Origin of the sequence: Streptomyces sp. NPDC014870, assembly GCF_043081505.1 — a bacterium.
Lineage (GTDB): Bacteria > Actinomycetota > Actinomycetes > Streptomycetales > Streptomycetaceae > Streptomyces.
This window is the reverse complement of the sequence record NZ_JBIBWQ010000004.1, coordinates 601,218-684,122: the sequence shown is the minus strand read 5'-3', so window position 1 is coordinate 684,122 and position 82,905 is coordinate 601,218. Positions and strand designations below refer to the sequence as shown.

83 protein-coding genes, 2 pseudogenes and 1 riboswitch (1 of these 86 cut by a window edge) are annotated in these 82,905 nt (G+C 71.7%); of the genes and pseudogenes, 40 read left to right on the top strand and 45 right to left on the bottom strand.

From position 1 onward, the window contains the following. Window positions 1–370: 370 nt before the first annotated feature. A pseudogene (locus ACF09C_RS15645) lies at window positions 371–766 on the bottom strand (DNA-3-methyladenine glycosylase); the annotation flags it as partial. Between the two features lie 68 nt (window positions 767–834). Between ACF09C_RS15645 and ACF09C_RS15640 the strand changes: the two are divergent. The 5 genes from ACF09C_RS15640 (at window position 835) to ACF09C_RS15620 (ending at window position 4,628) form a co-directional block, all read left to right on the top strand. Beyond that, window positions 835–2,283, top strand: a complete 1,449-nt coding sequence (locus ACF09C_RS15640) for a recombinase family protein (protein ID WP_392091990.1) — start codon at window positions 835–837, stop codon at window positions 2,281–2,283. A gap of 254 nt (window positions 2,284–2,537) precedes the next feature. After that, window positions 2,538–2,750, top strand: coding sequence for a hypothetical protein (locus ACF09C_RS15635; RefSeq protein WP_285537448.1), 213 nt, complete (start codon window positions 2,538–2,540; stop codon window positions 2,748–2,750). Continuing rightward, entirely contained in the window at window positions 2,734–3,258 is a 525-nt protein-coding gene (locus ACF09C_RS15630) for a DUF6879 family protein (protein ID WP_392091989.1), read from the top strand. Before ACF09C_RS15635 ends, ACF09C_RS15630 begins: the two co-directional genes overlap by 17 nt. Then, window positions 3,255–4,088, top strand: coding sequence for a helix-turn-helix domain-containing protein (locus ACF09C_RS15625; protein WP_392091988.1), 834 nt, complete (start codon window positions 3,255–3,257; stop codon window positions 4,086–4,088). Before ACF09C_RS15630 ends, ACF09C_RS15625 begins: the two co-directional genes overlap by 4 nt. Window positions 4,089–4,379: 291 nt before the next feature. Then, complete coding sequence (locus ACF09C_RS15620; protein ID WP_392091987.1) at window positions 4,380–4,628, top strand: hypothetical protein; 249 nt, start codon at window positions 4,380–4,382, stop codon at window positions 4,626–4,628. Between the two features lie 35 nt (window positions 4,629–4,663). Here the strand turns inward: ACF09C_RS15620 and ACF09C_RS15615 are convergent, their stop codons facing one another. The 5 genes and pseudogenes from ACF09C_RS15615 to ACF09C_RS15595 form a co-directional block, all read right to left on the bottom strand. Continuing rightward, window positions 4,664–5,251, bottom strand: coding sequence for a recombinase family protein (locus ACF09C_RS15615; protein ID WP_392091986.1), 588 nt, complete (start codon window positions 5,249–5,251; stop codon window positions 4,664–4,666). 768 nt (window positions 5,252–6,019) lie between these two features. Then, on the bottom strand, window positions 6,020–6,352 hold the full coding sequence (locus tag ACF09C_RS15610; RefSeq protein ID WP_392091985.1) for a hypothetical protein: 333 nt from the start codon (window positions 6,350–6,352) through the stop codon (window positions 6,020–6,022). A 244-nt stretch (window positions 6,353–6,596) separates the two neighbouring features. After that, the gene (locus tag ACF09C_RS15605) at window positions 6,597–7,115 is read right to left on the bottom strand and encodes a hypothetical protein (protein ID WP_392091984.1); all 519 of its coding nucleotides are present in this window, start codon (window positions 7,113–7,115) and stop codon (window positions 6,597–6,599) included. 168 nt (window positions 7,116–7,283) lie between these two features. Next, window positions 7,284–7,895, bottom strand: coding sequence for a DNA-3-methyladenine glycosylase (locus ACF09C_RS15600; RefSeq protein ID WP_392091983.1), 612 nt, complete (start codon window positions 7,893–7,895; stop codon window positions 7,284–7,286). A 14-nt stretch (window positions 7,896–7,909) separates the two neighbouring features. Continuing rightward, a pseudogene (locus tag ACF09C_RS15595) lies at window positions 7,910–8,167 on the bottom strand (DNA-3-methyladenine glycosylase); the annotation flags it as partial. A gap of 83 nt (window positions 8,168–8,250) precedes the next feature. Here ACF09C_RS15595 and ACF09C_RS15590 point away from each other — a divergent pair. The 3 genes from ACF09C_RS15590 (at window position 8,251) to ACF09C_RS15580 (ending at window position 10,303) form a co-directional block, all read left to right on the top strand. Beyond that, window positions 8,251–9,033, top strand: a complete 783-nt coding sequence (locus ACF09C_RS15590) for a sporulation protein (RefSeq protein WP_392091982.1) — start codon at window positions 8,251–8,253, stop codon at window positions 9,031–9,033. A gap of 44 nt (window positions 9,034–9,077) precedes the next feature. Continuing rightward, a complete protein-coding gene (locus ACF09C_RS15585) occupies window positions 9,078–9,611 on the top strand; it encodes a YbhB/YbcL family Raf kinase inhibitor-like protein (RefSeq protein WP_392091981.1) in 534 nt (177 codons plus the stop codon). A gap of 185 nt (window positions 9,612–9,796) precedes the next feature. Further along, window positions 9,797–10,303, top strand: a complete 507-nt coding sequence (locus ACF09C_RS15580; protein ID WP_362425804.1) for an HNH endonuclease — start codon at window positions 9,797–9,799, stop codon at window positions 10,301–10,303. A 58-nt stretch (window positions 10,304–10,361) separates the two neighbouring features. Here the strand turns inward: ACF09C_RS15580 and ACF09C_RS15575 are convergent, their stop codons facing one another. The 4 genes from ACF09C_RS15575 to ACF09C_RS15560 form a co-directional block, all read right to left on the bottom strand. Beyond that, a complete protein-coding gene (locus ACF09C_RS15575) occupies window positions 10,362–11,129 on the bottom strand; it encodes a sulfite exporter TauE/SafE family protein (protein WP_362425807.1) in 768 nt (255 codons plus the stop codon). A 96-nt stretch (window positions 11,130–11,225) separates the two neighbouring features. After that, window positions 11,226–12,185, bottom strand: a complete 960-nt coding sequence (locus ACF09C_RS15570; RefSeq protein ID WP_392091980.1) for an SPFH domain-containing protein — start codon at window positions 12,183–12,185, stop codon at window positions 11,226–11,228. 190 nt (window positions 12,186–12,375) lie between these two features. After that, window positions 12,376–12,804, bottom strand: coding sequence for an NfeD family protein (locus tag ACF09C_RS15565; protein ID WP_392091979.1), 429 nt, complete (start codon window positions 12,802–12,804; stop codon window positions 12,376–12,378). Between the two features lie 90 nt (window positions 12,805–12,894). Beyond that, window positions 12,895–13,686 (bottom strand): ABC transporter ATP-binding protein, encoded by a 792-nt coding sequence (locus ACF09C_RS15560; protein ID WP_392091978.1) that lies wholly within the window; start codon window positions 13,684–13,686, stop codon window positions 12,895–12,897. A gap of 164 nt (window positions 13,687–13,850) precedes the next feature. On the opposite strand from ACF09C_RS15560, the gene ACF09C_RS15555 reads away from it, so the two are divergent. Beyond that, a complete protein-coding gene (locus ACF09C_RS15555) occupies window positions 13,851–14,636 on the top strand; it encodes a hypothetical protein (protein WP_392091977.1) in 786 nt (261 codons plus the stop codon). A 160-nt stretch (window positions 14,637–14,796) separates the two neighbouring features. Here ACF09C_RS15555 and ACF09C_RS15550 read toward each other — a convergent pair whose 3' ends face one another. From ACF09C_RS15550 to ACF09C_RS15540, 3 genes are all read right to left on the bottom strand, one after another. After that, the gene (locus ACF09C_RS15550) at window positions 14,797–15,039 is read right to left on the bottom strand and encodes a chaplin (protein ID WP_362425822.1); all 243 of its coding nucleotides are present in this window, start codon (window positions 15,037–15,039) and stop codon (window positions 14,797–14,799) included. 203 nt (window positions 15,040–15,242) lie between these two features. Beyond that, entirely contained in the window at window positions 15,243–15,887 is a 645-nt protein-coding gene (locus ACF09C_RS15545) for a response regulator (RefSeq protein ID WP_392091976.1), read from the bottom strand. Continuing rightward, window positions 15,880–17,025, bottom strand: a complete 1,146-nt coding sequence (locus tag ACF09C_RS15540) for a GAF domain-containing sensor histidine kinase (RefSeq protein ID WP_392091975.1) — start codon at window positions 17,023–17,025, stop codon at window positions 15,880–15,882. Before ACF09C_RS15540 ends, ACF09C_RS15545 begins: the two co-directional genes overlap by 8 nt. Before the next feature lie 219 nt (window positions 17,026–17,244). On the opposite strand from ACF09C_RS15540, the gene ACF09C_RS15535 reads away from it, so the two are divergent. From ACF09C_RS15535 to ACF09C_RS15525, 3 genes are all read left to right on the top strand, one after another. Further along, window positions 17,245–17,982, top strand: coding sequence for an SDR family NAD(P)-dependent oxidoreductase (locus tag ACF09C_RS15535; protein WP_392091974.1), 738 nt, complete (start codon window positions 17,245–17,247; stop codon window positions 17,980–17,982). Then, window positions 17,979–19,052 carry an S-adenosylmethionine:tRNA ribosyltransferase-isomerase gene (locus ACF09C_RS15530; protein ID WP_392091973.1) on the top strand — a complete coding sequence of 358 codons (1,074 nt, stop codon included), beginning with the start codon at window positions 17,979–17,981 and terminating at the stop codon, window positions 19,050–19,052. Before ACF09C_RS15535 ends, ACF09C_RS15530 begins: the two co-directional genes overlap by 4 nt. 302 nt (window positions 19,053–19,354) lie before the next feature. Beyond that, on the top strand, window positions 19,355–20,098 hold the full coding sequence (locus ACF09C_RS15525) for a transglycosylase SLT domain-containing protein (protein WP_392091972.1): 744 nt from the start codon (window positions 19,355–19,357) through the stop codon (window positions 20,096–20,098). Between the two features lie 101 nt (window positions 20,099–20,199). Here ACF09C_RS15525 and ACF09C_RS15520 read toward each other — a convergent pair whose 3' ends face one another. Further along, a complete protein-coding gene (locus ACF09C_RS15520; protein ID WP_392091971.1) occupies window positions 20,200–22,785 on the bottom strand; it encodes an FHA domain-containing protein in 2,586 nt (861 codons plus the stop codon). Between the two features lie 274 nt (window positions 22,786–23,059). On the opposite strand from ACF09C_RS15520, the gene serB reads away from it, so the two are divergent. Beyond that, window positions 23,060–24,274 (top strand): phosphoserine phosphatase SerB, encoded by a 1,215-nt coding sequence (gene serB, locus ACF09C_RS15515; protein WP_392091970.1) that lies wholly within the window; start codon window positions 23,060–23,062, stop codon window positions 24,272–24,274. 142 nt (window positions 24,275–24,416) lie between these two features. Here the strand turns inward: serB and ACF09C_RS15510 are convergent, their stop codons facing one another. The 4 genes from ACF09C_RS15510 to ACF09C_RS15495 all read right to left on the bottom strand — a co-directional run bounded on the left by ACF09C_RS15510 (window position 24,417) and on the right by ACF09C_RS15495 (window position 26,865). Next, complete coding sequence (locus ACF09C_RS15510) at window positions 24,417–24,935, bottom strand: SixA phosphatase family protein (RefSeq protein ID WP_392091969.1); 519 nt, start codon at window positions 24,933–24,935, stop codon at window positions 24,417–24,419. Window positions 24,936–25,026: 91 nt separating this feature from the next. Beyond that, entirely contained in the window at window positions 25,027–25,233 is a 207-nt protein-coding gene (locus tag ACF09C_RS15505; protein WP_362425848.1) for a hypothetical protein, read from the bottom strand. 169 nt (window positions 25,234–25,402) lie between these two features. Further along, entirely contained in the window at window positions 25,403–25,519 is a 117-nt protein-coding gene (locus ACF09C_RS15500; protein WP_261992078.1) for an SGM_5486 family transporter-associated protein, read from the bottom strand. A gap of 17 nt (window positions 25,520–25,536) precedes the next feature. Continuing rightward, complete coding sequence (locus ACF09C_RS15495; protein WP_392091968.1) at window positions 25,537–26,865, bottom strand: CynX/NimT family MFS transporter; 1,329 nt, start codon at window positions 26,863–26,865, stop codon at window positions 25,537–25,539. Between the two features lie 149 nt (window positions 26,866–27,014). Between ACF09C_RS15495 and ACF09C_RS15490 the strand changes: the two genes are divergently transcribed. After that, window positions 27,015–27,722, top strand: coding sequence for a FadR/GntR family transcriptional regulator (locus ACF09C_RS15490; protein ID WP_392091967.1), 708 nt, complete (start codon window positions 27,015–27,017; stop codon window positions 27,720–27,722). Between the two features lie 625 nt (window positions 27,723–28,347). Here the strand turns inward: ACF09C_RS15490 and fabI are convergent. Further along, window positions 28,348–29,124 (bottom strand): enoyl-ACP reductase FabI, encoded by a 777-nt coding sequence (gene fabI / locus ACF09C_RS15485; RefSeq protein WP_362425859.1) that lies wholly within the window; start codon window positions 29,122–29,124, stop codon window positions 28,348–28,350. Between the two features lie 2 nt (window positions 29,125–29,126). After that, complete coding sequence (gene fabG / locus ACF09C_RS15480; RefSeq protein ID WP_362425862.1) at window positions 29,127–29,846, bottom strand: 3-oxoacyl-[acyl-carrier-protein] reductase; 720 nt, start codon at window positions 29,844–29,846, stop codon at window positions 29,127–29,129. Between the two features lie 215 nt (window positions 29,847–30,061). Between fabG and ACF09C_RS15475 the strand changes: the two genes are divergently transcribed. The 3 genes from ACF09C_RS15475 (at window position 30,062) to tyrS (ending at window position 34,385) form a co-directional block, all read left to right on the top strand. Then, a complete protein-coding gene (locus ACF09C_RS15475) occupies window positions 30,062–31,573 on the top strand; it encodes a TldD/PmbA family protein (protein ID WP_392092016.1) in 1,512 nt (503 codons plus the stop codon). Window positions 31,574–31,655: 82 nt separating this feature from the next. Continuing rightward, window positions 31,656–33,050 carry a metallopeptidase TldD-related protein gene (locus ACF09C_RS15470; protein WP_392091966.1) on the top strand — a complete coding sequence of 465 codons (1,395 nt, stop codon included), beginning with the start codon at window positions 31,656–31,658 and terminating at the stop codon, window positions 33,048–33,050. A 54-nt stretch (window positions 33,051–33,104) separates the two neighbouring features. Further along, window positions 33,105–34,385 carry a tyrosine--tRNA ligase gene (gene tyrS, locus ACF09C_RS15465; RefSeq protein ID WP_392091965.1) on the top strand — a complete coding sequence of 427 codons (1,281 nt, stop codon included), beginning with the start codon at window positions 33,105–33,107 and terminating at the stop codon, window positions 34,383–34,385. A gap of 93 nt (window positions 34,386–34,478) precedes the next feature. On the opposite strand, the gene ACF09C_RS15460 is transcribed toward tyrS, so the two are convergent. Next, window positions 34,479–34,754 (bottom strand): GlsB/YeaQ/YmgE family stress response membrane protein, encoded by a 276-nt coding sequence (locus ACF09C_RS15460; protein ID WP_392091964.1) that lies wholly within the window; start codon window positions 34,752–34,754, stop codon window positions 34,479–34,481. 180 nt (window positions 34,755–34,934) lie between these two features. Between ACF09C_RS15460 and ACF09C_RS15455 the strand changes: the two genes are divergently transcribed. Continuing rightward, a complete protein-coding gene (locus tag ACF09C_RS15455) occupies window positions 34,935–35,279 on the top strand; it encodes a DUF3099 domain-containing protein (RefSeq protein WP_392091963.1) in 345 nt (114 codons plus the stop codon). A gap of 181 nt (window positions 35,280–35,460) precedes the next feature. Beyond that, window positions 35,461–35,691, top strand: a complete 231-nt coding sequence (locus ACF09C_RS15450; RefSeq protein ID WP_362425880.1) for a hypothetical protein — start codon at window positions 35,461–35,463, stop codon at window positions 35,689–35,691. On the opposite strand, the gene moaA is transcribed toward ACF09C_RS15450, so the two are convergent. The 3 genes from moaA to ACF09C_RS15435 form a co-directional block, all read right to left on the bottom strand. Beyond that, the gene (gene moaA / locus ACF09C_RS15445; RefSeq protein ID WP_392091962.1) at window positions 35,674–36,663 is read right to left on the bottom strand and encodes a GTP 3',8-cyclase MoaA; all 990 of its coding nucleotides are present in this window, start codon (window positions 36,661–36,663) and stop codon (window positions 35,674–35,676) included. The two genes, ACF09C_RS15450 and moaA, sit on opposite strands and share 18 nt — an antisense overlap. A 152-nt stretch (window positions 36,664–36,815) precedes the next feature. Further along, window positions 36,816–38,444 carry a cation acetate symporter gene (locus tag ACF09C_RS15440; RefSeq protein ID WP_392091961.1) on the bottom strand — a complete coding sequence of 543 codons (1,629 nt, stop codon included), beginning with the start codon at window positions 38,442–38,444 and terminating at the stop codon, window positions 36,816–36,818. After that, window positions 38,441–38,818 carry a DUF485 domain-containing protein gene (locus ACF09C_RS15435; protein ID WP_392091960.1) on the bottom strand — a complete coding sequence of 126 codons (378 nt, stop codon included), beginning with the start codon at window positions 38,816–38,818 and terminating at the stop codon, window positions 38,441–38,443. The genes ACF09C_RS15440 and ACF09C_RS15435 overlap by 4 nt, the downstream gene beginning before the upstream one ends. A 292-nt stretch (window positions 38,819–39,110) precedes the next feature. Here ACF09C_RS15435 and ACF09C_RS15430 point away from each other — a divergent pair, with 292 nt between their 5' ends. Together ACF09C_RS15430 and ACF09C_RS15425 are read left to right on the top strand one after the other, a co-directional pair. Continuing rightward, window positions 39,111–40,652, top strand: a complete 1,542-nt coding sequence (locus ACF09C_RS15430; protein ID WP_392091959.1) for a S8 family serine peptidase — start codon at window positions 39,111–39,113, stop codon at window positions 40,650–40,652. Window positions 40,653–40,740: 88 nt separating this feature from the next. Next, window positions 40,741–42,054, top strand: a complete 1,314-nt coding sequence (locus tag ACF09C_RS15425) for a CoA transferase (RefSeq protein ID WP_392091958.1) — start codon at window positions 40,741–40,743, stop codon at window positions 42,052–42,054. Here ACF09C_RS15425 and ACF09C_RS15420 read toward each other — a convergent pair. Genes ACF09C_RS15420 through ACF09C_RS15410 form a run of 3 tightly spaced genes read right to left on the bottom strand, consistent with a single transcriptional unit; the run spans window position 42,044 to window position 44,659 of the window. Then, window positions 42,044–43,087, bottom strand: coding sequence for a zinc-dependent alcohol dehydrogenase family protein (locus tag ACF09C_RS15420; protein ID WP_362425897.1), 1,044 nt, complete (start codon window positions 43,085–43,087; stop codon window positions 42,044–42,046). The two genes, ACF09C_RS15425 and ACF09C_RS15420, sit on opposite strands and share 11 nt — an antisense overlap. A 28-nt stretch (window positions 43,088–43,115) precedes the next feature. Next, on the bottom strand, window positions 43,116–43,778 hold the full coding sequence (locus tag ACF09C_RS15415; protein WP_392091957.1) for a lysoplasmalogenase: 663 nt from the start codon (window positions 43,776–43,778) through the stop codon (window positions 43,116–43,118). After that, window positions 43,775–44,659: a sterol desaturase family protein gene (locus tag ACF09C_RS15410; protein ID WP_392091956.1), complete on the bottom strand. Its 885-nt coding sequence runs from the start codon at window positions 44,657–44,659 to the stop codon at window positions 43,775–43,777. The genes ACF09C_RS15415 and ACF09C_RS15410 overlap by 4 nt, the downstream gene beginning before the upstream one ends. Before the next feature lie 171 nt (window positions 44,660–44,830). Between ACF09C_RS15410 and ACF09C_RS15405 the strand changes: the two genes are divergently transcribed. Then, on the top strand, window positions 44,831–47,899 hold the full coding sequence (locus ACF09C_RS15405; RefSeq protein ID WP_392091955.1) for an NACHT domain-containing protein: 3,069 nt from the start codon (window positions 44,831–44,833) through the stop codon (window positions 47,897–47,899). A gap of 218 nt (window positions 47,900–48,117) precedes the next feature. On the opposite strand, the gene ACF09C_RS15400 is transcribed toward ACF09C_RS15405, so the two are convergent. The 5 genes from ACF09C_RS15400 to ACF09C_RS15380 are packed head-to-tail and all read right to left on the bottom strand — an operon-like array spanning window position 48,118 to window position 53,110. Further along, on the bottom strand, window positions 48,118–48,831 hold the full coding sequence (locus ACF09C_RS15400; RefSeq protein ID WP_392091954.1) for a VIT family protein: 714 nt from the start codon (window positions 48,829–48,831) through the stop codon (window positions 48,118–48,120). A gap of 24 nt (window positions 48,832–48,855) precedes the next feature. Beyond that, a complete protein-coding gene (locus ACF09C_RS15395) occupies window positions 48,856–50,097 on the bottom strand; it encodes an amidohydrolase family protein (RefSeq protein ID WP_392091953.1) in 1,242 nt (413 codons plus the stop codon). Further along, window positions 50,097–51,377: an amidohydrolase family protein gene (locus ACF09C_RS15390; protein ID WP_362427774.1), complete on the bottom strand. Its 1,281-nt coding sequence runs from the start codon at window positions 51,375–51,377 to the stop codon at window positions 50,097–50,099. The genes ACF09C_RS15395 and ACF09C_RS15390 overlap by 1 nt, the downstream gene beginning before the upstream one ends. 51 nt (window positions 51,378–51,428) lie before the next feature. Next, window positions 51,429–52,313: an SDR family NAD(P)-dependent oxidoreductase gene (locus ACF09C_RS15385; protein ID WP_392091952.1), complete on the bottom strand. Its 885-nt coding sequence runs from the start codon at window positions 52,311–52,313 to the stop codon at window positions 51,429–51,431. Next, complete coding sequence (locus tag ACF09C_RS15380) at window positions 52,313–53,110, bottom strand: acetoacetate decarboxylase family protein (protein ID WP_392091951.1); 798 nt, start codon at window positions 53,108–53,110, stop codon at window positions 52,313–52,315. The genes ACF09C_RS15385 and ACF09C_RS15380 overlap by 1 nt, the downstream gene beginning before the upstream one ends. Before the next feature lie 178 nt (window positions 53,111–53,288). Between ACF09C_RS15380 and ACF09C_RS15375 the strand changes: the two genes are divergently transcribed. The 6 genes from ACF09C_RS15375 (at window position 53,289) to ACF09C_RS15350 (ending at window position 58,720) form a co-directional block, all read left to right on the top strand. After that, on the top strand, window positions 53,289–53,945 hold the full coding sequence (locus ACF09C_RS15375; RefSeq protein WP_392091950.1) for a TetR/AcrR family transcriptional regulator: 657 nt from the start codon (window positions 53,289–53,291) through the stop codon (window positions 53,943–53,945). Between the two features lie 65 nt (window positions 53,946–54,010). Continuing rightward, entirely contained in the window at window positions 54,011–54,985 is a 975-nt protein-coding gene (locus ACF09C_RS15370) for a DEDDh family exonuclease (RefSeq protein WP_392091949.1), read from the top strand. 54 nt (window positions 54,986–55,039) lie between these two features. Beyond that, window positions 55,040–55,273 (top strand): hypothetical protein, encoded by a 234-nt coding sequence (locus ACF09C_RS15365; protein ID WP_362427789.1) that lies wholly within the window; start codon window positions 55,040–55,042, stop codon window positions 55,271–55,273. A 49-nt stretch (window positions 55,274–55,322) separates the two neighbouring features. Then, on the top strand, window positions 55,323–56,123 hold the full coding sequence (locus ACF09C_RS15360; protein WP_392091948.1) for an SURF1 family protein: 801 nt from the start codon (window positions 55,323–55,325) through the stop codon (window positions 56,121–56,123). Window positions 56,124–56,175: 52 nt separating this feature from the next. After that, window positions 56,176–57,960, top strand: coding sequence for a glycoside hydrolase family 15 protein (locus ACF09C_RS15355; RefSeq protein ID WP_392091947.1), 1,785 nt, complete (start codon window positions 56,176–56,178; stop codon window positions 57,958–57,960). A 4-nt stretch (window positions 57,961–57,964) separates the two neighbouring features. Continuing rightward, the gene (locus ACF09C_RS15350; RefSeq protein WP_392091946.1) at window positions 57,965–58,720 is read left to right on the top strand and encodes an SDR family NAD(P)-dependent oxidoreductase; all 756 of its coding nucleotides are present in this window, start codon (window positions 57,965–57,967) and stop codon (window positions 58,718–58,720) included. Between the two features lie 16 nt (window positions 58,721–58,736). On the opposite strand, the gene amaP is transcribed toward ACF09C_RS15350, so the two are convergent. The 5 genes from amaP to ACF09C_RS15325 are packed head-to-tail and all read right to left on the bottom strand — an operon-like array spanning window position 58,737 to window position 60,996. Then, complete coding sequence (gene amaP, locus ACF09C_RS15345; protein WP_392091945.1) at window positions 58,737–59,324, bottom strand: alkaline shock response membrane anchor protein AmaP; 588 nt, start codon at window positions 59,322–59,324, stop codon at window positions 58,737–58,739. Continuing rightward, window positions 59,321–59,941, bottom strand: a complete 621-nt coding sequence (locus tag ACF09C_RS15340; protein WP_392091944.1) for a DUF6286 domain-containing protein — start codon at window positions 59,939–59,941, stop codon at window positions 59,321–59,323. Before ACF09C_RS15340 ends, amaP begins: the two co-directional genes overlap by 4 nt. Further along, complete coding sequence (locus ACF09C_RS15335) at window positions 59,938–60,315, bottom strand: hypothetical protein (protein ID WP_392091943.1); 378 nt, start codon at window positions 60,313–60,315, stop codon at window positions 59,938–59,940. The genes ACF09C_RS15340 and ACF09C_RS15335 overlap by 4 nt, the downstream gene beginning before the upstream one ends. Window positions 60,316–60,321: 6 nt before the next feature. Then, on the bottom strand, window positions 60,322–60,513 hold the full coding sequence (locus tag ACF09C_RS15330) for a hypothetical protein (RefSeq protein WP_362427810.1): 192 nt from the start codon (window positions 60,511–60,513) through the stop codon (window positions 60,322–60,324). Window positions 60,514–60,543: 30 nt separating this feature from the next. After that, window positions 60,544–60,996, bottom strand: coding sequence for an Asp23/Gls24 family envelope stress response protein (locus ACF09C_RS15325; RefSeq protein WP_392091942.1), 453 nt, complete (start codon window positions 60,994–60,996; stop codon window positions 60,544–60,546). Between the two features lie 57 nt (window positions 60,997–61,053). Here ACF09C_RS15325 and ACF09C_RS15320 point away from each other — a divergent pair, with 57 nt between their 5' ends. Beyond that, complete coding sequence (locus ACF09C_RS15320) at window positions 61,054–61,818, top strand: hypothetical protein (protein ID WP_392091941.1); 765 nt, start codon at window positions 61,054–61,056, stop codon at window positions 61,816–61,818. A gap of 24 nt (window positions 61,819–61,842) precedes the next feature. Here the strand turns inward: ACF09C_RS15320 and ACF09C_RS15315 are convergent, their stop codons facing one another. From ACF09C_RS15315 to ACF09C_RS15305, 3 genes are all read right to left on the bottom strand, one after another. Then, window positions 61,843–62,640 (bottom strand): enoyl-CoA hydratase/isomerase family protein, encoded by a 798-nt coding sequence (locus ACF09C_RS15315; RefSeq protein WP_392091940.1) that lies wholly within the window; start codon window positions 62,638–62,640, stop codon window positions 61,843–61,845. 119 nt (window positions 62,641–62,759) lie between these two features. Continuing rightward, complete coding sequence (locus tag ACF09C_RS15310) at window positions 62,760–62,981, bottom strand: helix-turn-helix domain-containing protein (RefSeq protein WP_006123601.1); 222 nt, start codon at window positions 62,979–62,981, stop codon at window positions 62,760–62,762. Between the two features lie 322 nt (window positions 62,982–63,303). Further along, the gene (locus ACF09C_RS15305) at window positions 63,304–64,902 is read right to left on the bottom strand and encodes an ABC-F family ATP-binding cassette domain-containing protein (protein WP_392091939.1); all 1,599 of its coding nucleotides are present in this window, start codon (window positions 64,900–64,902) and stop codon (window positions 63,304–63,306) included. Window positions 64,903–65,179: 277 nt separating this feature from the next. On the opposite strand from ACF09C_RS15305, the gene ACF09C_RS15300 reads away from it, so the two are divergent. Together ACF09C_RS15300 and ACF09C_RS15295 are read left to right on the top strand one after the other, a co-directional pair. Then, window positions 65,180–66,070, top strand: a complete 891-nt coding sequence (locus tag ACF09C_RS15300; RefSeq protein ID WP_392091938.1) for a neutral zinc metallopeptidase — start codon at window positions 65,180–65,182, stop codon at window positions 66,068–66,070. A gap of 85 nt (window positions 66,071–66,155) precedes the next feature. Next, a complete protein-coding gene (locus tag ACF09C_RS15295) occupies window positions 66,156–66,557 on the top strand; it encodes a VOC family protein (RefSeq protein WP_362427828.1) in 402 nt (133 codons plus the stop codon). Between the two features lie 19 nt (window positions 66,558–66,576). Here ACF09C_RS15295 and ACF09C_RS15290 read toward each other — a convergent pair whose 3' ends face one another. Continuing rightward, window positions 66,577–67,992 carry a hypothetical protein gene (locus ACF09C_RS15290; RefSeq protein WP_392091937.1) on the bottom strand — a complete coding sequence of 472 codons (1,416 nt, stop codon included), beginning with the start codon at window positions 67,990–67,992 and terminating at the stop codon, window positions 66,577–66,579. 64 nt (window positions 67,993–68,056) lie between these two features. Continuing rightward, window positions 68,057–69,184, bottom strand: a complete 1,128-nt coding sequence (locus ACF09C_RS15285; RefSeq protein WP_392091936.1) for an alpha/beta hydrolase — start codon at window positions 69,182–69,184, stop codon at window positions 68,057–68,059. A 386-nt stretch (window positions 69,185–69,570) separates the two neighbouring features. Between ACF09C_RS15285 and ACF09C_RS15280 the strand changes: the two genes are divergently transcribed. The 7 genes from ACF09C_RS15280 to ACF09C_RS15250 all read left to right on the top strand — a co-directional run bounded on the left by ACF09C_RS15280 (window position 69,571) and on the right by ACF09C_RS15250 (window position 78,141). Then, the gene (locus ACF09C_RS15280) at window positions 69,571–70,836 is read left to right on the top strand and encodes an anion permease (protein ID WP_392091935.1); all 1,266 of its coding nucleotides are present in this window, start codon (window positions 69,571–69,573) and stop codon (window positions 70,834–70,836) included. Window positions 70,837–70,848: 12 nt separating this feature from the next. Further along, complete coding sequence (locus tag ACF09C_RS15275) at window positions 70,849–71,070, top strand: hypothetical protein (protein WP_392091934.1); 222 nt, start codon at window positions 70,849–70,851, stop codon at window positions 71,068–71,070. A gap of 180 nt (window positions 71,071–71,250) precedes the next feature. Then, window positions 71,251–71,333, top strand: a riboswitch (cobalamin riboswitch). 54 nt (window positions 71,334–71,387) lie between these two features. Beyond that, window positions 71,388–72,395 (top strand): cobalamin biosynthesis protein, encoded by a 1,008-nt coding sequence (locus ACF09C_RS15270; RefSeq protein WP_392091933.1) that lies wholly within the window; start codon window positions 71,388–71,390, stop codon window positions 72,393–72,395. Continuing rightward, complete coding sequence (locus tag ACF09C_RS15265; protein WP_392091932.1) at window positions 72,392–73,900, top strand: cobyric acid synthase; 1,509 nt, start codon at window positions 72,392–72,394, stop codon at window positions 73,898–73,900. Before ACF09C_RS15270 ends, ACF09C_RS15265 begins: the two co-directional genes overlap by 4 nt. A 205-nt stretch (window positions 73,901–74,105) precedes the next feature. Continuing rightward, window positions 74,106–76,145: a putative cobaltochelatase gene (locus ACF09C_RS15260; protein ID WP_392091931.1), complete on the top strand. Its 2,040-nt coding sequence runs from the start codon at window positions 74,106–74,108 to the stop codon at window positions 76,143–76,145. Next, window positions 76,145–76,753 carry a cob(I)yrinic acid a,c-diamide adenosyltransferase gene (cobO, locus tag ACF09C_RS15255; RefSeq protein WP_362427580.1) on the top strand — a complete coding sequence of 203 codons (609 nt, stop codon included), beginning with the start codon at window positions 76,145–76,147 and terminating at the stop codon, window positions 76,751–76,753. The genes ACF09C_RS15260 and cobO overlap by 1 nt, the downstream gene beginning before the upstream one ends. After that, window positions 76,747–78,141 carry a cobyrinate a,c-diamide synthase gene (locus tag ACF09C_RS15250; protein ID WP_392091930.1) on the top strand — a complete coding sequence of 465 codons (1,395 nt, stop codon included), beginning with the start codon at window positions 76,747–76,749 and terminating at the stop codon, window positions 78,139–78,141. The genes cobO and ACF09C_RS15250 overlap by 7 nt, the downstream gene beginning before the upstream one ends. 2 nt (window positions 78,142–78,143) lie before the next feature. Here ACF09C_RS15250 and ACF09C_RS15245 read toward each other — a convergent pair whose 3' ends face one another. Beyond that, a complete protein-coding gene (locus tag ACF09C_RS15245) occupies window positions 78,144–78,872 on the bottom strand; it encodes a ZIP family metal transporter (RefSeq protein WP_392091929.1) in 729 nt (242 codons plus the stop codon). 6 nt (window positions 78,873–78,878) lie between these two features. Here ACF09C_RS15245 and ACF09C_RS15240 point away from each other — a divergent pair, with 6 nt between their 5' ends. After that, window positions 78,879–79,823, top strand: a complete 945-nt coding sequence (locus ACF09C_RS15240) for a bifunctional cobalt-precorrin-7 (C(5))-methyltransferase/cobalt-precorrin-6B (C(15))-methyltransferase (protein ID WP_392091928.1) — start codon at window positions 78,879–78,881, stop codon at window positions 79,821–79,823. Further along, on the top strand, window positions 79,820–81,397 hold the full coding sequence (gene cobC / locus ACF09C_RS15235; protein ID WP_392091927.1) for an Rv2231c family pyridoxal phosphate-dependent protein CobC: 1,578 nt from the start codon (window positions 79,820–79,822) through the stop codon (window positions 81,395–81,397). Before ACF09C_RS15240 ends, cobC begins: the two co-directional genes overlap by 4 nt. A gap of 82 nt (window positions 81,398–81,479) precedes the next feature. Here the strand turns inward: cobC and ACF09C_RS15230 are convergent, their stop codons facing one another. Next, window positions 81,480–82,466, bottom strand: coding sequence for an SCO1860 family LAETG-anchored protein (locus tag ACF09C_RS15230; protein WP_392091926.1), 987 nt, complete (start codon window positions 82,464–82,466; stop codon window positions 81,480–81,482). A gap of 346 nt (window positions 82,467–82,812) precedes the next feature. After that, on the bottom strand, window positions 82,813–82,905 hold the end of the coding sequence (locus ACF09C_RS15225; protein WP_392091925.1) for a siderophore-interacting protein. The gene runs 633 nt beyond the window's last position; 93 of the gene's 726 nt are visible here — the last part of the coding sequence; the start codon falls outside the window, past its right edge; its stop codon occupies window positions 82,813–82,815.

The following is an 82,905-nucleotide window of genomic DNA, read 5'->3' as shown; positions in this document are numbered from 1 at the left end:
GCACGCTGTTGAGTTCTCAAGGAACGGACGCTTCCTTCGTACTCACCCTCTCGGGCTTTCCTCCGGGCTTTTCCCTTCGGTCTTTCGTGTTTCCAACCTTACCAGATCCTTTTCCGTTCCGTTTCCGGTTCGGAGTTTGTTTCCGGTGGCCTGTTGGCTGCCTTTGCCTTTCGGCGTGTTCACTACTTTAGCCGAATTCCCCGGCGACTCATAATCGAGCCTTTCGGAACAGATTTCGGCATGCCGAAAACCGCACCCGTCGGGGTTCGTCGTAGGTAGTGGATGGCCGCTCCGAGGTGCTTGAACAAGCACTGCCCGTTTCAAGCGGCTCGCCTACGTTAGGCGTCCGAAGCACCCGAGTCAAGTCGGGTCAAGAGGACCTCTTGCGTGGCGTGTGGGCGCGGTAGGGGCTCACCGTCGGGTCCTCGTCGATCCAGAAGCGCCACGGGTGGGGGGCGCCGTCCCCTCCTACTCCTGTGCGCGGGCCGTTGCGGACCTGGTCAGGGGCGGGTGGGGTGCCGGTGAGGAGCGAGAGCGGGGAGTTCGGGCCGGCGCAGGTGTCCGTGCCGTTGAGGGAGAGGGAGACGTCGAGGGCCGTCGCGAGGCGAGCGGGGCCTTTGGCGAGTTCCGTGTCGTACCGGGCCGAGAGTCGTCGGGTGCGGGCCTCCTCCATCCCGGTCAGGACGCGGCCCGCGCGCAACAGGACTCCGCTCGCCTGGCCCTCGGCACCGTACACCAGGTTGAGGCAGTGCCACATGCCGTAGGTAACTCACTAGGCATGTATGTCGTTGGTCCGGCAGCATCGGCAAAGCGACGACAAGCAGGAGACAGGTAGTGCGAGCGATCATCTACGCCAGGCTCAGCCCCACCCCGAGGGGCGAGGAATCCAAGGGTGGGAACCTGACACAACAGGTCGAGCTGAGTCAGGCGCTGTGCGACCGGAAGAGCTGGTCAGTCGTAGCCACGATCGTTGAGAAGGACACCTCGGCTTCGACAAAGCGGGGAACCAAGCGGAGCGCCGAGTGGGAGCGCGTCAAGGCTCTGGTGGAGGACGGCAAGGCAGACGCCATCGTGTCCCGCCACTACGACCGTATGTACCGCACCCCCTGGGATCTTGAAGACCTGGTGGATCTGGCCGAGGCGACCGGCGTCACGCTGGCCGCCGCACAGGCGCAGGGAGTGCTCGACCTGTCCACGCCGTCCGGCCGTCTCGCTGCTCGCATCGGAGCTGTGGTGGCTCGCAACGAGACCGAGATGCGAGTCGAGCGTCAGGTACTCGGACACCAGCGACGCAGGGAGTCGGGGAGGCCCTTCTGGAGTACTCGCCCCTTCGGCTTCGAGCGGGACGGCAGGCACCGGGAATCAGAGGCGGAAGCCCTGCGGCAGGCGTACCGGGATGTCCTGGCCGGCGTCACCCTCTGGTCCATCGCGAAGGACTGGAACACGCGCGGACTGCTCTCGCCGCACGGCAAGGAGTGGCGCAGCTCGAACCTTCGGGTCGTCCTCCTGAAGCCGAGGAACGCAGGAATCCAGACGTACTCGCAGTGGGTCGAGAAGCCGGACGGGATGCGCGTGCGGCGGACCGAGGAGACAGGGGCGGGCAACTGGGAGGCGATCGTCTCCGAGGGCATATTCCGTGCCCTGGTCCGCCACCTGAGCGACCCCGAGCGCAACACGGGCGGCGGCGGCAAGCGCAAGGCCCTGTTGTCCGGCGTGGTCCGCTGCTCGAAGTGTCAGGCCGTCGTCACTCAAGGGTGGAGCAAGAAGAACGCGGCGGGAGAGCGGTACCGCATCTACACCTGTTCGGGTGGCCGGTGCATCACCTGCCCGGCCGACCCGCTGGACTCCTTCGTGGTCAGGAAGGTCATCGACAGGGCCGAGGAGTGGAACGCGGCACCGGCCACGGATGCCGCAGACGAGGAGCGAGAGACCGAACTGCTGGCCGAGGAGACTGCCGCGTCCGAGAGGCGCACGGCCCTGGCGGAGATGTTCGCCGTAGGGGACATCGACGCGTCGACCCTGCGGACGGGCATCGGCAGGTGTGACGCGGAGCTGACCAAGATCCGGGCCGAGCTGGCAGACATGGCATCGCAGCGTGTGCGCGTCGACCTGGGCGACATCGAGTACCTGTGGGAGGAACTGGACTACGAGGACCCCGACCGTATCGACTACGTGCGGACTGTCGTCATGCAGGTCTGCGAGCGAGTCGAGCTGATGCCGCGCGGTCGAGGGGTCCGGTCCTTCAAGGGCGAGCACTGTCGGATCACGTTCCGGAACCCCTGAGATCCGCTCCTGAGAGCTGAGCCGGCGGTCGCGCTCAACGAGTACACGCCCTGTCTGACGAAAGTCGGGCAGGGCCCTTCGCCATGGTCGGCGAGGGAGGGGCCGGACATCCCTCAGATCATCTGTGCCCCCTCTCTCTCCTCAGTTCATGCAACAACGTGCATGAGTCACGTCCGTGCATGGACGGCTATGAGTGGCCCCCGTACGGTCGTCTCAGGCGGCCCAACCGGGCTGGCAGGTCAAGGGGGTTCCGCATGGCACGCGAAGAACTGACTCGGCTCACTGGCAACGGCAACGGCAACGGCACGTGTGGAGAGGATGACTGCCCGAACGTCTACCGCACCGCGTCCGGCTCCATCGTGGTTCAGGGCGACGTGTCCGACGCCTTCACTCCCCCGCAGGGGGAAGGGCTCGTGGAGATCCCCGAGAGTGTTCTTCGGGAGGCCGTTCGTGCTCTTGGATGGTGAGGAGTGGCGGGCGATGCTCCGCGGCTTCCAGTCGGAAGCGTGGCGGCTGGAGACCCTGCCCCAGTACCTCGTACCGCAGGAGTCGGACGAACTCGCAGCCTTCAGGGCAGGCAAGCGCGTCGACCCGGACACCTACTCGTCGGCGTACACGGAAGACCTGAAGCGGCTGCGCGGCGAGGGAAGGAGCAAGGGGCGAGTGCACGTCCTGACTCGACCGCTCTCCGAGTACCTGCGCTTCGAGTTCTCCCGGTACTACGCCCCGCACGTGCTCGCCGGGGAGGACATCCGCATCCTTGACGTGACCGAGCGAGAGAACCCGTTGCCGGACGTCGAGGACTTCTGGATGTTCGACCGCTCGACCGTCGTTCTCATGAAGTACGAGGACGACGGAACGCAGATCGGCCGGGAGCTGTACGAGGGTGACCCTGCGCCGTTCGTCGAGTGGCAGCGCATCGCCGTTGCCGAGTCGGTTCCCTTCCTGGAGTACGCGGAGCGCGTGACGGAGTGACGTTCGAAGCTGAGCAGCTTGGCGAGTCCGGTACCGAACTCGCCTCTCTGCTCCGGGATCTGCGCAAGCGAGCCGGCCTCTCAGGGGACCGGCTCGCAGCGCGCTGCAACATGTCCCAGTCGAAGGTGTCCCGTATCGAGAACGGCCGGACGCGGCCGTCCCTGGTCGACGTCGAGCAGATCTTGCGAGCGCTGGACGCTCCGCCGAGTCTGGTCGCCGAGGTCTCCGCCCTCGCCAGGATGGCGAACACCGAGTGGCGGAACCTACGAGAACTTCGACGCAAGGGGCTCGGCACGAGACAGGCCGAGCTGAAGTCGCTCGAAGCGTCCTCCACGCACATGCGCTACTTCCTGCTCTCGATGGTTACCGGGCTGCTCGCAACACCGGAGTACGTGCGGGCGAGCCTGGCTCACTCGACGGCCGATACGAGCAAGGCCGTAGCGGGGAAGCTCGGACGGCAGGCCGTCCTCTACGACGCCTCGAAGCGGTTCACGTTCGTTCTGACCGAGCAGGCGGTTCGCTGGCCGGTTGTCTCCCCGCTGGCACTGGCCGAGCAGATGGACCGTCTGGCCTCCCTGTCCTACCTCCCGAACGTTCAGATCGGGGTGATCCCCGTAGGGGCACCGACGCCCCGAACTCCTCTGAGTACGTTCACCGTCTACGACGCCGCGCTGGTCACCATCGAGACGACGGCGGGAAGTCTCGTACTCCGCGACGGCCGAGATGTTCAGGCGTACCTGACGGAGTTCGCCGGGTACGAGGAATACGCCCTCTTCGGCGAAGACCTCCGGGCACGGCTCGCCGAGTGGTCCGCCGCTTGCCGTGCATGACTTCAGTCGACTACGCGACTGAAGCGCCATCCCGTACGCACCCCGGGGGATCATCCTTCGGCAAGCGAAAAGTCGGGAGGTCGCACGGATGAGCACACCCAAGACGACGATGGACGGGCCGGTATACGTGACCCTTCCCTCTGCGCCGCCCGACCCTGTGTCGGGTTGTCGTGATTGCCTTCGGTACGCGGTGGCTCGCGCGAACGCCACGTCGGTCGGGGATCACTCACAGGTGTCGGACGCGAACGTGGGCTTGCGGGCTCACCTCCGGAACGAACACCAGGGGCGCTGATGGCGCGCACGATCCTGCGGTTCGTGACGCACCGGATCACGCAGCATCCGGACACGGACGTGACCTTCGAGGCGGAGTGCCTGCACTGCAAGTGGAAGGCGGAGCCCTCGACGGACAGTGCGACGGTCGACGTCGAGTGCATGAGTCACACCGGCCTGAGCAACCATCGCGGGTTCCGGCGGATCTGCACGGCGTTCGCCATGGTGGTGCGTACCGAGCCGGACAGACGACAAGAGCCCCCGGCGTAGAGCCGAGGGCCTGTCTGCACTGCTGCGCTGCTGTCTCAGGTGCGCTCTCCCAGGTGTCGGTACAGCGTGGCGCGGGAGACGCCGAGGGCCTTGGCGATGGCGCTGACGCTCTCTCCCCTGGCCTGCCTGGCACGAGCCACGGTGAGTACGTCCTCGTCCACCACGGACGGACGGCCGCCGGTACGGCCCTGGGCCTTGGCTGCGTCGAGTCCGGCGCGGGTGCGCTCCTTGATGAGGCTGCGCTCGAACTCGGCCATGGCTCCGACCACCTGAAGCATGAGACGGCCGTCCGCCGTACCGGAGTCGATGTTGGCCAGTGCACCCGTGAGCACCTTGAACCCGATACCGCGCTCTCGAAGGGTGTCGACCATGGTCACAAGGTCGATCAACGACCGAGCGAATCGGTCGAGCTTCCACACGCACAGGGTGTCGCCAGGTCTGGCGTAGTCCAGTGCGGCCGTGAGCTCTGGTCGGTTGGTGTTCTTGCCGGACGCCTTGTCCTCGAAGATCCGAGCGCACCCTGCGGCCGTCAGTGCGTCCCGCTGCAACTGCGCTTCCTGGTCATCGGTCGAGACGCGGGCGTAACCGATGAGCTGCCCCGGGGACGTGGTGATCTCTGCCATGGCGAGACTGTCTCAGAACTCATCTCAAAAGATCAAGCCCGAGATGGAAGTTTCAAGACGGGTTTTGAACAGGGTTGCGCCCCCGCAGAGGGCTCCCAGCCTCTCGTCTCACAAACCTTGGTTTTCGAGACGGCCCTACCTGGTCACGCTGCGCCATGCTCGACGGCCAGCAGCGTGGGAGTGAGGCGACGGCAAGGGGGTGGGGTATGACCCCCTGACGGGTCCTTGCTCGACCGCCATGTCTTGGCAGCCAAGATTCCGCCACGGTTTCAGGGTCGGTCCGCCTGCACGCAGACCGCCACTGCGGGAGCGTACGACCTGGTCGCAGCCTTGCCCTGCCCTTGCTGGCGGCGGCGGAAGGCTGCAAGGAACAGGGCCTTACGGCTGTGGCTGTGGGGCGCGGCAGCGCCCCCTGGTCTCGCTGGCTTGCTCCTGGCGGCCCCTTCCGGGGCCGCACTGCCGTAGACCACGTGCGACTGTGGCGGCCGGAAGGCCGCCCCCTGCCGCTTCTCTCTTCGCCGGTGAGGCTTGGCGCTTCGACCCCAAGGGGCCGCCCTACTGCTGACCACTTCCGCCTGTGCCGACCTACCGGCCGCCCCTCCGCTACTCCTTGCGAGTGTTGCCGATGGCTTACCAAGAAGATTAAGAAGGGCAGCACATCACCGCAGGTCACAACCCTGCCCTTACAGGTGTCGCATGTCGTTGGCTGCCCGATCGGCACGCCTCACGTGTCGCGGGCATGCCTGATCGACACGTCCCGCCTGTGAGCTACGGCCGGAACCTCTTGGCCTTGCGTATGCCGTGCTCATCGCAGGTTGTGTCCCCGATGCCCTTCTGGAAGTGAAACACCGGGAGTATGAGGCACCGGCGGTTGGACTCCGTCTCGATGAAGCCCCACCCCTTCGCCTTGCGCACATGGTTGTTCAAAGCGTTGTTGCTGGGCACCTTGCCGTCCCTGTCGGCAAGGATCCTGTTCAGCTCATCCGGCGGGAACTCCGCGTGCCCGATCTGGTTGGCCCATCCCATGGCCGCGTACTCGACGCGGTGGGCGTAGTCGAAGCGTGGATCGCGTGCCCGCCGCTTGTACTGCTCTTGAGACACAGCGGCGAAGTCGCCTTCGAACTGAAACGGAGACGTCCCACTGGGCAGTCCCTTCCTGTGAGGCGCACACGGGTGCGCCAGTGACCCCCGCCGGATGGCGGGACATGTGCCTCCCTTTCGTTGCGGGGGTGGACCGTGCACGGATGGCGCGATCTCTTCACAGGTGGACGCTCAAGCCCTTCGGGTCTGAACTCGGCCTCGTGCGGTCGGGAGCGACGGCGGCGACCTGGCCAGGCATCTTATGCTAGCGACCCACTGTGCTCCAGTCGGCGGGGGCAGGCGGCACCGTACGGCCTGCGGCGTGTTCGCCGAGGCGCCGGGTCAGTTCCGGCAGATCGTAGGCAGGGAAGCTGACCTGTAGGAGGCGCAGCCCGAAGTCCGACGGCTCGTCCCCCTGAAACATCGCGGCGTCCATCGGCTTGATCTTCACGTCCCAGGCGTCGGGGGCGGCCCAGTGGGTCATTCGCACGTAGAACGCGTCTCGCGGTCCGGCATTTGCGACGGCCGAAAGGAAGGCGAGTCCGCTGTCCACCGGGAAGTCAATGAGCATCCAGCCGCGGCGGGACCCCACCCACTCCGCCATGTGCGGCAACTTCACCGGCCAGTCCGCGTTGCTCTCGGCCAGGTCCTGGCAGCAGGTGAACGTGTCGATGCCACACTCCCAGATCGCCTGGATAGCGGGCGCGAGCTGCTCGTCGATCTGGGCCTGGAGGTTGCCCACCCGGACGAGAACGGTGGGATGCGTTCCTTCGTAAGACGTCATCGGAGGAGCATAGAAGCGGAGTACGACATCGGAACCGGCGGGCCACCGCCGGCAGTCACTCGACCGGCCAGGGACGCGTCACGGGCCGCGCTCGCGGACGATCACGCATCGCCTGGCCCAACCTCCGCACCGACTCACCGGCGGGCCGTCAGCAAGGCGCACAGCGCGTCAGGCGCCGGTGGTCGGTTTGACTCGCGGGCTCAATCGGTATGCCGAGACCGTCGGATCACCGGCGAGGTAGAACCGGTGTTGCCAGTCGTGGGCCTTGCTCACGCCTACCCGAGGACCAACCCGGATGAGCGCGGCAGGTACCGGCTCGCCCTCGGAGAGCATGACCGAGGTGCCTGTCAGGAGGTCTGCGCCGTTGTGCTCTGCCGTGATGCCGAGTGCCTGGCCGACGTTCCCCGGACCTCGGGCAAGACGTGGGCTCTCGACCCTCTCCCCTCGCCGCTTGCGCGCCAGGTCTTCGCCCTCGATGACCCTGCCTGCGCGGATGAGGACACCCGAGGCGATGCCATCCGTACCGGTGACGACGTTGGCGCACCAGTGGAGTCCGTGGGACCGGTAGACGTAGAGGTGCCCTGCGGGCCCGAACATGGTGGCGTTGCGGGCAGTCCGGCCCCGGTAGGCATGGGAAGCTGGGTCAGCCGTGCCGGAGTAGGCCTCGGTTTCCGTAATGGCGATGCTCACAGTCCCCTCGGGGGTCTTGCAGGTGAGGACGCATCCGAGCAGCTTGGGGGCGACCTCTTCAGCGGGATGGGAGAGGAGATCAACGTTCATGCTGACTGCCTTGACATGCCGTAGGTGAAGTAGACGTAGGCGTGTCCCGGCGGGCCGAACATGACCGCGTTGCGGGCGGTGCGGCCGCGGAAGGCGTGCGAGCCGGGGTCGATCGCGCCGGCGTACGCCTCCACCTCCGTGAGGCGGAGCTCGATGCGCCCTGTGGGTGACGTACGGACGAGAGTGCGGCCGAGGAGATCGGGGGCGACCTCCAGGACGGGGCGGTCGAAGAAGGTCCGCGGGAGCGGCGTACGGTCGGGGCTCTCGCTCATGGCGTCCGAGCGTACGGGGAACCGGCTACGGTCGTCGCGCGTATGTAGAGGTCAAGGCCAAGCAGGTCCAAGAGGGAGTGTTCATGGGATTCAAGAAGCTGCTCGCGAGCCTGGGTGCCGGCGGCGCGTCCGTGGAGACGGTGCTCACCGAGGAGAACGTCGTTCCCGGTGGTGTGGTCCAGGGCGAGGTGCGGATCCAGGGCGGTTCGGTCGATCAGCAGATCGAGGGGCTGTCCGTCGGGCTGCAGGCGCGGGTCGAGGTCGAGGGCAACGACCAGGAGATCAAGCAGGACATCGAGTTCGTCAAGGTCCGGCTCGGCGGTGCCTTCACGGTTCAGGCCGGTGCCGTGCACGTGGTGCCGTTCGGTTTCGAGATTCCCTGGGAGACGCCGGTCACGGCCATCGCGGGTCAGCAGCTGCGCGGCATGAACATCGGTGTGACCACCGAGCTGGAGATCGCCCGTGCGGTGGACTCCGGCGACCTGGACCCGATCAACGTGCACCCGCTGCCGGCGCAGCAGGCGATCCTGGACGCCTTCATCCAGCTGGGCTTCCGCTTCAAGAGCGCCGACATGGAGCGCGGGCACATCCGCGGTACCCGGCAGAAGCTGCCGTTCTACCAGGAGATCGAGTTCTTCCCGCCGCAGCAGTACCGCGGGCTCAACCAGGTCGAGGTCAGCTTCGTCGCGGACGACCGTGAGATGGACGTCGTCCTGGAGATGGACAAGAAGCCGGGGCTCTTCAGCGAGAGCAGCGACTCGTTCCGGGCCTTCAAGGTCGGTCTGAACGACTTCCACACGACCGACTGGGCCGCGTACCTCAACCAGTGGCTCGCCGACGTCGGTGGCAAGCGCAACTGGCTCTAGGCTCGGCCTCGTACAGCAGGTCTGGCGATTTCGGAGGTACGGACGTGGCCGAGGGGAAGAGGGCGCCGCTCCCTCATGACTTCCATCCGCCCGTGCCGGCGTTCACCGTGGTGAGCGACGACATCGTGCCGGGCGGAGTGCTGAAGGACGCGCAGGTGTACGCCGAGGGGAACACCTCGCCGCAGCTGCGGTGGGAGGGGTTCCCGGCGGAGGCGAAGAGCTTCGCCGTGACCTGCTTCGATCCGGACGCGCCGACGGGCAGCGGGTTCTGGCACTGGGTGCTGTTCGACATCCCGGTGTCCGTCACCGAGCTGCCGGTCGGGGCGGGGTCGGGATCGTTCCCGGGGCTGCCGGCCGGTGCCGTGCACGTCCGTAACGACTACGGCTCGCGGGACTTCGGGGGTGCCGCTCCCCCGGCCGGAGACGGTCCGCACCGGTACGTCTTCACCGTGTTCGCCGTGGACCGGGAGAAGCTCGGTCCGGACGCCGACGCCTCGCCCGCGGCGGTCGGTTTCCATCTGCGGTTCCACGCGCTGGCGCGTGCCCAGCTGATCGGCGAGTACGAGATCCCCGCGTAGCGGTCCGCACGTGGCTCAGCTGAGCGTTCGTCTGTTGTTTGCCCGCTTCTGGTCTTGGAGAGATCAGAAGCGGGCATCTTTCGTTGCACGGTAATTGCGTTGTCCAACCCGGCGCGCCCGGCCACAGTTGATCCAAGCCTGGAGCCCCGCAACGGGGCTGGGCCGGCACACGGGAGGTGGGCACAATGCGGGACACGCTGGTACTGAACGCGAGCTTCGAGCCGCTGTCGACGGTCACACTCAACCGTGCGGTGGTGCTTGTCCTCCAGGACAAGGCCGTCGTCGAGCAGGAGCATCCCGAGCTGCGTATGCGTGGTGCCGCTGTCGACATTCCCGTGCCGCGGGTCATCAGGCTCTGCCGCTACGTCCGGGTGCCGTTCCGAAGACAGGCTCCGTGGTCGAGGCGGGGTGTGCTGGTCAGGGACCAGCACCGGTGCGCGTACTGCGGGCGGCGGGCGACGACCGTGGACCACGTCGTGCCGCGGGCGCAGGGTGGTGGGGACAGCTGGCTGAACACGGTGGCGTCCTGCGCCGAGGACAACCACCGCAAGGCCGACCGTACGCCGGAGCAGGCGGGGATGCCGCTGCTGCACGAGCCGTTCGTGCCGACGCCGGCGGACGCGATGCTGCTGGCCATGCGGGCCGGTGAGCGGTCCGAGCTGCCGGAGTGGCTGGCCGGTTCGGCGGCGTGACCCCGTAGGGGTGTGAGGTGCGGGCCCGTCTCCCTGGGTGGGAGCGGGCCCGTTGTCGTCAGCGGAGCAGGAGCTGGACGATGGCGACCGTGCCGATGGCGACGATGACGCCGCGCAGGACCGTGGGCGGGAGGCGGCGGCCGACCTTGGCGCCGATCTGGCCGCCGATGGCGGAGCCGACGGCGATCAGGACGACGGCGGTCCAGTCGAACTCGGCGACGAAGAGGAAGAAGAGCGCGGCGATGCTGTTGACGATCGCGGCGAGGACGTTCTTGACGGCGTTGAGGCGCTGCAGGCTGTCCGCGAGGAGCATGCCCATCAGGGCGAGGTAGATGATGCCCTGGGCGGCGGTGAAGTAGCCGCCGTAGACGCTCGCGAGGAGCAGTCCGGTCATGAGGAGCGGGCCGCCGTCGGGGTCGCCCTCCTTGCCGTCGCGTGCGCGGCGGTCCTGGACGGCCTTGGAGAGTCGGGGCTGGAGGATGACCAGGAGCAGGGCGAGGGCGACGAGGACGGGGACGATGGTCTCGAACGCCCGGGGCGGGAGCATCAGCAGGAGGACGGCTCCGCCGAGTCCGCCGATCGCGGCGACGGTGCCGAGGCGCAGGACGCGGCGGCGCTGGCCCTTGAGTTCCTCGCGGTAGCCGATGGCTCCGCTGATGGAGCCGGGGATGAGGCCGAGGGCGTTGGAGACGGTTGCGGTCACCGGAGGGAGTCCGGTGAGGAGGAGGACGGGGAACGTGATGAGCGTTCCCGATCCGACGATCGTGTTGATGGTGCCGGCTCCGATGCCGGCCGCGAAGACTGCCAGGACTTCCCAGATGGACAACGCCATCTCCTTACAGGATCAGTGGCTCGCCTCCCCGCCCTGACGTCCGCCGGGGTCGAGGGGCTCGCACCGATCATGCACGATTACGTGTACGTGTCAGTCAACCGGGGGTGCTTCGCGGCGTTCGGTCTCACTGCCGTTGCGGCTGCCCGGCACCGCTCCGGTGTTGAAGCCGGGCGTGCCGCCGCCGAGGTTGCCGAAGGCGCCGGAGAGGCCCTTGAGGGCGTCGCCGATCTCGCTGGGCACGATCCAGAGCTTGTTTGCGTCGCCCTCGGCGATCTTCGGGAGCATCTGGAGGTACTGGTACGAGAGCAGCTTCTGGTCCGGGTCACCGGCGTGGATGGCCTCGAAGACCGTACGGACGGCCTGGGCCTCGCCCTCGGCGCGCAGGGCGGCGGCCTTGGCCTCGCCCTCGGCGCGGAGGATCGCGGACTGCTTCTCGCCCTCGGCGGTGAGGATCTGGGACTGGCGGATGCCCTCGGCGGTGAGGATCGCGGCGCGCTTGTCGCGGTCGGCGCGCATCTGCTTCTCCATCGAGTCCTGGATGGAGGTCGGGGGCTCGATGGCCTTGAGCTCGACGCGGTTGACGCGGATGCCCCACTTGCCGGTGGCCTCGTCGAGGACGCCGCGCAGGGCTGCGTTGATCTCCTCGCGGGAGGTGAGGGTCCGTTCCAGGTCCATTCCGCCGATGATGTTGCGCAGGGTGGTGACGGTGAGCTGCTCGATGGCCTGGATGTAGCTGGCGACCTCGTAGGTCGCGGCGCGGGCGTCGGTCACCTGGTAGTAGATGACGGTGTCGATGTTGACGACCAGGTTGTCCTGGGTGATCACCGGCTGGGGCGGGAAGGGGACGACCTGCTCGCGGAGGTCGATCCGGTTGCGGATCGAGTCGATGAACGGGACGACGATGTTCAGGCCCGCGTTGAGCGTGCGGGTGTAGCGGCCGAAGCGTTCGACGATCGCGGCGCTCGCCTGCGGGATGACCTGGATCGTCTTGATCAGGGCGATGAAGACAAGCACCACCAGAATGATCAGGACGATGATGATGGCTGACATCGTGTTCCCTGTGCCCTTCGCTGCCGGTTCGCTGGTGGGTGTGCCGGATGTGCCGGGTCGATCCGAGTTGATCCGAGTGATCTGCTTGATCTGCTTGATCTGCTTGATCTGCTTGATCTGCTTGATCTGATGATCGAGTTTCCCAGAACGCGGGCCGTGGTGGGGGACGTTCGGGCAAGAGACGCGAGGGTCACATGACCACGGCGGTCGCTCCGTCGATCTCGACCACGTCGACCTGGTCGCCCGGTTCGAAGCTCTGTCCGGCGTCGAGCGCGCGCGCCGACCAGACCTCGCCGGCGAGCTTGATGCGGCCACCGCCGCCGTCGACCCTTTCCAGGACGACCGCCTGACGGCCCTTCAGGGCGTCGATGCCGGTGGCGTGCCGGGGTGGCCCGTTGCGGTGCCGGGCCGCGATGGGGCGGACCACGGCGAGCAGCGCGACGGAGACGACCACGAAGACGATCACCTGCGCGACGATCCCGAAGCCGAGCGCCGCGGTCACGGCTCCGGCGATCGCTCCGACGGAGAACATGCCGAACTCGGGCATCGCGGTGAGGACGAGCGGAATGCCCAGTCCCACGGCGCCGATCAGCCACCAGACCCATGCGTCGATGTCCACATGGTCATGGTAGGCCGGTGGGGTGGAGTCGGACAGGGCGCAGAGCTGTGCGGTCTCGGCTACCGGGTTCCGACTCCCTTGCGATTGCTGCTACTTCAGCGGCAGGCCCTGGGCGGTGTAGCGGTCGCCGTTGCGCTCGACGACGAGCGGGAGGCCGAAGCAGAGGGAGAGGTTGCGGGAGGTGAGCTCGGTCTCCATCGGGCCCGCGGCGAGCACCTTGCCCTGACGGATCATCAGGACGTGCGTGAAGCCGGGCGCGATCTCCTCGACGTGGTGCGTGACCATGATCATGGAGGGGGCGTACGGGTCGCGGGCGAGCCGGCCGAGGCGGCGGACGAGGTCCTCGCGGCCGCCGAGGTCGAGACCGGCGGCGGGCTCGTCGAGGAGCAGGAGCTCGGGGTCGGTCATCATCGCGCGGGCGATCAGGGTGCGCTTGCGCTCGCCCTCGGAGAGGGTCCCGAACTTGCGCTCCAGGTACTCGGTCATGCCGAGGCGGTCGAGGAAGGCGCGGGCGCGCTGCTCGTCGACGGCGTCGTAGTCCTCGTGCCAGGTGGCGGTCATGCCGTACGCGGCGGTGAGGACGGTCTGGAGCACGGTCTGGCGCTTGGGGAGCTTCTCGGCCATGGCGATGCCGGCCATGCCGATGCGGGGGCGGAGGTCGAAGACGTCGACCTTGCCGAGCTGCTCGTCGAGGATCTTCGCGGAGCCCTTGGTGGGGAAGAGGTAGCTGGAGGCGATGTTGAGGAGGGTGGTCTTGCCGGCGCCGTTGGGGCCGAGGATGACCCAGCGCTCGCCCTCCTTGACCGACCAGGAGACATCGTCCACCAGAGCCCGTCCGTCGCGGACCACGGATACGTCCACCAGCTCCAGTACATCGCTCATGAGCGCGTTGTCTCCCCTTGCGGTCGAGTCGTGTCGTCGCCTTGCACCGGTGGGCGCGGCGTCCAGGGAAAACCTACGCCACTGCCGGAGCGGGCCAGTCCTTAGGTCCGGATACTTCCCTGTAACGGCGCGGGGAGGTCCTGGGGCGCCCCTACGCTGGGGGCATGCTTTCGGAACCACGCTCAGGACGGCTGGCCGCTTGGGGCAATGCCCTGTTGGCCGGATCGGTGTCGCCGGACGACGCGGCGCTGGCCATTGTCGGGGACGACGCGGTGCACCGCGTGGAGGGGCTCCCGGGCGAGGCGGGGCCGGTCGGCCTGACCCTCGCGCTCGGGCGGCTGCGGCGGCTCGGGGTGACCGGGTGGCGCGTGGCGCTGCCGGCGCCGGGGCATCCGCTGGGGCTGAGCGGGCCGCCGGACTTCAACGCGCGGGCGCTGGAGGCGGAGGAGGCGGTGGTCGGTTTCGGCGCGCCGTACGGCCTGGTGCCGGAGGTCACGGAGGCGGGTCCGGCGGGTGACGTGCACGTCGAGGTGGTCTGGCGGTGCCTGACCGTGCGGGAGGCGCCGCCGGCGGACGTGCCGTCGCTCGGTGAGGCGGAGCGTGAGCTGGCGGAGGCGCTGCGCGAGGCGACGGCCGTCCTGACCAAGCTGGACGTGGCGGCCTCGGGCCCGATGGCGGAGACGGCGCGGGACGCGTACCGGGCGCGGGCGGAGGCGGGGCGCGAGGTACTGGCCCCTGGCTATCCGGCGCGGGCGGTACGGGTCCTGGAGCTGGCCCAGCGGATCGGCCTGCTGATCGACCTTGCCTACGACCACGGCCACGGGGGCGCGGTGAGCGCCTCGGAGATGGCGGCGCGTGGGGCTGCGTTGCGGCCGGTGGAGCGGGTGGCCCGGAGAGCGCAGGTGGCCGCGTACAACGCGTACGTGGAGGAGCGGGAACGCGAGCGCTGACCGACCGGGGCCGTCGGAGGCGGTCAGGGGGCGGGGGCGTCGGTGGCCGGGAAGCGTGGCGTGCGTCGGTCGGTTTCGGTCGCTTGCGAGCGCGGCGGGCTGGGCATGGAGCAGCCCGACCGCCGGGGGATCGTCCGGGGCCGGGCTGGGCGGTGGGGCGTCAGTGGTTGACGGAGCCGTTGCCGAACGCCGGGTTGAGCAGGCCGATCACGTTGACCGTGTTGCCGGTGGCGTTCACCGGGATGTGGACCGGGACCTGCACGAGGTTGCCGGAGCCGACGCCCGGCGAGTTGAGGGCCTTGCCGTCCGCGTCCGCGCCGTGCGCGGAGGCGACACCCGCACCGGCGGCGACGATGCCGCCCGCGACGAGGGTGAGGGCAGCGGCCTTCTTCAGGTTGTTCACTTCAGGATCCTCCTGGTCTTCGCTGCGGCCGGGCGGCGCAGCACGCCATGGAGAACGCCCCCGCGCTCGCCGGGTTGCGCCGAACGGGGGACATACACCCGACGGTATGACGATGGGAACGGGGGTGCCCCTCCTGCGCCCCTTCCGTCACGGCCGTCCCACTCGTCACACCCGTCCCGGCCGTCGCATCCGTGGCGTCCGTCTCAGCGGCTCAGGCCGTGCCGTACCGCCCACAGCGCCGCCTGCGTACGGTCCGCCAGGTCGAGCTTCATCAGGATGTTCGAGACATGGGTCTTGACCGTCTTCTCCGAGAGGACCAGCGCGCGGGCGATCTCCCGGTTCGACCGGCCGTCGGCGATCAGGCCGAGCACCTCCTGCTCCCGCTCCGTGAGCGTGCTGCCGCGCCCCGTGCCGCCGTGGCCCTCCTCCTGGGAGAGCAGCGCCGTCGCCACCTCCGGCTGGAGCAGCACATGGCCCGCGTGGACGGAGCGGATCGCGCCGGCCAGGGCGTCCGGGTCCACGTCCTTGTAGACGTACCCCGTGGCGCCGGCGCGCAGGGCGGGGACGACCGTGCGCTGCTCGGTGAAGCTGGTGACGATCAGGACCTTCGCCGGGTTCGCCAGTTCGCGGAGCTTGCGCAGCGCCTCGATGCCGTCCATGCCCGGCATCTTGACGTCCATCAGGATCACGTCGGGCCGCAGCTCCTCGGCCCGCGCGACGCCCTCGGCTCCGTCGGAGGCCTCCCCGACGACCTCTATGCCGTCCTGGACCTCCAGAAAGGTCCGCAGGCCGCGCCGGACCACCTGGTGGTCGTCGACGAGCAGGACGCGGATGACGGTGTCAGCCACCGGGAACCTCCATCTCGATCGTGGTGCCTCGGCCCGCCTCCGACGTCACGGTGAGGGAGCCGCCGACGCCGCCCGCCCGGTCCCGCATGGAGACCAGGCCGAGGTGCCGGCCCGCCCGGCGGACCGTGCGGGGGTCGAAGCCCTTGCCGTCGTCGGCGACGGTGAGCAGGGCGCCCTGGCCGTGCCGGACCAGGGAGACGCAGACCCGCTCCGGCTCCCCGTGCCGCAGCGCGTTGTGCAGGGCCTCCTGGGCGACCCGGAGCATCGCCTCCTCCTGGGCGGCCGGCAGGGCCCGCACCCCGGAGCTCTCGAACGTGACCCGGGCGGTGTGGGCCCGGTCCAGGACCTGGATCTGCGTGCGCAGCGTGTGGACCAGGCCGTCCTCGTCGAGCGCGGCGGGGCGCAGCTCGACGACGGCGGCGCGCAGCTCGTCGGCGGCCTCGGCGGCGAGCGCGGCGACCTGCTGGAGCTCGCCCTTGGCGCGGGCCGGGTCGCGGTCGACGAGGGCGGCGGCGGCCTGGGCGGTGAGCCGGAGCGAGAAGAGCTTCTGGCTGACCGCGTCGTGCAGCTCGTGGGCGAGCCGCGAGCGCTCCTCGGCGATGGTGAGCTCCCGGCTCCGCTCGTAGAGCCGGGCGTTGGTCAGGGCGATCGCGGCGTGCTGGGCGAGGATCGAGAGCAGTTCCTCGTCCTGCTCGGTGAAGCCGCAGCCGCCCTCCGGCTTGGGGCAGCGCTTGTTGGCGAGGAAGAGGGCGCCGATGGTCTCCTCGCCGTCCTGGATGGGCAGGCCGAGGAAGTCGGACATGTCCGGGTGGGCGGACGGCCAGCCCTCGAAGCGGGGGTCCTGGCGGACGTCGGCGAGACGCTCGGGCTCGGCCTTGTGGAGCATCGCCGCGAGGATGCCGTGCTGGCGGGGCAGCGGGCCGATCGCCCGCCACTGCTCGTCGCTGACGCCGTCCACGACGAACTGGGCGAAGCCGCCGTGGTCGTCCGGGACGCCCAGCGCCGCGTACTCCGCGTCGAGGAGCTCGCGGGCAGAGGCCACGATCGTCTTGAGGACGTCGCGCACCTCCAGATGGCGGCTCATCTCCAGGAGCGCGGTGCTCACGGCGGCGAGGCCGGAACTCGGTCGGTGACTCATGGATCAACCGTACCGGTGGGTTGTGACAGTCCGTATCCGTCCGGGGACGGCGCTCTCCTAGGACCACCGGACTAGGCCGAAGTGCCTTGTCCGGTCGGGGCCCGCGGCCGAGGCGACGGCCGGTGGGGCGGTCGGAGGCTGGAGCCATCGCCTCGTCGAGCACTCGAGAGGCGGGACGACCGAAGCGGGACGAGAGCAGGACGAGAGGGGATGGCTGTCATGAGCGTCGCGATCATCACGGGGGCGTCGAAGGGGCTTGGGCGGGCGCTCGCGGGGGCGCTGGCCGAGCGGGGCTGGGACCTGGTGCTCGACGCACGGACGGGGCCGGTGCTCCAGGAGAGCGCGGCGGCGGCACGCGCGCGTGGGGCGCGGGTCGTGGCGCTGCCCGGGGACGTGACCGACGCGGGGCACCGCCGGGCTCTGGTGGCGGCCGCGCGGGAGCTGGGCGGGCTCGATCTGCTGGTGAGCAACGCGAGCGCGCTGGGGGCCGAGCCGTTGGTGCGTCTCGAGGCGCTGGCGCCGGACGGCCTGCGAGCGGCCCTGGAGACCAATGTGGTGGCCGCGCTGGGCCTCGTACAGGAGGCGTTGCCGCTGCTGCGGGAGAGCGGGGCGGGGACGGTGGTGGCGGTGAGTTCGGACGCGGCGGCAGAGGCGTACGAGACGTGGGGCGGTTACGGGGCGTCGAAGGCGGCGCTCGACCAGTTGGCGGCGGTGCTGGCCGTCGAGGAGCCGGCGCTGCGGGTGTGGGCGGTGGACCCGGGGGACATGGCGACGGATCTGTACGCGGCGGCCGTCCCCGGCGACGAGGACCCGCGGCCGGCTCCGGAGTCGGTGGTGCCGGGGTTCCTGGCGCTGCTCGACGCCCGGCCCGCCAGCGGGCGGTACGCGGCGGCGGAGCTCGTGCCGGTCGGGGCTGCCGGGGCTCTCGGGGCTCTCGGGGCGGAGGGCGGCCGGTGAGCGTCCTGGAGACCCTCGGGGTGCCCGCGGAGCTGTCGGCGCGGGTGCCGGCCGAGCAGCGCGGCGCGGGGCGGGGCCGGGACGATGTGCGGCTGCTGGTGTCGCGGGGCACGGAGGTGTCGCACCACGCCTTCCGCGAGCTGCCGGAGCGGCTGCGGGCCGGGGACGTGCTGGTCGTGAACACGAGCGCGACGCTGCCGGCCGCGGTGACCGGGCGGCTCGGCGCGGAGGGCGGCGGGGAGCCGGTCGTCGTGCACTTCTCGACGCGCGGGGAGGACGGTCGCTGGGCGGTCGAGCTGAGGGCGCCGGACGGGCGGGGCAGTACCCGGCCGCGGCCGGGCGGTCCGGCCGGGGCGGTCGTACGGCTGCCGGGAGGGGTTGGTCTCGTCCTGGACGGGCCGCTGGCCCCGGGGGCGGCCCGGCTGTGGTGGGCGCGGGTGGACACGGCCGTACCGGCGCTGCTCGCGCGGTACGGGCGGCCGATCCGCTACGGGTACACGGAGCGGGACCAGCCGCTGTCCGCGTACCAGACGGTCTTCGCGCTGCCCTCCCCCGACGGCGCGGGCTCCGCGGAGATGCCGAGCGCGGGACGGCCCTTCACGGCGCGGCTCGTGACGGAGCTGGTGAGCCGAGGGGTGCAGTTCGCCCCGCTCACCCTGCATACGGGGGTGGCCTCGGCGGAGGCGCACGAGCCGCCGTACCCGGAGCGGTTCGCGGTGCCTGAGGCCACGGCGCGGCTCGTGAACGCGGCCAGGGCGGGCGGGGGCCGGGCGATCGCCGTGGGGACGACGGCGGTGCGGGCGCTGGAGTCGGCGGCGGACGAGCGGGGCGTGGTGCGGGCCGCGGCCGGGTGGACGGACCTGGTGGTGACCCCGGGGCGCGGGGTGCGAGCGGTGGACGGGCTGCTGACCGGGCTGCACGAGCCGCGGGCCTCGCATCTGCTGATGCTGGAGGCGATCGCCGGGCGGCCCGCCCTGGACCGCGCCTATACCGAGGCCGTACGCGCGCTCTACCTCTGGCACGAGTTCGGCGACGTCCATCTCCTCCTCCCGGAGGAGGGCCCTCACTGAGCGCATTGCGCGAGCAACGGCTGGTGAGTTCGTTACGTGCCCGATGTGAGCCCGCGCATAGGACCCAGGTCACTTACGAAGACCCCTAGTGGTTCCGAAACGGGCAGATGGGGACTGTACGGACGGGTCCCGGGAGGGTTTCGGTGGGCCGTGCACGGGCCCCTGATCCACTACCCGGGATCGTACGTCACACCTTTGCCACAGGATTTTGCTGCCGCTAAGAATTGCGTCCGTCGCCGCCGAGCAGGCGCAGCGCCGCCCCGGCCTGAGCGACCCCCTGCGATTCGAAGAGGTAGTCCTGCATGTCCGCGAACACTCCTGGCCACTATCGCCTGAAGAAGACGCACAAGGCTTCCCTTGCCGGTGTCGCCGCCCTTGGCGCCGTCGCCCTCGGCGTCACTCTGGTCCCCGGCAACGCCGCCGCTGAGACCGAGCCCCAGGCGCTGAACAACACCCAGCAGGTCGCTCTCGCCTACGACGCCAACAGCCCGCAGGCCAAGGCGCTGCACACCAGCCTGACCGAGCAGCAGAACGCCATCAGCATCAAGGCCAAGGCGGACGCCGAGGCGAAGGCCAAGGCCGCCGCCGCTGCCAAGGCGAAGGCCGACGCGAAGGCCAAGGCCGACGCGAAGGCGAAGGCCGAGGCCAAGGCGAAGGCCGAGGCGAAGAAGCGCGCCGACGCGAAGGCGGCCGCGAGCCGCGCCGCGGCCCGCAAGCCGGTCTTCGCGAACAACCTCGACGGCTGGATCCGCGAGGCCCTGTTCATCATGGACAAGCACAACATCCCGGGCACCTACGAGGGCATCCACCGCAACATCATGCGGGAGTCCAGCGGTAACCCGCGGGCCATCAACAACTGGGACATCAACGCCATCAACGGCGTCCCCTCGAAGGGCCTGCTCCAGGTCATCTACCCGACCTTCAAGACGTACCACGTCGCGGGCACCAAGTTCGACCAGTACGACCCGGTCGCCAACATCGTCGCCGCCTGCAACTACGCGGCCGACCGCTACGGCTCCATGGACAACGTCAACAGCGCGTACTGAGCCGGCCTGCCGGGCCTCCCGAACAGCAGCGAAGGGCGGCACCCCGTACGGGGTGCCGCCCTTCGGCGTGCCTGTGGTCAGGCGGTGGAGCGGTCAGGCGGTCACTTGCGCATGACCTCGGGCTCGTGGCGGCGCAGCAGGCGCGCCACCGCGAAGGCGCAGACGACGCCGATGAGGATCAGGACGGTGAGGTTGAAGCCCCACTGGCCGGCCGTGTGGTCCCACAGCGGGTCCAGGTTGGTCGGGTCCTTGTGGTCCCACGGCGGCATCAGGTGCGCGAGGTCGAGGGTCGAGCCCGCCGCGGCGATGGCCCAGCGCGAGGGCATCAGCCAGGCGAACTGCTCCAGGCCGGGCGAGCCGTACACCTGGAAGAGGATGCCGGTGAAGACGACCTGGACGATCGCGAACATCACGAGCAGCGGCATGGTCTTCTCGGCGGTCTTCACCAGCGAGGAGATGACCAGGCCGAACATCATCGAGGTGAAGCCGAGCGCGATGATCGTGACGCAGAGCTCGACGGCCGGCGGCATGACCAGGCCCTCTTCGGGCAGCTCGCGGGTGGCGAAGCCGATCCCGCAGATGATCACGCCCTGGAAGGCGGTGATCAGGCCGAGGACGATGACCTTGGACATCAGGTACGCGGAACGGGACAGGCCGGTGGCCCGCTCGCGTTCGTAGATGACCCGTTCCTTGATCAGTTCTCGTACGGAGTTGGCGGCGCCGCTGAAGCACATGCCGACCGCGAGGATCAGCATGATCGTGCCCGCGTCTCCGTTGAAGCGGGAGGGCGGAGTGGGCTTGCCGAGGCCGAAGTCGGCGGGGATGACGACCGAGACCGCGCCGAGGACGGCCGGCAGGATCACCATCAGGCCCAGGAAGCCCTTGTCGGATGCGATCACCGAGGAGTAGCGGCGGATCAGCGTCCACAGCTGCGACCCCCAGCCCTGCGGCTTGGGCGGCCTGGCCATCGCCTGCTGCGGCACCTGGACGGGCTGGGCGGCGACGGCGTCGATGTCCGCGGCGTACATCTGGTAGTGCTGCGAGCCCTTCCAGCGGCCCGCCCAGTCGTAGTCGCGGTAGTTCTCGAAGGCGGAGAAGACGTCGGCCCAGGTGGAGTAGCCGAAGAAGTTCAGCGCCTCCTCCGGCGGACCGAAGTAGGCCACCGAACCGCCGGGCGCCATCACGAGCAGCTTGTCGCAGAGGCCGAGCTCGGCCACGGAGTGCGTGACGACGAGGACCGTACGGCCGTCGTCGGCGAGGCCGCGGAGCAGCTGCATGACGTCGCGGTCCATGCCCGGGTCGAGGCCGGAGGTCGGCTCGTCCAGGAAGATCAGCGACGGCTTGGTGAGGAGCTCCAGGGCCACGGAGACACGCTTGCGCTGGCCACCGGAGAGGGAGGTGACCTTCTTCTCCTTGTGGATGTCGAGCTTCAGCTCGCGCAGCACCTCGTCGATGCGGGCCTCGCGCTCGGCCTCGGCGGTGTCGCCGGGGAAGCGGAGCTTGGCCGCGTAGCGCAGCGCCTTCTGGACGGTCAGCTCCTTGTGCAGGATGTCGTCCTGCGGGACCAGACCGATGCGCTGGCGCAGCTCGGCGAACTGCTTGTAGAGGCTCCGGTTGTCGTAGAGGACGTCGCCCTCGTTGGCCGGGCGGTAGCCGGTGAGCGCCTTGAGCAGCGTCGACTTGCCGGAGCCGGACGGGCCGATGACACCGATGAGCGACTTCTCGGGGACGCCGAAGGTGACGTCCTTGAGGATCTGCTTGCCGCCGTCGACGGTGACGGTGAGGTGGCGGGCCGAGAAGGAGACCTCGCCGGTGTCGACGAACTCCTCGAGCTGGCCGCCGACCATGCGGAAGGTCGAGTGACCGACACCGACGATGTCGTTGGGGCCGATGAGGACGGAGCCGCCCTTGGCGATCGGCTGGCCGTTGACGTACGTGCCGTTGTGCGAGCCGAGGTCACGGATCTCGAAGCGGCCGTCGGGCGTCGCGTGGAACTCGGCGTGGTGGCGCGAGACCTGGAGGTCGGAGACGACCAGTTCGTTCTCGAGCGCACGACCGATGCGCATGACGTGGCCGAGGGCCAGCTGGTGGAACGTGGTGGGGCTGCGGTCGCCGTAGACCGGTGGCGCCCCCGCGGCGCCGCCGCCCTGGGCGGGGACCTTCTGCGCGAGCTGCTCGACGGGGCCGCCCTGCTGGTGCGGGAGGTGCTGCTGCGGCTGCTGCTGGCCCTGCTGCGGCCAGGCCTGGTTCTGGGCCTGCTGCGGCGGAGCCTGGTGCGTCGCCCAGTCGGCCTGCGCGGCGCCCGCCTGCTGCGCGTTCGGGGCGGCGTGGGCCGGCTGCTGCGCCGGCGCCTGGTGCGGCGCGGCGGCCTGCTGCGGCGCGGCCGCGGCGGCGAGATTCAGCCGGGGGCCGTCGGTCGCGTTGCCGAGGTGCACCGCGGAGCCGGGGCCGATCTCCATCTGGTGGATCCGCTGCCCCTGCACGAAGGTGCCGTTGGTCGAGCCGTGATCCTCGATGACCCAACTCCGGCCGCCCCAGCTGATGGTGGCGTGTCGCCACGAGACCCTGGCGTCGTCGATCACCAGGTCGCCCTGCGGATCACGTCCCAAGGTGTACGACCTGGACGGATCGAGGGTCCAGGTCCTTCCATTCAATTCCAGTACGAGTTCTGGCACTCCATGCCCCACTACTTGTCCCCCGATGTACCCCCGTCGATGGGGGCTTAGGGATGGCGAACATCGGGGGGAACTATTTCAGGCCGGACCCGTACTCCGAAAGTCGGGCGGTGTGAAGACCCCGCACAGGGGTATGGCACTTCCCCACTCCTGGCGGTATCGCCCGCTCCTGGCGGTATCGCCCGTCCGCCTGACCGTCTGACCGTCTGACCACCTGACCGCCATGTGTCCGCCACGCGGGACGGGGTGACCGGTGGCACGCCGTGCCCGATACGGTGGAAGCACCATGAGCGCATCGCAGACCTCAGACGTTCCCACTCTTCTCGTCAAGATCTTCGGGAAGGACCGTCCCGGGATCACCGCCGGACTCTTCGACACCCTCGCCGCCTTCTCCGTCGACGTCGTGGACATCGAGCAGGTCGTCTCCCGCGGCCGCCTCGTCCTGTGCGCGCTCGTCACCGAGCCGACCGTCGCCTCCCAGGGAGAGCTCCGGGCGACCGTCCACAGCTGGGCGGAGTCGCTCAAGCTCCAGGCAGAGATCATCTCGGGCACCGGTGACAACCGTCCGCGCGGCGTCGGCCGCTCGCACGTCACCGTGCTCGGGCACCCGCTGACCGCCGAGCAGACCGCCGCCATAACGGCGAGGATCGCCGAGAGCGGCGGCAACATCGACCGTATCTTCCGGCTGGCGAAGTACCCGGTGACGGCCGTCGAGTTCGCCGTCTCGGGCTGCGAGACCGGGCCGCTGCGGACGGCGCTTGCCACCCAGGCGCACGAGATCGGGGTGGACGTGGCCGTGGTCTCGGCCGGGCTGCACCGCCGCGCCCAGCGCCTCGTCGTGATGGACGTGGACTCCACGCTCATCCAGGACGAGGTGATCGAGCTCTTCGCGGCGCACGCGGGCTGCGAGGAGCAGGTCGCGGAGGTCACCGCGGCGGCGATGCGCGGCGAGCTGGACTTCGAGCAGTCGCTGCACGCGCGGGTGGCCCTGCTTGCGGGTCTTGACGCCTCGGTCGTGGACAAGGTCAGGGCCGAGGTGCGGATGACGCCCGGCGCCCGCACCCTGATCCGTACGCTCAAGCGGCTCGGCTTCCAGGTGGGTGTGGTGTCGGGTGGCTTCACCCAGGTCACCGACGATCTCAAGGAGCGGCTCGGGCTCGACTTCGCCTCGGCCAACACCCTGGAGGTCGTGGACGGGAAGCTGACCGGCCGGGTGACCGGCGAGATCGTGGACCGGGCGGGCAAGGCGCGGCTGCTGCGCCGGTTCGCGGCGGAGGCGGGCGTGCCGCTCTCGCAGACCGTGGCGATCGGTGACGGCGCGAACGACCTGGACATGCTGAACACGGCCGGGCTCGGGGTGGCCTTCAACGCCAAGCCGGTCGTGCGGCAGGCCGCCCACACGGCGGTGAACGTCCCCTTCCTCGACACCGTCCTGTACCTGCTGGGGATCACCCGCGAAGAGGTCGAGGCGGCGGACGGCGACGAGGACCTGCTGCACTGAGTGCCGCGTACGGACGGGTTCGTACGGACCGGCTCGTGCGGACGGGTTCGTACGGACCGGGTCCTCACGGCGGCGAAAGGCCCGGTCACCGCGTGGTGACCGGGCCTTCGGCCTGTCCTGTGCCCCGGCCGGGGCTACGGGGTCAGTCGTGCGGGGCCCAGTAGTCGACCAGGGTGCCCACGCCGGGCTCCACGGACTTCCAGGAGCCCGGGACGGAGACGACGGAGAAGGCGGAGGTCGGGAAGCCGCCCTTGTTCATCCGGGCCAGCGCGTCCCCCTCGGCCTGGCCCGCGAGGATCTCGGAGAGCGCGTGCATGCCGGGGTTGTGGCCGATGACGAGGAGGGACCGCACCTCGTCGGGGATCTCGTTGAGCACGGCGATCAGCTCGCCGGGTGAGGCCTCGTAGAGCCGCTCCTCGTACACGGTCCTGGGGCGGTGCGGCAGCTCCTGCACGGCCAGCTTCCAGGTCTCACGGGTCCTGGCGGCGGTCGAGCAGAGGGCCAGATCGAAGGTGATCCCGGTGTCGGCGAGCTTGCGGCCGGCGACGGGGGCGTCCGTGCGGCCGCGCTCGGCGAGCGGGCGCTCGTGGTCGGACACCTGAGGCCAGTCTGCCTTGGCGTGCCTGAGTAGCACGATGCTGCGGGGTGTATCGACGCTCATGGGTTCCAGCTTCCCATGAAACAGGCCGCCGGGCGCAGGGTGTTGACCCGCTCGCGGGCGCGCGCGGTCACCACCTCGCGGGCGCGCGCGGTCAGTGGGGCAGCGACTGCTGGATCTGCTCCAGGAGACGGCCGACCGTGGGGTCGGCACCGGCGGCGGGGCCGCCGCCCGCGCCCGCTATGAGCAGGAAGAGCGCCACGAACGCGGCGACGGGCAGGGCGAGCGCCCACCAGGGCAGCCGGGTGTCGACGCCGCCTGCGGACGGGGACGGGGTCCGGGTGTGCGTACGGGCCGACATGGCCGCCTCCGGGGCTCGGGACGACGTCCGCAGCGGGTGACTGCGGCGTTGTCTCCACGCTACGGAGCGGCGGGGACCCAGCCCATCCGGTGATCCACCTACTTCACCCTGACACTCACCCCCTAGGGGATGGAGGGGTTAACCCCACCACGGGTCGGGCGGTCGGGGATCACGGCGAGGCGATCGTGGCGATGACGGCGATGACGACCGAGATCCCGAGCATCGCGCCGAGCACGAGCAGGAGCTTCTTCTGGCCGTTCTGGGGGTTCGGGTCGAGCACTGGCATGGAGACAGTCTCGCATCTCAGCTTTCGTCCTCGACGGTCCGGTCCCGGGCGGCGAGGGTGCCGATGATCATCTGCGGGATCATCAGCCCGGCCATCAGCGTGAGAGGGAGGCCCCAGCCGCCGCTGTGCTGGTAGAGGACGCCGACGATGAGCGGTCCGGGGATGGAGATGAGGTAGCCGACGCTCTGCGCGAAGGCGGAGAGCCGCACGACGCCGGCGCCGGTGCGCGAGCGCAGCCCGATCATGGTGAGGGCCAGCGGGAAGGCGCAGTTGGAGACGCCGAGGAGCAGCGCCCAGGCCCACGCGCCGGCCGCCGGAGCGAGGTAGAGGCCGCTGTAGCCGACGAGACCGCACAGGCCGAGGGCGACGACGATCGGGCCCTGGGTCTTGAGCCGGGTCGCGAGGCCGGGGATGACGAAGGCGAGCGGCACGCCCATGACCATGGTGACGGCGAGCAGCACACCGGCCGTGCCGGCGGGGACGCCTGCGTCGCGGAAGATCTGCGGCATCCAGCCCATGGTGATGTACGCGCCGGTGGCCTGGAGGCCGAAGAAGGCGCCGAGCGCCCAGGCGGTACGGCTGCGGGTGATCCGGAGCGGCGCGCTCGCGGCCTCCGGGGCGCTCCCCCGGGAGGCCGGCTCCGTCGCAGGGAAGGTCGTCGCCGACCTCGCCCGGTCGCGTACGAGCGGGATCCAGGGCAGGACCGCGAGGGCGGCGAGGACCGCCCAGAGGCCGAGTCCGGCGCGCCAACTGCCGCCGAGCGCCTCGGTCATGGGCACGGTCGCGGCGGCGGCGAGGGAGGTGCCGAGGGCGAGTGCCATCGAGTAGAGCCCGGTCATCGTGCCGACGCGGCCGGGGAAGTACCGCTTGACGATGACGGGCATGAGGACGTTGCTGACGGCGATGCCCATGAGGGCGAGGGCGCTGGCGGCGAGGAAGCCGACGGTGCCGGAGGCGAAGGGGCGGACCGCGAGGCCCGCGAAGATCGCCGCCATGCCGGCGCAGACGACGGCGGAAGGGCCGAAGCGGCGGGCGAGGCGGGGTGCGGTGATGCCGAAGATCGCGAAGCAGAGCGGCGGCACGGAGGTGAGGACGCCGGCCACGCTGCCGCTCATGTGGAGCCCCTCGCGGACCTCTTCGAGGAGGGATCCGAGGCTGGTGATGGCGGGGCGGAGGTTGAGCGCGGCGAGCACGATTCCGACGACGACGAGCCGGGTCACCCAGAGGGCGGGCCGGTCCGGTGCGGGAGAATCCGCGGTGGTGGCGGCCGGGCCGTGGGCGGCTATGGGGACGGGGGTACGGGCCGGTGGTACGGCGGTCGTGAGGGTCTTCGGCTCGTCAGGCATGGCGCCATCATAGAATCATGGGATGATTGGTTGTCCAGTCTGGAACCAATCCGGGTCCCATCCGGATGGGACCCGGTTCTCGTCCGGTTCTCGTCCGGCATCGGCAGGCGTCGTCCTGCCCCGGTCCGGATCTACAGGGAAGGTGCTTCATGGCGCTCGGCTCTCCCCGGCGTTCCGGGCTCTCCGATCAGGTGATCGCCGAGCTGCGGAACCAGATCACCTCCGGTGAATGGCCGGTCGGGTCCCGGATCCCGACCGAACCGGAGCTGGTCGAGCAGCTGGGCGTGGCCCGCAACACGGTGCGTGAGGCGGTGCGCGCGCTCGCGCACAACGGCCTGCTCGACATCCGGCAGGGCTCGGGCACCTACGTGGTCGCGACGAGCGAACTCGCCGGGGTCATGCACCGCCGGTTCGCCGACTCCGACCCCCGGCACATCGCGGAGCTGCGCTCCACGCTGGAGTCCTCGGCCGCCGGGCTCGCGGCGCAGCGGCGCACCGACCGGGACCTGAAGCAGCTGGACGCCCTGCTCGCGGGCCGCGAGGAGGCCTGGGCCTCGGGTGACGCCGAGCGGTTCGTGATCGCGGACGGCGCCTTCCACCACGCGGTGGTGGTCGCCTCGCACAACGAGGTGATGACCGAGCTCTACGCCGACCTCGGCCACGTCCTGCGCCAGTGGCTGCGCGACGACGTGGGCCAGGAGCTGCGGGCGGAGCACCACATGGACCACGCACGCCTCGTGGAGGCGATCCGGTCCGGGGACGCGGAGACGGCGGCGGCGGAGGCGGCGAGCTATCCGTTCATGTGCCTCAGGGACCTGGGACCGGTGAATCCGGGCCACTCAGTCGGGAGCCGGTGACGCGGGAGCCGATGACGCGGGAGCCGGTGAAGCCGGAACCGTTGACACGGGCGGGAGCGGGAGCGGCTCCGGACGCTGCGGCAGGAGCGGAGGCGGGTCGGCCGGCTGGTGCGTGAGCCAGGCGGACCTGACCTCCTTCCAACAACGGCCGGTGAGCTGGGCGTAGGCGGCCGGGCCGACGTCGACGGGCGCGCTGTCGGTGTCCACGTCCCACCAGCGCTCGCACTCGACGTGCAGCCGGACCCGGTCGGTGGTCGGGTACGGGTTCTGGCAGTGGGCGGTGACGCGGGAGCCCTCGACGACCGTGCGGCAGGAGGCCCCGAAGTTCTCGGCGTCCCGGGCCACCGGAGTCGGTATCTCGTCCGCCGGGGCGGGCTCGGCACGGACCTCGGCGGCTATCGCGAGCCCGGTGAGGAGTACGGCGGCCGAGGCGAGAGCGGTGGCCCTGCGGTGCGGCACGCGCATGCCCGCACCTCCTCCCCGTCAGTAGCCGGTATCACGCACTGATCAGTCTGGGCTGGTTCGCCGGAGTTCTCGACTCGGGCGGGGGCCCGCGGACACGCCGAAGGCCGGGCGCCCCCTGACAGGGGCGACCCGGCCTTCCGTACGCCGAACGGGTGAGCGCTCAGGCGCCGATCGCGTGCAGACCGCCGTCGACGTGGACGATCTCGCCCGTCGTCTTCGGGAACCAGTCGGAGAGCAGCGCCACGATGGCACGGCCGGCCGGCTCCGGGTCGGCGAGGTCCCACTCCAGCGGGGATCGGTTGTCCCAGACCGAGGCCAGCTCGGAGAAGCCGGGGATCGACTTGGCGGCCATCGAGCCGAGCGGGCCGGCCGAGACCAGGTTGCAGCGGATGTTCTGCTTGCCCAGGTCCCGCGCCATGTAGCGGCTGGTGGCCTCCAGGGCGGCCTTGGTCGGGCCCATCCAGTCGTACTGCGGCCAGGCGTACTGGGCGTCGAAGGTGAGGCCGACGACCGAACCGCCCTCGTTCATCAGCGGCAGCAGCGCCATCGTCAGGGACTTCAGGGAGAAGGCCGAGACGTGCATGGCGGTGGCGACCGACTCGAACGGCGTGTTCAGGAAGTTGCCGCCGAGCGCGTCCTGCGGGGCGAAGCCGATGGAGTGGACGACGCCGTCGAGACGGTCGCCGAGGTGCTCGCGCACCTGGCCCTCAAGGCGCGCCAGGTGCTCGTCGTTGGAGACGTCGAGCTCCAGGACCTTGACCTTGTCGGGCTCGGGCAGCTTCTTGGCGATGCGCTCGGTCAGCGTCGGCCGGGGCCAGGCGGTGAGGATGATCTCCGCGCCCTGCTCCTGGGCCAGCTTCGCGGCGTGGAAGGCGATGGAGGACTCCATCAGCACACCCGTGATGAGGATGCGCTTGCCCTCGAGAATTCCGCTCATGGTCAGTGACCCATGCCCAATCCGCCGTCAACCGGGATGACGGCTCCAGTGATGTACGAGGCGTCGTCGGAGGCGAGGAACTTCACCGCGGCGGCGATCTCCTCGGGCTGCGCGTAGCGGCCGAGCGGCACCTGGGACACGATGCCCGCGCGCTGCTCCTCGGTCAGCACCGCGGTCATGTCGGTGTCGACAAAACCGGGGGCGACGACATTGAACGTGATGTTGCGCGAGCCGAGCTCGCGGGCCAGGGAGCGGGCGAAGCCGACGAGGCCCGCCTTCGAGGCGGCGTAGTTCGCCTGCCCCGCCGAGCCGAGGAGACCCACGACCGAGGAGATCAGGACGACTCGGCCCTTCTTGGCTCGCAGCATGCCGCGGTTGGCGCGCTTGACGACCCGGAAGGTGCCGGTCAGGTTGGTGTCGACGACCGTGGTGAAGTCGTCCTCACTCATGCGCATCAGGAGCTGGTCCTTGGTGACCCCGGCGTTCGCCACCAGGACCTCCACCGGACCGTGCGTCTCCTCGATCTCCTTGTACGCCTGGTCCACCTGCTCGCCGTCGGTGATGTCGCACCTGACGGCGAGGCAGCCCAGTTCGAGAAGGGCTGCCGGCGGCTCACCGGACCGGTACGTGATCGCGACCTTGTCGCCGGACTCGGCGAACGCGCGGGCGATGGCGAGGCCGATGCCCCGGTTGCCTCCGGTGACGAGAACCGAGCGGCTCAACGGATCACCCTTTCGATCTTTCAACAGCGGTCTGGATACCGAAAACCTATCGGTCCGGTCTTCGGCGCGAGGGATCGGCCCCTGACAGTGGCGTACGAATGTCACTGTCGGGTCCCTACATAAAGCTCTGGGCGTGGCGGCCCGAAGCGCGACATGATCGGGGTCGACCGGTCTCATACGAACAGGAGACAGCTGTGCCCTCTGGGACCCATTCCATCGACGCGGCCTTCACGGCGCTGCCGCTGCGGGCGCTGGCCGACGCCGCGCTGGCACGCGCGCGTGCCCTCGGCTCCGAACACGCGGACTTCCGGCTCGAGCGGGTGCGCAGCGCCTCGTGGCGGCTGCGGGACGCCAAGCCGTCGGGGTCCTCCGACACGACGGACCTGGGCTACGCGGTGCGGGTGGTGCACGGCGGGGCGTGGGGGTTCGCCTCCGGGGTGGATCTGACCATGGACGGCGCGGCGCGGGTCGCCTCGCAGGCGGTCGCCATGGCCAAGCTGTCCGCCAAGGTGATCGCGGCGGCGGGTTCCGACGAGAGGGTGGAGCTCGCCGAGGAGCCGGTGCACGCCGAGAAGACCTGGATCTCCGCGTACGAGATCAACCCCTTCGACATCCCGGACGCCGAGAAGAGCGCGCTGCTCGCCGACTGGAGCGAGCGGCTGCTGCGGGCGGACGGCGTGGCGCACGTGGACGCCTCGCTGATGACCGTCCAGGAGAACAAGTTCTACGCGGACACGGCGGGCACGGTCACCACCCAGCAGCGCATCCGGCTGCACCCGCAGCTCACGGCGGTCGCCGTGGACGGGACGACGGGCGAGTTCGACTCGATGCGGACGATCGCGCCGCCGGTCGGGCGGGGCTGGGAGTACCTGACCGGGACCGGGTGGGACTGGGACGCGGAGCTGGAGTCGATCCCGGGGCTGCTCGCGGAGAAGATGCGGGCGCCGAGCGTGGAGGCGGGGACGTACGACCTGGTGGTCGACCCGTCGAACCTCTGGCTGACGATCCACGAGTCGATCGGCCACGCCACGGAGCTGGACCGGGCGCTCGGCTACGAGGCGGCGTACGCGGGGACCTCGTTCGCCACCTTCGACCAGTTGGGGAAGCTGGCGTACGGCTCGTCGATCATGAACGTGACCGGTGACCGCACGGCCGAGCACGGCCTCGCGACGATCGGTTTCGACGACGAGGGCGTCGAGGCTCAGAGCTGGGACCTGGTGAAGGACGGCACGCTCGTCGGCTACCAGCTGGACCGGCGGATCGCGCGGCTGACGGGCCTCGGCCGGTCGAACGGTTGCGCGTTCGCCGACGCCCCCGGGCACGTGCCGGTGCAGCGGATGGCGAACGTCTCGCTGCAGCCGGACCCGGGCGGGCTCTCCACCGAGGACCTGATCGGCGGGGTCGAGCGGGGCATCTACGTGGTCGGCGACCGGTCGTGGTCGATCGACATGCAGCGCTACAACTTCCAGTTCACCGGGCAGCGCTTCTTCCGCATCGAGAACGGCCGGCTGGCCGGTCAGCTGCGGGACGTCGCGTACCAGGCCACGACGACCGACTTCTGGGGCTCGATGGAGAAGGTCGGCGGCCCGCAGACGTACGTCCTCGGCGGTGCGTTCAACTGCGGCAAGGCCCAGCCGGGCCAGGTCGCGGCCGTCTCCCACGGCTGCCCTTCCGCCCTCTTCCGGGGCGTCAACATCCTCAACACGACGCAGGAGGCCGGTCGATGAGCCCGCGCCACATGATCTGCCGGGGGTCCGGGGGTCGCCCCCCGGGCAAGCACAGTCTCAACACGACGCAGGAGGCCGGTCGATGAGCTCCCGTTCCACCAAGCCGCACGAGATCGTCGAGCGGGCGCTCGAACTGTCGCGGGCCGACGGCTGTGTCGTCATCGCCGACGAGGAGTCCTCCGCGAACCTGCGCTGGGCGGGCAACGCGCTCACCACGAACGGCGTCACCCGGGGCCGTACGCTCACCGTCGTCGCGACCGTGGACGGCGCGCAGGGCACGGCCTCCGGCGTGGTCTCGCGCGCGGCGGTGACCGCCGAGGACCTGGAGCCCCTGGTGCGGGCCGCGGAGGCCGCCGCCCGGGCCGCCGGGCCCGCCGAGGACGCGCAGCCGCTGGTGGAGGGTGTCGACGCCTCCCCCGACTTCACGGACGCGCCGGCCGAGACGACCTCCGCGGTCTTCACCGACTTCGCGCCCGCGCTCGGCGAGGCCTTCGCCCGCGCCCGGGCCGGTGGCCGCGAGCTCTACGGCTTCGCCCACCACCAGCTGACCTCGACGTACCTGGGTACGTCGACGGGGCTGCGGCTGCGGCACGACCAGCCCAACGGCACGCTGGAGCTCAATGCCAAGTCCCCGGACCGTTCGCGCTCCGCGTGGGCCGGGCGCTCCACGCGGGACTTCAAGGACGTCGACCCGGCGGCCCTCGACGCCGATCTGGCGAAGCGGCTCGGCTGGGCGGAGCGCAGGATCGAGCTGCCGGCCGGGCGGTACGAGACGCTGCTGCCGCCGACCGCGGTCGCCGACCTGCTGATCTACCAGCTGTGGTCCTCGGCGGCGCGGGACGCGGTGGAGGGCCGGACGGTCTTCTCGAAGCCGGGCGGTGGGACGCGCCTGGGCGAGACGCTCTCCCCGCTCCCGCTGACCCTGCGCAGCGACCCGAACGAGCCGGGGCTCGAATCCGCGCCGTTCGTGATCGCGCACGCCTCGGGCGACGACTCCTCCGTCTTCGACAACGGGCTGCCGCTGGCCCGCACGGACTGGGTACGGGAAGGCAGGCTGGAGCACCTGATCACCACCCGGCACACGGCGGGGCTCACCCGGCTGCCGGTGGCGCCCGGTGCGGGGAACCTGATCCTGGAGGGCGGCGGGGAGCAGTCCCTGGAGGACATGGTCGCCGCCACCGGGCGCGGGCTGCTGCTGACCTGCCTCTGGTACATCCGTGAGGTCGACCCGGCGACGCTGCTGTTGACCGGTCTGACCAGGGACGGCGTCTACCTCGTGGAGAACGGCGAGGTGGTGGGTGAGGTGAACAACTTCCGGTTCAACGAGTCGCCGGTGGACCTGCTGTCGCGGGCCTCGGAGGCGGGCCGGACCGAGAAGACCCTGCCGCGCGAGTGGAGCGACTGGTTCACCCGGGCCGCGATGCCGGCGCTGCGCGTGCCGGACTTCAACATGAGCTCGGTCAGCAAGGGCGTCTGACCCCCATAGACTGGGGCACGGCGTGACGACCATCAATCAAGGAGACCGAAGATCGTGACGGACATCGTCGACGAGCTGAAGTGGCGTGGGCTGTTCGCCCAGTCCACCGACGAGGACGCACTGCGCAAGGCTCTCGCGGACGGTCCCGTCACGTTCTATTGCGGCTTCGACCCGACCGCGGCCAGTCTCCACGTCGGTCACCTGGTCCAGGTGCTCACCGTCCGCCGGCTCCAGCAGGCCGGTCACCGGCCGCTGGCGCTGGTCGGCGGGGCCACCGGACAGATCGGCGACCCGCGCCCGACGGCCGAGCGGACCCTGAACGACCCGGAGACGGTCGCGAACTGGGTGAACCGGCTGCGGGGCCAGATCGAGCCGTTCCTCTCCTTCGAGGGGGAGAACGCGGCGGTCATGGTGAACAACCTGGACTGGACCGCGGGCCTGTCCGCGATCGAGTTCCTGCGGGACATCGGCAAGCACTTCCGGGTCAACAAGATGCTGACGAAGGACTCGGTCGCCCGGCGCCTGGAGTCGGAGCAGGGCATCAGCTACACCGAGTTCAGCTACCAGCTGCTGCAGGGCATGGACTTCCTGGAGCTGTACCGGCGGTACGGCTGCACGCTCCAGCAGGGCGGCTCCGACCAGTGGGGCAACCTGGTGGCCGGGCTCGACCTGATCCACCGCCTGGAGCCGGGTGCCGAGGTGCACGCCCTGGCGACGCCGCTGATGGTCAAGGCGGACGGCACGAAGTTCGGCAAGACCGAGGGCGGGGCCGTCTGGCTCGACGCGGAGATGACGACGCCGTACGCGTTCTACCAGTTCTGGCTGAACGTGGACGACCGTGACATCTCCACGTACATGCGGATCCTGTCCTTCAAGTCCCGCGCGGAGCTGGAGGAGCTGGAGCAGCTCACCGCCGAGCGGCCGCAGGCGCGGACCGCGCAGCGGGCGCTGGCCGAGGAGCTGACGACGCTGGTGCACGGCGCCGAGCAGTGCGCGGCCGTCATCAACGCCTCGAAGGCGCTGTTCGGGCAGGGCGACCTGGCCGAGCTGGACGAGGCGACGCTGGCGGCGGCGCTCTCCGAGCTGCCGCACGCGCGCGTGACCGCTCTCGGGCAGGTCGTGGACCTGTTCACCGAGGTCGGTCTCGCGCCGAGCAAGTCGGGCGCGCGCCGCACGGTGAAGGAGGGCGGTGCCTACGTGAACAACGTGAAGGTGACCGCCGAGGACGCCGAGGTGGCGGCGGACGCGCTGCTGCACGGCCGCTGGCTGGTGCTGCGCCGGGGCAAGAAGAACCTGGCGGCGATCGAGCTGGTGGCGGCCGGCGCGGAGGGCTGATCTCCGGAGAGTGACGACACGGCGGAGGCCGGTACGCGCGGGACGCGCGTACCGGCCTCCGTGCTGTCGGGCGCGCCAGGCCCGGCGGATCCGTCAGGCCCGTTGCTTGTTGCCGCGGACCGCGTTCCACAGCATGTCGCCCAGGCCCACCACGACGATCGCGCCGACGAGTTGGAGCAGGTGGCGGGTCCAGTCGATGCCCTTGGTGTCCTCGACGCCGATCCAGCCCGCGACAGCGTTGCCGAGAATGCTGCCGAGAATGCCGAAAATGGTCGTCAGCCACAGCGGGATCTGCTGCTTCCCCGGGATGATCGCCTTGGCGATCAGACCGAGGACGAAGCCCACGATGATTGCCCACAACCAGCTCATGCTCGCCTCCTCATGCGGCGCAATCTGCGCATGTGGGCCCAGTCTCGGCCCATCCGCCATACGGCGCATGTCGGACGGGCCCATACGTGACCCGGCCTCCTCGGCCTGGGACCTCAGGCGTACCGTGGAGACAGGTCCGGAACGGGGAGAGTCCGGCATGGACGCTGGTGGTGGAATGTGATGCGGAAGCATGGCGGAGCCGAGGTCTTCCGGATCACCGGGGCCCGGCAGGGCCTCGCCGAGGACGTGCGGGGCCGGGAGCGGCGGTACGTGATCTCGATGACGGTGCGGACCCTGTCCGTCATCGCCGCGGTCCTCCTGTGGAACGTCGAACGCCACGTGGCCGTGGTGGCCCTGGTACTGGGCGCGCTGCTCCCCTATGTCGCCGTGGTGATCGCCAACGCGGGACGGGAGAAGCCGCCGTCCCTCCCCTCGACGTTCGTGCCCGCGCCGACCCGGCCCGAGCTGCCCACGGGGGACGTCCCGGCGGAACCGCGTACGGAACGCGCACACGGTCAGAGTTGATCATCCCGGCGATCTAAAAGCTCAGGAAAAGCTCAGATCAATCATGAAGTTCCGGTGCACCACACCCGGGTCCCCGTGACATACTTCCTACGCGCTCCGCATCCCCCGTCGGAGCGACGGACCGGTGCCGGGCAGCTCCCCCCGTGGCTGCTCGGCATCGCCATTGCTGGACAATGATCGAATGAGCGACGAGACGCCGATCTGTTCGGCCAAGGGCTGCCGCGCCGACGCGGTGTGGGTGCTGGCCTGGAACAACCCCAAGCTGCACACACCGGAGCGCCGCAAGACCTGGCTCGCCTGCGAGGAGCACCGCGAGCACCTCTCCCAGTTCCTGGGTGTACGGGGCTTCCTGAAGGACGTCGTCCCGCTGACCGAGTGGGAACCGGTCGAGGACTCAGCCGCCGATCGCTGACATCGGGCGGTCGGGCTGCAGGAAGCTCGGGTCGTCCAGGCCCGAGCCCGCCTTCTTGCCCCACATCGCCAGCTTCCAGATCCGGGCGATCTCCGTGTCGGGTGCGTCCGAGCGCAGGGCGGCCCGCAGGTCGGTCTCCTCGGTGGCGAACAGACACGTCCGCACCTGGCCGTCGGCGGTGAGCCGGGTCCGGTCGCAGGCCCGACAGAACGGTCGGGTGACGGAGGCGATGACGCCCACGGTGTGCGGTCCGCCGTCGACGACCCAGCGCTCGGCGGGGGCCGAGCCGCGCTCGTCCGAGCCCTCGGGGGTCAGGGCGAAGCGGGTGCGCAGGGACTCCAGGATGTCGCCGGCGGTGATCATGCCGTCGCGCTTCCAGCCGTGCTGGGCGTCCAGCGGCATCTGCTCGATGAACCGCAGTTCGTAGCCGTTCTCCACGGCCCAGGCCAGCAGGTCGGGGGCCTCGTCGTCGTTGAGCCCGGGCATCAGGACGGCGTTGACCTTCACCGGGGTGAGCCCGGCGTCCCGCGCGGCGGCCATGCCGTCGAGCACGTCGTGGTGGCGGTCGCGGCGGGTCAGGGTCTTGAAGACCTCGGGCCGCAGGGTGTCGAGGGAGACGTTGACCCGGTCGAGGCCGGCGGCCTTGAGCGCGGTGGCCGTCCGCTTCAGTCCGATGCCGTTCGTGGTGAGGGACATCCGGGGGCGGGGCTCCAGGGCCGCGCAGCGCTCGACGATGCCGACCAGGCCGGGGCGGAGCAGCGGCTCACCGCCGGTGAAGCGGACCTCCGTGACACCGAGCTCGGTGACCGCGATCCGTACCAGCCGGACGATCTCGTCGTCGGTCAGCAGATCGGGCTTGGCCAGCCACTGCAGACCCTCCTCCGGCATGCAGTACGTGCACCGCAGATTGCACCGGTCGGTGAGCGAGACGCGAAGGTCGGTGGCCACGCGGCCGTACGTGTCGATGAGCACTGTGGGCCCCCTCCCCTTCGTTCGGTGATTTCTACAGCGAGCCTACGCGAGACCACCGACAACCAGCAGGGGCCGATTGGAACGAGGACCGCGACGGCCGCGTCGTAGGACTCTACGACGCGGCCGTTCCGGTATCGCTCAGCGTGTGCGGGTCAGTGCGCTCCGACGCCGGTGAGGGACTTGACCTCCAGCTCGGCGTACTTGCCCTTGTCCGGCTCCTCCTTGGAGAGGAGCGAGCCGAGCCAGCCGAGCAGGAAGCCCAGCGGGATCGAGACGAGGCCCGGGTTCTCCAGCGGGAACCAGTAGAAGTCCACGGTCTTGAACATCGAGGTGGGCTTGCCGGAGACGACCGGCGAGAAGAGCACCAGGACGACCGAGGAGATCAGACCGCCGTAGATCGACCAGAGCGCGCCCTGCGTGGTGAACCGCTTCCAGAACAGGCTGTAGAGGATCGTCGGCAGGTTGGCGGAGGCGGCGACGGCGAAGGCGAGGGCGACCAGGCCGGCGACGTTGAGGTCGCGGGCGAGCGCGCCGAGGGCGATCGAGACGACACCGATGAGGACGGTCGCCCAGCGGGCCGCGCGGACCTCCTCCTTCTCCGTGGCCTTCCCGCGCCGGATGACGTTGGCGTAGATGTCGTGCGCGAAGGAGGACGACGAGGCCAGGGTCAGGCCGGCGACCACGGCGAGGATGGTGGCGAAGGCGACCGCGGAGATCACCGCGAGCAGAATCGCGCCGCCGGTGGAGTCGGCGCCGCCGCCGATCTCCAGGGCCGCGAGCGGCGCGGCGGTGTTGCCCGCCTTGTTCGAGGCGATGATGTCGCTGTTCTTCAGCAGCGCGGCGGCGCCGAAGCCGAGCACGATCGTCATCAGGTAGAAGGCGCCGATGATGCCGATGGCCCAGTTGACCGACTTACGGGCGGCCTTCGCGGTCGGCACCGTGTAGAAGCGGATCAGGATGTGCGGGAGGCCGGCCGTGCCGAGGACGAGCGCGATGCCGAGCGAGAGGAAGTCCAGCTTCGAGATCCCGGTGGCCCCGTACTTGAGGCCGGGCTCCAGGAACGCCGAGCCCTTGCCGCTGTTGGTGGCGGCCGCGCCGAGCAGGTCGGAGAGGTTGAAGTTGAACTTCAGCAGGATCAGGAAGGTGATCAGGAGCGTGCCCGCGATGAGCAGGACGGCCTTGACCATCTGCACCCAGGTGGTGCCCTTCATGCCGCCGATGGTGACGTACACGATCATCAGGACGCCGACCAGGGCGACGATGGCGATCTTGCCGCCGTCGCTGGTGATGCCGAGCAGCAGTGAGACGAGCACGCCCGCGCCGGCCATCTGGGCGAGCAGGTAGAAGATCGAGACGACGATCGTGGAGGTGCCGGCGGCGGTACGGACCGGGCGCTGGCGCATCCGGTAGGCGAGCACGTCGCCCATGGTGAACCGGCCGGAGTTGCGCAGCGGCTCGGCGACCAGGAGCAGGGCGACCAGCCAGGCGACCAGGAAGCCGATGGAGTAGAGGAAGCCGTCGTAGCCGAAGAGCGCGATGGCGCCCGCGATGCCGAGGAAGGACGCGGCGGACATGTAGTCGCCGGAGATCGCGAGGCCGTTCTGGAAGCCGGTGAACTGGCGGCCGCCGGCGTAGAAGTCGGCGGCGCTCTTGGTCTGGCGGCCGGCCCAGACGGTGATGGCGAGCGTGGCGACGACGAAGGCACCGAAGAGGGTGATGATCAGCGGCCGGTGCTCGGCGGTCGCGTTGCCCGCCGCGAGGAGGAGGGTGGTGCTGTTCACGCGTCGGCCTCCATACGGGACTTGATGGCCTCGGCCTTGGGGTCGAGCCGTGCGGCCGCGTGGCGGGAGTAGAGCCAGGCGATGAGGAAGGTGGTGGCGAACTGGCCGAGGCCGAGGACGAGGGCCACGTTGATGTTGCCGAAGAGCTTGGTGCCCATGAAGCCGCCCGCGTAGTTGGAGAGCAGCACGTACAGCAGGTACCAGGCGATGAAGGCGACCGTCAGGGGGAAGGCGAAGGAACGGTACGTACGGCGCAGTTCGCCGAATTCCGCACTCTCCTGCACCTCGACGAAGGCCTCGGTCGTGGGCTGGACGGGGCCGGCGACGGCGACGGCCTCCGGGCCGTCCGGGGGCGGCGGTGCTTCGGTGACCACGGAATCTCCTTGGGGCGCGGGTGCGGTGGGCATGGACAAAGAGGCCTCACTGGGGTCGGGGACGGTGCTCCGGCCGGAGCTCCTCCCCTGCACAACGGCACGGAGCGCGCGGCGAAGCGGTTCACCGGGAGTGGATCTGCTTCCCCGGTCTGACTGGATATTCCTCCGGATCCACGCCAATCCCTCTCAACTCATTGATGACGCGGGAAGATCAGCGATAACTTCACTCGTCATGCACCTGCCTGTACGCAAACGGCGTACGGGCAGTACAGACGGATGATGTGGAGAACCCATGGCTCATCTGGGATCGAGACGCGGCCGAGTACTCGCTCTGCCCGTCGGTCTCGCGCTGACCGCCTCGCTCGGCTTCCTTCCGGCGGGCGCCTCCGCCGCCGAAGTGAGCGACGGCGCCGCGACGACCGCCGTCTCGACGAACGGCCCCAAGCTGTCGTACGTCGTCAACATCGACGGGGGCCGAGGAACGGCCGCCTCGGTGAAGAAGGCGATAGCCGCGGCCGGTGGCACTGTGGTCATCGCGTATGACCAGATAGGCGTGATAGTCGTCCACTCGCAGAACCCCGAGTTCGCGAAGACGATCCGCAAGGCCCGGGGCGTGGTGTCGGCCGGTTCGACGCGCACGGCCCCGCTCTCCGTCCAGAAGGACACCTCTGTCGGTGAGGGCGGTCAGGCGCTCACCGCCGCCGAGGCGACCTCGTCCGCGGCGAGCGCCACGGACGACCAGGACGCGCTGGAGCCGCTGCAGTGGGACCTGCCCGCCATCAAGGCGGACCAGGCCCACAAGCGGACGCTGGGCAGCAGCAAGGTGACGGTCGCCGTCATCGACACCGGTGTCGACGACACCCACCCGGACCTGGCGCCGAACTTCGACGCCCGCGCCTCGGCCAACTGTGTGACCGGTGCGCCGGACATCACGCCCGGCTCGTGGCGTCCGCAGGCGGGCGAGAGCGACCACGGCACGCACGTCGCCGGCACCATCGCCGCCGCCAAGAACGGCACCGGCATCACCGGTGTCGCGCCGGGCGTGAAGGTCTCGGGCATCAAGGTGTCCACGACCGACGGGTTCTTCTACACCGAGGCCGTCGTCTGCGGCTTCATGTGGGCGGCCGAGCGTGGCGTCGAGATCACCAACAACAGCTACTACACCGACCCGTGGCTGTTCGCGTGCAAGAACGACGAGGACCAGAAGGCCCTGATCGAGGCCGTCACCCGCGCGACCCGCTACGCGGAGCGCAAGGGCACGGTCAACGTCGCGGCGGCCGGCAACTCCAAGATGGACCTGGCGGCGGACGAGCTCACCGACGTCACCAGCCCGAACGACACCACGCCGGTGACGCGGGTCATCGACCCCAAGGAGTGCTTCGACTACCCGGCGATGCTGCCCGGCGTGGTCACCGTCTCCGCGACGGGCGCCAAGGACCTGAAGGCCTCGTACTCCAACTACGGTCTCGGCGTCGTCGACATCTCGGCGCCCGGCGGCGACCGGACCGAGTACCAGACCCCGGAGGCCCCGGCGGTCAACGGCCGCATCCTGTCGACCACGGTCAACGGCGGCTACAACTACAAGGCCGGTACGTCGATGGCCTCGCCGCACGCCGCCGGTGTGCTCGCGCTGCTGAAGTCGACGCACCCGAAGGCGACCCCGGCCCAGCTGAAGGCGATGCTGTACGCGCAGGCCGACGACCGCGCCTGCACCAACCCGTACGACATCGAGGGTGACGGCGTCGTCGACGCGGTCTGCGAGGGCGGCAAGAGCAAGAACGGCTTCTACGGAGCCGGTCTCGTGGACGCGCTCGACGCGGTCAAGCGCCGCTAGGCACGTACGTAGTGCATGAGGAGGGGCCCTGGTGTGGTGCGCCACACCAGGGCCCCTTCGCGTGGCACGGAGTGCCATCATGCGGCTCATGGACACCACGGTGCGTACGGGTACGGAGTTGTTGTGGTCGGCTCTGGGCGGCAATCCCTCGCTGGTCGACAGGGTGGCGTACGGAGGTCCGTCGGGGCTGCTGCCGGCCCGGCTGCCGGTGATGGACCTGGCGCGGGCGGCGGTCGCGGTCGCGGGGCTCGCGGCGGTGGAGCGGGCGGGGCTGCCGGGGCGGGTCCGGGTGGACGACGGGGCGGTCGCCACGGCCTTCGTGAGCGAGCGTCACCTGCTGATCGACGGCAGGTCTCCGGTCTGGTTCGCGCCGCTCTCCCGCTTCTGGCGGTGCTCGGACGGCTGGGTCCGTACGCACGCCAACTACCCGCACCACAAGGCCGCGTTGCTGGCGGCGCTCGGCGTACGGGACGAGTCCGTGGAGGCTCCGGTGGAGGCCGTGGCCGGGGCGCTCGCCGAGCGGACGGCCGCCGAGGTCGAGACGGCGGTGTACGCGGCCGGGGGCCTGGCCGTCGCCCTGCGCACGCCGGAGGAGTGGGCGGCGCACGAGCAGGGCCGTGAGGTGGCCGCCCGCCCACTGCTGACCAGGGAGCGCCTCGACGACGCACCGCCCCGGCGGCGTTCCGGTCCGCTGAGGGTCCTGGACCTGACCCGGGTCATCGCGGGGCCGGTCGCGACGCGGACCCTCGCGCTGCTCGGCGCGGACGTGCTGCGGATCGACCCGCCGGCCCACCCCGAACTGCCCGACCAGCACGCCGACACGGACATCGGCAAGCGGACCGCCGCGCTCGACCTGGCGAGCCCCTCGGACCGGCGGACCTTCGACGAGCTCCTGGACGCGGCCGACGTCCTGGTCACCGGCTACCGCCCGGGCGCCCTGGACCGCTTCGGCCTCCACCGCCCCGGCCTGGTGACCGCCCGGCTCTCGGCCTGGGGCGACTACGGGCCCTGGGGCGAGCGGCGCGGCTTCGACAGCCTGGTGCAGGTGGCGACCGGGATCGCGGCGACCGAGGGGTCGGCGGACGGTCCTGGCGCGCTGCCCGCTCAGGCCCTCGACCACGGCACGGGCTATCTGCTCGCGGCGGCGGTGCTGCGCTCGCTGACCGAGCAGGACCGCGACGGCGGCACGCGTCTCGTACGCCTGGCCCTTGCCCAGACGGGCCACTGGCTGACGCACGGCCTCCCTGGCTACTCCCCCGAGCGGTACCTCACGGAGACCGAGGGACCGCTGGGCCGGCTGCGGCACGCGCTGTCGCCGGTCTCGTACGAGGACGGCCCGACGGGCTGGTCGCGCCCGCCGGGCGTCGCCGGAACCGACACTCCGGAGTGGCTCAGGGCTTGACCAGGACCTTCAGGGCGGTGCGCTCGTCCATCGCCTTGTAGCCGACGGGGACGCCGTCGAGGCCGACGGTCAGGTCGAAGACCGGGGACGGGTCGAGGGTGCCGGCGAGGACGTCCGGGAGCAGCTCGGGGATGTACGCGCGGACGGGGGCGACGCCGCCGCGCAGGGCGATGTTCCGGTCGAACATGACGGAGAGGTCGAGTCCCGTGCCGCTGCCGTGCGGGACGCCGACGTAGCCGATGGAACCGCCGTCGCGGGCGATGGCGACGGCGGTGCGCATCGACTGCTCGGTGCCGACGGCCTCGATGACGGCGTGCGCGCCCTGGCCGCCGGTGAGTTCGAGGACGGCCGCCTCGGCGGCTTCGCCGCGGCCCGCGACGACGTCGGTGGCGCCGAAGGTGCGGGCGATGTCGGTACGGGCGGTGTGGCGGCCGAGCGCGATGATCCGCTCGGCGCCGAGCCGCTTGGCGGCGAGGACGCCGCACAGGCCGACGGCGCCGTCGCCGACGACCGCGACGGTGGAGCCCGGGCGGACACCGGCGCCGAGGGCGGCGTGGTGGCCGGTGCCCATGACGTCGGAGAGGGCGAGGAGGGCGGTCAGGAGGTGGTCGTCGGAGGCGGCCTCCGCGGGCAGCTTGACGAGGGTGCCGTCGGCGAAGGGGACGCGGACGGCCTCGCCCTGGCCGCCGTCGGAGCCTACGGAGCCCCAGAAGCCGCCGCGCGGGCAGGAGGTCTGGAGGCCCTCGGCGCAGTAGTCGCAGGTGCCGTCGGACCAGACGAACGGGGCGACGACGAGGTCGCCCGCGGCGAAGCCGGAGACGTCCGCGCCCGCCTGCTCGACGATCCCGAGGAACTCGTGCCCGATGCGCTGGCCGGGCTGCCGCTCCGACTCGCCCCGGTAGGCCCACAGGTCGCTGCCGCAGATGCAGGCCCGCAGGACCCGCACGACCACGTCGGTGGGGTCCTGGACGACAGGGTCGGGCACGTCCTCCACGCGCATGTCGAACGGGGCGTGGATGGTGGTGGCGCGCATGCGGGGCGGTCCTTGCTGTCGAGCGGTGTCAGGCGGCGGTACTCCGTTCACCGTACGCCTGTGTGAGGACGCCCGTGGTCAGCAGGTACTGGGCGGCGATGTAGGTGGCCATGATCCAGAAGTCGGGGGCGGGCAGCTGGGGCCACTCGGCGATGCCGGTCGCGATGAGGGTGTCGGAGAGCAGGAAGAGCGCGCCGCCCGCGCCGGCGGTGAGGCCGAGGGCGCTGGAGCGGTAGGCCATGGCGGTGAGCAGGAGGGAGTAGCCGGCGACGGGGATGCGCAGGTCGGCGGGGAGGTCGGGCCAGAGCAGAACGACGGTGCCGACGAGGGCGACGGCGTAGAGGCCCCCGAGCGGCACGGACGTACGCCGCCGGCCGAAGAGGGTGAGGTAGCAGACGTGCCCGGCGGCGAAGGAGCCCATGCCGACGAGGAAGGCCCAGTCGGCGTCGAGGAGCAGGAAGACGTCACCGCCCCAGCCGAAGAGCAGCGCGACGATCAGGAGCCTGGGGGCGCCGCGGGTGGCCGCGTACGCGGCGAGCAGCGGCATCAGGAGCGGCTTGGCGATCCGGTGCCCGAGGTCGGCGCCGACGAGGAGGGAGACCAGGTCGACGGCGACGGCGAGCGCGAAGGCGGCGAGCAGGGCGCGCGAGAGCGTGCTGGTCGCGGCGGCGGTGGCGGTACGGGCGCTCACGCGGCGGGCTCCGGGGCGGCGGGGCCGGTGCCCTGGCCCTGCGAGGGCGGCGGCCCGGGCTGCCAGCCCGGTCCCCGGAAGACCCGCCCGGCGCGCTCGCGCCAGCTGGTCGCGGCGCGGACGTCGCGGGCGATGGAGGCGTACTCGTGGGTGGCGACGCGCAGCGGGTTGTAGGTCTCGATGTTCTTGGTGAGCCCGAAGACGGGCTTGGTCGTCTCCCCCACCCAGGAGCCGAACATCCGGTCCCACACGATCAGGATCCCGCCGAAGTTCCGGTCCAGGTAGCCGCCCTGGGAGGCGTGGTGGACGCGGTGGTGCGAGGGCGTGTTGAGGACGTACTCGAAGGGGCGGGGCAGCTTGTCGATGCGCTCGGTGTGGATCCAGAACTGGTACACGAGGTTGATCGAGTAGCAGAACGCGACGGCGGCCGGGTGCACGCCGAGGGCGATCATCGGCAGGTAGAACGGCCAGGACGTCAGGCTGGTCCAGGGCTGGCGCAGCGCGGTGGTGAGGTTGAACTTGCGGCTGCTGTGGTGCACGACGTGGCAGGCCCACAGGACGCGGATGACGTGATGGCCGCGGTGCTGCCAGTAGTAGAAGAAGTCCTGGGCGAGGAGCATCAGCGGGATCGTCCACCAGAGCACCGGGACGCGGAGCGGGGTGAGCTCGTAGACCGCGGTGTAGATGGCGACGATCGGGATCTTCCAGAGGAAGTCGAAGACGAGACTGCCGATCCCCATGCCGAGGCTGGTGGCGGCGTCCTTGGTCTCGTATCCGGCGGCGTCCTCGTCGGGATGGAGCCGGTAGCTGACCATCTCCAGGACGGTGAGCAGGACGAACGCCGGTATGGACCAGAGCACGACATCGGGCAGGTTCGGCATGCCGACGACGGTAGAGGGGGAGGTCGGGGTGCGGCTAGACGCTGTTACCAACAAGTATGCGAGACGACTTGTCAGCAAGCTTTGGCACCTTCCGACAAGGGCGGTCGGCGTACGATCGGGTGGACGGCGGCCACTGGGGGAGGAACTCCGTTGCAGGGACTGGAAGTTGCCGTGGCGCGACTGGCGGGAACCGTACTGGGTGCGGTCGTGAGGTCCGTGGTGACGCCACGCAAGGGTGCCGGGCTCGTCGACTCCCCCCTCCGCCCGCTCCCCCGGCCGGCGAAGCCCGACCGCCTGGCGAAGGTCCTGGGCACGCGCCTGGCCTCCGGCTCGTACGCCGCTCTCCCCGAGCACGAACGCCTGGCGGCGATCGACGGCGTACGGGACACCTTCGCGGCGGCGGGGCCGGTGGACGCGGAGCGGATGTTCGCGGTGGGCCTGGATCCGGAGCGGCTGCGCGGCGAGCTGGCTGCCCCCGACGGGGGCCTGGCCGGACGGACCCTGGAGCTGTACGACGACCTGCTCGGTCTCTGCTGCACCCATCTCGTGGAACAGCTGACGGCCGAGCCTTCGTTCGCGGCGCGGGCGGCGGTGGAACAGGTACGGGTCTCGGGGCGGACGCGGGACGCGGTGGACGCGCTGCTCGCGGATCGCGCCTCCCCGGTGTCGGTGGCACTCGCCTTCGAGCAGCGATACGCCGACTACGTGGCGGCGACCCACGGGCGCCTGGAGCTGTTCGGCCTGACGCTGGGCCGTTCGGCACGCGAGTGGCCCCTGGACACCGCGTACATCAGCCTCGCGGTCAGCGGCGGCGGGGAACGGGAGATCCTCGGGCTCCCGCACACCGGCACGACGGCCGTGACCGCGGAGGCGGCCTTCGCGATGACCGACCGGCTCCTGTTGCGGGGATCCGCCGGCTCCGGCAAGAGCACCCTCGTGCAGTGGCTGGCCCTCAACGCGGCCCGCCGGTCCTTCGCCGGCGACCTCGCGGACTGGAACCGGTGCGTGCCGTTCGTGCTGCGGCTGCGCGCCTTCACCACCGCCGACGCGCTGCCCGCGCCCGAGGAGTTCCTGCGCGCGAGCGGCGTACCGCTGACCGCGCCGCCCGGCTGGACGGAGGACCTCCTCACCGGCGGCCGGGCGCTGATCCTCGTGGACGGCGTGGACGAGGTCCCGGTACGGCTGCGCAACCGGACCGAGACATGGCTGCGCAACCTGGTCACCGCGTACCCGGAGGCCCGGTACGTGGTGACCACCCGGCCGTCTGCCGTGCCCGATGAGTGGCTGTCCCGCCAGGGATTCGCGGCGCACACGCTGCTGCCGATGGACGGCGACGACATCCGGGCGTTCGTCGCGCACTGGCACGACGCGGCCCGCCTGGAGTGCGCCTCGGACGAGGAACGGGCGCAGCTGGACACCTACGAGACCGCGCTGCGGCAGGCCGTCGGCAGCCGCCGCGACCTGGCCCGGCTCGCCACCAACCCGCTGATGTGCGCCCTGTTGTGTGCCCTGAACCGGGACCGCCGGATGCAGCTGCCCCGGGCCAGGAAGGAGCTGTACGACGCGGGACTCGACATGCTGTTGGTGCGCCGGGACACCGAGCGGGAGATCTGCGGCGTCGAGGGCGTGGACCTGACGCGGGAGGAACAGACGTCGCTGCTGCAGCGGCTGGCGTACTGGCTGATCCGCAACGGTCAGGCGGAGGCGGAGCGAGCCGACGCCGAGGAGATGGTCGCGGAGTGGCTCACGGCGATGCCTCAGGTCAGGGGCGACGCGGCGCAGGTCTTCGCGCATCTGCTGATCCGCAGCGGCCTCTTGCGCGAGCCGGCTCCCGGCGCGGTGGGCTTCGTGCACCGCACGTTCCAGGACTACCTGGGCGCGAAGTCGGCGGTGGAGGCCCGAGACATCGGCGTACTGGTGAAGAACGCGCACGACGACCAGTGGGACGACGTCGTCCAGATGGCCGTGGGCCACGCACGACCGGAGGAACGCGCCCGGCTGCTGAAGCAGTTGCTGAAGCGGGCCGACCGTGCGCCGAAGCTGCGCCACCGGCTCGTGCTGCTGGCCGCGGCCTGTCTGGAGCACGCGCCGGAACTGGATCCGACGGTGAGGGATCTGGTGGAGGTCCGGACCCGGCAGCTGCTCCCGCCGCGCGACCTCAACGCCGCCGAGGAGCTGGCCAAGGTCGGGGAGCTGGTCCTGCCGCTGTTGCCGGGGCCGGCGGAGCTGGACAAGGAGAGCGCGTCGGCCGTGGTGCGGACGGCCGCGCTGATCAAGGGGGACGCGGCGTTCGAGGTGGTGGCGCGGTTCCGGGAGGACAGTCGTCTCCTGGTGCCGTTCCAGGTGTCACAGGCCTGGTCGTCGTTCGACACCGAGCGGTACGCCCGCGAGGTCCTCTCCGCGAGCCCGTGGGAGGAGGACTTCCTGCATGTGCAGTCGGCCGAGCAGCTCGCGGCGCTGAGGCTGTTGCCGCGCACGCACAGCGTCCATCTCGCCGGACCGTACGCGGACCTGTCGCCGCTGCACGTCGTCGAGGACCTTCAGCGCGTGTTCTTCTTCGAGAACACCGCCTTGACCGACCTCGGCCCTCTCCGGCGGTTCACCGGTCTCCGGTACGTCGGTCTGAGCCGCAGCCCGCTCCTGACGGACCTTTCGCCGCTGGCCCGGCCGGGGCTCGAGCACCTCTCGCTGTACGAGCTGCACCCCGAGCTCTCCGTCGAGCCCTTGCGCGACATGCCGGACCTCTCCAGCTTCGCGCTGGGACACCCCCTGCTGATCGAGAGCCTGACCGAACTGCCCCTCGGGCCCGCACTCAGCCACCTCTCCCTGGGATCGCAGACGCGCTACGTCGAACTCGCCGGCATCGAGCGCTGGCCGCGGCTGGTCAGCCTCTCCCTCTTCGGACAGGCGCAGCTGAGGCAGCTCGTCGCCCTGGCGGCACCGCCGAGACTGGAGTCGTTGCAGCTGTCCGACCTGACCGACCCCGATCTCGCCTCGCTCGCCGCCCTGCCGGACTTGCGCGGGCTGTTCCTGATCCGCTGCGAGATCCCCTCCCTCGCGCCCTTGCGCGACCACCCCGCGCTCGGCCTGATCCGGCTCTGGCAGTGCACGACGCCGGACGGCGCGCCCATCGACCTCTCCCCCCTCGCGGACCGCGAAGACCTCACGTTCACCGTGTCCCCCGAGACGCGACTGCTCGGCGAGGAGCTGTTCGGGCCCGGCCGCGTCAGGCGGGACTAGGGTCTTTCGTTTGGATCAGGCCGGATCAGGGAGCGGGGTCCGGTGCATGGGGTCTCCCCAGGCCCTCTGGGCCTAGGGGACGGATCGCAAGGCGGAGGAGGGAGTCAACGCGGAGCGTTGGCGACCGACGACAACGCGGCTGGGGGTACCCCCTGCTCGAAGAGCTTGGGGGAGCGGTGCCAGGGCCCGCGAGCCCGGCATGATCCGAACGAAAGGCCCTAGATCCCCGCCGCCCCCAGCAGCGAGCCCGCCCCGTAGGTCACCGCCATCGCGAGGGCGCCGCCGGCGGTGTTGCGGAGGATGGCTCGGGCGGGTGGGGCGGCGCCCAGGCGGGCGCTCCACCAGCCGGTGAGGGCGAGGGCGGCGAGGACGGAGAGGACCGTGATCCAGAGGCGGTCGTCGGCGGGCGGGAGGACGATCGCGAACAGCGGGAGCAGGGCCCCGACCGTGAAGGCGAGGAAGCTGGCGACGGCCGCGTGCCAGGGGTTGGTGAGGCTGTCGGGGTCGATGCCGAGTTCGACGCGGGCGTGGGCGCGCAGGGCGTCGCGTTCGGTGAGCTGTTCCGCGGCCTCGCGGGCGATGTCCGCGCTGAGGCCGCGGCGGGCGAGGAGCTCGGTGAGTTCGGCGAGTTCGGCCTCGGGCCGCTCGCGCAGTTCGCGGCGTTCCTGGGCGAGCGCCGCCTGCTCCGAGTCGCGCTGGGTGGAGACCGATACGTACTCCCCCGCCGCCATCGACATCGAGCCCGCGAGCAGGCCCGCCAGGCCGGCCGTCAGGAGCGCGGCCTGCGACTGCGTCGCGCCCGCCACGCCGACGACGAGGCCCGCCGTGGAGACGATGCCGTCGTTGGCTCCGAGCACGGCGGCCCGGAGCCAGTTGAGACGGGCTCCGAGGCCGCCGCCGTGGGCTTCGGTGTGGGTGGGGGCGTCAGTCACCCGGGGAGGGTCTCACCCCGGCCGTCACCAGACCCGGACCGACCCGCCCGGGGCGAAGGCGGGGCTCGTCGCACCCGCGGGGACCTCCTTCAGGGGCTCCGCGATCTCCTCGACGGTCGGGCCGTGCACGGCCGCAAGTGAGTCGAGGAACGGCAGGTCGAAGCCGTAGACGCGGGCCGCGTTGCCGCCGACCATCGCCGCGACCTCCTCCCGCGGCAGTCCCGCGTAGGCGATGCGGAGGCCTTCGCGGGAGTACGGCGTCGTGCCCTCGTCGTGCGGGTAGTCGCTGCCCCACATGATCTTGTCGAGGCCGATCCGGTCGCGCAGCGGCACCTCGTGCGGGCGCATGAAGCTCGCCCCGACGAAGCAGTTGTCGCGCCAGACCTCGGTCGGGCCGCGGCCCATCGACTCCGCCAGACCCGCGCCGAACTTCGACTCCGCCGTGGCTGCCCTGGCGGACGCCGCGACCAGCCGGCCGTGGTAGTAGTCCAGCATCTCCAGGACGCCCGGGATCCAGCCCGAACCCTGCTCCGTCAGCACCAGCTTCAACGACGGGTGGCGGCGGAACGCGCCGCCGAACACCAGGTGCCAGAGCGCCCGGTGGGAGAACCAGGTCGTCTCCACCATGAACACCGCGCGCGCCGCCGGTTCGTCGCCGAGCGGCGGCGAGGCGGAGCCGCCGTGGTGGTTGACCGGGACGTCCAGCTCGGCGCAGACCGCCCAGATCGGGTCGTACGTCTGCGAGTACAGCTCCGGGATCCCGCTGCCCGGCGGGGCGCCCGGCAGGAGGATGCCGCCGGTGAGGCCGACCTCCTTGGTGCGGCGGATCTCCCGTACCGCCTCGTCGACGTCGTTGAGCAGGATCTGCGCGACGCCCGCGCGGCGGCCCGGCGCGTCCGCGCAGAAGTCGGCGAGCCAGCGGTTGTGCGCGCGCAGCCCCGCCCAGCGCTGCTCGAACTCCTCGCGCGTCGGCGCGGGCGCCATCAGCGAGGCCGAGGGGAAGAACGGCGGGATGGTGTTGGGGAAGACGACCTCGGCGACGATGCCGTCCTCCTCAAGCTCGCGCAGCCGGCGGGCGGAGTTCCAGTTGCGGTCGGCGGTGTCGGCGAGCAGGTCCTCGTACGGGTTGACGTAGCCGGCCGCCCAGGCGTCGAAGGCGTCGTGGTGCTTCTTCTCCAGGTACGGCCTGTAGTCCAGGAGGTCGGCGCCCGCGTGGCAGTCCGCGGAGACGACCGTGTAGCGGTCCATGTGGTCCGTACGGTCCATCAGTTCACCCCCAGCACCGGGAAGTCGTGGTCCGTCAGCCAGTGGCGGCCGACCTCGCGCGAGCGCGCCCAGGAGGCTTCGACCGCCGTCTGGTCGGGCGACTGGCCGAGTTCGGCGGGGGTCGGGCCGATACGGCGGGCGAGCGGGGCGAGCGCCTCGGTGTCGAAGCCGAAGACCTCGGCCGCCGCGAGGCCCAGCATCCGCCGGGTCTCCTCCACGGGGATGTCGTGGAAGGTGTTCCGCAGCCACGCGCGCGTGTTGGGCCAGGTCCCTTCGGGGTGCGGGAAGTCCGAGCCCCACAGGATGTTGTCCACGCCGATCTCGTACCGCTGCGCCAGCTCGCGCCGCTTGGTGTTGGTGGCGCAGACGAAGACCTGGCGGTCCAGGTACTCGCTCGGCGGCCGCTTCAGCTCCGCGAACGGGGAGAGCTTCTTGCCGCCGTGGGCGCCGAGGTAGAGCCGGTCCATGAACCAGAGCAGGTTCGGCAGCCACCAGCAGCCGGACTCGGCGACGCCGAACCTCAGTCCCGGGTGCCGCTCGAAGACGCCGGACCAGAGCAGGAACCACAGCGGCCTGGCCGGCCACCAGGTGACCTCGCTGACGTAGATGCCGAGGTGGTCGCCGTACTCCTCGCGCGGCGCGGCGCCGGAGTGGGTGACGAGCGGCATCCCGGTCTCGGCGGCCGCAGCCCAGACCGGGTCGTAACGCCGGTCGTGGTAGGGCTCCTTGTCCACCCACATGGACGGGATCATCAGCGCCCCGAGGCCTGACTCCTTGGCCCGGTGGATCTCGGCGACGACCTTCGACGGCTCGGCGGTGATCGGCAGCAGCGCCACCCCGCAGTGCCGTTCGGGGTTCTGTCCGACGAACTCGGCGAGCCAGCGGTTGTGCGCCTGCGCGCCCGCCATGCCGAGGTCCGGGTCCTGGTCGCCGGAGAGCCCGAGGCCGACCCCGAAGGGCGCGGCGGTCTGACTGTCGACGGCGTCCGCGTCGGGGAAGACGACCTCGGCCGCCACCCCGTCGCCGTCGAGCTCCTTGAGCCGCTGGGCGGCGTCCCAGCCGCCCCGCAGCCCTTCCTCGTTGTCGCTGAACCACTTGTTCGCGAAGTCCTCGTTGCGTACCCCGAGCCGGGTCATGGCTTCACGGCGGGCCTCGCGCCCGGCGAGGAACTCGTCGAAGTCGCGGTGGAACCGGGGGTCGAGATAGGGCCGGTAGCGCTCGGTGGGCAGTCCGGCGTGACAGTCGGAGGAGATGATCAGATACGGGTCCTCATAGCTCATGGTCCAAGCCCCTCAGAAGACGTGTCAGACGTGTCGGACGAGTCGGTCGAGTCAGTCGAGGATGAAGCTCTCCAGGTAGGACGGGTTGGCGCGGTCGAGCATCGACTGCGAACGCGCCCGGATCTGCCGGTCGCTGTGCTCGCTCGCCGGCAGCATCCAGAACCGGTCGGACCGGATGCCGTCGACGACGTGCTCCGCGACCTCTTCGACGGGTGTGAAGGCGACCTCGTGTCCGGCCTCCTTCATCGCCGCCTCCCACTGGTCGAGGCTGCGGTACGGGCTCTTGCGCGGCCGCTCCTTGGCGTACCGCTCGGGCCGGTTGCGGTGCGACTCCCACAGCCCGGTGCGCAGCATGTGCGGGCCGGGGAAGAGCACGGACGCCCCCACGCGCGCGTGCTCGGCCCGCAGGTGGGCGTAGAGCGACTCGGTCATGGTGACGACGGCCGCCTTGGTGACGGCGTAGACGGAGGCGGTGGGCAGCGGGGCGATGCCGCCGTCGCCGGAGGAGGTGTTGACGACGTGTCCGGGCTCGCCGCCGGCGATCATGCGCGGGACGAAGGCCTGGATGCCGTGGAAGACGCCCCAGACGTTGACGGAGAAGGCCCATTTCCAGTCGTTGGGCTCGTGCTCCCACATCCGGCCCTCGGCGCCCGAACCGACGCCCGCGTTGTTGCAGAGGACGTGCACGGCGCCGAAGGCGTCGTACGCCGCGTCGGCGAGGGCGCGTACGGACGCGGCGTCGCTGACGTCGACGGTGCGGGCGAGGACCTGTGCCCCGCCCTCGACGAGTTCCTCGGCGGCCTTGGCGAGCGCGGCCTCCTCCACGTCGCCGAGGACGACGGCGAGCCCCTCGGCGGCGAAGCGGCGGGCCATCGCGAGTCCGATGCCGCTCGCCGCGCCGGTGACGACCGCGACCTGCCCCTGGCGCAGCTCCATCACACGCTCCCTTCCGGCGGGCCGTCGAGGATCTGCTGCGGGTCGTCGTAGCGCTGGTGGATGTACGGCAGGAGCGCCTGGGCGCTCACCCGTTCCGCCACCCGGCCCTTCTGGTCGGTGGTCTTCTCGCCGATGGTGATCTCGACGACCCGGCGGACGGGGAGGTCGGCGACCGGGTCGTACATCGACTCGCGGAGCACGATGTCGCCGGTGATCCGCTCCAGCCTGCGGATCTTCTCGTTGCGCAGGCAGTGGACGAGGACGGGGTCGGCGTCGAACCCCGTGCCGTCCACGCCCGGCAGGAACTTGAAGTAGAAGTCGGTCTTCTCGGTCGGCTCGGGGAGCGGAAGCGGTCCGGAGACCGCGCCGCGCACCTCGACGAAGTCGATGCCGTGCCGGCCGAGGGCGGCGCGGACGACGAGTCCGTCGCGTTCGACGACGACCTGGCCGAGCTTCTTCGGCTCGCCGAAGACCTCGCGGCCGCCGATGAGGGCCCGCTCCAGGGTCATCGGCATGACCAGCGGGTACCAGCCCTCCTGGTCGCCGTGGGCGGCGGCCACCGCGACCGAGCCGGCGCCGAGGGGGTAGCCGGGCAGGTCGACCTGGGAGATGTTGGCCCGTACCAGGGGCCGCTCGGTGGGTTTGAGCGGCGGCGGCAGGACCGCCGCGACCACGTCCGGATCGGTCTCCCAGACGGCGACCACTCCGGTGGACCAGATGTCGGGAAGCTTGCTGCTCTTGGCGCGGGCCGCCGAGATCTCGGCGTCGGTGCGCGCCCCGTACCGTACTCGTGCCATGACGTACCGCCCTTCAAGGACTTCAGGGACTTCAGGGACCGTCGGCCTGTAACACAGTTACACCGGCGGCGATGAAGGGTAAAGAGCCGTGCACACGGAAGAAGCGGACGGAAGAGGCGCACGAACGAAGCGCACGGACGAAGCGGACGGAAGCAACGGCGGAGGAACGGGGGAACGCATGGCGCGCAGCGCACTCACCCGCGAGGAGGTCCTGACGGCCGCCGCGGCGCTGGTGAAGCAGCACGGCCCGGACGCCCTCACCATGCGCAAGCTCGCGGCCGAGCTGGGCACGGCGGTGACCTCGATCTACTGGCACGTCGGCAACCGCGAGTCGCTCCTCGACGCGCTGGTCGAGCGGACGGTCGCCGATCTCTCGGCGATCGGCGCGCGCGGCCGCACCCCCGTCGAGCGGATCGTCTCGGTGGCCCGCGCGCTCCGCCGCGAGCTGCGGGACCGGCCGCACCTGGTGGCGATGGTCCACGAACGCGGCCTGACGGAGCGGATGTTCCTGCCCGCCCAGCGCGCGCTGGCCCACGAGGTGCACGCGGCCGGGCTGCGCGGCGCGCGGGCGGCGGAGGTGGTCCGGGCGGTCCAGGTCCAGGTCGTCGGCTACGTCCTGGTGGAGCGCAACCGCGAGCGGGCCCCGGTCCAGTCCCCCGCCGAGGAGGAACTCTGGGAGGGCGCGACGAGCGACCCGGACGACCCCGCCCTCGCCCGCGCGCTGGCCCGCCCGATCGACACCGAGCGCCTCTTCACCACCTCCGTACGGGCCCTGGTGGAGGGCCTGTTGGCCGCCCGCGGCGCCGGTCCCGAGAGCCTCCGGGCGTCAACCTGACGGCGACCGCGAGGGGTGACCGGGGCACCGGGGGACGGGGGTGTCGGTGGGGGCCCGTATTCTCAGTGACCATGCTCGACGACCGTACGACAGCAGCAGCGTGGCCGACCGCCTACCCACAGGGGTACGCGGTCGTCGACGTGGAGACCACCGGACTCGCCCGCGACGACCGGATAGTGTCGGCTGCCGTCTACCGCCTGGACGCCCAGGGGAACGTCGAGGACCACTGGTACACGCTGGTCAACCCGGAGCGCGACCCCGGCCCGGTGTGGATCCACGGGCTCACCCGGGACCTGCTGGAGGGCGCGCCGCTCTTTCCCGAGATCGCCGCGGAGTTCTCCGCGCGGCTCGACGGCCGGGTCCTGGTGGCGCACAACGCGCTCTTCGACTGGTCGATGATCGCCCGCGAGTACGCGCGGGCCGACCGCACCGCGCCCGTGCGGCAGCGGCTGTGCACCATCGCGCTGGCCAAGGAGCTGTCGCTCCCGCTGCCCAACCACAAGCTGGAGTCGCTGGCCGCGCACTTCGGCGTGGTCCAGCAGCGCGCGCACAACGCGCTGGACGACGCGCGGGTGCTCGCCGAGGCGTTCCGGCCGAGCCTGCACACGGCGGCCGAGCGGAACGTCCGGCTCCCGCTCCTGGAGTGCCGGCCGCTGACCGAGTGGGTCTCCACGCCCGCCCCGGCCCGGATCGGCCACCAGGCCTCGTACGCCGGGAACAGCTGGCGCCCCACGCGCAAGCGCCCGCCCTGCCCGTACCCGAACCCCGGACGCTACGAAGCGGACAAACCACTCAAGCAGGGCATGCGGGTGGCGTTCTCGGGCGACACGTCCATCGACCGCGAGCTCCTGGAGGACCGCGCGGTCGAGGCGGGTCTCCATGTCGCCACCAGCGTCTCCCGGCTGACGAGCCTGCTGGTGACGAACGATCCGGACTCGGCCACCTCCAAGACGGTGAAGGCGAAGTCCTTCGGCACCCCGATCGTCGACGAGGCCGCCTTCACCCAGCTGCTGCGGGACGTGGCCCCGGCAGACGGGTGACGCGCCGGGCGTGCCGCCCGCGGCTCGTCCGCCGCGGGCCGCACCCTGTGGCGCATGGCACGTTGCGAGGTCTGCGGAAACGATTACGGCATGTCCTTCGAGGTGCACGCGCAGGGCGCGGTGCACGTCTTCGACTGCTTCTCCTGCGCCATTCACCGCATGGCGCCCATCTGTGAGCACTGCCGGGTCCCGATCATCGGCCAGGGCGTCGAGGTCGAAGGGAACTGGTACTGCGGGGCGCACTGCGCCCGCGCGGAAGGAAAGGTGGGGATCGTCGACAGGGTCTGACCACAACCCCCGTGCGTGCACCCCATGACCACAGTTGTACGGTCATGGGGTGTACCGCTTCCTGTTGTCCCGGCAGTGGGTGATCCTCACCCTCGTCGCCCTCGTCCTCGTCCCGACGATGATCGAGCTGGGCTTCTGGCAGTTCCACCGGCACGAGCGCCGGGTCGCCCAGAACGCCCTGATCGCGGACAACCTCCAGGCGGAGCCCGTCGCCGTCGAGAAGCTGACCTCCCCGGGCCACACGGTCCCGCGCGCCGACTACTGGCGTACGGTCACGGCCACCGGCACCTTCGACCCCGCGCACGAGGTCGTCGTCCGCCGCCGCACGAACGCCGACGACCAGCAGGGCCACATGGTGCTCACCCCGCTGCTCCTGAAGGACGGCCGGGCCGTCGTCGTCAACCGCGGCTGGGTCCCCGCCGCCACGGACCAGAAGGCCTACCCCGAGGTGCCGCCCGCGCCCAGGGGCGAGGTGACCGTGACCGGCCGGCTCAAGGCCGACGAGACGACCGGCGCCAGCGGCATCAAGGACCTGCGCGGCCTTCCGGACCGCCAGGTGATGCTGATCGACAGCGCCCAGCAGGCGGAGCTGTCCGGCCTCACCGTGCTCGGCGGATACGTCGAGCAGACCGCTCCCGAAGCGCCCGGCGGCTCCCCCGAGCTGGTCCCCGAGCCGGACCACGACTCGATCGGCGCGCACATGGCGTACGCCGTTCAGTGGTGGCTCTTCACAGCCGGTGTGCCCGTCGGCTGGGTGATCCTGGTGCGCCGCGAGAAGCACGATCAGGAGGCCGCGGCCCGTACGGACGGCGGCGCGGGGGCTCCCGAACCCGAGCCTGCAGCGGTGTAGGCCACAGCGCCCCTCTGATTGACCGTCGTCCCGCGCGGGAACACGCCAAAGCGTGACGCAACGTATCGACGACTACGCCCTCATCGGCGATCTCCAGACCGCGGCGCTCGTCGGACGCGACGGGTCGATCGACTGGCTGTGTCTGCCGCGCTTCGACTCGGCCGCCTGCTTCGCCGCGATCCTCGGCGACCAGGAGAACGGCCACTGGCGGATCGCCCCCACCGGCGCCACGACCTGCACCACCCGGGGCTACGCGGGTGACTCGCTGGTCCTGGAGACGTACTGGGAGACCCGCACCGGCACCGTGAAGGTCGTCGACTTCATGCCGCAGCGCGACGCGTACCCCGATGTGATGCGGATCGTGGAGGGCGTCAGGGGCAGCGTCGAGATGAGCGGGGTGCTCAGGCTCCGCTTCGACTACGGCTCCATCGTGCCGTGGGTGCGGCGCAGCGACGGCCACCGGGTGGCCGTCGCCGGTCCTGACTCGGTCTGGCTGCGCAGCGAGCCGCCGGTGAAGACCTGGGGGCAGCAGTTCTCCACCTGCTCCTCCTTCACCGTCGACGCCGGCCAGAAGGTCGCGTTCGTGCTCACCTGGCACCCCTCGCACGAACCGCGTCCCGACCTGATCGACCCGTTCGGCGCCCTCGACGAGTGTCTGACGGACTGGCGGGACTGGGCGGCGCGCTGCGCGTACGAGGGCCCCTACCGACAGGCGGTGCTGCGCTCCCTGCTGACCCTCAAGGCGCTCACCTACGCGCCGACCGGCGGCATCATGGCCGCCGCGACCACCTCGCTGCCGGAGGAGCTGGGCGGCGTACGGAACTGGGACTACCGCTCCTGCTGGCTGCGCGACTCGACGCTCACGCTCGGCGCGCTCCTCTCGGCCGGATACGTCGACGAGGCGGCGGCCTGGCGCGACTGGCTGCTGCGGGCGGTGGCGGGCGACCCGGCCGATCTCCAGATCATGTACGGGCCGGCCGGCGAGCGGCGGCTGCCGGAGATGGAGCTGTCCTGGCTGCGCGGCTACGCCGAATCGGCGCCGGTCCGGGTCGGGAACGCGGCGGTGGACCAGTTCCAGCTCGATGTGTACGGCGAGGTCATGGACTCGCTGCACATGGCCCGGCAGGCCGGGATCCCGCCCGGGGACCATGCCTGGAACCTCCAGCTGAGCCTGCTCGGCTTCCTGGAGTCGACCTGGCGGGATCCGGACGAGGGTCTCTGGGAGGTGCGCGGGGCGCGCCGCCACTTCGTGCACTCCAAGGTGATGGCCTGGGTGGCCGCCGACCGGGCGGTGCGCACGCTGGAGGCCGACCCCTCGCTGCGCGGCGATCCGGCGCGCTGGCGGGCGATGCGGGACGAGATCCACGCGGAGGTGTGCGCCAAGGGGTACGACCCCGTGCGCAACACCTTCACCCAGTCCTACGGCTCGCGGGAGCTGGACGCGGCGACACTGCTGATCCCCCGGGTCGGGTTCCTGCCGCCGGACGACCCCCGGGTGGTGGGGACGGTCGACGCGGTGCGGGCGGAGCTGACGCACGGCGGTTTCGTCCGCCGCTACAGCACCGAGGGCGGTTCGGTCGACGGCCTGCCCGGCGGCGAGGGAACGTTTCTCGTCTGCTCCTTCTGGATGGCGGACGCGCTGCGGATGACCGGCCGGGAGGCCGAGGCCCGGGAGTTGTTCGAGCGGCTCCTTCAGCTCCGTAACGACGTCGGGCTGCTGGCGGAGGAGTACGACCCGGTGGCGCGGCGTCAGCTGGGCAACTTCCCGCAGGCGTTCAGCCACATCGGTCTGGTCGGGACCGCTCTCGCGCTGGCCGAGGAGGACCCGGCAGGATAGGGCCATGGATCTTGGACTGAAGGACCGTGTGTACGTGGTGACCGGCGGGACCCGGGGGCTCGGCCGTGCCTCGGCCGAGGCGCTGCTCGCCGAGGGTGCGAAGGTGCTGGTCACCGGGCGCGAGGAGAAGACGGTCGCCGAGGCGGTCGCGGAGCTGGGCCCGGACGCGGCGGGGCTCGCCGCCGACAACGCGGACCCGGAGGCGCCCGCCCGGCTGATCGCGGAGGCGCGGTCCCGCTTCGGGCGCTTCGACGGCATCCTGGTGAGCGTGGGCGGCCCGGCCCCCGGCTTCGCCGCGGACAACACCGACGAGCAGTGGGCGGCCGCCTTCGACAGCGTCTTCCTCGGGGCGGTACGGATGGCCAGGGCGGCGGCGGAGGCGCTGTCCGAGGGCGGGGTCATCGGCTTCGTCCTGTCGGGCTCGGTCCACGAGCCGATCCCGGGCCTGACGATCTCCAACGGGCTGCGCCCGGGCCTCGCCGGTTTCGCCAAGTCCCTCGCGGGCGACCTGGGCCCGCGGGGCATCCGGGTCGTCGGCGTGCTGCCGGGCCGGATCGACACCGACCGGGTGCGGCAGCTTGACGCCCTGTCGGGCGACGCGGACGCGTCCCGGACGGCGAACGAGTCCCGCATCCCGCTGCGGCGCTACGGCACCCCCGAGGAGTACGGCCGCACGGCGGCGTTCCTGCTGTCGCCGGCGGCCTCGTACGTGACGGGCGTGATGGTGTCGGTGGACGGCGGCGCGCGGCACGGCTTCTGACGGAAGGCTCGCGGCCTCACGTCACCCGGCGGGCCCGGTGCTTGACCGCGCGGAGGCGGGCCTCCGTCGGAAGCGCGGTCAGGCCCGCCGAGGTGCGGGCGTTGGCCAGGGCCTCGGTGCTCAGCGAGGTGAGGGCGGCGCCCGGGGAGGCGTACGGCTCCAGGAGCAGCCGGACACGCGTGCGCGGGGCTGTGCGGCGGCCGGTCAGGGCGACCCTGGCCCGGGCCACGCCGTCCTGGGCCGTCGCGTCCGCCTCCAGGACGGCCTCCAGGGTCCGGCCCCGTACCGTCGCGCCCTCCCCGTCGCCCGTGTCGATGAGGATCTCGGTGAGGCGGGCGCGCCGGAACTGGGCGAGCAGCCACCACAGGAACAGCAGGACCAGCACGCCGAGGACGGCGATCACCACCGGCCACCACCAGCCCTCGTCGCGCCACCGCAGCCGGTCCGCGCGGCTCAGCAGGACGTCGGAGGGGCCCGACCAGGGCCACCAGGAGGGCACGGGCAGATCGAGCCCGGCGGCGAGGACCGCCCCGCCGACGGCGACGAGCACCAGCCCGATCAGGCCGAGGAGGACACGGTTGACCCGGCGCAGGACGACGGTCATCGTCTGCCCCCCTTCTTCGGCGGACGGGCCACCCGGACGGTCGGCGCGGGTGGCCGGGAGAGGCCGAGGTCGTCGATGCCGGTGGCGAGGACGCTCTCCAGGTCGGCGCGGACCGCGTCGAGTTCACGGAAGTGGGAGACCGCCCGGAGCGTCACCTTCTTGCGCCCCATCCGTACCCGCACCGACTGCACGCCCGACACCTCCATCGCCCGGTCCCTCAGCGTCAGCGCGGCGGCCTCGCGGTCGAGTCCGGCGCGTACGTCGGTGTGGTCCCGGCGCATCGGCAGGACGGAGCGCAGCCCGGGGGTGGCGGCCAGGATCAGCAGCCAGAGCCCGAGCGCCACGGCGAGGGCCGCGCCGGCCAGCACCCAGGTGTTGTCGAGCGGCCGGGTCGCCAGGTCGTCGGCGAGCTCCTTGCGCCAGGCCATGGCGGTGCGGTCGGCCCGAACGGCGGCCACGTCGTAGAGCAGCAGGCCGGTGCCGGCCAGGAGGACGAGGGCGACGAGGGCCGCGGGGACGCGCCGCACCGCCCAGAAGCGGCGTGCGGCGGGCGGGTCCTGCAGGACGGGTACGGGTTCGTCCTCGGCTCCGGTGCCGGGCTCGGTGTCCGTGGTCATCGCAGCTGCCTCCGCCCGTCCGACTCGCGCGCCGTGCGCGGGGAGTGCAGCCGCTCGACGTGCACGGTCACCTCGGGAACCTCCATGCCCGCCAGCTCCCGTACCCGGCTCATCACCCGGCCGCGCACCGCGCCGCACTGCCGGCCGAGGTCGGAGGGGTAGGCCAGGTCCAGGGTGACCGAGACCCGCGCCGTGTCACGGAGCACGACGACCGAGGCGTGCGGGGCCGAGCCGCCCGGGGGCACCGCGTCGAGCGCCTCCCTCGCGGCCCGGGCGGCGATCTTCGCGACGACCCGGTCGGCGATCGTGGTCGCGCCGCGGCCGGCCGCGCCCACCCGCTCGGCGGCCCGGTCGACCGCCCCGTCGACTGTCACCCCCGGTCACCGCCGCCGGTCGCCGCGCTCGCGACCCCGGAAGAAGTCGCCGGGTTCGAGGTCGCCCTCCACGAACCGCCCGACGACGAAGCCGACCGCGCCCAAGGCCGCGACCAGCACGAACGCCCCGAATCCGCCGAAGTATCCGGCGAATCCGAGGGCCATTCCGGCCACCAGGCCGACCACCGCCATGCTCATGCTGAGCCCTTTCCGCCGCGCAGCCAGCGACTACTGGAGCCGTGACTCCGGCACCTCGTCCTCTTCGTCCGGCAGTTTCACGTCGCTCACGGCGATGTTGACCTCGACGACCTCGAGGCCGGTCATCCGCTCGACGGCGGCGATGACGTTCTCGCGCACGGCCCCGGCGACATCGCCGATGGACACGCCGTAGTCGACGACGATCTCCAGGTCGAGCGCGGTCTGCACCTCGCCGACCTCGGCCTTCACGCCTCGGGTGACGCCCGACTTGGTGCCGCCGCCACCGGGCACCCGGTCGCGTACGGCGCCGAGGGTGCGGGAGAGGCCGCTGCCCATGGCGTGGACGCCGACGACCTCGCGGGCCGCGAGACCGGCGATCTTCTCGACGACTCCGTCGGCGATGGTGGTCCGGCCGCGGGTGGCAGGATTGCCGCCGCCCCGCTTGATGACGGACGGTTCCTTGGGGTGTGCGGGGTCATTCATCACCGTTCATCCCTTCAGTGGGGATATGCCTACCTTTGCCCACATTAGGCTGGGGCGATGACGACGACACCTGGGGCGGGATGGGCGGGAACGGTACGTGAGCGGCTCGGGCCGGGGCGGCTGCTGCCGCTCGGGGAGGCCGCGGACGGCGCGTGGCTGGCGGAGCGCGCGGCCCGGACGGTCCTGCTGCGGGCGGCGGGGGCGGTACCGGGTGTGGTGCCGGGGCCGCTGCGAGTGGGGCTCGGGGTGGCGGGGGCGGGCGCGGCTGTCGCCGTGGCGCCGCTCCCCGTACCGCCCGGCGGGCTGCCGCCCGGAATGCTGCGGATCACCGGGGAGTTCACGGCCCGGGCGCGGCGGATCGGGGAGCGGCCGCTGCCGGAGCTGGCCGAGGACGTGCGCGCGGCACTGTTCGCGGCGGCGGAGCGGGATCTGGGCCTGCTGGTGGAGGCCGTGGACCTGCGCGTGACCGGCCTCGTGGAGGACGGGCCTGATTCGGCGACCGCCACTCCCCCACCCGGGCGAATCCCGCCCCCGAAGGCCGAGGACGACGACGCCGAGGACCTCACCGCCGAAGCAGGCACCGTCGAGGGAAGCGCCGCCGAGGACCCCGTGGCGGTCGCCGTGCTCGGGGTGCCCGGGGTGGCGGGCCTCACGTCCGTCCTGGGCGCGCCGGTCCACCGCTCCCCGGGCGCGCTGCGCGTGGAGCTGGCCGTCGCCGCGGGGCACCGTGCCCTGGACGTGGCCCGCGCCGCCCGGACCCGGGCGGCCGGAGCGGCCCCCGGGGCGACGGCGGTCACGGTGCTGGTCGCGGACGTGCGCTGAGCCCCACCGCGGGGGCATGGCACGTCAGTCGCCGAGACCCGCCAGGTCGCGCAGTCGGCGGGCCTGGGCGGCGCGCTCGGCGACGCGCTGGTCCTCGTACGAGCGGCCGGCGGCGCCCTGGAGCAGCGCCTTGGTCTCGATCACCGCGTCGCGCGGGGCGGAGAGCAGCGCGGCGGTCAAGTCCCGTACCGCACCGTCGAGTTCGTCGGTGGGCACGGCGATGTTGGCGAGGCCGATGCGCTCGGCCTCCTGCGCGTGGACGAAGCGGCCCGTGGCGCAGATCTCCAGCGCACGGGCGTAGCCGACAAGCGCCACGAGCGGGTGCGTGCCGGTGAGGTCGGGGACGAGTCCCAGGCTGGTCTCGCGCATGGCGAACTGCACGTCGTCGGCGACGACCCGCAGGTCGCAGCCGAGGGCGAGCTGGAATCCGGCACCGATGGCGTGCCCCTGGACGGCCGCGATCGACACGATGTCGCTACGGCGCCACCAGGTGAACGCCTCCTGGTACTCGGCGATGACCGCGTCCAGGTCCTCGTCCGAACCCCGTGCCAGGTCCAGGAAGGACGGCTCTCCGTCGAAGCCCTCGGGCGTGAACGCCTGCCGGTCGAGCCCGGCGGAGAAGGACTTGCCCTCGCCGCGCAGTACGACGACCCGCACGCTGCCCGGCAGTGACCGGCCGGCCTCTGTCAACGCCCGCCACAGAGCGGGAGACTGGGCGTTGCGCTTCGCCGGATTGGTCAGCGTCACCGTGGCAACGGCGTCCTCGACGGTGAGCCGTACACCGTCCTTGTCGAACACGAGCACAGAGTCGAGCGAAGTCATGGGGCGCCTCCGGTTCCGGTGCAGCACTGCTAAGTGACTGCACAGTAACCACCCGGTCGACCGAGCGGGCGACCGGGTGGCCACCGCGAGAACCGATGGACCCGACGAACCGCGCCCAGTCAGGCCGAGGCGGCCTTCTTGCCCCGTGTCGCTCCGCCGCGTCCACGCAGCGTGACTCCGGATTCGCTGAGCATCCGGTGGACGAATCCGTAGGAGCGGCCGGTTTCCTCGGCCAGCGCCCGGATGCTCGCACCGGAGTCGTACTTTTTCTTCAGGTCTGCCGCGAGCTTGTCGCGCGCGGCGCCGGTCACCCGGCTGCCCTTCTTCAGAGTCTCGGCCACCCGTGCCTCCTCATGGGAAGTGCGCTCTGGACTTCTCATGATCACCCCTCCCGGACGTCCTGGCCACCCATTCGACAAGGTCAGTGGCAGCAGGTTTGCGCGACGACAGCGCGTCACCACGAGCGGAATCTATGATTCCGATCGTGGTGATCCAGGCTCCGGGACACATACGGGCGGGAAGTGCCAGGTCAGCGCCGCAAGGGGCGAAAAAGGACGGCGCGGCCCTGACGGAAGGATTCCGCAGAGAGCCGCGCCGGGGGGATGAGACGCCCTCACTCAGATGATGGATCACCCATGAGCCGAATGATCCATACCGAGATGATCAGGCAAGCGCCACCAGGTCCTTGTAGTCCGGGCCCCACAGGTCCTCGACGCCGTCCGGGAGCAGGATGATCCGCTCCGGCTCCAGCGCGTCCACCGCGCCCTCGTCGTGCGTGACGAGGACGACGGCGCCCTTGTAGGTGCGCAGCGCGCCGAGGATCTCCTCGCGGCTGGCCGGGTCGAGGTTGTTGGTGGGCTCGTCCAGGAGCAGCACGTTCGCCGAGGAGACGACCAGGGTGGCCAGGGCGAGCCGGGTCTTCTCGCCGCCGGAGAGCACCCCGGCCGGCTTGTCGACGTCGTCGCCGGAGAAGAGGAAGGAGCCGAGCGTCTTGCGCACCTCGACGAGGTCGAGGTCGGGCGCGGACGACCGCATGTTCTCCAGGACCGTGCGGTCCGGGTCGAGCGTCTCGTGCTCCTGGGCGTAGTAGCCGAGCTTGAGGCCGTGGCCGGGGGTCACCTCGCCGGTGTCGGCCTTCTCGGCCCCGGCGAGCAGACGCAGCAGCGTCGTCTTGCCCGCGCCGTTGAGGCCGAGGATGACGACGCGCGAGCCCTTGTCGATCGCGAGGTTCACATCGGTGAAGATCTCGAGCGAGCCGTACGACTTGGACAGGCCCTCCGCCGTCAGCGGGGTCTTGCCGCAGGGCGCGGGCTCGGGGAAGCGGAGCTTGGCGACCTTGTCGTTGACCCGGACCGCCTCCAGGCCCGAGAGCAGCCGCTCGGCGCGCTTGGCCATGTTCTGCGCGGCGACGGTCTTGGTGGCCTTGGCGCGCATCTTGTCGGCCTGCGAGTTGAGGGCGGCGGCCTTCTTCTCGGCGTTCTGGCGTTCGCGCTTGCGGCGCTTCTCGTCGGCCTCGCGCTGCTGCTGGTAGAGCTTCCAGCCCATGTTGTAGACGTCGATCGTCGAGCGGTTGGCGTCCAGGTAGAAGACCTTGTTCACGACGGTCTCGACGAGGTCGACGTCGTGGGAGATGACGATGAAGCCGCCGCGGTAGGTCTTGAGGTAGTCGCGCAGCCAGACGATGGAGTCGGCGTCGAGGTGGTTGGTGGGCTCGTCGAGGAGCAGGGTGTCGGCGTCGGAGAAGAGGATCCGGGCCAGCTCCACGCGGCGGCGCTGACCGCCCGAGAGCGTGTGCAGCGGCTGGCCGAGGACACGGTCGGGCAGGCCGAGGGCGGCGGCGATGGTGGAGGCCTCGGCCTCGGCGGCGTACCCGCCCTTGGTGAGGAACTCGGTCTCCTGGCGCTCGTACTGCTTCATCGCCTTGTCGCGCGTGGCGCCGGAGCCGTTGGCGATGCGCTCCTCGTTCATCCGCATCTTCCTGATGAGGACGTCGAGGCCACGGGCGGAGAGGATGCGGTCGCGGGCCAGGACGTCGAGGTCACCGGTGCGCGGGTCCTGCGGGAGGTAGCCGACCTCGCCGGAGCGGGCGATGGTGCCGCCGGCCGGCTGCCCCTCGCCCGCGAGGCACTTGGTGAGGGTGGTCTTGCCGGCTCCGTTGCGGCCGACGAGGCCGATGCGGTCGCCCTTGGCGATACGGAAGGAAGCGGACTCGATGAGGACGCGGGCGCCGGCGCGCAGCTCGATGCCGGAAGCGGTGATCACGGACAGACTCCAGGGCGGACGGGTCGGCGGAAGGGGTGGGGAGCGGATTCGACGCCGCTAGTCATGCGCGCGGAGAATGGCCATACGGCCAGTCTAACGGGCGCATGCAACTGCTTTTCGGGCACGGTCAGGGCCCCTACCGCCACCTGCCCCTTTCGTCGGCCAACCCACCGTTACCGCCCATGCACGACAAAAGGGGCGGGGGCTTGGGGATTCGCCGATACTCGGCCGCAGGGCGGCGGCCGCTGCCGCGGCACGACGGCAGAGGGTGTGGCCCATGCAGTTCGACGACGACGCCAACCTGGACACCTCCGAGGTCAAGGACGTCCGCGGCAGCCGCGTCCCGGGCGGGAAGGCGACCGTCGGCGGCGGCATCGTCGGGTTCATCGCACTGATCCTGGGGCTGTTCTTCGGGGTGGGGCCCGAGCAGCTGGGGCTCTCCTCCGGCGATCCCGAGCCGGCGGCGACCTCGTCCTCGCTGGCCCAGGTCGAGCGGACCTGCCGGACCGGCGCGGACGCGAACGCCCGCGACGACTGCCGGATCGTGGCGGTCGTCAACAGCGTGCAGGACTTCTGGCGGGCGGAGTACGCGCGGCGCGGCGGCCGGTACGGGGACGCGCGGACCGTCATGTTCGCCAACCGGGTCCCCACGGCCTGCGGTTCCGCGACCTCGGCGGTGGGGCCGTTCTACTGCCCCGGGGACCGCCAGGTCTATCTGGACCTCGGCTTCTTCAACGAGCTGCGGACCACGTTCGGATCCACCGGCGGGCCCTTCGCGCAGGCCTACGTGGTGGCGCACGAGTACGGCCACCACGTCCAGAACCTCATGGGCACCCTGGCCCGCGCCCAGGACGGACGCACGGGCGCGAACTCCAACGCCGTACGGGTCGAGCTGCAGGCGGACTGCTACGCGGGCGTCTGGGCGCGCCACGCGACGACCACACCCGACGACAGGACCGCTCGCCCGCTGCTGAACCGGCTCACGGACGAGGACATCCGGGACGGCCTGGACGCGGCGGCCGCGGTGGGCGACGACCGGATCCAGGAGAAGTTCCAGGGCCGGGTGACGCCGGAGAACTGGACGCACGGCTCGGCGGCGCAGCGCCAGCAGTGGTTCTACACGGGCTACCGGACCGGGGACATGGCGCAGTGCAACACCTTCCGCTGAGCCGCCCCGATGTCGGTGCCGGTGTCAGCGGCGGATGCCAGACTGAGACCCAGGTCACATTCCGCCACGAGAAGGAGTGATCGGGATGGCTGAGGCACCCCATATCTGTCCGACCCTGACCTACCACGACGCGCACACGGCGATCAGACAGCTCACGGAGGCGTTCGGCTTCACCCGCACCGCGGTGTACGAGGGCGAGGACGGCAAGGTCATGCACGCCGAGCTGTCGTTCGGCAACGGCATGGTGATGCTCGGCAGCAAGGGCACGGGGACCGAGTTCGACAAGCTGGTCGAGGGGTCGGGCCCCACCGGGGTGTACGTCCACGTGGACGACGTGGACGAACACCACGCGCGGGCGGTGGCCCACGGCGTCGAGATCGTGATGCCACCGACGGACCAGGAGTACGGCTCGCGGGACTACATCGCCCGCGACGGCGAGGGGAACGTCTGGAGCTTCGGCACCTATCTGCCGGGGGCCACCGGCTGAGCGGAAGGTGTCCCGTCGGTCAGGCTCCCCCGGTGTGCACCTGGAACGCCGCCCTGCGGACCGCCTTGGCGAGGGCGGGGTCGGGGTGGGCGGCGGCGAGGGCGACCAGGACCTGGACCGTCCGGGGGTGGCCGACGGCACGGACCTCGTCGAGGAGCGCCGGGACGGTGCCCTGGACGGCCGACTCCAGGTGGCGGACGAGGAGCGTGCTCTCGCCGTGGTCGGCGACGGCAGCCGCGGTGTCCACCCAGAGCCAGGTGGCCTCCTCGCGGGTGAGGACCTCGGGGGCGTCGTCGGGATCGGCACCCTCGTACTCGGCGAGCCAGAGCAGGGCGTAGGGCCGCAGCGAGATCTCCTCGGCCGCGGCGCGGACCTCCGCCTCGGCGGGGGCCCCGACGACCCGGAGCGCCTCGAAGGCGAGGCCGCGCAGCAGGGCGTCCTCGCCGCGGGCGACGGCGATCAGCTCGGCGACCGCGCTGGAGAGCGTGCGGGCGGCGAGCCAGGCGCGGTACTCGTCGCGGGCGGGGCCGGGGGTGAGACCGGCGCAGCCGCGGAGCATGTCCTCGGCGGACTGCTCGATGTTGCCGGCGGGGCTCTGGGCGGCGACGCAGATCTGCTCCAGCTTGACCCAGACCGCCCAGTTGCCGAGCGGGGTCAGGGTGGCCTGGCGGCCGTCGGGGCCCTCACCGAGGGTCAGGGCGCCGACGTCGGCGAGCCCTTCCAGGGCCCAGTCGAGCAGCGCGGCACGCCCGTCGGGCCCGGCCGGGGTCGCGGTGGCGGTGCCGTCGGTGGCGCCCTCGACGGGGACCTCGCAGCGCTCCTCGCGCAGTTCGTCGACGCGCTGCCCGAGCAGGTCGAGCAGGGCCGGGACCACCACGGGTCCGGCGGAGAGCTGGAGGAGGGAGAGCACCTGGGGAACGGCCTCGACGACCTCGGCGACGGCGCCGGGGGCGACGCCGTCGGGGGCGGGGTGGACCAGGGACCAGGCGTCGAAGAGTGCGACCCAGCCGCGCAGCACGGCGGAGTCGTCGCGGTCCCAGGCATGCAGCCGCCAGCCGGGGCGGGCGGTGCCGCCGTGGAGTTCCACGAGTCCGGCGAGCCGGGCCCGGTCCCAGCCGGCCCGGATCTGGCCGGGTGTCAGGTCCAGTGCGGCGGCGGCCCGTTCCTGGTCGAGGAAGGTCCGCCGGCGGGGCTCGGCGGCGGTCCTCGGCTCGGCGTCGAGGGCCGCCCAGCGGGCGATCCGCACGGCGTCGGCGAGGACGGTCCGGGCCTGGCGGGCCAGTTCCGCGCGGGGCGGAGTGCCCTCCGGCGGGCGCGGGGCCGGGCGGGTGCGCCGGTTCGTCACGGCCCGCCGGGCGGTGGCGAGTGCCCGCGGACGGACAAGTCGGAGTCTGGAGTTGCGCGCCAAATGCTCATCGGGCTTTCGAGACGTCACGGGGGCAGTCTTCCCGTTGACGGCCGGAAAGCCCAATCGGAATCCGCAGCGCCGTCGAGAAGCCCTAGAGAAGGGGGGTGAGGAAGCGGCGCAGGGCCTCCTCGTAGCGGACCGGGTCGGCGTTCCACATCGCGGCGTGCGGGGCGTTCCTGACCGTGTGGAGGGTGACCAGTTCCGGTCGCCTGGCAGCCAGTTCGAGGGAGGGCTCCCAGGGGGCGATCGTGTCGTCGGGGCCGTGCAGGATCAGCGTCGGTACGCGCAGCGCCGCCGGGTCGGCGACCTCCGGGAGCCGGTCGCCGTGCGGCCAGCCCCGGCCCGTCGCGGCGCGCACGGCGAGCGGGAGGAGCGGTCCGGGGACGCCCCGGGCGGCGGCGAGGTTGCGCAGGGTGGCCTCCCGGTCGAGGACCGGGGAGTCCAGGACGAGGCCGCGGATCTTCTCCCGTACGCCGGATTCGGCGGCGGCGTGCAGGGCCATCGAGGCGCCCGGGCCCCAGCCGAGCAGCACCACGTGCTCGGCGCCCCGGCGGACGGCGTAGCGGACGGCCGCGTCGACGTCGCGCCACTCGGAGTCGCCGAGGTGGCCGAGGCCGTCCGGGGACTGCGGCGCGCCCTCGTCCCCCCGGTAGGAGAGGCAGAGCACGGGGATCTGGCGGCGGGAGAGGAAGGGGACGAGGTTCAGCGGGTGCCGACGGGTGGTGCCGATCCCGTGCAGGGCGATGACCCAGGTGGAGCGCGGCCCGGGGACGAGCCAGGCGGGCAGGGAGCCGAGCTCGCCGGGGATCTCGACGTCCTCCTGGGACACGCCGAGGGCGGTCTCCGGGGTGCCGCTGTGCAGCTCGGGCGTGAGGCGGACCCGGGCGCCGGGCCCCAGGTCGCCGTGCTCGACGCGTTCCAGGCGGCGGACGACGGTGTCCGCGGTGTGCGGCACGCGGTCGAGGACCGGGCCGACGACCGCGTGGACGCCGGGGCCCTCGATCCCGTACGTGCCGGGGCGCAGGGAGGCGAGGCTGCGGGTGAGGGTGACCTGGCCGGGGCCCGTGGCGTGCACGGTCAGCCGGGGGTCGCCGGGCAGGGGCCGTCCGGACGTCGCCCTGAGGGCGACGTCACCGGCGTACCGGCCGGCCGCGACCGCGGCCACGCCGGCACCGAGCAGAGTGGTGACGGCCGCTGCCGTCGCTGTAGCCGGGCGCACGGTCCCAGTGTCGACAGGTCGGGCGGGCTCTGCCACCGGACGAACCCGTCCGGTGGCAGCCCCCGGGAGAGTGACATGGGTCTCGTTCCGGGGTCCCCCGGTGGGCTGACGGGGCGGTCGGCGGCGGGGCCGATCCGTCCACGGACTGACACGGGCGAGCCGGGAGAAAGCGGACGTCCTCCCCCGGGCCCCGTGACGGCGGGGATTACCCGGGGTCGCACGTGCCCACATCGTGGACAGGGTGTTCACGGGAGACCCTCGTCCGACTCAAGCGGAATGCCCAGACATCGATTTGGGACACCACAACGCCTGACCCAGTTCATCTTCCGTTCACTCAGGTTGCCTACGTTCGTCCAGCCACTGACGTCAAACGATTGCCTGGGTAAATGGAACACATCACGCTGCTGCTCGCGATTGTGGTCGTGACAGCTCTCGTGTTCGATTTCACGAACGGTTTCCACGACACCGCCAACGCGATGGCGACGACCATCTCGACCGGTGCGCTGAAGCCCAAGACCGCGGTGGCGATGTCCGCCGTGCTCAACCTGGTCGGCGCGTTCCTGTCCGTCGAGGTCGCCAAGACGATCTCCGGCGGGATCATCAACGAACAGGGCATTCGTACCGAAGTGATCTTCGCGGCGCTCGTCGGCGCCATCCTCTGGAATCTGCTGACCTGGCTCCTGGGTCTGCCGTCCAGCTCCTCCCACGCCCTCTTCGGCGGACTCATCGGCGCGGCCGTGATGTCGGCCGGCTGGTCCGCCGTCAACGGCTCGACCGTGGTCAGCAAGGTCCTGATCCCGGCGATCGCCGCGCCGCTCGTCGCCGGACTCGCCGCGATGGCGGCCACCAAGCTGACGTACAAGATCGGCGCCAAGAAGGAGACCAAGGCCAAGGCCAAGGGCTACCGCGCCGGTCAGATCGCGTCCGCCGGTCTTGTCTCGCTCGCGCACGGCACCAACGACGCCCAGAAGACGATGGGTGTCATCACCCTCGCGCTGGTGACCGGCGGCGTGCTCGCCCCCGGCGCCAACCCCCCGATGTGGGTCATCGTCTCCGCCGGTGTCGCGATCGCGCTCGGCACCTACCTCGGCGGCTGGCGCATCATCCGCACCATGGGCAAGGGCCTCACCGACCTTCAGCCGCAGCAGGGCTTCGCCGCCCAGACCAGCGCCGCCACGGTCATCCTGGCCTCCTCGCACCTGGGCTTCTCGCTCTCCACGACCCAGTCCTGCTCCGGCGCCGTCATGGGCGCGGGCCTCGGCCGCAAGGGCGGTGTCGTCCGCTGGTCGACCGCCACCCGGATGTTCGTCGCCTGGGGTCTGACCCTGCCCGCAGCGGGCCTGGTCGGCGCCGGCGCCGAGTTCCTCACCAAGCAGGGCGACTGGGGCATCGCCGCCGTCGCGGTCCTCCTCGTCGCCGGCTCGGCCGTCATCTGGACGCTGTCCCGCCGCAAGCCGGTCGACCACCACAACGTCACGGCCGACGAGATCGACGGCGAGCCCGCGGGCGTCGTGACCACCGCCATCGCGGCCGTCACCCCGCCGGCCCCGGCCGGCTCCATCGCCGCCGTCGCGGACGAGGACCTCAAGACCACCATCCCCTCGCCGGCTCCCACGGACCCGGCAGCCCCCGCCGCCCCGGCCGCGGTGTAAGGAAACAGAGACATGAAGATCGACTGGGCAGCTCTCGGCTCCGTCTTCGGAGTCAGCCTCGTGGCGACCGTCGCCCTCGTGGGCCTCTTCACCCTCGGCATCGTCGGCCTCTCCAAGCAGGAGGAGGCCGCCGCCCAGGGAGGCTCCGCCACCCTGGCGCGCACCGGCGCGTACGCCTGCTTCGCGCTCTGCGCCGCGGCCGTCACGTACGGCATCTACCTGATCGTCGTCTGACGACGGTCCCGCTCCACCGGCCGGGCGGGTCGCACCTTCAGGTGCGGCCCGCCCGGCCGCGTTTCCCTGGTCCGCACGGGGCCCGTGTGGTGCTCCGCACACTGTCTCGCCGCAGGTCAAGCGCGAGTTGACGGGTGTTCGCACACGTGGTGGACTTCCGGGGCCATTACGGCGGCAAGCAGAGGAAGCCCGGTGCGAATCCGGCGCGGTCCCGCCACTGTGACCGGGGAGTCGAGGAGTCGGCACCCGGGAGCCAGGAACTCTCGCCGCCGGTCACGTCGAGCCAGGGCGCGGACCCTGAGTGAGGACACAGCGCCATGCCCGGCCGCACTGCTGCCACTGGTGTTTTCGTATACGGCGCGGCCGCCGGTCTGGCCGCCGATCTGATCGTCGGCGACCCCCGCCGCGGCCATCCGGTCGCCGCGTTCGGGCGCGCCGCGGGGGCCGTCGAGAAGCTGCTCTGGCGCGACCACCGCGGGTGGGGCGCGCTGCACACCGCCGTCTGCGTCACGGGCGCCGCGGGCGCCGCCGCGCTGGCCGCCCGTACCGTACGCGACCGTCCCCTGGCCTCCGCCGCGCTGACCGCCGCCGCCGTCTGGGCCGTGGTCGGCGGGACGACCCTGGGCCGGGAGGCCCGCGCGATCGGCGGAGCCCTCGCGGCCGGCGACCTGGAGGTGGCCCGGGAGCGGATGCCGCATCTGGTGGGGCGCGATCCGCAGGCCCTGGACGGTCCGGCGATGGCCCGCGCGGTCGTGGAGTCGGTCGCCGAGAACACCTCCGACGCCGTCGTGGGCGCCCTGGTCTGGGGCGCGGTCGCGGGCGTGCCGGGCCTTGTCGGCTTCCGGGCGGTGAACACCCTGGACGCGATGGTGGGCCACAGGTCGGCGCGGTACCGGCGCTTCGGCTGGGCCTCGGCCCGGCTCGACGACGTGGCCGGCTGGCCGGGCGCCCGGCTGACCGCCGCCCTCACGGCACTGGCCGGATCCGATCCGCGCGGGGCGGTGCGCGCCTGGAAGGCGGACGCGGAGAAGCATCCGAGCCCCAACGCGGGCCCGGTGGAGGCCTCGTTCGCGGGGGCGCTCGGGGTACGGCTCGGCGGGACGCTGTCGTACGGCGGCCGGATCGAGCACCGGCCCGTACTGAACGGGGAGGGCCGGGCCGTGGAGGTCGCGGACATCGAGCGGGCGGTCCGGCTCTCGCGCCGGGTGACGGCGCTGACGCTGGCCGTCTGCGTGGGCGGACGGATCGCGGCGGGCGCGCTGAAGGCGCGTGCGGTGAGGACACCTACGGCGCGGACACGCGCGGTGAAGCGGAGGCAGGCATGAGGGGCGGGGGGCTGCTGGTCGCCGGGACCACGTCCGACGCGGGCAAGAGCGTCGTCACGGCGGGCATCTGCCGCTGGCTGGTCCGGCAGGGCGTGAAGGTCGCCCCGTTCAAGGGCCAGAACATGTCGCTGAACTCCTTCGTGACCCGCGAGGGCGCGGAGATCGGCCGCGCCCAGGCGATGCAGGCGCAGGCGGCGCGCGTCGAACCGACCGCGCTGATGAACCCGGTCCTGCTGAAGCCGGGCAGCGACCGCTCCAGCCAGGTCGTGCTCATGGGAAAGCCCGTGGGGGAGCTGAGCGCCAGGGGCTACCACGGGGGGCGGCAGAGGCAGCTCTTCGAGCCGGTCCTGGCGTGCCTTGAGGAGCTGCGGGGCACGTATGACGCCGTGATCTGCGAGGGGGCGGGCAGTCCGGCCGAGATCAACCTGCGGCGGACGGACATCGTGAACATGGGCATCGCGCGGGCCGCGCGGCTGCCGGTACTCGTGGTCGGGGACATCGACAGGGGCGGGGTGTTCGCCCAGTTCTTCGGTACGACGGCGCTGCTCGCGCCCGAGGACCAGGAGCTGGTCGCGGGCTATCTCGTCAACAAGTTCCGCGGTGACGTGACCCTGTTGGAGCCGGGGCTCGACATGCTGCTCGGGCTGACCGGGCGGCGGACGTACGGGGTGCTGCCGTACGCGCACGGGCTCGGCATCGACGAGGAGGACGGGCTCCGGGTCTCGCTGCGCGGCGCCGTCCGCGAGTCGGTCGTGGCGCCGCCGGTCGGCGCGGACGTGCTGCGGGTCGCCGTGTGCGCGGTGCCGCTGATGTCGAACTTCACGGACGTGGACGCGCTGGCGGCCGAACCGGGCGTGGTGGTGCGGTTCGTGGACCGGGCCGAGGAGCTGGTCGACGCGGACCTGGTGGTCGTGCCCGGCACCCGGGGCACGGTGAAGGCCCTGGCGTGGCTGCGCGAGCGCGGGCTCGCGGACGCGCTGGCCCGGCGCGCGGCGGAAGGCCGTCCCGTGCTGGGCGTCTGCGGCGGCTTCCAGGTGCTCGGGGAGCGGATCGAGGACGAGGTCGAGTCGAAGGCCGGCACGGTCGACGGGCTCGGACTGCTGCCCGTGCGCGTCCGGTTCGCGGCGGAGAAGACCCTCGCGCGGCCGGTCGGCGAGGCGCTCGGCGAGCGGGTCGAGGGGTACGAGATCCACCACGGCGTGGCCGAGGTCCTCGGCGGGGATCCGTTCCTGGACGGGTGCCGGGTCGGCGCGGTCTGGGGCACCCACTGGCACGGCTCGCTGGAGAGTGACGGCTTCCGCCGGGCGTTCCTGCGCGAGGTCGCGGCGGCGGCCGGGCGGCGCTTCGTACCGGCGCCGGACACGTCGTTCGGGGCGCTCCGCGAGGAGCAGTTGGACCGGCTCGGCGACCTGATCGAGGAGCACGCGGACACGGACGCGCTGCTGCGGCTGATCGAGCACGGGGCCCCGGCGGGGCTGCCGTTCGTGCCACCGGGGGCGCCGTGAGTGGGCGGCGGGTACGGAGCCGGGCACGGCCCGGTGGGAGTACGCCCGGCCTCCGGCCGGGCTTGGTTTCCCACCCGCACCACCCGTGCGGCTTCGACAGTCGCCTGCGGGTGGCCCTCGTGGGTGGTGCCTCGCCGTCGGCGGCCACCGCTCCGAAGAGCCCTCTGACCCATCAGCGAACCGAACTCGAAGAGAGGACCCCACGATGAGCACCCGGTATCCGTTCACCGCCGTCGTCGGCATGGACGACCTGCGCCTCGCGCTGCTCCTCAACGCGGTGAGCCCGGCGGTGGGCGGTGTCCTCGTGCGGGGCGAGAAGGGAACCGCCAAGTCCACGGCCGTACGGGCGCTCGCCGACCTGCTGCCCGAGGTGCCGGTGGTCGCGGGCTGCCGGTTCAGCTGCGACCCGGGCGCGCCCGACCCCGGCTGCCCCGACGGTCCGCACGAGGCGGCCCCCGCCGACGCGCGCGCCGCGCGGATGGTCGAGCTGCCCGTCGGTGCCTCCGAGGACCGGCTCGTCGGCGCGCTCGACATCGAGCGGGCCCTCGCCGAGGGCGTGAAGGCGTTCGAGCCCGGCCTCCTCGCGGACGCGCACCGCGGGATCCTCTACGTCGACGAGGTCAACCTCCTCCACGACCACCTGATCGACCTGCTCCTCGACGCCGCCGCCATGGGCTCCTCGTACGTCGAGCGCGAAGGCGTCTCCGTGCGGCACGCGGCCCGCTTCCTGCTCGTCGGCACGATGAACCCCGAAGAGGGCGAGCTGCGGCCGCAGTTGCTGGACCGGTTCGGTCTGACCGTCGAGGTCGCGGCCTCCCGCGAGCCCGAGCAGCGGGTGGAGGTGGTCCGCCGGCGGCTCTCCTTCGAGGACGACCCGGCCGCCTTCGCCGCGCGCTGGGCGGGCGAGGAGAGCACGCTGCGGGAGCGGATCGTCGCGGCTCGGGAGCTGCTGCCGCGCGTCGTGCTCGGGGACGCGGCCCTGCTCCAGATCGCCGCGACCTGCGCCGCGTTCGAGGTGGACGGCATGCGCGCGGACATCGTGATGGCCCGGACGGCGACCGCGCTCGCCGCCTGGGCCGGGCGCACGGAGGTCGACTCCGACGACGTCCGGCAGGCGGCGCTGCTCGCGCTCCCGCACCGCAGGCGGCGCAACCCCTTCGACGCGCCGGGGCTCGACGAGGACAAGCTCGACGAGACCCTGGAGCAGTTCAGGGGCGAGGACGAGGGCGACGAGGACCCGGATCCCGGTCCGGACGGTCCCGGTGGCCCGGGTGGCGGCGGGGGCGGTGTGCCGCCGCAGAGCGACGGGCCGGAGGGTACGGCTCCGCAGGACGCGGGCCCCGAAGAGGCACCCGCGCCCGCGCCCGCCCCGCAGGGCCCGTCCGGCGCCGGGGAGCGCGCCGCCGTCAAGGCCGCCGAGCCGTTCCGTACGAAGATGCTCAGCGTCCCCGGACTCGGCGAGGGCGCGGCGGGCCGCCGCTCCCGGGCCCGTACCGAACACGGCAGGACCACCGGCTCCGTACGGCCCCGGGGCGCGCTGACCAAGCTGCACCTGGCCGCGACCGTGCACGCCGCCGCGCCGCACCAGAAGGCGCGCGGCCGGAGCGGACCGGGGCTCGTGGTCCGGCGGGACGACCTGCGCCAGGCGACGCGCGAGGGCCGGGAGGGGAACCTGGTGCTCTTCGCCGTCGACGCCTCCGGTTCGATGGCGGCCCGGCAGCGGATGAGCGCCGTGAAGGGGGCGGTGCTCTCGCTCCTGCTCGACGCGTACCAGCGGCGCGACAAGGTCGGTCTGGTCACCTTCCGGGGCCGGGACGCCGAGGTGGCGCTGCCGCCGACCTCGTCCGTGGACGCCGCCGCGGCCAGGCTGGAGCAGCTTCCGACGGGCGGCCGGACGCCGCTGTCGGCGGGGCTGCTCAAGGCCCATGACGTACTGCGCGTCGAGCGGCTGCGCGACCCTTCGCGCCGGCCGCTGCTCGTCGTCGTGACCGACGGCCGGGCGACCGGCGGCGGCGCCGACCCGGTGGCGCTCGCTTCCCGCGCCGCCCGGCTGCACGCCGCCGACGGCACGGCGGCCGTCGTCGTGGACTGCGAGACCGGTCCCGTACGGCTCGGGCTCGCCGGGAACCTCGCCCGTGAACTGGGCGGCACCGCCGTGACCTTGGACGAGCTGCGCGCCGATTCGATCGCCGGTCTCGTCAGGAACGTACAGGCAGAGCAGCACACAACGAGGAGGGCAGCCTGATGCCGCAGGGACAGCCGACCGTCGTACCGGACGACGGTCTCACCACCCGTCAGCGCCGCAACCGCGCGCTGGTGATGGTGCACACCGGAGTCGGCAAGGGGAAGTCGACGGCGGCCTTCGGGATGGCGCTGCGCGCCTGGAACCAGGGCTGGCCGATCGGGGTGTTCCAGTTCGTCAAGTCCGCCAAGTGGAAGGTCGGCGAGGAGAACGCCCTCAAGGCGCTCGGCGAGACCGGCAAGGGCGGCACCGTCGTCTGGAACAAGATGGGCGAGGGCTGGTCCTGGATCCAGCGCGAGGTCGCCGAGGGCGAGCAGTCGCACGAGGACAAGGCGCGCGAGGGCTGGGAGCAGGTCAAGCGCGACCTCGCCGAGGAGAAGTACAAGTTCTACGTCCTGGACGAGTTCGCGTACCTGCTGCACTGGGGCTGGATCGACACGGCCGAGGTGGTCGAGGTGCTGCGGAACCGGCCGGGGCAGCAGCACGTCGTCATCACGGGCCGCAACGCCCCCCAGGAGCTGATGGACTTCGCGGATCTGGTGACCGACATGTCGAAGGTGAAGCACCCGATGGACGCGGGTCAGAAGGGCCAGCGGGGCATCGAGTGGTAGCACGTCTCGTCATCGCCGCGCCGTCCTCCGGCGCGGGCAAGACCACGGTCGCGACCGGCCTGATGGCCGCCTTCGCGGGCCGTGGCCTCGCCGTCTCCCCGCACAAGGTCGGCCCCGACTACATCGACCCGGGCTACCACGCGCTCGCGACCGGCCGCCCGGGCCGCAACCTCGACGCGTACATGTGCGGTACGGGGATGGTCGCGCCGCTCTTCGCGCACGGGGCGCGCGGCTGCGACCTGGCGGTGGTCGAGGGCGTCATGGGCCTGTACGACGGGGCCGCCGACCAGGGCGAGCTGGCGTCGACGGCCCAGGTGGCGAAGATCCTCAGGGCGCCCGTGGTGCTGGTCGTCGACGCGTCCTCGCAGTCGCGGTCGGTGGCGGCCCTGGTGCACGGGTTCGCCTCGTGGGACCCGGAGGTGCGGATCGGCGGGGTCATCCTCAACAAGGTCGCCTCCGACCGGCACGAGCACCTGCTGCGCGAGGCGCTCGGCGGGTCGGGCGTGCCGGTCATGGGCGTGCTGCGGCGGGCGCCCGCCGTGGCGACTCCGTCGCGGCACCTGGGCCTTGTGCCGGTGGCCGAGCGGCAGGCCGCCGCGGTGGCCGCCGTGGCCGCGCAGGGGGAACAGGTGCTCCAGGGGTGCGATCTGGATGCGCTGTGGGCCCTGGCCCGGTCGGCGCCGGAGCTGCCCGGAGAGGCCTGGGACCCCGTGGGCGCCCTGCCCCCGGTGGCCGTCGGGCCGGTGCGTCCCGTGGTCGCCGTCGCCGGCGGCGCCGCCTTCACGTTCTCGTACGCCGAGCACGCCGAGTTGCTCACCGCCGCGGGGGCCGAGGTGGTGACCTTCGATCCGCTGCGGGACGAGGCGCTGCCCGAGGGGACGAGCGGGCTCGTCATAGGCGGCGGGTTTCCCGAGATGTACGGCGGCGAGCTGTCCGCCAACGAGCCGCTGCGGAAGGCCGTCTCCGAGCTGGCCGCGTCCGGCGCGCCGATCGCCGCCGAGTGCGCCGGGCTGCTGTATCTGGCCCGTTCGCTGGACGGGCGGCCCATGTGCGGGGTGCTCGACGCGGAGGCGCGGATGTCGGAGCGGCTCACGCTCGGGTACCGGGACGCCGTGGCGGTGAGCGACAGTTCGCTCGCCGCGGCCGGCGCGCGGATGCGCGGGCACGAGTTCCACCGGACCGTGATCGAGCCGGGCGCCGGGGCGGAGGCTGCCTGGGGGCTGCGGCAGCCGGTCCGTCGCCTGGAGGGGTTCGTGCAGGGCGGGGTGCACGCGAGCTATGTGCACACCCACTGGGCCGGGGCCCCGGAGGCGGCCGCCCGGTTCGTCGCGCACTGCGGGACCGGGCACGACGGGAACGGGCACGGCGGGAACGGGCCGGCCGCGTGAGATCAGCCGCCCGACACCCCCACCACGAGCCAGATGAAGCCGACGCCCGCCACCGTGCACAGCAGGGTGGAGAGGGCCGGGTGTTCGTGATGGGCCTCGGGCAGGATCTCGGCGGCGGCGAGGTACAGCAGGGCACCGCCGAAGAACCCCAGATAGCTGCCGAGGAGTTCCTCCGGAAGGGTGAACAGCAGCGTGGACGCCGCGCCGACGATCGGGGCGGCCGCGTCCGCGACCAGCATCAGGACCGCCTTGCGCCGGGCGTTCCCGTAGAGGCTGGTGATCGTGTACGTGTTGAACCCGTCGGCGAAGTCGTGGGTGATGACGGCGAGCGCCACGGTCGCGCCCATGCCCCCGCCGACCTGGAAGGCGGCGCCGAGCGCGATGCCGTCCATGAGGCTGTGGGCGACCATCGCGGCCGCCGCGGTCAGCCCGACCTGCGGCACCCGCTCGCCGGCGGCCACCCCGTGCGCGGCCTGGCGGACCGCGAGCAGCCGTTCCACGGCATGGGCGAAGAGGAAGCCGCCCACGAAGAGCAGCAGGGCCTGCGGCACCCCGAAGACCTTCTCGCCCGCGGCCTCCATGGCCTCCGGCAGCAGGTCGAGTCCGACCACGCCGAGCATCAGTCCGCCGGCCAGGCCGAGGACGAGGTGGCGCCGGTCGGTGACGCGCTGCGCCGTCCAGCCGCCGAAGAGCGTCATGAGGAACGCGCCGAGCGCGACGAAAACGGCCATGCGCCCTTGCTATCCGATCGCGCGCGATTCGCGCACATCGGACTCGCCTTCGGGCGCCTGGGGTTGGCCTGGGACGACGCCGTCGTGGTGGAGGGCTCGGTGCCCGACCGCGCGGTCAACGTCTGCCGGGCCCACCCCAAGGTCGCCGTGCTGCCGACGCCGGGCTTCGGTCCCGCGGAGCTGGGCTCGGCGCTGCTGCACCGGGTGGCGTCGCGGACGCTGGTGGTGTTCTCGGCGCTCGGCGATCCGTTCCGCGAGCGGTTCGAGCGGGTGGATCCGGCGGAGGCGATGTGCCGGGGCTGGGAGGGCGTGAGCATGGTGCTCTGCCTGGACGAGTCGCGGCAGGAGGGGCCCGCCCCCGCGGTCACCGGACCGCTCACCGGTCCTGGCCGCTGGGCGCTGCCGGACGGGGAGTTCGGGGCGGGGGCCGGCACCGGGACCGTACTGCCGTACGAGGCGAGGGCGTTGGCGCTGGCCCGGCTCGGGCCGCGGGCCGGGGATCTGGTCTGGGACATCGGCTCGGGCCGCGGCGCGGTGGCGATCGAGTGCGCCCGCCTCGGCGCGGCCGCGGTCGCCGTGGAGCGGTCGGCGGCCGGGGTCGAGCGGGTCCGGGCGAACACGGCCGCGCACGGGGTGGAGGTGCGGGCCGTGCGCGGGGTGGCGCCGGCGGTGCTGAGCCATCTCGCGGATCCTGACGGGGTGTTCGTCGGGGGCCGGTCCGGCGCGCCCGCCGAGCTGGAGTCGGTCGTGCTGACGGCGGCGCGGCGGGCCCGCCGCGCCGTGGTGGTGGCGGTGCCCGCCCCGGAACGGATCGCGCCGGTCCGGTCGGCGCTGATGTCCTGCGGGTTCGCGGCCGAGGGGGTGCTGCTGCGGTCCGAGCGGCTGGACCGGCCGGGCGCCCTCTCCACCGCGGCGGTGCCGCCGGTGTGTCTGGTCTGGGGGACGCGATGAGTGGGACGCGGGGAGAGCGTGCGACGGTGAGCGGGGCGACCGTGGGGATCGGCGCGCGGTCCGGGGTGTCCGTGGACGAGGTGCTGTCTCCGGTCCTCGCGGCGCTGCGGGAGGCCGGTCTCGCGTGCTCGGACGTCGTGGCGTTCGGGACCCTGGAGGCACGGGCCGCTGAGCCGGGGATCGTTGCCGCGGCCCAGCGGCTCGGCGTGCCGCTCCGCGCCTACGGGCCCGAGGAGCTGGCCGCCGTGCCCGTACCGCACCCCTCTGGGGCCGCGCTCGCGGCGACGGGGACGGCGTCGGTGGCGGAGGCGGCGGCGCTGCTCGCGGCGGGCCCGGGTGCCGTGCTGCTCGTACCGAAGCGGAAGTCGGCGCGTGTGACGTGTGCGATTGCCCGGTCCCTCCGGGTTCGTCCGAACGAAGATGCCCCCGCCGTACGGTTGTTGCCGCAGGGACGGGGGTACATCGACGGTCAGACGGAGCCCCGTACACCCCCCACTCATCACCCGACGGCGGCCATGGATACCCACGCGCATTCTGACGTCCACGATCTGCGGCACCACGGTGACGCGGAGGTACGGGACGAGAAACTGATCGATCTCGCGGTCAACGTCCGGACCCACACGCCACCGGAGTGGCTGCGGGCGCGGATCGCCGATTCCCTGACAGGTCTGGCGCAGTACCCGGACGGCCGGGTCGCGCGGGCGGCGGTCGCCGAGCGGCACGATCTTCCGGCTGCCCGGGTGCTGCTCACGGCCGGGGCGGCGGAGGCGTTCGTGCTGCTCGCGCGGGCGCTTCCGGCGCGTCGGCCGGTGGTGGTGCATCCGCAGTTCACCGAGCCGGAGGCGGCGCTGCGCGACGCGGGCCACGAGGTGCGCCGGGTGCTGCTCCGCGAGGAGGACGGCTTCCGGCTGGATCCCGCGGCCGTGCCGGAGGACGCGGACCTGGTGGTGATCGGGAATCCGACGAACCCGACGTCCGTGCTGCATCCGGCGGCGGCGATCGCGGCCCTGGCCAGGCCCGGGCGGACGCTCGTGGTGGACGAGGCGTTCATGGACGCGGTGCCGGGCGAGCGGGAGTCGCTGGCCGGGCGGACGGACGTGCCGGGTCTGGTGGTGCTGCGGAGCCTGACGAAGACCTGGGGCCTGGCGGGTCTGCGGATCGGCTACGTCCTCGCGCACCCGGAGACGATCGCGCTGCTCCAACGGGCGCAGCCGCTCTGGCCGGTGTCCACTCCCGCGCTCGTGGCGGCGGAGGCGTGCATGTCGCGTGCGGCGCTCGCGGAGGCGGAGCTCGCGGCGCACCGGATCGCGGTGGAGCGGGCCCATCTGCTCGCGGGGCTCGCGGAGTTCGACGAGGTGCGCGCGGTGGCCGCGGCGGAGGGTCCGTTCGTCCTGATCCGGATGGATCGCGCGGACGCGATACGGGAGCGGCTGCGGTCGCTCGGCTTCGCCGCACGGCGCGGGGACACGTTCCCGGGCCTGGACCGGAACTGGCTCCGGCTCGCGGTGCGGGACCGGGTCACCACCAACCGCTTCCTGCAGGCGCTGGACCAGGCGCTGCTGATCGAGGGCTGAGACCCGTCGAGCATGCATGCGGGGAGGGCGGCTCGCCGTCGCGCCGTCCTCCCCGCATGGTCCCCTTCCCCCCTCGGGTCGGTCAGTCCCGGGCGCGACCGCGGGCCAGGACGAGCGCCCCCGCGCCGCCGCCGAGCAGGACGACGGCGCCGCCGGCCAGGTACGGGGTCATCGAGCTGCCGCCGGTCGCCGCGAGGTTCTGCTCGGTGGGCTCGGTGCCCTCGTTCTGGGTCTGCACGCCACCGGCGTCGGTGGGCTTGCCGGACGGCTCCTGCGAGGGCTGCCCGGTCGGCTCCTCCGTGGGCTTCTCGGTCGGCTTGCCGGTCGGCTCCTCGGTGGGCTTCGTGCCCTTCGGCGTCTCGCAGGTGGCCTCGGCGAGGGTGACCGTGCCGTTGACCTCGGCCACGCCGAGCTTCAGCGGGTTGACCTCCACCTTCAGTTCGAGGGCTGTGGCGGCGGCGGTGCGCGAGGTGGTGGACGTACGGGACAGGTCGAGCGTCACGTCGCCGACGCCCGGCACGCTGACCTTGGTCCGGCCCGCCGTGGACAGCTTGGTCTTCTTGCCGAGGACGGTGACGTGCCCGAGCAGGTTGGCCTCGGCGACCGGCTGCTTGCCGGTCTCGCAGAGCGCCTTGGCGGTGACCTTCTCGACCTCGATCAGGGAGAGCAGGGGTACGCCGGGGACGTGGACCCGGGCCTTGACCAGGTTGACGTACCCCTCGGCCTTGTCCTTGTCGACCGTGGCCTTCGACGTGGCGACGTCGGCGCGGAGCACGTCGATCGGCTTGCCGTTCTCGGCGCCCTCGACCTTGACGGTCAGCGCGGTCTTGTTCTCGGTCTCGGGCGCCTTGACCTCGTTGAGGGAGGCGCGCAGGGGCACGTCGACCGTCTTGTCGAGCAGGGAGACGTCGAGACCGGTCCGCAGGACGACGGCGGTCGCGCGCCCCTCGCCGCCGCCGGTGGCGTGGGCCGCGGGGGCGAGGAGGACCACAGGCCCGACGGCCAGCGCGACGGCGGTCGCCGCGGCGGCGGTACGGCGTACGGGCATGCGGAAGGTGGTGCTGTTCACGTTGGTGGTACCCCCACAGGAGACATGGCGTCGCCGGCCGCTCACCACGGGGACACGGGGTCGACGCGGTCTCGGCGACTTGAGACACCGGAATCTTTACGCACGGAGGGTGAACTGGCAGACACCTGGCGTGAGTTCACTCCAAAGGGGGGTTTCCGCGCCCATATTCGATTCTTTCGGCACACTCGTTCCCGCACGCCCCGCGCGTTTCGTATCACGCGGGGCGTACGCCGGAAGTGCTTCAACGACGCCCGCCGATCTCCGGTAACGGACGGTCAACCCGACGCCTCGACGGTGACGACCCGGCGGCGGGGCGACTCGGCGGCGGGGCGGCGGGCGGCCCCGGTCAGGAGGCGCGCCAGTAGCCCAGGGAGTGGACCCGCTCCTTGGGGAGCGCGAGCTCCTTGCGGACGTACGCGGCGAGGGTGCGGGTGGTCGC

What these genes read in the sequence shown, in the direction of transcription:
- ACF09C_RS15635 (WP_285537448.1), top strand. Translation starts at nt 2,538, where the DNA reads ATGGCACGCGAAGAACTGACTCGGCTCACTGGCAACGGCAACGGCAAC.
- ACF09C_RS15330 (WP_362427810.1), bottom strand. Translation starts at nt 60,513, where the DNA reads ATGAGCATGGCGGTGGTCGGCCTGGTGGCCGGAATGGCCCTCGGATTC.
- ACF09C_RS15410 (WP_392091956.1), bottom strand. Translation starts at nt 44,659, where the DNA reads ATGCCGAACCTGCCCGATGTCGTGCTCTGGTCCATACCGGCGTTCGTC.
- ACF09C_RS15395 (WP_392091953.1), bottom strand. Translation starts at nt 50,097, where the DNA reads ATGGACCGTACGGACCACATGGACCGCTACACGGTCGTCTCCGCGGAC.
- ACF09C_RS15315 (WP_392091940.1), bottom strand. Translation starts at nt 62,640, where the DNA reads ATGACTTCGCTCGACTCTGTGCTCGTGTTCGACAAGGACGGTGTACGG.
- ACF09C_RS15505 (WP_362425848.1), bottom strand. Translation starts at nt 25,233, where the DNA reads ATGTCGGCCCGTACGCACACCCGGACCCCGTCCCCGTCCGCAGGCGGC.
- ACF09C_RS15490 (WP_392091967.1), top strand. Translation starts at nt 27,015, where the DNA reads ATGGCGCTCGGCTCTCCCCGGCGTTCCGGGCTCTCCGATCAGGTGATC.
- ACF09C_RS15270 (WP_392091933.1), top strand. Translation starts at nt 71,388, where the DNA reads ATGCCCGGCCGCACTGCTGCCACTGGTGTTTTCGTATACGGCGCGGCC.
- cobO (WP_362427580.1), top strand. Translation starts at nt 76,145, where the DNA reads ATGCCGCAGGGACAGCCGACCGTCGTACCGGACGACGGTCTCACCACC.
- ACF09C_RS15580 (WP_362425804.1), top strand. Translation starts at nt 9,797, where the DNA reads ATGCGGGACACGCTGGTACTGAACGCGAGCTTCGAGCCGCTGTCGACG.
- ACF09C_RS15450 (WP_362425880.1), top strand. Translation starts at nt 35,461, where the DNA reads ATGAGCGACGAGACGCCGATCTGTTCGGCCAAGGGCTGCCGCGCCGAC.
- ACF09C_RS15385 (WP_392091952.1), bottom strand. Translation starts at nt 52,313, where the DNA reads ATGGAGCTGCGCCAGGGGCAGGTCGCGGTCGTCACCGGCGCGGCGAGC.
- ACF09C_RS15365 (WP_362427789.1), top strand. Translation starts at nt 55,040, where the DNA reads ATGGCACGTTGCGAGGTCTGCGGAAACGATTACGGCATGTCCTTCGAG.
- ACF09C_RS15605 (WP_392091984.1), bottom strand. Translation starts at nt 7,115, where the DNA reads ATGACGTCTTACGAAGGAACGCATCCCACCGTTCTCGTCCGGGTGGGC.
- ACF09C_RS15555 (WP_392091977.1), top strand. Translation starts at nt 13,851, where the DNA reads ATGCTTTCGGAACCACGCTCAGGACGGCTGGCCGCTTGGGGCAATGCC.
- ACF09C_RS15380 (WP_392091951.1), bottom strand. Translation starts at nt 53,110, where the DNA reads ATGGCACGAGTACGGTACGGGGCGCGCACCGACGCCGAGATCTCGGCG.
- ACF09C_RS15510 (WP_392091969.1), bottom strand. Translation starts at nt 24,935, where the DNA reads ATGAGCGTCGATACACCCCGCAGCATCGTGCTACTCAGGCACGCCAAG.
- serB (WP_392091970.1), top strand. Translation starts at nt 23,060, where the DNA reads ATGAGCGCATCGCAGACCTCAGACGTTCCCACTCTTCTCGTCAAGATC.
- ACF09C_RS15620 (WP_392091987.1), top strand. Translation starts at nt 4,380, where the DNA reads ATGGCGCGCACGATCCTGCGGTTCGTGACGCACCGGATCACGCAGCAT.
- ACF09C_RS15600 (WP_392091983.1), bottom strand. Translation starts at nt 7,895, where the DNA reads ATGAACGTTGATCTCCTCTCCCATCCCGCTGAAGAGGTCGCCCCCAAG.
- ACF09C_RS15570 (WP_392091980.1), bottom strand. Translation starts at nt 12,185, where the DNA reads ATGTCAGCCATCATCATCGTCCTGATCATTCTGGTGGTGCTTGTCTTC.
- ACF09C_RS15525 (WP_392091972.1), top strand. Translation starts at nt 19,355, where the DNA reads ATGTCCGCGAACACTCCTGGCCACTATCGCCTGAAGAAGACGCACAAG.
- ACF09C_RS15470 (WP_392091966.1), top strand. Translation starts at nt 31,656, where the DNA reads ATGAGCTCCCGTTCCACCAAGCCGCACGAGATCGTCGAGCGGGCGCTC.
- ACF09C_RS15375 (WP_392091950.1), top strand. Translation starts at nt 53,289, where the DNA reads ATGGCGCGCAGCGCACTCACCCGCGAGGAGGTCCTGACGGCCGCCGCG.
- ACF09C_RS15300 (WP_392091938.1), top strand. Translation starts at nt 65,180, where the DNA reads ATGCAGTTCGACGACGACGCCAACCTGGACACCTCCGAGGTCAAGGAC.
- ACF09C_RS15260 (WP_392091931.1), top strand. Translation starts at nt 74,106, where the DNA reads ATGAGCACCCGGTATCCGTTCACCGCCGTCGTCGGCATGGACGACCTG.
- ACF09C_RS15460 (WP_392091964.1), bottom strand. Translation starts at nt 34,754, where the DNA reads ATGAGCTGGTTGTGGGCAATCATCGTGGGCTTCGTCCTCGGTCTGATC.
- ACF09C_RS15540 (WP_392091975.1), bottom strand. Translation starts at nt 17,025, where the DNA reads ATGAGTCACCGACCGAGTTCCGGCCTCGCCGCCGTGAGCACCGCGCTC.
- ACF09C_RS15590 (WP_392091982.1), top strand. Translation starts at nt 8,251, where the DNA reads ATGGGATTCAAGAAGCTGCTCGCGAGCCTGGGTGCCGGCGGCGCGTCC.
- ACF09C_RS15420 (WP_362425897.1), bottom strand. Translation starts at nt 43,087, where the DNA reads ATGCGCGCCACCACCATCCACGCCCCGTTCGACATGCGCGTGGAGGAC.
- ACF09C_RS15265 (WP_392091932.1), top strand. Translation starts at nt 72,392, where the DNA reads ATGAGGGGCGGGGGGCTGCTGGTCGCCGGGACCACGTCCGACGCGGGC.
- ACF09C_RS15500 (WP_261992078.1), bottom strand. Translation starts at nt 25,519, where the DNA reads ATGCCAGTGCTCGACCCGAACCCCCAGAACGGCCAGAAGAAGCTCCTG.
- ACF09C_RS15325 (WP_392091942.1), bottom strand. Translation starts at nt 60,996, where the DNA reads ATGAATGACCCCGCACACCCCAAGGAACCGTCCGTCATCAAGCGGGGC.
- ACF09C_RS15280 (WP_392091935.1), top strand. Translation starts at nt 69,571, where the DNA reads ATGGAACACATCACGCTGCTGCTCGCGATTGTGGTCGTGACAGCTCTC.
- ACF09C_RS15615 (WP_392091986.1), bottom strand. Translation starts at nt 5,251, where the DNA reads ATGGCAGAGATCACCACGTCCCCGGGGCAGCTCATCGGTTACGCCCGC.
- ACF09C_RS15350 (WP_392091946.1), top strand. Translation starts at nt 57,965, where the DNA reads ATGGATCTTGGACTGAAGGACCGTGTGTACGTGGTGACCGGCGGGACC.
- cobC (WP_392091927.1), top strand. Translation starts at nt 79,820, where the DNA reads ATGAGTGGGACGCGGGGAGAGCGTGCGACGGTGAGCGGGGCGACCGTG.
- ACF09C_RS15535 (WP_392091974.1), top strand. Translation starts at nt 17,245, where the DNA reads ATGAGCGTCGCGATCATCACGGGGGCGTCGAAGGGGCTTGGGCGGGCG.
- ACF09C_RS15340 (WP_392091944.1), bottom strand. Translation starts at nt 59,941, where the DNA reads ATGACCACGGACACCGAGCCCGGCACCGGAGCCGAGGACGAACCCGTA.
- ACF09C_RS15275 (WP_392091934.1), top strand. Translation starts at nt 70,849, where the DNA reads ATGAAGATCGACTGGGCAGCTCTCGGCTCCGTCTTCGGAGTCAGCCTC.
- ACF09C_RS15560 (WP_392091978.1), bottom strand. Translation starts at nt 13,686, where the DNA reads ATGAGCGATGTACTGGAGCTGGTGGACGTATCCGTGGTCCGCGACGGA.
- ACF09C_RS15295 (WP_362427828.1), top strand. Translation starts at nt 66,156, where the DNA reads ATGGCTGAGGCACCCCATATCTGTCCGACCCTGACCTACCACGACGCG.
- ACF09C_RS15425 (WP_392091958.1), top strand. Translation starts at nt 40,741, where the DNA reads ATGGACACCACGGTGCGTACGGGTACGGAGTTGTTGTGGTCGGCTCTG.
- amaP (WP_392091945.1), bottom strand. Translation starts at nt 59,324, where the DNA reads ATGACCGTCGTCCTGCGCCGGGTCAACCGTGTCCTCCTCGGCCTGATC.
- ACF09C_RS15390 (WP_362427774.1), bottom strand. Translation starts at nt 51,377, where the DNA reads ATGAGCTATGAGGACCCGTATCTGATCATCTCCTCCGACTGTCACGCC.
- ACF09C_RS15245 (WP_392091929.1), bottom strand. Translation starts at nt 78,872, where the DNA reads ATGGCCGTTTTCGTCGCGCTCGGCGCGTTCCTCATGACGCTCTTCGGC.
- ACF09C_RS15495 (WP_392091968.1), bottom strand. Translation starts at nt 26,865, where the DNA reads ATGCCTGACGAGCCGAAGACCCTCACGACCGCCGTACCACCGGCCCGT.
- ACF09C_RS15320 (WP_392091941.1), top strand. Translation starts at nt 61,054, where the DNA reads ATGACGACGACACCTGGGGCGGGATGGGCGGGAACGGTACGTGAGCGG.
- fabI (WP_362425859.1), bottom strand. Translation starts at nt 29,124, where the DNA reads ATGAGCGGAATTCTCGAGGGCAAGCGCATCCTCATCACGGGTGTGCTG.
- ACF09C_RS15455 (WP_392091963.1), top strand. Translation starts at nt 34,935, where the DNA reads ATGCGGAAGCATGGCGGAGCCGAGGTCTTCCGGATCACCGGGGCCCGG.
- ACF09C_RS15430 (WP_392091959.1), top strand. Translation starts at nt 39,111, where the DNA reads ATGGCTCATCTGGGATCGAGACGCGGCCGAGTACTCGCTCTGCCCGTC.